101 protein-coding genes (2 of these 101 cut by a window edge) are annotated in these 115,343 nt (G+C 66.1%); 63 read left to right on the top strand and 38 right to left on the bottom strand.

Going from position 1 to position 115,343, the window contains the following annotated elements:
• The 4 genes in view from SLQ31_RS24815 to SLQ31_RS24800 are tightly spaced (at most 8 nt apart) and all read right to left on the bottom strand, a layout consistent with a single transcriptional unit that may run on beyond the window.
• Positions 1-28: the 5' portion of an alpha/beta fold hydrolase gene (locus tag SLQ31_RS24815; RefSeq protein ID WP_319436791.1), read on the bottom strand. It extends 848 nt beyond the left edge of the window; only the first 28 of its 876 coding nucleotides appear in the window; the start codon lies at positions 26-28; its stop codon lies off the left edge, out of view.
• Complete coding sequence (locus tag SLQ31_RS24810; protein WP_319436790.1) at positions 25-1,683, bottom strand: thiolase C-terminal domain-containing protein; 1,659 nt, start codon at positions 1,681-1,683, stop codon at positions 25-27. Before SLQ31_RS24810 ends, SLQ31_RS24815 begins: the two co-directional genes overlap by 4 nt.
• A complete protein-coding gene (locus SLQ31_RS24805) occupies positions 1,680-1,967 on the bottom strand; it encodes a ferredoxin (RefSeq protein ID WP_319436952.1) in 288 nt (95 codons plus the stop codon). The genes SLQ31_RS24810 and SLQ31_RS24805 overlap by 4 nt, the downstream gene beginning before the upstream one ends.
• Before the next feature lie 8 nt (positions 1,968-1,975).
• Entirely contained in the window at positions 1,976-3,283 is a 1,308-nt protein-coding gene (locus SLQ31_RS24800) for an NADH-ubiquinone oxidoreductase-F iron-sulfur binding region domain-containing protein (protein ID WP_319436789.1), read from the bottom strand.
• A gap of 53 nt (positions 3,284-3,336) precedes the next feature.
• On the opposite strand from SLQ31_RS24800, the gene SLQ31_RS24795 reads away from it, so the two are divergent.
• Complete coding sequence (locus SLQ31_RS24795; RefSeq protein ID WP_319436788.1) at positions 3,337-3,819, top strand: hypothetical protein; 483 nt, start codon at positions 3,337-3,339, stop codon at positions 3,817-3,819.
• 14 nt (positions 3,820-3,833) lie between these two features.
• On the opposite strand, the gene SLQ31_RS24790 is transcribed toward SLQ31_RS24795, so the two are convergent.
• The 4 genes from SLQ31_RS24790 to SLQ31_RS24775 are packed head-to-tail and all read right to left on the bottom strand — an operon-like array spanning position 3,834 to position 7,404.
• Entirely contained in the window at positions 3,834-4,742 is a 909-nt protein-coding gene (locus SLQ31_RS24790; protein WP_319436787.1) for an alpha/beta hydrolase, read from the bottom strand.
• On the bottom strand, positions 4,739-5,131 hold the full coding sequence (locus SLQ31_RS24785; protein WP_319436786.1) for a Rieske (2Fe-2S) protein: 393 nt from the start codon (positions 5,129-5,131) through the stop codon (positions 4,739-4,741). The genes SLQ31_RS24790 and SLQ31_RS24785 overlap by 4 nt, the downstream gene beginning before the upstream one ends.
• Positions 5,132-5,135: 4 nt before the next feature.
• Positions 5,136-6,281, bottom strand: coding sequence for an amidohydrolase family protein (locus SLQ31_RS24780; RefSeq protein ID WP_319436785.1), 1,146 nt, complete (start codon positions 6,279-6,281; stop codon positions 5,136-5,138).
• 28 nt (positions 6,282-6,309) lie between these two features.
• A complete protein-coding gene (locus tag SLQ31_RS24775) occupies positions 6,310-7,404 on the bottom strand; it encodes an amidohydrolase family protein (protein ID WP_319436784.1) in 1,095 nt (364 codons plus the stop codon).
• Between the two features lie 229 nt (positions 7,405-7,633).
• Here SLQ31_RS24775 and SLQ31_RS24770 point away from each other — a divergent pair, with 229 nt between their 5' ends.
• From SLQ31_RS24770 to SLQ31_RS24760, 3 genes are all read left to right on the top strand, one after another.
• Complete coding sequence (locus tag SLQ31_RS24770; RefSeq protein WP_319436783.1) at positions 7,634-8,626, top strand: acyl-CoA dehydrogenase family protein; 993 nt, start codon at positions 7,634-7,636, stop codon at positions 8,624-8,626.
• Complete coding sequence (locus tag SLQ31_RS24765) at positions 8,627-9,805, top strand: acyl-CoA dehydrogenase family protein (protein ID WP_319436782.1); 1,179 nt, start codon at positions 8,627-8,629, stop codon at positions 9,803-9,805. It abuts the gene before it with no gap.
• 1,052 nt (positions 9,806-10,857) lie between these two features.
• On the top strand, positions 10,858-15,075 hold the full coding sequence (locus tag SLQ31_RS24760) for a hypothetical protein (RefSeq protein ID WP_319436781.1): 4,218 nt from the start codon (positions 10,858-10,860) through the stop codon (positions 15,073-15,075).
• Positions 15,076-15,188: 113 nt separating this feature from the next.
• On the opposite strand, the gene SLQ31_RS24755 is transcribed toward SLQ31_RS24760, so the two are convergent.
• The 4 genes from SLQ31_RS24755 to SLQ31_RS24740 all read right to left on the bottom strand — a co-directional run bounded on the left by SLQ31_RS24755 (position 15,189) and on the right by SLQ31_RS24740 (position 18,488).
• On the bottom strand, positions 15,189-16,559 hold the full coding sequence (locus SLQ31_RS24755; RefSeq protein WP_319436780.1) for a cytochrome P450: 1,371 nt from the start codon (positions 16,557-16,559) through the stop codon (positions 15,189-15,191).
• A 41-nt stretch (positions 16,560-16,600) separates the two neighbouring features.
• On the bottom strand, positions 16,601-16,798 hold the full coding sequence (locus SLQ31_RS24750) for a ferredoxin (RefSeq protein ID WP_319436779.1): 198 nt from the start codon (positions 16,796-16,798) through the stop codon (positions 16,601-16,603).
• 37 nt (positions 16,799-16,835) lie between these two features.
• Positions 16,836-17,696, bottom strand: a complete 861-nt coding sequence (locus SLQ31_RS24745; protein WP_319436778.1) for a mycofactocin-coupled SDR family oxidoreductase — start codon at positions 17,694-17,696, stop codon at positions 16,836-16,838.
• A 63-nt stretch (positions 17,697-17,759) separates the two neighbouring features.
• Positions 17,760-18,488 (bottom strand): 3-oxoacyl-ACP reductase FabG, encoded by a 729-nt coding sequence (locus tag SLQ31_RS24740; RefSeq protein ID WP_319436777.1) that lies wholly within the window; start codon positions 18,486-18,488, stop codon positions 17,760-17,762.
• Between the two features lie 393 nt (positions 18,489-18,881).
• On the opposite strand from SLQ31_RS24740, the gene SLQ31_RS24735 reads away from it, so the two are divergent.
• The 13 genes from SLQ31_RS24735 to SLQ31_RS24675 are packed head-to-tail and all read left to right on the top strand — an operon-like array spanning position 18,882 to position 33,959.
• Positions 18,882-20,309, top strand: coding sequence for an aldehyde dehydrogenase family protein (locus tag SLQ31_RS24735; RefSeq protein ID WP_413643001.1), 1,428 nt, complete (start codon positions 18,882-18,884; stop codon positions 20,307-20,309).
• Positions 20,306-21,511: a CoA transferase gene (locus SLQ31_RS24730; protein WP_319436775.1), complete on the top strand. Its 1,206-nt coding sequence runs from the start codon at positions 20,306-20,308 to the stop codon at positions 21,509-21,511. The genes SLQ31_RS24735 and SLQ31_RS24730 overlap by 4 nt, the downstream gene beginning before the upstream one ends.
• An 18-nt stretch (positions 21,512-21,529) precedes the next feature.
• On the top strand, positions 21,530-22,741 hold the full coding sequence (locus tag SLQ31_RS24725) for an OB-fold domain-containing protein (RefSeq protein ID WP_319436774.1): 1,212 nt from the start codon (positions 21,530-21,532) through the stop codon (positions 22,739-22,741).
• The gene (locus SLQ31_RS24720; RefSeq protein ID WP_319436773.1) at positions 22,738-23,907 is read left to right on the top strand and encodes a thiolase C-terminal domain-containing protein; all 1,170 of its coding nucleotides are present in this window, start codon (positions 22,738-22,740) and stop codon (positions 23,905-23,907) included. Before SLQ31_RS24725 ends, SLQ31_RS24720 begins: the two co-directional genes overlap by 4 nt.
• On the top strand, positions 23,897-24,703 hold the full coding sequence (locus SLQ31_RS24715; protein WP_319436772.1) for an ABC transporter permease: 807 nt from the start codon (positions 23,897-23,899) through the stop codon (positions 24,701-24,703). The genes SLQ31_RS24720 and SLQ31_RS24715 overlap by 11 nt, the downstream gene beginning before the upstream one ends.
• Positions 24,704-24,720: 17 nt before the next feature.
• On the top strand, positions 24,721-25,566 hold the full coding sequence (locus tag SLQ31_RS24710) for an ABC transporter permease (RefSeq protein WP_319436771.1): 846 nt from the start codon (positions 24,721-24,723) through the stop codon (positions 25,564-25,566).
• A 9-nt stretch (positions 25,567-25,575) separates the two neighbouring features.
• A complete protein-coding gene (locus SLQ31_RS24705; RefSeq protein ID WP_413642931.1) occupies positions 25,576-26,853 on the top strand; it encodes an MCE family protein in 1,278 nt (425 codons plus the stop codon).
• The gene (locus SLQ31_RS24700) at positions 26,850-27,875 is read left to right on the top strand and encodes an MCE family protein (protein WP_319436769.1); all 1,026 of its coding nucleotides are present in this window, start codon (positions 26,850-26,852) and stop codon (positions 27,873-27,875) included. The genes SLQ31_RS24705 and SLQ31_RS24700 overlap by 4 nt, the downstream gene beginning before the upstream one ends.
• Positions 27,875-28,957: an MCE family protein gene (locus tag SLQ31_RS24695; protein WP_319436768.1), complete on the top strand. Its 1,083-nt coding sequence runs from the start codon at positions 27,875-27,877 to the stop codon at positions 28,955-28,957. Before SLQ31_RS24700 ends, SLQ31_RS24695 begins: the two co-directional genes overlap by 1 nt.
• Positions 28,957-30,381, top strand: a complete 1,425-nt coding sequence (locus tag SLQ31_RS24690) for an MCE family protein (protein ID WP_319436767.1) — start codon at positions 28,957-28,959, stop codon at positions 30,379-30,381. The genes SLQ31_RS24695 and SLQ31_RS24690 overlap by 1 nt, the downstream gene beginning before the upstream one ends.
• Complete coding sequence (locus SLQ31_RS24685) at positions 30,378-31,730, top strand: MCE family protein (protein WP_319436766.1); 1,353 nt, start codon at positions 30,378-30,380, stop codon at positions 31,728-31,730. Before SLQ31_RS24690 ends, SLQ31_RS24685 begins: the two co-directional genes overlap by 4 nt.
• On the top strand, positions 31,730-33,436 hold the full coding sequence (locus SLQ31_RS24680; protein WP_319436765.1) for an MCE family protein: 1,707 nt from the start codon (positions 31,730-31,732) through the stop codon (positions 33,434-33,436). Before SLQ31_RS24685 ends, SLQ31_RS24680 begins: the two co-directional genes overlap by 1 nt.
• Before the next feature lie 13 nt (positions 33,437-33,449).
• On the top strand, positions 33,450-33,959 hold the full coding sequence (locus SLQ31_RS24675; protein ID WP_319436764.1) for a hypothetical protein: 510 nt from the start codon (positions 33,450-33,452) through the stop codon (positions 33,957-33,959).
• A gap of 4 nt (positions 33,960-33,963) precedes the next feature.
• Here SLQ31_RS24675 and SLQ31_RS24670 read toward each other — a convergent pair whose 3' ends face one another.
• From SLQ31_RS24670 to SLQ31_RS24660, 3 genes are all read right to left on the bottom strand, one after another.
• The gene (locus SLQ31_RS24670) at positions 33,964-34,410 is read right to left on the bottom strand and encodes a hypothetical protein (RefSeq protein WP_319436763.1); all 447 of its coding nucleotides are present in this window, start codon (positions 34,408-34,410) and stop codon (positions 33,964-33,966) included.
• A gap of 2 nt (positions 34,411-34,412) precedes the next feature.
• Positions 34,413-34,802 (bottom strand): hypothetical protein, encoded by a 390-nt coding sequence (locus SLQ31_RS24665; RefSeq protein ID WP_319436951.1) that lies wholly within the window; start codon positions 34,800-34,802, stop codon positions 34,413-34,415.
• Between the two features lie 188 nt (positions 34,803-34,990).
• The gene (locus SLQ31_RS24660; RefSeq protein WP_319436762.1) at positions 34,991-35,725 is read right to left on the bottom strand and encodes a hypothetical protein; all 735 of its coding nucleotides are present in this window, start codon (positions 35,723-35,725) and stop codon (positions 34,991-34,993) included.
• A 239-nt stretch (positions 35,726-35,964) separates the two neighbouring features.
• On the opposite strand from SLQ31_RS24660, the gene SLQ31_RS24655 reads away from it, so the two are divergent.
• Positions 35,965-36,321, top strand: a complete 357-nt coding sequence (locus SLQ31_RS24655) for a hypothetical protein (RefSeq protein ID WP_319436950.1) — start codon at positions 35,965-35,967, stop codon at positions 36,319-36,321.
• A gap of 138 nt (positions 36,322-36,459) precedes the next feature.
• Entirely contained in the window at positions 36,460-37,965 is a 1,506-nt protein-coding gene (locus tag SLQ31_RS24650) for a hypothetical protein (RefSeq protein WP_319436761.1), read from the top strand.
• A 161-nt stretch (positions 37,966-38,126) separates the two neighbouring features.
• On the opposite strand, the gene SLQ31_RS24645 is transcribed toward SLQ31_RS24650, so the two are convergent.
• Positions 38,127-39,404, bottom strand: coding sequence for a cytochrome P450 (locus SLQ31_RS24645; protein ID WP_319436760.1), 1,278 nt, complete (start codon positions 39,402-39,404; stop codon positions 38,127-38,129).
• Between the two features lie 140 nt (positions 39,405-39,544).
• Between SLQ31_RS24645 and SLQ31_RS24640 the strand changes: the two genes are divergently transcribed.
• A complete protein-coding gene (locus tag SLQ31_RS24640; protein WP_319436759.1) occupies positions 39,545-40,231 on the top strand; it encodes a helix-turn-helix domain-containing protein in 687 nt (228 codons plus the stop codon).
• Here the strand turns inward: SLQ31_RS24640 and SLQ31_RS24635 are convergent.
• Entirely contained in the window at positions 40,147-40,563 is a 417-nt protein-coding gene (locus SLQ31_RS24635) for a hypothetical protein (protein ID WP_319436758.1), read from the bottom strand. The two genes, SLQ31_RS24640 and SLQ31_RS24635, sit on opposite strands and share 85 nt — an antisense overlap.
• Positions 40,564-40,692: 129 nt before the next feature.
• Here SLQ31_RS24635 and SLQ31_RS24630 point away from each other — a divergent pair, with 129 nt between their 5' ends.
• The 3 genes from SLQ31_RS24630 to SLQ31_RS24620 are packed head-to-tail and all read left to right on the top strand — an operon-like array spanning position 40,693 to position 44,025.
• Positions 40,693-41,922: an acetyl-CoA C-acetyltransferase gene (locus tag SLQ31_RS24630; RefSeq protein ID WP_413642999.1), complete on the top strand. Its 1,230-nt coding sequence runs from the start codon at positions 40,693-40,695 to the stop codon at positions 41,920-41,922.
• Positions 41,923-41,924: 2 nt separating this feature from the next.
• Positions 41,925-42,704, top strand: coding sequence for an enoyl-CoA hydratase/isomerase family protein (locus tag SLQ31_RS24625; RefSeq protein ID WP_413642997.1), 780 nt, complete (start codon positions 41,925-41,927; stop codon positions 42,702-42,704).
• Between the two features lie 22 nt (positions 42,705-42,726).
• Positions 42,727-44,025: an acyl-CoA dehydrogenase family protein gene (locus SLQ31_RS24620; RefSeq protein WP_319436755.1), complete on the top strand. Its 1,299-nt coding sequence runs from the start codon at positions 42,727-42,729 to the stop codon at positions 44,023-44,025.
• Here the strand turns inward: SLQ31_RS24620 and SLQ31_RS24615 are convergent.
• Genes SLQ31_RS24615 through SLQ31_RS24600 form a run of 4 tightly spaced genes read right to left on the bottom strand, consistent with a single transcriptional unit; the run spans position 44,022 to position 47,435 of the window.
• Complete coding sequence (locus SLQ31_RS24615; protein ID WP_319436949.1) at positions 44,022-44,987, bottom strand: phosphotransferase family protein; 966 nt, start codon at positions 44,985-44,987, stop codon at positions 44,022-44,024. The two genes, SLQ31_RS24620 and SLQ31_RS24615, sit on opposite strands and share 4 nt — an antisense overlap.
• The gene (locus tag SLQ31_RS24610; protein ID WP_319436754.1) at positions 44,984-45,769 is read right to left on the bottom strand and encodes an SDR family NAD(P)-dependent oxidoreductase; all 786 of its coding nucleotides are present in this window, start codon (positions 45,767-45,769) and stop codon (positions 44,984-44,986) included. Before SLQ31_RS24610 ends, SLQ31_RS24615 begins: the two co-directional genes overlap by 4 nt.
• 53 nt (positions 45,770-45,822) lie before the next feature.
• Positions 45,823-46,935, bottom strand: coding sequence for an NAD(P)-dependent oxidoreductase (locus SLQ31_RS24605; RefSeq protein ID WP_319436753.1), 1,113 nt, complete (start codon positions 46,933-46,935; stop codon positions 45,823-45,825).
• On the bottom strand, positions 46,935-47,435 hold the full coding sequence (locus SLQ31_RS24600) for a nuclear transport factor 2 family protein (RefSeq protein WP_319436752.1): 501 nt from the start codon (positions 47,433-47,435) through the stop codon (positions 46,935-46,937). The genes SLQ31_RS24605 and SLQ31_RS24600 overlap by 1 nt, the downstream gene beginning before the upstream one ends.
• Positions 47,436-47,525: 90 nt before the next feature.
• On the opposite strand from SLQ31_RS24600, the gene SLQ31_RS24595 reads away from it, so the two are divergent.
• The 6 genes from SLQ31_RS24595 to SLQ31_RS24570 are packed head-to-tail and all read left to right on the top strand — an operon-like array spanning position 47,526 to position 53,371.
• Entirely contained in the window at positions 47,526-48,167 is a 642-nt protein-coding gene (locus SLQ31_RS24595; protein WP_319436751.1) for a TetR/AcrR family transcriptional regulator, read from the top strand.
• 41 nt (positions 48,168-48,208) lie between these two features.
• A complete protein-coding gene (locus tag SLQ31_RS24590; RefSeq protein ID WP_319436948.1) occupies positions 48,209-49,027 on the top strand; it encodes a TauD/TfdA family dioxygenase in 819 nt (272 codons plus the stop codon).
• On the top strand, positions 49,027-50,154 hold the full coding sequence (locus tag SLQ31_RS24585) for an LLM class flavin-dependent oxidoreductase (protein WP_319436750.1): 1,128 nt from the start codon (positions 49,027-49,029) through the stop codon (positions 50,152-50,154). The genes SLQ31_RS24590 and SLQ31_RS24585 overlap by 1 nt, the downstream gene beginning before the upstream one ends.
• Before the next feature lie 16 nt (positions 50,155-50,170).
• Entirely contained in the window at positions 50,171-51,340 is a 1,170-nt protein-coding gene (locus SLQ31_RS24580; RefSeq protein WP_319436749.1) for a sulfotransferase, read from the top strand.
• A gap of 2 nt (positions 51,341-51,342) precedes the next feature.
• On the top strand, positions 51,343-52,146 hold the full coding sequence (locus SLQ31_RS24575) for a sugar phosphate isomerase/epimerase family protein (protein ID WP_319436748.1): 804 nt from the start codon (positions 51,343-51,345) through the stop codon (positions 52,144-52,146).
• Between the two features lie 16 nt (positions 52,147-52,162).
• Positions 52,163-53,371 carry a DUF1214 domain-containing protein gene (locus SLQ31_RS24570; RefSeq protein ID WP_319436747.1) on the top strand — a complete coding sequence of 403 codons (1,209 nt, stop codon included), beginning with the start codon at positions 52,163-52,165 and terminating at the stop codon, positions 53,369-53,371.
• 2 nt (positions 53,372-53,373) lie between these two features.
• On the opposite strand, the gene SLQ31_RS24565 is transcribed toward SLQ31_RS24570, so the two are convergent.
• A complete protein-coding gene (locus SLQ31_RS24565; RefSeq protein WP_319436746.1) occupies positions 53,374-54,090 on the bottom strand; it encodes an enoyl-CoA hydratase/isomerase family protein in 717 nt (238 codons plus the stop codon).
• A gap of 71 nt (positions 54,091-54,161) precedes the next feature.
• Here SLQ31_RS24565 and SLQ31_RS24560 point away from each other — a divergent pair, with 71 nt between their 5' ends.
• Positions 54,162-55,694 (top strand): AMP-binding protein, encoded by a 1,533-nt coding sequence (locus SLQ31_RS24560; RefSeq protein ID WP_319436745.1) that lies wholly within the window; start codon positions 54,162-54,164, stop codon positions 55,692-55,694.
• Positions 55,695-55,751: 57 nt separating this feature from the next.
• Here the strand turns inward: SLQ31_RS24560 and SLQ31_RS24555 are convergent, their stop codons facing one another.
• From SLQ31_RS24555 to SLQ31_RS24545, 3 genes are all read right to left on the bottom strand, one after another.
• Positions 55,752-56,579 (bottom strand): hypothetical protein, encoded by an 828-nt coding sequence (locus tag SLQ31_RS24555; protein WP_319436744.1) that lies wholly within the window; start codon positions 56,577-56,579, stop codon positions 55,752-55,754.
• 108 nt (positions 56,580-56,687) lie between these two features.
• Positions 56,688-58,325, bottom strand: coding sequence for an FAD-dependent oxidoreductase (locus SLQ31_RS24550; protein WP_319436743.1), 1,638 nt, complete (start codon positions 58,323-58,325; stop codon positions 56,688-56,690).
• Between the two features lie 136 nt (positions 58,326-58,461).
• Positions 58,462-59,163: an IclR family transcriptional regulator gene (locus tag SLQ31_RS24545; protein ID WP_319436742.1), complete on the bottom strand. Its 702-nt coding sequence runs from the start codon at positions 59,161-59,163 to the stop codon at positions 58,462-58,464.
• 171 nt (positions 59,164-59,334) lie between these two features.
• Here SLQ31_RS24545 and SLQ31_RS24540 point away from each other — a divergent pair, with 171 nt between their 5' ends.
• From SLQ31_RS24540 to SLQ31_RS24505, 8 genes are read left to right on the top strand one after another with little or no spacing between them, the layout of a single operon-like run.
• Positions 59,335-60,198 (top strand): alpha/beta hydrolase, encoded by an 864-nt coding sequence (locus SLQ31_RS24540; RefSeq protein ID WP_319436741.1) that lies wholly within the window; start codon positions 59,335-59,337, stop codon positions 60,196-60,198.
• 2 nt (positions 60,199-60,200) lie between these two features.
• On the top strand, positions 60,201-61,877 hold the full coding sequence (locus tag SLQ31_RS24535; RefSeq protein ID WP_319436947.1) for a bifunctional 3-(3-hydroxy-phenyl)propionate/3-hydroxycinnamic acid hydroxylase: 1,677 nt from the start codon (positions 60,201-60,203) through the stop codon (positions 61,875-61,877).
• A complete protein-coding gene (locus SLQ31_RS24530; protein WP_319436740.1) occupies positions 61,825-62,754 on the top strand; it encodes a 3-carboxyethylcatechol 2,3-dioxygenase in 930 nt (309 codons plus the stop codon). Before SLQ31_RS24535 ends, SLQ31_RS24530 begins: the two co-directional genes overlap by 53 nt.
• The gene (locus SLQ31_RS24525) at positions 62,754-64,481 is read left to right on the top strand and encodes an FAD-binding protein (RefSeq protein WP_319436739.1); all 1,728 of its coding nucleotides are present in this window, start codon (positions 62,754-62,756) and stop codon (positions 64,479-64,481) included. The genes SLQ31_RS24530 and SLQ31_RS24525 overlap by 1 nt, the downstream gene beginning before the upstream one ends.
• Positions 64,478-65,785 carry an LLM class flavin-dependent oxidoreductase gene (locus SLQ31_RS24520; protein ID WP_319436738.1) on the top strand — a complete coding sequence of 436 codons (1,308 nt, stop codon included), beginning with the start codon at positions 64,478-64,480 and terminating at the stop codon, positions 65,783-65,785. Before SLQ31_RS24525 ends, SLQ31_RS24520 begins: the two co-directional genes overlap by 4 nt.
• Before the next feature lie 3 nt (positions 65,786-65,788).
• On the top strand, positions 65,789-66,610 hold the full coding sequence (locus tag SLQ31_RS24515; RefSeq protein ID WP_319436737.1) for a coniferyl-alcohol dehydrogenase: 822 nt from the start codon (positions 65,789-65,791) through the stop codon (positions 66,608-66,610).
• A 12-nt stretch (positions 66,611-66,622) separates the two neighbouring features.
• Positions 66,623-67,603: a cyclase family protein gene (locus tag SLQ31_RS24510; RefSeq protein WP_413642921.1), complete on the top strand. Its 981-nt coding sequence runs from the start codon at positions 66,623-66,625 to the stop codon at positions 67,601-67,603.
• Positions 67,600-68,427 (top strand): alpha/beta hydrolase, encoded by an 828-nt coding sequence (locus tag SLQ31_RS24505; RefSeq protein WP_319436735.1) that lies wholly within the window; start codon positions 67,600-67,602, stop codon positions 68,425-68,427. Before SLQ31_RS24510 ends, SLQ31_RS24505 begins: the two co-directional genes overlap by 4 nt.
• A gap of 172 nt (positions 68,428-68,599) precedes the next feature.
• On the opposite strand, the gene SLQ31_RS24500 is transcribed toward SLQ31_RS24505, so the two are convergent.
• From SLQ31_RS24500 to SLQ31_RS24490, 3 genes are read right to left on the bottom strand one after another with little or no spacing between them, the layout of a single operon-like run.
• Positions 68,600-70,759: a molybdopterin-dependent oxidoreductase gene (locus SLQ31_RS24500; RefSeq protein ID WP_319436734.1), complete on the bottom strand. Its 2,160-nt coding sequence runs from the start codon at positions 70,757-70,759 to the stop codon at positions 68,600-68,602.
• A gap of 2 nt (positions 70,760-70,761) precedes the next feature.
• A complete protein-coding gene (locus SLQ31_RS24495; RefSeq protein WP_319436733.1) occupies positions 70,762-71,601 on the bottom strand; it encodes a mycofactocin-coupled SDR family oxidoreductase in 840 nt (279 codons plus the stop codon).
• A gap of 37 nt (positions 71,602-71,638) precedes the next feature.
• Positions 71,639-72,844 carry a cytochrome P450 gene (locus tag SLQ31_RS24490; protein ID WP_319436732.1) on the bottom strand — a complete coding sequence of 402 codons (1,206 nt, stop codon included), beginning with the start codon at positions 72,842-72,844 and terminating at the stop codon, positions 71,639-71,641.
• Positions 72,845-73,094: 250 nt separating this feature from the next.
• Here SLQ31_RS24490 and SLQ31_RS24485 point away from each other — a divergent pair, with 250 nt between their 5' ends.
• The 20 genes from SLQ31_RS24485 (at position 73,095) to SLQ31_RS24390 (ending at position 92,200) form a co-directional block, all read left to right on the top strand.
• Complete coding sequence (locus tag SLQ31_RS24485) at positions 73,095-73,910, top strand: SDR family oxidoreductase (protein ID WP_319436731.1); 816 nt, start codon at positions 73,095-73,097, stop codon at positions 73,908-73,910.
• Positions 73,911-73,956: 46 nt separating this feature from the next.
• Positions 73,957-74,613, top strand: coding sequence for a helix-turn-helix domain-containing protein (locus SLQ31_RS24480; RefSeq protein WP_319436730.1), 657 nt, complete (start codon positions 73,957-73,959; stop codon positions 74,611-74,613).
• A gap of 5 nt (positions 74,614-74,618) precedes the next feature.
• Positions 74,619-74,813, top strand: a complete 195-nt coding sequence (locus tag SLQ31_RS24475; protein WP_319436729.1) for a ferredoxin — start codon at positions 74,619-74,621, stop codon at positions 74,811-74,813.
• A 3-nt stretch (positions 74,814-74,816) separates the two neighbouring features.
• Positions 74,817-76,055: a cytochrome P450 gene (locus SLQ31_RS24470; RefSeq protein ID WP_319436728.1), complete on the top strand. Its 1,239-nt coding sequence runs from the start codon at positions 74,817-74,819 to the stop codon at positions 76,053-76,055.
• Positions 76,056-76,089: 34 nt separating this feature from the next.
• Positions 76,090-77,256: an amidohydrolase family protein gene (locus SLQ31_RS24465; protein WP_319436727.1), complete on the top strand. Its 1,167-nt coding sequence runs from the start codon at positions 76,090-76,092 to the stop codon at positions 77,254-77,256.
• 65 nt (positions 77,257-77,321) lie between these two features.
• On the top strand, positions 77,322-78,491 hold the full coding sequence (locus tag SLQ31_RS24460) for a M24 family metallopeptidase (protein WP_413642994.1): 1,170 nt from the start codon (positions 77,322-77,324) through the stop codon (positions 78,489-78,491).
• Positions 78,481-79,596 carry a M24 family metallopeptidase gene (locus SLQ31_RS24455; RefSeq protein WP_319436725.1) on the top strand — a complete coding sequence of 372 codons (1,116 nt, stop codon included), beginning with the start codon at positions 78,481-78,483 and terminating at the stop codon, positions 79,594-79,596. The genes SLQ31_RS24460 and SLQ31_RS24455 overlap by 11 nt, the downstream gene beginning before the upstream one ends.
• Entirely contained in the window at positions 79,589-80,641 is a 1,053-nt protein-coding gene (locus SLQ31_RS24450; RefSeq protein ID WP_319436724.1) for an enoyl-CoA hydratase/isomerase family protein, read from the top strand. The genes SLQ31_RS24455 and SLQ31_RS24450 overlap by 8 nt, the downstream gene beginning before the upstream one ends.
• Before the next feature lie 2 nt (positions 80,642-80,643).
• Positions 80,644-83,043, top strand: a complete 2,400-nt coding sequence (locus SLQ31_RS24445; RefSeq protein ID WP_319436723.1) for a CoA transferase — start codon at positions 80,644-80,646, stop codon at positions 83,041-83,043.
• 44 nt (positions 83,044-83,087) lie between these two features.
• The gene (locus SLQ31_RS24440; protein WP_319436722.1) at positions 83,088-84,278 is read left to right on the top strand and encodes an amidohydrolase family protein; all 1,191 of its coding nucleotides are present in this window, start codon (positions 83,088-83,090) and stop codon (positions 84,276-84,278) included.
• Positions 84,275-85,723: a FadD3 family acyl-CoA ligase gene (locus SLQ31_RS24435; RefSeq protein WP_319436721.1), complete on the top strand. Its 1,449-nt coding sequence runs from the start codon at positions 84,275-84,277 to the stop codon at positions 85,721-85,723. Before SLQ31_RS24440 ends, SLQ31_RS24435 begins: the two co-directional genes overlap by 4 nt.
• 255 nt (positions 85,724-85,978) lie before the next feature.
• Complete coding sequence (locus tag SLQ31_RS24430) at positions 85,979-86,692, top strand: hypothetical protein (protein WP_319436720.1); 714 nt, start codon at positions 85,979-85,981, stop codon at positions 86,690-86,692.
• On the top strand, positions 86,689-87,453 hold the full coding sequence (locus tag SLQ31_RS24425) for a hypothetical protein (RefSeq protein WP_319436719.1): 765 nt from the start codon (positions 86,689-86,691) through the stop codon (positions 87,451-87,453). The genes SLQ31_RS24430 and SLQ31_RS24425 overlap by 4 nt, the downstream gene beginning before the upstream one ends.
• A gap of 27 nt (positions 87,454-87,480) precedes the next feature.
• Positions 87,481-88,977: a fatty acid--CoA ligase family protein gene (locus SLQ31_RS24420; RefSeq protein WP_319436718.1), complete on the top strand. Its 1,497-nt coding sequence runs from the start codon at positions 87,481-87,483 to the stop codon at positions 88,975-88,977.
• Between the two features lie 16 nt (positions 88,978-88,993).
• Entirely contained in the window at positions 88,994-89,296 is a 303-nt protein-coding gene (locus SLQ31_RS24415; protein ID WP_319436717.1) for a hypothetical protein, read from the top strand.
• 56 nt (positions 89,297-89,352) lie between these two features.
• Positions 89,353-89,949, top strand: a complete 597-nt coding sequence (locus SLQ31_RS24410; protein ID WP_319436946.1) for a fatty-acid--CoA ligase — start codon at positions 89,353-89,355, stop codon at positions 89,947-89,949.
• A 9-nt stretch (positions 89,950-89,958) separates the two neighbouring features.
• The gene (locus tag SLQ31_RS24405; RefSeq protein WP_319436716.1) at positions 89,959-90,123 is read left to right on the top strand and encodes a bacterioferritin-associated ferredoxin; all 165 of its coding nucleotides are present in this window, start codon (positions 89,959-89,961) and stop codon (positions 90,121-90,123) included.
• Between the two features lie 3 nt (positions 90,124-90,126).
• Positions 90,127-90,582, top strand: coding sequence for a nuclear transport factor 2 family protein (locus tag SLQ31_RS24400; RefSeq protein WP_319436715.1), 456 nt, complete (start codon positions 90,127-90,129; stop codon positions 90,580-90,582).
• A gap of 2 nt (positions 90,583-90,584) precedes the next feature.
• A complete protein-coding gene (locus tag SLQ31_RS24395; protein WP_319436714.1) occupies positions 90,585-91,322 on the top strand; it encodes an SDR family oxidoreductase in 738 nt (245 codons plus the stop codon).
• 86 nt (positions 91,323-91,408) lie between these two features.
• Positions 91,409-92,200 carry a nitroreductase family protein gene (locus SLQ31_RS24390; protein ID WP_319436713.1) on the top strand — a complete coding sequence of 264 codons (792 nt, stop codon included), beginning with the start codon at positions 91,409-91,411 and terminating at the stop codon, positions 92,198-92,200.
• Positions 92,201-92,211: 11 nt separating this feature from the next.
• Here SLQ31_RS24390 and SLQ31_RS24385 read toward each other — a convergent pair whose 3' ends face one another.
• The 10 genes from SLQ31_RS24385 to SLQ31_RS24340 form a co-directional block, all read right to left on the bottom strand.
• Entirely contained in the window at positions 92,212-93,939 is a 1,728-nt protein-coding gene (locus SLQ31_RS24385) for a GAF domain-containing protein (RefSeq protein ID WP_319436712.1), read from the bottom strand.
• A gap of 46 nt (positions 93,940-93,985) precedes the next feature.
• A complete protein-coding gene (gene dosR, locus SLQ31_RS24380) occupies positions 93,986-94,624 on the bottom strand; it encodes a hypoxia response regulator transcription factor DosR/DevR (RefSeq protein WP_319436711.1) in 639 nt (212 codons plus the stop codon).
• 33 nt (positions 94,625-94,657) lie between these two features.
• Positions 94,658-95,464: a universal stress protein gene (locus SLQ31_RS24375; RefSeq protein ID WP_319436710.1), complete on the bottom strand. Its 807-nt coding sequence runs from the start codon at positions 95,462-95,464 to the stop codon at positions 94,658-94,660.
• A gap of 15 nt (positions 95,465-95,479) precedes the next feature.
• Complete coding sequence (locus SLQ31_RS24370) at positions 95,480-95,767, bottom strand: dsRBD fold-containing protein (protein ID WP_319436709.1); 288 nt, start codon at positions 95,765-95,767, stop codon at positions 95,480-95,482.
• Positions 95,768-95,847: 80 nt separating this feature from the next.
• Entirely contained in the window at positions 95,848-97,230 is a 1,383-nt protein-coding gene (locus tag SLQ31_RS24365; protein ID WP_319436708.1) for an acyl-CoA dehydrogenase family protein, read from the bottom strand.
• Between the two features lie 156 nt (positions 97,231-97,386).
• Complete coding sequence (locus SLQ31_RS24360; RefSeq protein ID WP_319436707.1) at positions 97,387-98,679, bottom strand: MFS transporter; 1,293 nt, start codon at positions 98,677-98,679, stop codon at positions 97,387-97,389.
• 79 nt (positions 98,680-98,758) lie between these two features.
• Entirely contained in the window at positions 98,759-99,559 is an 801-nt protein-coding gene (locus SLQ31_RS24355) for an ABC transporter permease (protein ID WP_319436706.1), read from the bottom strand.
• The gene (locus tag SLQ31_RS24350) at positions 99,559-100,410 is read right to left on the bottom strand and encodes an ABC transporter permease (protein ID WP_319436705.1); all 852 of its coding nucleotides are present in this window, start codon (positions 100,408-100,410) and stop codon (positions 99,559-99,561) included. The genes SLQ31_RS24355 and SLQ31_RS24350 overlap by 1 nt, the downstream gene beginning before the upstream one ends.
• Positions 100,389-101,582 carry an ABC transporter substrate-binding protein gene (locus SLQ31_RS24345; protein WP_319436704.1) on the bottom strand — a complete coding sequence of 398 codons (1,194 nt, stop codon included), beginning with the start codon at positions 101,580-101,582 and terminating at the stop codon, positions 100,389-100,391. Before SLQ31_RS24345 ends, SLQ31_RS24350 begins: the two co-directional genes overlap by 22 nt.
• 15 nt (positions 101,583-101,597) lie before the next feature.
• Positions 101,598-102,629, bottom strand: a complete 1,032-nt coding sequence (locus SLQ31_RS24340) for an ABC transporter ATP-binding protein (RefSeq protein ID WP_319436703.1) — start codon at positions 102,627-102,629, stop codon at positions 101,598-101,600.
• 173 nt (positions 102,630-102,802) lie between these two features.
• Between SLQ31_RS24340 and SLQ31_RS24335 the strand changes: the two genes are divergently transcribed.
• The 5 genes from SLQ31_RS24335 to SLQ31_RS24315 all read left to right on the top strand — a co-directional run.
• Positions 102,803-103,525: a glycoside hydrolase domain-containing protein gene (locus tag SLQ31_RS24335; RefSeq protein ID WP_319436702.1), complete on the top strand. Its 723-nt coding sequence runs from the start codon at positions 102,803-102,805 to the stop codon at positions 103,523-103,525.
• Between the two features lie 509 nt (positions 103,526-104,034).
• Positions 104,035-113,271: a polyketide synthase gene (locus SLQ31_RS24330; protein ID WP_319436701.1), complete on the top strand. Its 9,237-nt coding sequence runs from the start codon at positions 104,035-104,037 to the stop codon at positions 113,269-113,271.
• A 28-nt stretch (positions 113,272-113,299) separates the two neighbouring features.
• Positions 113,300-113,692: a holo-ACP synthase gene (locus SLQ31_RS24325; protein WP_319436700.1), complete on the top strand. Its 393-nt coding sequence runs from the start codon at positions 113,300-113,302 to the stop codon at positions 113,690-113,692.
• 17 nt (positions 113,693-113,709) lie between these two features.
• A complete protein-coding gene (locus tag SLQ31_RS24320; protein WP_319436699.1) occupies positions 113,710-115,041 on the top strand; it encodes a dipeptidase in 1,332 nt (443 codons plus the stop codon).
• Between the two features lie 149 nt (positions 115,042-115,190).
• On the top strand, positions 115,191-115,343 hold the 5' end (the start) of the coding sequence (locus SLQ31_RS24315; protein ID WP_319436698.1) for a hypothetical protein. Its footprint extends 702 nt past the window's final position; the window shows 153 of its 855 coding nt (coding positions 1-153); the start codon lies at positions 115,191-115,193; its stop codon lies off the right edge, out of view.

Here is a 115,343-nt window from a genome sequence, read left to right as displayed (position 1 = left end):
CCCGGCGGGTGGGCGCCGAAGCACTCACCCGTCGACCCGCATCAGCAGCACGCCGCTCGGCGTCAGCCCGCCGCTACTGGCCACTGCGACTTTGGCATTGGCCACCTGCCGGTCGCCGGCCTCGCCGCGCAGCTGGCTGACCGCCTCGTGGATCAGGCCCATGCCGTGGGTGCGGCCGTGAGAGAGCTGACCGCCATGGGTGTTCAGCGGAAGCACCCCGTCGCGGGCGATATTGGTGCCGCCGTCCAGGAAATCCTTGGCCTCGCCGATCCCGCAGAACCCGAGCGCCTCGATCCACGACAGGCAGTTGAACGAGAATCCGTCGTAGAGCTCGGCGACATCGACATCGCTGGGGCGCAGGGATGTTCGTGTCCACATGTGCGCCGACTGGCCGAGCACCTGTGGCTCGTGGGTCAGTGTCGTCTGATCCCAGTCGGTGCGTTCGATGATCTGCGTGCCCACCGCCTCGAACAGCACCGGCGGCTTGGGTAGGTCGCGCGCGGCCTCCACCGCCGAGACGATCACCGCAACGGCGCCGTCGCAGGGGACGTCACAGTCGTAGAGCCCGAACGGTGTGGTGATCGGTCGCGCTGACAGGTAATCGTCCATCGTCATGGGGTCGCGGTAGATGGCGGTCGGGTTCAGTCCGGCGTTGGCGCGCTGGTTGATCGCGATCCAGCCCAGCGTCTCGCGGGTGGTGCCATACCGCGCGAAGTGGCGTTGGGCGTTGAGCGCCAACGTGTGTGCGGCCGATATGGCGCCGAACGGCATCTGCCAGCTGTTGGTACGCAGCCCGCCGGGGGGAGCCGCCTTGCCCTGCTTGAGCAGTTCTTGGAACGTCGACTCCCACAGGGTGCGGAAGCACAGCACATGTCGGGCCATCCCGGTGGCGACGGCCATCATGGCGGCGATGATCGATCCGCCGGGGCCGAAGGTGTCCATCCCGCCGTTGATCCAGGTGGGGCGCAGGCCTAGCGCACCTTCCAGTGCGGTCACCCCGCCTTCGCCCATACCGGCGATGTCCAGGCCCGGGTAAGTGGACAGGCCGTCGATGTCGGCGAACGTCAATCCCGCGTCGGCGACGGCGGCCTCGCACGCCTCGATGGTCAGCGCCAGCGGGTTGGCCATCAGCCGACGTCCCAGCCGCGATGCGCCGATACCCGTTATCGCGGAACGCTCTTCGAACTTGGTGGCGGTCAGTGGCGGCCGGACATGTTTGGCGAAGTCCTGCGGGGCGATCTCGTCGGCCGGCGTCTCGACGATCTGTTTGGGTGTCACCGGGCGAAACAGGGGAAGGTAGACGTCGTCGTTCTGCTCGAAGACGACCTCGACGAGCTGGCCCAGTTCCAGGTCCTCGGGGTCGGCCTCGATGATGTTGGTGGTCAACCGAACTCGCGGGTCCTCCTGGATTGCGACCTGGGCTACCACGTAGGGCGCCGGCAGCCCCGGAATGCTGAAGCGCTGGTTGACGGTGAACGCCGACAGCACCGCCTGGCCACTGACGGGCTTGGCTTTGAGATCGTGGCTGCCGCAGTACCGGCACACCGGCTGGGGCGGGTGGATCAGCGAACTGCAGCCCTGGCACTCCTGGATGCGCAGCATGCCGTCGGCACCGGAGGTCCAGAAGAACTCGTTCTCGCCCGTGATCTGCGGCAGGGGAGCGCGGTTGCCGGTGGAGCTCACTGGGCGAAGCCCCAGCGGGCCTCGAAGACCGGAGCCTCGTCGGTTGCCGGCGCAGCCGGGGCCGGTCGTGCCTCGCCGTCGAATTCGTTGTCGCTGATCTCCACGATCGCGTGCACCGGACAGTCGAACAGCGCCCGCAGGACATCGTCGTGATCGGCCTCCTCGATGGTGCCGTCACCGATCAGGGACGCGTACCCCCAGTCGTCGAGCGAGAAGTGCTTCGGTGCGTGCTTGGCGCAGACGCCGAAACCGTCGCAGATCGTCCGGTCCAGCCGGATTCGCATTTTGCCGCTCATCGCTGGGTCACCGCCTCCACCTCGTAGGGCCGCTGGGCGCTGAAGGTAGCCGACCCGCAGGGATCGCAGGCACCGCCCAGATGCTGTTCGACAACCTGGGGAAAGTGCTTCAGGAGACTGGCGGCGACATTGGCCGCCCCGTCCAGCGTGGCGCAGGCGCCCCGGCCACGAAGCACGACCGACCAACGCTGCAGGCGGGCCACATCTTCGGCAGTCGCCACACCGTCGCGCAGTGCGCCGGCGACCGCGGCCATTGCCGCCGTGCCGTTGAAGCACGACCCGCACTGGCCGGCATTCTCGCGGTCGAAGTAGGCCAGCACCGCGGCGGCCACCGCCACCGGGCAGTCGTCGGTCAGGATCGCGATTGCACCGCAGCCCAGCCCGCAACCGAGCTGGCGGAACGTCTCGTGGTCCAGCGTGGTGGCGAGCACATCGCGGTTCAGCAATCCGGCGAAGTAGCCGCCCATGAGCGCACCCTTGACCGAGTCCGGCGAAACACCGTGGAGCGCAAGCAGATCAGTGAACGGCATGCCGTGCGGGACCTCGTAGAGGGCGGGTGGCCGGCCCGCACCGGTAATCGTCATCAGGAAGGTGCCCGGCGACGCCGCCGTGCCGGCCGAGCGGAAGGCCGCTGCGCCGTGGCGCTGCAGATACGGCAGGTTCGCCAGGGTCTCGACGTTGCTGACCAGAGTGGGATGTCCGGAGACGCCGTGCTGGAATGGTCGCGGCGGCTTGTCGGTCGGTTTGGCCGGCCCGCCGTTGATAGCCCGCACCGCCGCGGTTTCCTCACCGGCGACGTAGGCGGGATCCACGGTCACGATCGAAATATCAAGGCCGCCAATAGTGTCGAAGCCGACCTCGTTGAGTGCGGTATCGATGGTGCGCGCGGCGTCCAGATCGGATACGTAGACATAGGCCCGCGTCGCCCCGACCAGTCGCGCGGCCAGTCGCACGCCGTCGAGCACCAGATGCGGGCGGTGGCGCAGGAGCCAGCGGTCCTTGACCGACGCAGGTTCACCTTCCTCGCCGTTGGCGAGGACCACCGTCTCGTGGCCCCGGGTGTGCGCGGCGCGGAGGGTCCGCAGCTTGACCGCCAGCGGGAACGCGGCACCGCCGCGACCCAACACGCCGGAGCTCTCCACCTCGGCGAGCAGCGATTCGACATTCTCCAGCAGCTCGTAGCCGCCGGCGGACACGTAGGCGCTATGGGTCTCCACGGTGGCAGGCAGGCGCAGTAACCGGGGTGTACAGCCGGGCGCGGTGGCGACGGTCAAGGCCGTGCCCGCGGGTGCGGTCGCGTTCATCGGTCACCTCTTCTGGTTCGGGCACTTGGCACGCGGTCGCTAGGCTGAGGCGCATGAGAACGGCTGTGGTTCGTGTCGATGTCGACCCGTCCGGTGAGCTGGCGCCGGCGCAGCTCGCCGATGGGGTTGCGGCGCTGCGCACGCTTGCCGAACACGATGGCGTGACGGTGATCGACAACAACCTGGCGGCGATGCCGCGTGGGCGCCGCGAAGCCGAGTTTCTGATCAGCAGCACCGAAGCCACTGATCCCGATGTACTCAAGAGCGCTGCGATCACCCTGTGTGCCAAGGCATTCGGCACCGAGCCGGTCATCGGGGTGATGACCTATGTCAGCCGTGGCACCGACGAGGATGCCCACGGGGTCCTGGCCGGTTTCGGATTGAGCGGTGAGATCGACCGAACCGCCGGCGACGACGGGTACGACATCATCGTCGTGACGGTGCGCAAGGACGACATGACTCGGATCCCGGAGAGCCGGGTGCACACCGCGCTTGAGGCCTCGACCAATTGCGAGGTCCACCTCCGCATGGTCTGAGTGGAACCGGTTGCTCATCGGCCGAGGAAGTCCAGAATGGCCGGGGCCGCCTGCACCCAGGTGTCGAACAGGCAGAAGTCCTTACCGCCGCTGGCCGCGAACTTCTCACCAGCCCGCTCCCAGGCGTCCTCCGGCCACGGCGGGTCGATCAGCTCGGAACCCTTGATCAGACAACTGACTTCGAGCGACGTCCGCTTGGGGTGATCCCAGTCGTTCTCACCACCCCGGATGATCAACGACGGGACCTTGATGTTGTCGAACATCTCGTCGGGCACGCCGGGGATGGTCTGGCCGGGCTTGGACACGAAGGCGTTGAGCCAGCGCAACATCACCTTGAGGAACTCGTCGACGTCCAGCGCGCGCAGCCGCTTCTCGTTGTCCGGATTCTCGGCGATTCGTTCTTTCCACTCGCCGACGTGCAGTAGGCCGCCGATTCCCATTCCCCGGACCGCGAGGATGCTCGGCACGATGTAGTGCCCGCCGAGCACGAATGACCCGTAGACCCCGCCGACGATGTTCCACACCACCAGCTTCGTGACCAGTTCGGGGTAGAGCATGGTGGTGATCATCGAATCCCTGGCACCGCCGGAACCGCCGGCGATGATGCACGGTCCCATCTCCAGTTGGGTGATGAGCTTCATCAAAGTCTCTGCGCGCATATGGGATTCGCTCAGGCCGTAGAACTGCACATCGGACGCACCGCAATTGGGCCGGTCCCAGAGCAGCACCCGGTATCCGCCCGCGACCAGGGCTTCCGCCAAAGGTCGGAGGCCGGGAATGTCCTTGCTGAAGCGGCCGCCTGGGGTCAAGGCAATGAAATCGCCTGTTTCACCGAGGATTTCGTAGACGACGTTGCCGCCGTTGATCTCGAGAACCTGTTCGCCCTCGCGCAGCTGCGGAACGGCGGTCACCGGCGTGCTCATGCCGTCACGAGAACGTCGTCGCCTACCACGCGTACCGGGTAGGTGCGGATGCTCCACTCCGGCTTGACCGCCGTGGTGCCTGTTGCCAATTCGAACCCCCATTGGTGCCACGGGCAGTAGATGAATTCCATGTCGCGCACCATCACTACGTCGCCGGGCACGCTCTCGTCGACGATGTTGCGCCCGCGCGGGCGTCCCGAGCACAGCGGACCACCCTCGTGTGGGCAGTAGTTCGCGATGGCGTAGAACGTGCCGTTGACGTTGTACACGCCTACTCCGTGCCTGCCGATCGGCACGAGTTTGTGAGTGCCGGGCGGGATTTCGTCGACGGTGGCGACGACGTGCTCCCGGCCCTGCGCCAGGCGGGGCTTCTTCTGCGCTTCTGTCATCTTCTCAAAACACCCGCGTCTGACCCTCGAGGGCCGGCACGGTCTCGGGCAGCCCGTAGGTCTCGATGCCGTTGCGGAACATCACCGCTTCTCTGGCGTGCTCGGGCAGGTGCTTGATCAGCCAGCGCGGGTCGTCATAGGTCCAGTGCGGGTAGTCGGAGGAGAACAGCAGGATCTTCTCGCATTCCATCCACTCGAAGGCCCGCAGCAGTTCGGTCTTGTCTTCGGGGTAGTCCAGCGGCTGGGTGGTCCACTTGATGTGGTCCTTGACGTATTCGGATGGTTTGCGCTTGATGTCGAGCCAGGATTTGCGGGCCTCGTAGATGGCGTCCATGCGCCACATGAGCGGCAGGATCCAGCTGAAGGCGTGCTCGACGAACACGATGCGCAGGGTGGGGAAGCGGTCGAAGAGACCGTCGAAGATCATGCTCATGACCTGGTTGGCGGCCAGCAGCGAGTAGCTGACCATGAAATCGTGGTTGTAGCTCGGGAAGCCCACCGGCGGGATCGGCAGCGTCTCGAAGAAGCCCCGCGACAAATGGCAGCTGACGGGCTTGTCGATCTTGGTGGCGGCCGCCCAGATCGGGTCGTATTTCGGATCGCCCCAGGAGGGCCGGGGCTCGGCCTTGATCATGACCTGGGCCATATACGGATGGTCGGCCCACTTCTCGATCTCGCGGGCCCCGCCTTCGGGGTCCTCGATGGCCACGCAGATCGAGCCGCGCCAGCGCTCGTGCCAGTTGGTCTTGTCGTCCAGCCAGTGCTCGGCCTGCCAGGCGTTGTGCGCGTAGCCCAACGCTGCGGTCGCCTCCGGAATCCGGCACGGTGCGAACGCGGGCTCGAGGATGCAGACGTCGGCACCGGCTTCCATCACTGCCTGCCGAAGCGCCATATCGGGGTCGCTGCAGGCGAACTCGCCGTCGTCGGGGAAGGAGTCGACCCGCATCGCGTAGGCGTGCGCATAGTCCGGTGAGTCGTAGTAGATCGTCTCGCCGACCCGGTGGTTCTTGAAGTACTTGGTGCGAATCGGTTCCGGGATGTACTGCTGAAGGACACCACGTTTGGGCACCGGGTGCACATCGGAGTCGACGCACCGGATGGCTACGCGCTCGGCGGGAGCGACTCGCTCTTGGCTGTGGGTCAGAGTCATCGTGATCTCCTTGTACTTGCTGTGCGACTCAGTGTGTTCCGACGCCGGCCGGGATGTCTATCCCGTAGAGCTGCGCGGCGTTGCGCCAGCACACTTTTTCGCGCTGTTCGGCCGTCCACGCGGCGGGCAGGGAGTGGATGTCCGTGCAATGCCAGTGCGGATAGCTCGAGCCGAACATCACCATGTTCTCTTTGCCGGTGAAGGACAGCCATTCGTCGGCGAAGTCGGCCTCCGGCGGCGGCCCGTCAAGGCTGTTGTGGATGAAGTGGATGTGTCCCGGTAGGTAGTCGCTGGGCATCTTCGGCGCCCATGGTGTCTGCTCCAGGTGCGGGCGCCCGAAGCAGTCCATCCGCCACATGAACGGTGTCATCATGTCGCCAGCGCCGTCGGCGAAGACGAACTTGAGGTCCGGCCAGCGCTCGAAGACGCCCTCGGCGATGAGGTTCATCAGGTGATAGATGTAGTTCAGTGACATGAAGCCCAGGTACTGCTCAAACGTCCTGGTGTGCCCGGACGGGGTCGGCGGGAACGCGATGCCCTCACCGGTCTCGATGTGCGTGGCCACCGGCAGGCCGGCGTCGACGGCGGCTTCCCATAGATCCCAGAACTGCGGCTTGCCGTACAGCTCCCGCGACTGCAGCGGGATGCCGATCTGCACAACGCGGGGATGGTCCTTGTACTTGTCGATCTCCCGCAGCGCACCGCGGATATCGTCCGGGTTGACCCGGATGGTGCCGCGGAATCGTTCACCGAGTTCGGGGTGATCCAGCCAGCGCGAGACCAGCATCTCGTTGTGCGCGGCCAGGATCGCGGTGCCAAGGTGCCGGTCGGGCATGATGCCGCGGCCCATCGGGTGCAGCACGGCGACGTCGACCCCACGGTCGGCGAAGAGATGCTGGGCGACGATGGCCGGGTCGGAGCCGGGGTACTGCCCATCCGGCCCGCGTGCCTCTTTGAGGTATTCGCCGCCGGGGGCGCCGTACCAATCCATCTCGTAGTCGGGGAACCCGCGGCTCTTGAACGGCTCCCGCATCACGCCGCGCAACTCGGGGCTCGACCCGAAGAAGATGTGCACGCTCGCGTCGATCACGGGAGTCGTCGTCCCGTCGCGGTGCTCTATCACCAAACCCACCTTCCGGGTGTCTATCCCAGCGTAAATCCAAGTTCTTCAAGAGCAAGAATACTGTTCTCGTGATTGAGAGTAGAACCTCATTACCACTTTGCCTCAACCGGACGTAGGCAGCAAGCAAATCAGCCGGTAGAGTGCGATACCGTGTAGGGAGAACCTGTGACGCAAGAATGGAGAATCAGATTTCCATTCATATCGTTCCGGTTCGGGCAGGAGGCAGCGGGTGCTACTGGAATTCGATGCTGATCAGCGGTTGTGGCAGGACACCGTGCGCGACGCGGTGGCCAAGCAGTGCCCGGCCTCGCTGATCCGCGGGATCGTTGAGGACGGCGCCGACCCGGGCCCGCTGTGGGACTCGTATGTCGAGGCGGGCTGGACCGAATTGGCCGACCCAGAGAACGCCGTCGAGCTGGCCATCGTGCTCGAGGAGTTCGGCCGCGCGACGGACCCAACCCCCTTCCTGGCCACCCTCACGCAATTCGCCCCCTTGGCCGGGGATCGCTTCGACCCGCAGCAGGCGGGCGCCGCGGTGTTCGGCGGGGTCACCGCGCATCGTGATGCCGACGGATGGGTGCTGTCGGGGACCTCTCGCTACGTCCTGGATGCCGACCGGGCGCAGAAGCTGGCGGTGGTGACCGACGCCGGGGTGTTCCTCGTCGAGGCCGCGGTCGCGACCATCACGCCCATCCCGGTCTTCGACCCGGTACTGCACGTCGCCGACGTGACCTTCCCCGCTGTGCATGTCCCCGACGAAGACCGCGTGCACTCCGATCCTGAGCGGGCCCGGCATATCGCGCTGACCGGTCTGGCCATCACGACGGTCGGCGCATGTCAGCGCATCCTCGACCTGGCTTTGCAACACGTGCGTGACCGTCACCAGTTCGGCGTGCCGATCGGTTCGTTTCAGGCCGTGCAACACAAGGCGGTCGACATGCATGTCGCCATCGAACGGGCCCGCGCCCTGGCGTATTTCGCCGCCTTGACCATCAGCGCCGACGACCCCCGCAGGCGGCTGGCCGCCTCGATGGCGAAGGCCGCGGCCGGCGATTGCCAGTCGGTGGTGTTCCGCCACGGCCTGCAACTCTTCGGGGCCATGGGCTTCACGTGGGAGAACGACGTCCAATTCGCGCTCAAGCGCGCCAAGTCCGGAGAGCTGATGCTGGGCGGTGCCGCCGAACACCGTGCCCTCATCGCCCAGGAGTACAGGGAACTGTAGATGCAGCTTTCATTCGATCCCGACGTCGAATCCTTCCGCGACGAGTTCAGCGCATTCCTCGACGCCAATCTGCCCACCGAGGCCGAGACCCTGGAGCGGCCACGATCGGTGTCGCACATGCCGGCCTGGGCGCGACGCTGGCAACGCCTCTTGTTCGACAACGGCTGGCTGTTGCCCGCCCAGCCGCCCGAGTTCGGTGGCCGCAATGCGTCGATCCTGCAGCAGTTCGTGCACCTCGAGGAACTGTGCAACCGGCGGATCTACCACAGCTTCAACCCGCAGGGCGTCAACATCATTGCGGCGTCCCTGATCTCGTTCGGATCCGATGAGCAGAAGCAGCGCTGGGCGGTGCCGGTCCTCAAGGGCGAGAAGACCGCGTCACTGGGCATGAGCGAGCCGAGCGCGGGATCGGACCTGGCATCACTGCGGACCCGCGCGGTACGCGACGGTGATGACTTCGTGGTCAACGGCCAGAAGGTGTGGACGTCCGGCGCCCACGATGCCGACTTCCTGCTGACGTTCGTTCGCACCGATCCGGATGCGCCCAAGCACAAGGGCATCAGTGTGCTGATCATCCCGACCGACCTGCCCGGGGTGGTCTGTCGGCCGTTCGCGTCGATCTGCGGGATCGACGACAAGGATTTCAACGAGGTGTTCTTCACCGATGTGCGGGTGCCGGCTGAGAACCTGGTCGGCCCGCTCAACGGCGGCTGGGGAGTGGCCAACGGATCACTGGGCCACGAGCGCACGATGATGTGGCTGGGATTCGCCGATCGGATCGCCAACATGATCGGCGACTTCAAGCCGGTGACGCCTCTGGAGAAAGACCAGTACGCCTCGATGATCATGGACTATCAGGCGTTGCGCCTGATGGGATCCTCCGGACTGGGCAAGGCCGCTCGCGGCGAATCCGACGTGGCATCGGTATCGGTGGTCAAGCTGTTCGGATCCGAAGCCGAGCTGCGGGCGTCCGAATACGCGCTGGTGGCAGCAGGTTCCGATGGTCTGGTACATCCGTCCAGCACGGGCCCGTACGCGCACATGAATCTGGACCACTACTTCGCCAGCTGGTTCGAGCGTCACGCGCGAAGCTTCTCGGGGACGATCGCCGGGGGTACCTCGGAGATCCAGCGCAACATCATCGCCCAGCAGGTGCTGGGCCTACCGCGCGGCAAATAGGCCGCGTCGCACCGCGCTCGTCTGCTCCGCCATGCCCTGACTTCGCGGGCGAAGGCGCCCTGGTCGCGCGCATGTTCTGCGCAGAGGTTAATTGTGGCGCGACGGTGGGTATAGCCCATGTCGGCCTGTGCTGTGGCGCGTCGGAAGCCACCTGGCGCCGCTACGGCATATGTTTGCTGAGCGTATTCAGCGGTGGATACTGACGCTCTCAGGAATTTCTAGGGTATTGCGCGCCGAGATCCGATCTGGCGATGCCCAGTTAACTGATTCATCAACAATGCGCCCATTCGGCAAAACTCACAGCGAATACCAATTATCGGGCACACAGGAAATTGCAGGGGTGGCTCGCGTGGTTGGCGATGCTCTGCGCTCTGGGCTGGTCCGGCCCCTTTCGGCGCCGCCAGGCTGAACACACTGATCACTCTGTTCCCAGCACCCGCGCGGTTCAAACCGCTTTCTGCAAACTAGTGCGGTATTGCCCGGGCCAGGGCGTCGCGGCACTCCTGTGGTGCCAGCTCGGGTATCGCGTCCTCGGTGGTGTCGGACCAAACCAGACGTGGGCTCCTTGAGTCGCTGCGGCGTGTCGGCCCAGTGAATCTCTGTGAATATTTCCTGAACTGGCCTGCGCCGCGCGTCGGAGGTAGCGAACGAGGGCCCGGGGAGCTGCGGAGTCCGGATCCCTTGCTGTTAGTCGGCCGAGCGCACGATCTGAGCTCGCGAGGGGGCGTCGGTGGCGGGACCGGCAGTGCACCACGTTCGCCTCCCGCGTTACCTCCCGTGACCACGTGGGCAACGGCAACGGCACCGGACGTGGGGTTGGGTCCAAACGCTCTGTGAGCCGAAACCGTCGGCAGACGCTCCATTCTTTGCTGACCGTGAATATGCATGTACGTCAAATAATTGCAGTTAATTGACGTCCAGCAACATTGATGAATTTGTTCACTCAAACGACACAGCAACTAAGAAAATCTCAGTCCAATCGCTTGGCTACTTAGGTTCCTCTCAGGTACGTTCATCGTGTCGAGGGTTAAGCCATTGTTGAAGGGATTGTCATGGACGTTGCTGTTCGGTCGTATCTGACCGCGGGGGTGGCAGTTTTCGGCGCGAGCGCGATTGCGCTTGCGCCCATTCAGGTGACGCCACCAAACCTGCACTTCGCCCAAGGCCGGGCGGCGTCGGCCCTGGCCGATGTGTCGCTGTCCACGCTGACATTGGTGATCGATGCCCTCAGCGAGGGCTGGAACGCAGTGCGCCCCGGGCTCAATGCCCTCAATGACGCGGCCGACACGGCGATCACCGAGTTGGGTGACGCGCTGCAAGCCGCCCTGATCTCGGGAATCGACTCGGGCAACACCGCATTGCAGGCCGTCGTCGACGGTCTGCTCAACGGCGGAAGCGCCCTGGGCCACGCCATCGACAATGCGTTGGCTGCCTTCACTAATCCGCAGATCTTCATCAACGTGCTGGTGCAGGCGTTCGGCAATATCGACGTCAACCTCGGGCTGGCTATCCAGGCCGCGCTCAACGTGAGCATTCACAGTGCCGCTGATCTGGCCAACGCCCTCCTCGCCGGCGGTGCCGCGCTGGCCGCGGCATTCAACGCTGCGGTGGCCAACTTCCCGAGCCCGGCGGCCTTCGTTGCGGCGCTCACCTCCGCGCTGGCGGCGGTCAACCCGACCCTTGGCATCCTCGCGACCGCATTGACGACCTTCACGGGTCAGTTGAATGCGACCCTCCAGGCTGGAATTGCGGCTGGGCTCACCGGTTTCCAGGCGCTGCTCAACGCGCTCTCCAATCCGGCCAGCGCCCTGTTCGCGGCGTTCCAGGCGGCCTTGGCGGCGTTCCCGAACCCGGCGGCGTTCTTCAACGCGCTGGTGCAGGCGTTCGGCAATATCGATGTCAACCTGGGGCTGGCCTTGCAGGCGGTCATCAACGCGACGATCGACGGGCCGCAGGCGTTCCTCAACGCATTGATCTCCGGCGGTGCGGCACTGGCCGCGGCGTTCAACGCGGCGCTGGCCAACTTCCCGAGCCCGGCGGCGTTCGTCGCGGCCTTCACGGGTGCGTTGGCGGCGATCAACCCGACCCTCGGGGTGCTGGCCAACGCGTTCACCACGTTCACGGGTCAATTGGCTGCGACGCTTCAGGCTGGAATTGCGGCGGGGCTCACCGGTTTCCAGGCGCTGCTCAATGCGCTTGGTAACCCGGCCAGTGCGTTGTTCGCGGCGTTCCAGGCGGCCTTGGCGGCGTTCCCGAACCCGGCGGCGTTCTTCAACGCGCTGGTGCAGGCGTTCGGCAATATCGATGTCAACCTGGGGCTGGCCTTGCAGGCGGTCATCAACGCGACGATCGACGGGCCGCAGGCGTTCCTCAACGCATTGATCTCCGGTGGGGCGGCACTGGCGGCAGCGTTCAACGCCGCACTGGCCAACTTCCCGTCCCCGCAGCTGTTCGTCGACGCATTCGTCGGCGCGTTGGCGGCGATCAACCCGGCGCTGGGCATCCTCGCCAACGCGTTCACCACGTTCACCGGTCAGTTGAATGCGACCCTCCAGGCTGGAATTGCGGCTGGGCTCACCGGTTTCCAGGCGCTGCTCAACGCGCTCGGCAATCCGGCCAGTGCGTTGTTCGCGGCGTTCCAGGCGGCGCTGGCGGCCTTCCCGAACCCGGCGGCGTTCATCAACGCGCTGGTGCAGGCCTTCGGCAACATCGACGTCAACCTCGGGCTGGCTCTGCAGGCCGTACTCAACGTAGCGATCGACGGACCGCAGGCGTTCCTCAACGCGCTGATCTCGGGCGGTGCGGCACTGGCCGCAGCGTTCAACGCCGCACTGGCCAACTTCCCGAGCCCGGCGGCCTTCGTGGCTGCGCTCAATGGTGCGCTGGCGGCGATCAACCCGACTCTCGGGGTGCTGGCCAATGCGCTGACGACGTTCACGGGTCAGTTGAATGCGACCCTCCAGGCCGGAATTGCGGCGGGGCTCACCGGTTTCCAGGCGCTGCTCAATGCGCTCGGTAACCCGGCCAGTGCGTTGTTCGCGGCGTTCCAGGCGGCGCTGGCGGCCTTCCCGAACCCGCAGGCGTTCATCAACGCGCTGGTGCAGGCCTTCGGCAACATCGACGTCAACCTCGGGCTGGCCCTGCAGGCCGTACTCAACGTGGCCATCGACGGGCCGCAGGCGTTCCTCAACGCGCTGATCTCCGGCGGTGCGGCACTGGCCGCGGCGTTCAACGCCGCACTGGCCAACTTCCCGAGCCCGGCGGCGTTCGTCGCGGCTCTGACCGGTGCGCTGGCGGCAATCAACCCGACACTCGGCATCCTCGCCAACGCGTTCACCACGTTCACGGGCCAGTTGAATGCGACCCTCCAGGCGGGAATTGCCGCTGGGCTCACCGGTTTCCAGGCGCTGCTCAATGCGCTCGGCAATCCGGCCAGTGCGTTGTTCGCGGCGTTCCAGGCGGCCTTGGCGGCCTTCCCGAACCCGGCGGCGTTCATCAACGCACTGGTCCAGGCGTTCGGCAACATCGACGTCAACCTGGGACTGGCGCTGCAGGCGTTGCTCAACGTGGCGATCGACGGACCGCAGGCGTTCGTCGACGCGTTGATCTCCGGCGGGGCGGCACTGGCCGCGGCGTTCAACGCCGCACTGGCCAACTTCCCGAGCCCGGCGGCGTTCGTGGCGGCTCTCAATAGCGCGTTGGGCGCGATCAACCCGGCCCTCGGCATCCTCGCCAACGCGTTCACCACGTTCACGGGCCAGTTGAATGCGACCCTCCAGGCGGGAATTGCCGCTGGGCTCACCGGTTTCCAGGCGCTGCTCAATGCGCTCGGTAACCCGGCCAGTGCGTTGTTCGCGGCGTTCCAGGCAGCGTTGGCGGCCTTCCCGAACCCGGCGGCGTTCATCAACGCACTGGTGCAGGCGTTCGGCAACATCGACGTCAACCTCGGGCTGGCCTTGCAGGCGGTCATCAACGCGACGATCGACGGACCGCAGGCGTTCCTCAACGCACTGATCTCCGGCGGTGCGGCACTGGCTGCGGCGTTCAACGCCGCACTGGCCAACTTCCCGAGCCCGCAGGCCTTCGTCGACGCCTTCGCCAACGCGTTGGGGGCGATCAACCCGACGCTGGGCATTCTGGCCAACACGTTGACGACGTTGACGGGTCAGCTGGGGGAGACGATTCGGGCCGGCATTGCCGCCGGGTCGACCGCCTTCCAGGCCGTGATCGCCGCACTCGGCAATCCCGCCAGCGCACTGGCCGCGGCTTTCCAGGCGGCCTTGGCTGCCTTCCCGAATCCGCAGGCCTTCATCAATGCGCTGGTTGACGCGATCGGCAACATCAACGTCAACCTCGCGCTGGCCCTGCAAGCCGCACTCAACCTGAACCTGGGTGGGGCACAGGCGATCATCGACGCGCTGGCCAACGGCGGTGCGCAGCTGGCCGCCGCGTTCAACGCAGCGGTGGCGGCGTTCCCGAACCCGGCGGTGTTCGTGAACGCGCTCAGCGGAGCGCTCGGCGGCGGTCTGCAGACGGCGCTCGCGGCCGGGCAGACGCTGTTCAACAACGGCGCTGCGGTGCTCCAGGCCGGCCTTGCTGCCGGTGTGGAAGCAGGCAACGCGTTGATCGACAGCCTCCGCAATGGGTTGGTCGTCGGTGGGGTAGCACTAAATACCGCGATCAATGCCGCGCTGGCTGCCTTCCCGTCACCGGAGGCAGTCGTCAACGCACTGGCGTCGGCAGGGGCGAACTTCGCGGCAGGGCTGAACTCCCTGGTCAAGTCGATCAACGCGAGCCTGGGGATCAACATCAGCTTCAACCTCGGAGGTATCCACATCGGCGGCAGCGTCAACGCCGGCGGCGGAGCGGCGGCCCTGGCCGCAGCCGGTGCCGCAGGAGCGGCCACGGTTGCGAGCATCAACAAGACGGTAACGAGCATCGCCGGCAACGCGCCGACGGTCGCGTTGAAGGTTCCCGCGCCGGTTGCGAACAAGGCTCCGTCGCTGCCTTCAAGCCCGAAGGTGTCGGCCCCGTCGCTGCCCGCGCCGCCGAAGGTATCGCTGCCTGCGCCGCCCAAGCTGACGCTGCCCGCGCCGCCGAAGCTGTCGCTGCCCGCGCCGCCGAAGCTGTCCTTGCCGTCGCTGCCGAAGCCGCCGTCGGTGAAGGGATCCTCGGATGCCAAGGCGTCCACGGATACCAAGAGCAGCAGCTCCGACAAGGGTTCCGCCCCGGCGAAGAAGTCCGCTGGGTCCAAGAAGGGCGCTGCCTAACACCCGGGCCTAACACCCGGGCCTAACACCCGAAAACGAACCGTGGCCCCTCCGAAAGGAGGGGCCACGGCTCGCCTTTCAGGCGATCCAGGCAGAAGATTCAGCGCAGCGGGTCAGCGCCAGTCGATGACGGCTGCTTCCTTGTGCTCGGTGATCGGACGCGCGAGTCCCTGCTCCACACAGGCTTTTTGGAGCAACGTCAGCGTCTCGTCGAGCCCGGGGCCAAGCCGCGGTCCCGGCGTGAAATCGGCAGGCAAGTGCTTCATGCCCTGGATGACGCCAATGGTCTCGTAGTGCACGGTGCCTTCGGGGTCGCAGACGTAATCAGGCATGCGGTCAAGCACGGCGGTCACCATCGCCTTGAATACCGTGCGTGCCACATTCGACCCGACGCAGCGATGGACGCCAATGCCGAAGCTGAAGTGCCGGTTGCCCTTTCGATCGAGAACTACCTCGTTGGGCTTGTCGAACACCGACGGGTCGCGGTTGGCCATCGCCCATGACAGCCAGAGCCGCTCGCCCTCCTTGAACTGATGCCCCTCGACCTCCACGTCACCGGAGAAGGTGCGTCCGTCACCCGGCGCGGGCGTGTAGAAGCGCAGGAATTCCTCGGTGGCCGGGTCCAGGAGCTTGTCCCGTTCACGGCTGAGGCGTTCGCGCTCAAGCGGATTCTCGCTCAGCCATTCCAGTGAATGGGCAGTCAGCGCGGTGGTGGTATCGAAGCCGCCACCGATGATCAGCCCGAGGTTGCCCAAGATCTCCAGATCCGGGGCGGGCTCGCCGTCGATGCGCAGTTGCAGCAGCGCGTTCACCAGGCCGGGCCGTGGATTCTCCCGGATCTCCATCATGGTGGTGATCATGTCGATGCCCATCTGGCGGTTCATCTCAGCGACGCGCGGGGCGTCGGGGGAATGCTCCGGGGTGGACACCGACAGGTGGGCGGGCTCGCTGTAGACCGGCCACTTCTCCAGCTCGATACCCATCATGGCCAGGGTGAGCACCGCTGGCACGATGTTGGCGAGGTCATCGACGAAGTCGATGTGCCCCGACTCGATCTTTTCGTCGAGAGCTGCGCGGACGATCTCGTCGACGAACGGTGCCCACCGCTTGACCGCGGCGGGGGACAGGTACGGGTTCAGCGCCCCGCGGTAGTCACTGTGCTCAGGCTCATCCATCTCCAGGATGCCGCCGCGAACCACCGTCGCCCGTTGGGCTTTCGGGATCGTGATGCCCTGGTAGCCCTTCCGCTCACCGTTGATGTCGTGGTCGTTGGACACCACCGGGCAGCGCGCCAGCTCGAACACCTCTTTGCTGCCCGCGGCTACCCAATGGCCGTTGTAGACGTCGGTCCACGCCATCGGGCACCGGGACTGCATTTCCTCGGTGACCTTCTCGAATTGCTGCCGATACTCCGGAGTGTGCCGATCGAAGTGATAGGTCGGCTGCTTCCGCTCGGTGTCGTCGGTGACGTCATCGATGCTCAAGGCATTGTCTCCCTTGATAGTTCATGGTTGGGCAGGGGTTCTCAGTCCTCTTCGATGAGGATCGCCTGCTCGGGACAGGACTGCGCGGCTTCGCGAACGAGCTCAATCTGGTCGTCTGGGACCACCTCGGTGACAGGCGACGAGCTGCCATCGATATCGCTGAGCTGGAACATATCTGGAGCGATCATGGCGCACAGCGTGTGCCCCTGGCACTTCTCCTGATCAACCCGGACCTTCACAGTTTTTTCCTTCCCTGTACCGAATGCTCGTCAGACGTCAGACGTGGTAGTCGTACCACTTGAGGTAGCCGCCGGCATCGACGCGCAGCTGCATGCCGGTGACATAGCGGGCCTCGTCGGATACCAGCCACAGCACGGCATTGCTGATGTCCAACGGCTCGACGAAGTTGACCTTCATCGCCTGCTGGACTCCGAACACCGGTTCGGCATCCGCGCGGGTGGGGTTTTCGAGGTCCGGGCGGAAGGACCGGTACATCGGCTCGCTCTGCAGCATGTCGGTGTTGCAGTTCGTCGGGTGCACGACATTGGCCCGAATGCCCCGCACCGCAAGCTCGGTCGCCAGGTCGTGGACGTAGTGGGACAGGAGCCGCTTGGCGACCATGTAGGACATGCCGCCGGGGTCGGCACCCGGGCTGGCCTTCTGGTGGGCGTCCATCAGCGCCGCGGTGGAGCCGGTCGCGACAATCGAGGCGCCCTCCTCCAGATGGGGCAGCGCTACCTGGATCGCGTTGATCGTGCCGATCAGATTGGTATTGATGACGTCGCACCAGGCCTCCAGCGGCGGCTGACCCTTCATGCCGGCGATGCCGGCCTGCGCCACGACGATGTCGACCTTGCCGAACTCGGCGAGGCCCTGCTCGAGTGCCTGCTTGAGTTGGGCAGCCTCGCGCACGTCGGCCTGTGCGGTGACGATGCCCCGCCCGGTCTTCTTGACCAGTTCGGCGGTCTCCTCGAGATCCTCCGGGGTGGCCATCTTGTAACCGATGGTCTCGATGTCCTTGCACAGGTCGACAGCAATGATGTCGGCGCCCTCTTCGGCCAGCCTCAGGGCATGGCTACGCCCCTGCCCGCGTGCAGCGCCGGTAATGAAGGCAACCTTGCCTTGGACTCGTCCCACAGGTGTTCCTCTCTCTAACTGCTTTGTGTCGATGTGTCGAAAAGTCTTCGAACTGCGGTGTGCTCAGGTGTTGCGGCCGCCGTTGACGCCGAGGATCTGGCCGGTGATGTAGCCGGCTTCCTCGGAGATGAAGAAGGCGCAGGCGGCGGCGATGTCCTCGGGCCTGCCGATGCGGCCCACCGGGGTCCGCTTGGTGGCCTCCTCGACCGATCCGAGGTTGCCGCGAGCTTCGGCCTTGCGCAGCATCGGGGTGTCGATGAAGCCGGGCGGGACGGCGTTGACGGTGATACCGGCCGGGCCGTATTCCAGCGCAAGGCTTTTGGTCAGGCCGTTGACGCCGGACTTGGCCGCCACATAGGCCGACATGTAGGGCGCGCCGGAGTGTGTGCTCGACGAGGAGATGTTGACGATGCGGCCCCAGCCGGCCTCGATCATGTCGGGCAGGACGGCTTGGGTGGTGTGGAAGACCCCGTGCAGGTTGATGTCGACGATCTTCTTCCAGTCGTCGAAGCTGATGTCGGTGAATCGGCGAAATGAGTCGCGGCCCGCGGCGTTGACCAGAATGGTGACCGGTCCCAGGGCGGCGTGGACTTCGGCGAGCGCGGCGTCGATCTGCGCGCGGTCGGTGACGTCAGCGATATAAGAGAAGTCGGTCAGGCTTGGGTCTTGGCTGGGAGGGTCTTGGCTGGGATTCAGGTCGATCGTGGCGACGTGGTAGCCGTCCGAGCGCAGCCGATCGGCGATGGCCGCACCAATCCCCGAACCGCCACCGGTTACCAACGCCGTCTTCACAGACGATCTCCAGTGCAGGAGAAGGAGGGACGACAGAGGTCACCACGGCGCCCGCGCACCGTAGCGTCGCCGATCCAGCGGATCTCGGATGTCAAGAATCTCCCTTTCTGATATGAGAACGCTACTCTCGGTGTGATCCATTTCGCAAGACACTTCGGCGCAATGTGTCTAACTGCGGAGATGCAACGTGAAGTCACGTACATCGGACGTGTGTCCGATGACGAGATGTTCCTCCAACGCGGCTTGAGTTCTCATGGGCCGAATGTATGATTCGCCGGAGATGAGAACCGAGTTATCCACCCACTGGAGGAATTGCTGATGCCGGCCCAGGACGCGACGGCAACCATCGCGAGCGGCGAGCAAGCGGCGGAGGGCCAGGTGTCCGACCGGCAGATGCTGATCGACGGCCAGCTCGTCGGGGCTGCGCACACATATCCGTCGATCAATCCGGCAAACGGTGACATCGTCGGCTACGCGCCCAACGCGGGCGTCGCCGACGCCGAGCGCGCGATCGCCGCGGCCCGCAACGCCTTCGACAACACCGAGTGGTCGACCAACGTCGAACTGCGGATCCGGTGCATGGAGCAGCTGCACGCCGCCCTGCTGGAGCACAGCGACGAACTGCGTGCGCTGACGATCGCCGAAGTGGGCGCGACCCGCGCGTTGACCGAGAGCGCCCAGCTCGACGACCCCATCAGGATCGTCGGCTACTACGCGAATCTGCTGAAGACCTATTCGATGAGCGAGGACCTCGGCGAAATCGAGAGCCGCGGGCAGCGCCACCATCGCTGGGTGGAGAAGGAAGCCGCCGGAGTGGTGGCCGCGATCATCGCCTACAACTATCCCAACCAGCTGGCGCTGGCCAAGCTCGGTCCGTCGCTCGCCGCCGGCTGCACCGTCGTCCTCAAGGCCGCCCCGGACACCCCACTGACCACGTTGGCGCTCGGCGAGGTGATCGCGAAGTACACCGACATCCCGGCCGGTGTGATCAACGTGATCAGCTCCACCGACGCCGCTGTCGGTGCCGCGCTGACCACCAGCCCCGACGTGGACGTGGTGACCTTCACCGGGTCGACGGCGACCGGGCGCAAGATCATGGCGGCCGCCAGCGACACCATCAAGAAGGTCTTCCTGGAGCTCGGCGGAAAGTCCGCGATGGTGGTGCTCGACGACGCCGACTTCAACAACTGCGCCATGATGGCGGCGTTCATGATCTGCTCGCACGCCGGCCAGGGCTGCGCGATCACTACGCGACTGCTGGTGCCGCGTCAGCACCACGACGAGATCGTCGAGCTGGTGAAGAACATGATGGGCATGGTCCGCTACGGCGACCCGGCCGACCCGGCCACCTACATGGGACCGCTGATCAACGACGCCCAGCGCGACAAGGTCGACGGCATGGTCCAGCGGGCGGTTGCCGCGGGCGCCACCCTGGTCACCGGCGGCAAGAAGGTCGACGGGCCGGGCTTCTTCTACGAGCCGACTCTGATCACCAACGTCGACCCCGACAGTGAGCTCGCTCAGGAGGAGATCTTCGGGCCGGTGCTGGCCGTCCTCGCCTACTCCGACGACGACGACGCGGTCCGGATCGCCAACAACTCCATCTACGGCCTGTCCGGCGGGGTGTTCGGCGCCCACGACCGCGCGCTGGCGATCGCCCGCCGGATTCGCACCGGCACGATGGGGATCAACGGCGGCAACTACTTTGGTCCGGACAGCCCGTTCGGCGGCTACAAGCAGTCCGGTGTCGGCCGCGAGATGGGTGTGGCAGGCCTTGAGGAATTCCTCGAGCGCAAGACTCTCGCGGCGGTTGTCTCGTGAGGCCGCTGGACGGGATTCGCATCCTCGAGGTCGCGATGTACGGCTTCGTGCCGTCCTGCGGCGCGGTGCTCGCCGAGTGGGGCGCCGATGTCATCAAGGTCGAGCATGCGGTGACCGGCGACCCGCAGCGTGGGCTGCGCCAGACCGGCCCGCTGCGTGTCGAAGGCGATCCCAACCCGAACATCGAGCACGCCAATCGCGGTAAGCGCAGCATCGGGCTGGACATGTCGGTGCCCGAAGGCAAAGAGGTACTGCTGGAACTGGCGCGCCGTGCCGATGTGTTCCTGACCAGTTTTCTGCCAGGACACCGCCAGAAGTTCGGCATCGACGTCGACGACATCCGCGCCGTCAACCCGAAGATCATCTACGCGCGTGGCAGTGCGCTCGGTCCGCGCGGCGAGGAGTCGGTGAAGGGCGGTTACGACATGACCGCCTTCTGGTGCCGCGCCGGCACCGCCGCGACGATCACGCCGCCCGGCATCGAGGGCATGATCGCCCCGCCGGGGCCGGCCTACGGTGACACGATCTCGGGCACCAACCTCGCGGGCGGCATCGCCGCCGCACTGTTCCAGCGTGAGCGCACCGGCGAACCGTCGACCGTCGATGTTTCCCTGCTCGGCAGCGGGCTGTGGGCGATGGGCCACACCGTGGCGCTGACCCAGCACCTCCAACAACGGATGGTGCAACCCGCGCCCGGTGTGCACGGCTCGCCGATCAACCCTCTGGTCGGGCTCTACGAGACGGCCGACAACCGCTACATCTCCTTTGTGATGATGCAGCCAGGAAAGTTCTGGGCCGACGTGTGCGCGCACATGGAGCTCGGCGAGCTGGCCGACGATCCTCGGTTCGCCACCGCGGAATCGATCGCGGAGAACACCCCGGCCGCGGTGGACATCCTGCGCGAGGCCATGGCCAAGCGACCGCTACTGGAGTGGAGCGAGCGGTTCACGTCGCTGGCCGGGCCGTGGGCGCCGGTGCAGGACACGCTGCAGGCGGCCCAGGACACGCAGATCCGTGCCAACGAATACATCGTTCAGGCAGGCGAATTGGAGCTCGTCGCCAACCCGGTGCAGTTCGACGTCGCGGCACCGCACACCGGGCCGGCGCCGGGATTCGCCGAACAGACCGACGAGATCCTGGAAGAACTCGGACTGGACTGGGACCGCATCATCGAACTCAAGACCGCCGGCGCGGTCACCTAGGTAGCGCCGGAGAAACTCATGCCGCACATCATCGCCATTGGCACATACCTACCCTCGTGGGGGTGTGATGCACATCGCATTGCCGGCGATGACGAGGACGCGATCACACTCGCTGTTGAAGCGGGCCGCGCGGCGCTGTCCGAGGGCGGCTCCGTCGAACGAGTCGTGCTGGTCAGTCGGGACTTGCCGCTGCTGGAAAGCAGCAACGCCGCGGTGCTGCTGGCCGGGCTTGGCCTCGACCCCGAGCTCGAGGTCGTCGAGCGGCTCGGCGGAGCGCCTGCCACGCTGGATGCGGTCAGTTCGGCACGGTCGCGCACGCTGGTCATCGGCACCGATCTGGATCCGGCTGGGGCGGCGGCGATCCTGATTGCCGACAGCGGATTGCAGGTGCGCACCGCCGCGCGGGTGGCGCGCAGCCTTCCGGTTCGCACCCGCAACGCCAGCGGCGTGCTGCACGACTACGGCGACCCGCGACTGCTTCACGAACGCGGTCTGGTCGCCTCGCTGGCGGCAGCCTGGCTCGACACGCCGGTCGCGCTCGCCGGGGTCGACCACGACCGCGTCGCCGAACTGTGCGGCGGCGACCCGCCGATGTTGCCGACGTCGGGGGCTAGCGCGGGGCTGTTCGCCTTGGCGGCGCTCGCCGAGTCACGCACCAACGGACCGCTGGTGGCCGTCGAACAGGCCAGCCTGTCCGGGGTGACCGTGGTGGGTGGCGACGCCGCCGTCTTTCGGCGCGAGCCGGTGGCGCGTCCGCGTCCGCAGACCAAGATCACCGCGGGCCCCGAGATCCCGATCTCGCTGGCTGCCTACGAGCGCGCCTTCGAAGCCAAAGTGCGGTGGGAAGCCGGCAGGCACAGTGGCAGCGACGAATTGGACTTTCCGCCCCGCTACCGCCTCGACGAGGACGGCCGGCTGACCACCGACTACGCGTTGGTGCCGCTGCCGCGAGTGGGGACGGTCTACACCGAGGTCACCGTTCACATTCCGGTGCCGGGCCTGCGTACCCCCTACTCGCTGGCGCTCATCGAACTCGACGACGTCGGCGTCCGCGCGCTGGTGAAGGTCACCGGTGTCGAGGCGGGCACGGTCCGGATCGGCCATCGCGGACGGCTCACGCTGCGCCGGGTCGCGATGAGATCCGGTGTGCCCGACTACGGGTACTCGTTCGAGCCGTATCAGCCGGCAGCGCCCCTGGAACGGGCCACCCGCGCATGGGGTGCGGCATGAGGCGCGTCGCGGTCGTCGGCGCCGGTATGACGGCGTTCGGTGAGCATTTCGCTCTGGGTCTCAAGGACCTGCTTCCGATGGCGTTCGCCGAGTGCGCCGCCCGTGTTGACAAGGGCGTCAACAAGTCTGAGATCGATGCGGCATGGTTCGGCGCGATGGGAACCCCAGACGGATTCCCGGCCGGCATCCTGGCCGACTCGCTCGGCCTGCCTGACCTCCCGGTCACCCGGATCGAGAACTCCTGTGCCACCGGCAATGACGCGGTCCGCAATGCCCTCTATGGCGTCGCGTCCGGGGCGGCCGACGTGGCGCTGGTGATGGGTGCGGACAAGGTGCGCGAGACCGCTTCCAAGCAATTGCTGTGGGAGTGGGAGGCGATGGCCCGCGATATGGCGTGGGATTACCCGCTCGGACTGGTGTCGCCGGCCGGGTTCGCCCTTCATGTTGCGCGTTATTTGCACGAAACCCCGGCCACCCGTGAGCACATGGCGATGGTCGCGGTGAAGAACCATCGGCACGGAGTGTCCAACCCGAAAGCGCGGCTGCGTTTCGAGGTGACCCTCGAACAGGTGCTTGCGGCACCGCCGGTGGTGACGCCATTCGGCGTCTACGACTGTGCGCCCCAAAGTGATGGCGCCGCAGCACTTTTGCTGGCGTCCGAAGACGCGGTGGACCGCTACACGGACCGGCCGGTGTGGATCCGGGGCGTGGGTCTTGGCCTGGACTCGGTGATGCACCAGCACAAGGCCGACCTGACGACATTTCCCGCGACGGTTCGTGCGGCCAAAAGAGCGTTCAGTATGGCAGGTTTGGCACCTGCTGATATCGATGTGGCAGAAGTTCACGATTTCTTCACCGGCATCGAGCTGATCAGCTATGAAGATCTCGGCTTCGCCGAACCTGCGGAGGCCTACAAATTAATGGAGGCCGAAGTGACTTGTGTTGGCGGAGCGCTGCCGGTGAATCCCAGCGGCGGACTGAAGGCCAAGGGACACCCGCCCGGTGCCACCGGTGTGGCCCAGTGCGTCGAGCTTTTCGAGCAACTCCGTGGTGAGGCCAATAACCAGGTGGACGGTGCCCGAATCGGTCTGGCCCACAACATCGGTGGGCCGACGGCGGTATCCGCGGTGACGATTCTGGAAGGACCGGGAACCGATGGCAGGTAAGGGACCGGAACGTTGGTCGACGGGCATTTCGTTGAAGAGTGCTGCGGGTCCGATGCAGGCTATTGGCGGGTTGTTTGCGATGTCAGCAGACGCGGTGCGGTTTGTGTTCCGGAAGCCGTTTCAGTGGCGGGAGTTTTTGGAGCAGTCGTGGTTTGTGGCGCGGGTGTCGTTGGCGCCGACGTTGTTGGTGGCGATTCCGTTCACGGTGCTCGTCTCGTTCACGCTCAATATTTTGTTGCGGGAGTTGGGTGCTGCTGACCTCTCGGGTGCTGGTGCCGCCTTTGGTGCGGTGACCCAGGTCGGTCCTCTGGTGACGGTGTTGATCGTGGCCGGTGCGGGCGCGACGGCGATGTGTGCGGATTTAGGGTCGCGCACGATCCGTGAAGAGATCGACGCGATGGAAGTCCTGGGCATTAATCCAGTGCAGCGGTTGGTGACCCCGCGGATGCTGGCCTCGGGTCTTGTTGCACTGCTGTTGAATTCTTTGGTGGTGATCATCGGGATTTTGGGTGGTTACGTCTTCTCCGTCTTTGTCCAAGACGTCAATCCCGGTGCGTTCGCCGCGGGGATCACCTTGTTGACCGGGGTGCCCGAGGTCATCATCTCGTGTGTGAAAGCCGCCCTGTTCGGGCTGATTGCCGGGCTGGTGGCCTGCTACCGCGGCCTGACGATCACCGGTGGTGGCGCCAAGGCGGTGGGTAACGCGGTCAACGAGACGGTGGTGTACGCGTTCATGGCGTTGTTCGTGGTCAACGTCGTGGTGACAGCCATCGGCATCCGGATGAGCGCACGGTAGGGCGAGGGGGTATCACGATGGCATCGCAGGCTTTATATCCGCGTGTGGCTCGCCAACTTCGGCGTCCACTGGGCACGTTTAGTCGTATTGGTGATCACACGATTTTTTATGGGCGGGCGATCGCGGGGACGCCGCACGCGACGATCCATTTCCGTAAGGAGATCATCCGTTTGATCGCGGAGATCTCGATGGGTGCGGGCACGTTGGCGATGATCGGCGGCACCGTGGTGATCGTCGGATTTTTGACCCTGGCTGCCGGTGGCACGTTGGCGGTGCAGGGCTACTCCTCGCTGGGCAATATCGGCATCGAAGCGTTGACCGGGTTCTTGGCGGCGTTCATCAATGTGCGCATCAGTGCCCCGGTGGTCGCTGGGATCGGGTTGGCCGCCACCTTCGGTGCCGGGGTGACCGCGCAGCTCGGGGCGATGCGGATCAATGAGGAGATCGACGCCCTGGAATCGATGGGCATCCCACCGGTCGAGTACCTCGTGAGCACACGATTGGTGGCCGGCATGGTGGCGATCACCCCGTTGTACTCGATCGCGGTGATCCTGAGCTTTGTCGCCAGCCAGTTCACGACGGTGGTGTTGTTCGGTCAGTCCGGGGGCCTCTATGACCATTACTTCAACACGTTTTTGAATCCGATCGACCTGCTGTGGAGTTTCTTGCAGGCGGTGTTGATGGCGATCACGATCTTGTTGATCCACACCTACTTCGGCTACTTCGCCACCGGCGGCCCCTCAGGAGTCGGCGTCGCGGTGGGTAACGCGGTACGGACCTCCCTGATCGTGGTCGTCTCGGTCACCCTGCTGGTCTCCCTGGCCATCTACGGCTCCAACGGCAACTTCAACCTGTCCGGATAGGGAGATGACGTGACGCGAAATCTCGGTCCGGGACCATCCGACCGATCAGAAACCGAAACCCATGCTGCGCCGGTGGCGGCCAGAACTGGGACCAACTTCGGGGCACGCGGGTGGGCACGCCCAATCGCGGGCCTGGCCACCGTTCTGGTCGTCGCCGCGATCGTCGCGGTCTCGGTCGGATTGTTCCGTGGGGACTTCACCAAAACCGTTCCGGTAACGGTGATCTCCGACCGCGCCGGCCTGGTGATGAACCCTGATGCCCGAGTGAAGATGCGCGGTGTCCAGGTCGGCAAGGTCGACTCGATCGAGACCCGCCCCGACGGTGCGGCCGTCCTGCACCTGGCGATGGATCCCGGACAGTTGCGCAAGATTCCGTCCAACGTGGTTGCCGACATCGCCTCGACGACGGTCTTCGGCGCCAAGTACGTCAACTTCGAACCACCCGCGGAACCGTCGGCAAAACCGATGTATTCCGGGCAGGTTCTGCAGGGTCAGCATGTCACCGTCGAAATCAATACGGTGTTCCAGCAGCTGACGCAGATTCTGAAGAAGATCGACCCGGCACAGCTCAACGAGACACTGGGTGCACTCTCGTCGGCATTCGCCGGGCGGGGCAAGCAATTCGGCCAGACAGTGGCGGACTTCGACAGCCTGTTGGCCAAGTTGGAGCCCAGCCTGCCCAACATGGCCCGCGATATCGAGCTCACCGCACCGGTGGCCGCCGCCTACGCCGACGCCGCGCCGGATCTCGTACGCACCGTGCAGAATGCGAACAAGGTCAGCCAGAGCATCGTCGATGAGCAGCAGAACCTGGATACCTTCCTGGTCAACATGATTGGGCTGGCCGATCAGGGCAACGACGTGCTGGGTACCAACCAGCCTGCGCTGAGCAAGGTGCTCCACCTGCTCGTGCCCACCACGGACTTGTTCAACGAATATGCGCCGGCCATCAACTGCACGCTCCAGGGCATGAACTTCGTCCGGCTGCAGCCCCCACTGATGGACCCCGGCGTCCTGGTGAACGTCGCCTTCACGCTCGGCATCGACCGCTACCGCTACCCCTCGAACCTGCCCAAGGTGGCGGCCACGGGCGGCCCGCAGTGCATGGGACTGCCCTACATCGGCTTCGGCAACAAGTCCAAGTACCTGGTCACCGACGTTGGCAGCAATCCTTGGCAGTACGGCAACCAGGGCATCCTGCTCAACTCCGACGGTCTCAAGCAGGCGCTGTTCGGCCCGCTTGACGGCCCGCCGCGCAACACCGCACAGATCGGACAACCGGGATGATGCGCACCACAAGCACACTCATCAAGTTCGGCGTGTTCGCGGTCGTGATGGTGGTCCTGACCGCCTTCCTGTTCTTGACGTTCAGCAACTACCGCAGCGGTTCCACGTCCGGGTACTCGGCGGTGTTCGGTGATGCATCGCGGCTGAAGGACGGCGACACGGTGCGCGTCGCCGGAGTCAGGGTCGGCACGGTCGACAGCGTTGACTTGCAACCGGACAAGAGCGTGGTGGTCAAGTTCGACGCCGACCGCGACGTCGTCTTGACAACGGGAACCCAAGCGGCAGTGCGCTATCTGAATCTGACCGGTGACCGGTATCTGGAACTCATCGACGGGCCCGGCTCGGCCCGGGTGCTGCCCGCGGGGGCGCAAATACCCAAGGACCGCACCCAGGCGGCGCTGGACCTGGACCTCCTGCTCGGCGGCCTGCGGCCGGTGATCCAGGGGCTCAACCCGCAGGACGTCAACGCGCTGACCGCGTCGCTGATCAACATCCTGCAGGGTCAGGGCGACACGCTCGATTCACTGCTGAGTAAGACCTCGTCGTTCTCGAATGCGTTGGCCGAGAACAGTCAAACCATCGAGCAGTTGATCGACAACCTCAAGGTGGTCGTCGATACGCTGGCCCAGGACGGCGACAAGTTCTCCGGAGCCATCGACAAGCTGGAGAAACTGATCACCGGCCTGGCGCAGGATCGCAATCCCATCGGCACCGCGATCACCCAGCTGGATAACGGAACCGCCTCGCTCACGAGCCTTCTCAACCAGGCTCGGGCCCCGTTGAAGGGCGATATCGACCAGCTCAACAGGCTCGCGCCGCTGCTCGACGACAACAAGATCGTGTTTGACAGGGGCTTGCAGCGCGGTCCCGACAACTACCGCAAGATGGCTCGGCTCGGGTCCTACGGCAGCTGGATCATGTACTACATCTGCGGTCTTTCTATCCGCGTCACCGATCTCCAGGGACGGACCGGGGTCTTCCCGATGATCAAACAAGAATCCGGTAGGTGCGGAGAGCCCTGATGTTGAAATATCGCGATTCAAACCTGTTCCGCGCCGGTTTCATCGGCGCCATGCTGATCCTGCTGGTGATCGCCGTCGGGCTGCAGCCCGAGCGGCTGGTGGAGTTGGCCACGTCGGTCCGCCACCAGGCGGTGTTCAGTGAGGCTGGGGGGATCACCGTCGGCAACGACGTGACGATCTCCGGTATCAAAGTCGGCAAGGTCACCGACGTTGCGCTGGACAACGGTGACGCGTTGGTCACCTTCACCACCGCGGGCAGATACCCACTCGGGTCGCAGACCGCCGCACACATCCGCACCGGCTCACTATTGGGTGAGCGCGTGATCACCCTCGAATCAGCCGGCAGCGGAAGCCTGCGCTCCAGCGATGTGATCCCGACGACCCGCACGTCGTCGCCCTATTCGCTCACCGAAGCTGTCAGCGACCTGGCCAGCAACACGGCGGGCACCGACACCGCCTCGCTCAACCAGTCGTTGGACACGCTGTCGGCAACGATCGATCAACTCGCCCCCAAGCTGGGCCCGACATTCGATGGGCTGAGCCGGTTGTCGCGTTCGCTGAACGGCCGCAACGAGAACCTGGCCGGCCTGCTCAAGAGCGCCGCCGACGTGACCACCGTGTTGGGCCAGCGCAGTCAGCAGCTGAATACGTTGATCCTCAACGCCAACGATCTGCTCGGAGTGCTCAACGACCGGCGTGAGGCGATCGTCGACTTGTTGGCCAACACATCCGCGGTGTCTCAGCAGCTGACCGGTCTGGTCCACGACAACGAGGACAAGCTGGCTCCGACGCTGCAGCGGCTCAACTCGGTTGTCGCCGTGCTGGAGAAGAACAAAGACAACATCGCAAAGATGCTGCCGAACGTGAAGAAGTTCATCCTGTCCGAGGGTGAGACGCTGGCCAATGGCCCGTACTACAACGCCTACGTGCCGAACCTGCAGCCGGCCGAGTTGCTGCAGCCGTTCATGGATTACGCATTCGGCTTCCGGCGCGGTGTCAACGCCGGTCGACCGCCGGACAACGCCGGGCCGCGTGCCGAATTGCCGCTGCCCTACAACGGAATTCCGGGAGGTTCGCGCTGATGAGCCGACGTTGGGTGAAGCTGCTGGCAGTCGCGCTGGCTGGCGTGCTCGTTGTGGGGGCCGCATTCCTGGTGCACAAAGTCTTCTTCGGTCCGAAGACCATCTCCGCCGTGTTCACCACGGCCACCGGTATCTACCCGGGTGATGACGTGCGGGTCTCGGGTGTCAAGGTCGGCACGATCAAGGCGATTGTGCCGGAGGGCACTCAGACCAAGCTGGTGCTCGACGTCGACCGCGACGTGCCCATCCCCGCCGACGCCAAGGCGGTGATCGTCGCGCAGAACCTGGTCGCTGCCCGCTACGTGCAACTGGCGCCGGCCTACCGCAACAACGTTGGGCCCAAGATGGCCGACAATGCGCTAATCCCGTTGGACCGCACCGCCATACCGGTGGAGTGGGATGAGGTGAAGGCACAGCTGATGCGGCTGGCCACCGACCTCGGGCCGCAGAGTGGCGTCTCGGGTACGTCGGTGTCCCGCTTCATCGACAGCGCTGCCAATGCGCTTGACGGCAATGGCGACAAGCTGCGTCAGACGATCACCGAGCTGGCCGGTGTCTCCCGCGTCCTGGCCAACGGCAGCGGCAATATCGTCGACATCATTAAGAACCTGCAGACCTTCATCACGACGCTGCGTGACAGCAGCGATCAGGTGGTGCAGTTCCAGAACCGGCTGGCCACGCTGACCAGCGTGATCGACGGGAGCCGGTCTGACCTCGACGGCGCGCTGACGAACCTGTCGGTGGCGATCGTCGACATTCAGAGGTTCGTCGCCGGCAGCCGCAATCAGACGTCCGAGCAGCTTCAGCGCCTGACCAATGTCACCACGAACCTGCTCGACAACAAGATGGAGATCGAAAACGTTCTCCATATCGCGCCGAACGCGTTGACCAACGCCTACAACATCTACAACCCATCCTCGGGCAGCGCAGTCGGGCAGTTCGTGCTGAACAACTTCTCCAATCCGACCGAGTTCATCTGCGGCGCAATCGGTGCGATCGAGAACACCACCGCTCCCGAGACTGCCAAGCTCTGCAGCCAGTACCTGGGACCGGCGCTTCGCCTGCTCAACTTCAACTATCTGCCAATAGGGATCGATCCCTACCTGATGCCTTCGGCCGCCCCGGACGAAATCGTCTACTCACAGCCGAACCTCGCGCCCGGTGCTGGCGGTCCAACCCCCGACGTGCCGCCGATCGCGCCGGCCATCTCGGCATACGAAGGTGTGGCGCCGGGACCGCCGCCGTTCACCGGCCGAGCACCAGGGGACGCTCCACCCGGTGCGGCGCAGCTCCTGCCCGGGGCGGGACCGATCATCCCACCGAGCGTGATCTCGTCGCTGCCCAGCATGTTGAGTCCGGGGGGACCCGCGCCCGGTCCGGCACCTGGCGCTCCGATGCCAGCAGAAGCAGGAGGGACGCCATGATCGGCGGAAAATCCTTGCGCAGGGCGGTGATCGCCGGCTCCTGCGTCGCGGTCACCACCAGTGCCTGCGCGTTCCAGGGCGTCAACTCGCTCCCGCTGCCCGGTGCGGTGGGCCGCGGGTCCGATGCCAGCGTCTACCATGCCGAGATAGCGAATATCGCGACACTGGAACCGAATTCGCCGGTCATGATCAACGATGTCGTCGTTGGTAGCGTGCGCAAGCTGACCGTCAAGAACTGGCACGCCGATGTCGAGTTCTCAGTCAAGCCCGACGTTGTGGTGCCTGCCAATGCCGTTGCCAGCGTGGGCCAAACCAGTCTGCTGGGCTCCATGCACCTGTCGCTGAGCACCCCGGTCGGACAAACCCCGAGCGGCAAGCTCAGTCCGGGCGGGACGATCGCGCTGAACGCGTCCTCGACCTACCCAACGACCGAGCAGACGCTGGCATCACTGGCGGCGGTCGTAACCGGCGGCGGCCTCGGGCAGATCGGCGACGTCATCCACAACTTCAGTACGGCGGTGAGTGGAAATGAGGCCCAGTTCCGCGACCTGATCACCCGGCTGGACACCTTCGTCGGAACACTGGACGGGCAGCGCGACAACATCGTGTCGATCATCCAGTCACTGAACCGGATGACGTCGACGTTCGCCGGCCAGCGCGACGACCTCGCCGCGGCCCTCCAAAAGATCCCGCCGGCCATCGACGTGCTGATCAAGGAAAGGCCTACGCTGACAACGGCGTTGGAGAAACTCGGCACGTTCAGCGATACCGCCAACCGACTGGTCAACGAGTCGCAGGCCGACCTGGTCGCGAATCTGAAGAACCTGGAACCGGCCTTCAAGGCGTTCGCCGATGTCGGTCCGGATCTGGATGCGCTCCTGGAATACGCGGTCCACTTCCCGTTCACCCAGAGCTTCATGGATCGTGCGATCCGGGGGGACGCCTACAACTTGTTCGCAATCATCGACCTGACCATTCCGAGGTTGAAGCGGACGGCGTTCCTGGGCACCCGGTGGGGAGACGCAGGCGCGCAGCTCATTCCCGCCCCGGGTGATCCGGTCTACCTGAACTACACCTACGACCCGCTCAAAACCGGGGTCCTCCCGCCGCCGCCGGATGTCTTCGATGATGCCCCGCCGCAAGCGCCGCCGCCGTCGCTGATGGCGGCTGTGGGTCCGATCCTGCCGTTCGTGCCACCCGCGCCGGCGAACGTGCCGGGTGCCCAGATCTATACCGAGGCTCAACTGGCCGCGACCGGGGTGGCACCGATCTTTGCCGGACCCTATGGGGCACAACCTAATCCGCCGGCGAACACACCACCGGCTCCGCCGGCGGGAGGGGGTGGCTGATGCTCACGCGTTTCGTCCGAACTCAGTTGATCATTTTCACGATCGCCTCGATCGTCGGGGTGGCGATCATGCTGTTCGCGTACATCCAGGTTCCCACTCTGCTGGGAGTGGGCCGTCTCACCGTCAAGCTCGACCTGCCCGCCACCGGCGGCCTCTACCAGTTCAGCAATGTGACCTATCGGGGTCTGCAGATCGGCAAGGTCACCTCGATCGATCTCACCGAGAACGGCGCCCAGGCGACGTTGTCGCTGGACACCTCGCCGAAGATCCCCGCGGACCTCAAGGCCGAGGTGCGCAGCATGTCGGCGGTGGGTGAGCAGTACGTCGAGCTGTTGCCGCGCAACGACAAAGCACCCTATCTGCAGGACGGTTCGGTCATCGCGGTCGGCAACACGTCGATTCCGCAGTCGGTGGGGCCGATGCTCGACCAGGTCAGCAAGCTGATGGACACCATCCCGAAGGAGAAGCTGAGTCAGCTGCTGGGGGAGTCCTACCAGGCCTTCAACGGAACTGGCTACGATTTCGGGTCGCTGATCGACTCGGGTTCGACCATCACCAGGGACGCGAACGGGATATCGGACAACACCCGTGCCCTCATCGACGATGCGCGGCCGTTCCTCGGGGCGCAGGAGTTGACCACCGATTCGATCCGAACCTGGGCAGCAAGCCTGGCCGGCGTCACCGAACAGGTGGCGAACAACGACCCGGAGTTCCGGTCGATCCTGCGCAACGGACCGGGCTTCGCGCAGGAGACCTCGAAGCTTCTGGAGCAGATAAAGCCCACGTTGCCAATACTTCTGGCGAACATGACCACCTTCGGTCAAATCTTCTTGACCTACAACAAGTCGGTCGAGCAACTGCTGGTGCTGGTGCCACCGTTCGTCGCGCAGATTCAGACGTACGCGCCGACCAACAACCCCACCGGCTTGCCGAACGGTGACTTCTCGCTCGGCCTTGGCGATCCGGCGGCATGTACGGTCGGGTTCCTTCCGCCGTCGTCGTGGCGCAACCCCGCCGACACGTCGGTCATCGACACCCCGGACAACCTGTATTGCAAGCTGCCGCAGGACTCCCCGGTGGCGGTCCGCGGGGCGCGTAACTACCCGTGCCAAGAGCACCCGGGTAAGCGTGCCCCGACCGTCGAACTGTGCAATGACCCCAACGGCTACCAGCCGCTGGCGCAGCGCCAGCACGTCCTCGGGCCCGCCCCGTTTGATCCGGGGCTGGTTGCCCAGGGCGTTCCGATCGATAGCCGAGCGCTTCCGGATTCCAACATCTTTGGACCGTTGCAGGGCACGCCGCTGCCACCCGGGGTTGCTGCGCCACCGCCGGGTGCACCGCCGGTGGATCCCCCGCCGCCGAATTTCGCGGGTACCGGTCCCGGGCCGCTGCTGCCCGGGCAGCCCATCTATCAGACGCCGCCCGTGACGCCGCCGGGTCCGGAGGGCAATATCGGCCCGGCGCCGATCAACTTGCCGGGGCCGGAGAACATGCTGCCGGTTGACAAGCAGCTTCCACCCACGGATAGCGCTGCGCCACAGGCGGCGCCGAGCGGATTCAACGGCGGCGGTCAGAAGGCGCCTGCCGTGCAGATCACCAAGTATGACCGGCGCACGGGCCAGTACATGGGCAGTGACGGCACGCTGTACCGCCAGACCAACTTGGCCAAGCCGGCAACGACCTGGCAGGACATGCTGCAGAGCTGAAAGGGGTATGTCGATGCGTATTCGTGGATTACAGGCAGTGACGGCCGTCTGTGCGGCCGTCACACTGGCCGGGCTCAACTGCGCCGCACCCGCTGCGGCGGACCCGAATTGGGGTATCAACGGTACATTCGAGGTGTCGTCGAACGGCGATTGGGCGAAGGTCAACGAGCGCTACGAAGACCAACCGTCCGAACGCAACACCTGGACCATTTCGACCACGTGCGTCTCACCGACCGAGTGCAGCGGCACGGTGCAGAGCGACGCGGGCTGGGCCGCCCCGATCTACACCACGAACAGCTTGTGGTACGTCAAGCGCACGATCCCGAATTGGCGGTTTTGCGCTGACGGAGCGGCGATCGAGGGGTTCCAGGAGTACAAGATCTATCCGGTCGGCAGCGATGGCCACTATGACACCGCGGCTGATGAATACACCGGCCAGAACCGCGTCATCGGCCCGAGTGGCTCGTGCGGCCGCAACCAGTGGCCGGTGATCTCGATGCCGTTCTACATGAAGAAGCTTTAGCGCCTTACCAATTCCGAAGTGAGCACAGCGCGCCCTTCGGCCCGCTGTTCTGCTTCACGACGACACCGTTGATCGCCATCGTGCAGTTGAACCCGGCCGTCGCCTTGGGCAGTGCGCCCTGGGCCTGAACGGAAACCATGCCCCACTGAATCGGATCGGTCAGGGTGGCCTCTAGCACCCACGGCTTGCCCGGTCCGACTGTTGCTTCGGCGCTGGGGCTGAATACGTACGGGTCGTGGCTGTAGTCGGAGAACGTCGGGGGATCGGTATCCCGGTAATAGATCTCGGCATTGACCGGCTTGTCGGCGGTGACGGTGTATCGCACGTTAAATGCCGGCGGGGGAGGCGGATCGCCCGGTGGCGGGTCGTCGGCCAGCGCAGGCGATGCGAGACCGGTTGCGGCGCAGAGAACAGCGAAGGCGACGGCGGAAATCTTCGAAGGGGTTCGCATGGTCACATCCGGTTCAGGCTGAACGGGTAGGTGAACGCACCGCCGGGGGCGCCGTCGCAGCCGGCGTCGAACGTGGAAACCATCGATCCGGCAAGCGTCGTCGCGTCCCACGTGTACACGTCGTGGGTGGGAATGGTTGGGCCGTAATAGATGTCACCGCACCGCAGACCGAACGGATCGTCGATGGTGAAGGTGTACTGGCCGTTGACCAGTAGGGCATCGCCAACACTCTGGACGGCCTTGGCGATCGGTCGCGGCAGGGTGAGGATATGGATGCAGTGGGGGATGCTGGTGTTCGTGTTCGGCTCTTTGCATGGGGTGATCGCTGACCACACCCAGGTGTGGAAGTCCCTGCGGTCGGGCATGATCAGGTCGTAATTGCCAAGATTCATGTCGGCGGCCGCGGGCGGCGCGAGGGTCACCGCGGCCGCCATCAGCGCCGTGGTCATGACGAGGGACTTCAAACCGGCTTCCTCCACCTTCGAGCCAAGCTGCTTACGCTGCGAGATTGGCATTCTCGTGATCGGAGAATACCGTCTCTGGGCTTTCCGGAGAACGGGTTTGGCAGGTTACGTCGCCGTCAGGCGAACTCGACGTCCGACATCTTCACCTGATCGCCCTCACGCACCAGGCTGACCACCACGCGCCATACCCGTGGCTGCTGATCTTCCTTCGGTGCGTCGGGACCGGTTCGCTGAGAGGTGGCCGCGACAAGGACGGTTGCCGAGTCCTTGTCCATCGACTCGACGGCAGCGTTGTTGACGGTGACTTTGGTGGCGATCTTGGCCTGCGTCATCGCCTTGATCAGGTCGGGCGCGCCGTCTTCGAAATTCGACTTGAACTTGCCGGTCGAGTCGTCGATGACGCGCTGGACGCTCTCCTGGGCGTGGGTGTAGTCGAGCGACATCAGATTCACCACGCCCTGGCGGGCGGCCGCCGCGAACTCGGCCGAGCGATGCTGTAGCTGATCGGCGTTGCGGTGTTGCCAGAGCATGAATCCGGTGCCGCCAAGGAGAGCGGCGACGACCACCAGAACCGCGAGCGCGGCGGCCACGGTCGTCAGGCGCAGCCCGCGCTTCTTTTTCGGCGACTCATCGTCGGTGGGCTGCGATGGTTCGGTATCGACGACATCGACCACTGGTTCCGACGGCGCCGGCGTCTCGTCGCTGGCGGCTTCGAGCTTGCGGCGCAATTCGTTTGCGCGAGCCCGGGCGGCCTCGGCACGCTCCTCGGCCGCAGCGGCCGCGGCCTCTGCCGCGTCGGCTGACACGGCGCCGTCGGCGTCGGATGCCTCGGATTCATTTTTGTCCGGCATGGGACCTCCTCGTCCATCACGGTCGCATGGCGAAGAGCGACGCTAACACTGCCGGCCAGCATTCCACAGTGGCAGTTCCACCCTATTCGGGGTGGTCCGGCGGGTAACTCTGACGCTAGCGCGGATTTTCGTCCCAGTTTCTTCTCTGAGCCGGAGAATTCGCTTACCGAGTATGCGAAAGTGTTCGAGTGCGATCGACCGTGCCAGTTCTTGCTGCAGTCCTGACAGCCGGATTTTTGATGCCGGCGTCGGCCGCCGCGGACCCCGCGGTAGTGCCGATCAATGCCACTGAGTGCAATGACGCGTTCTGCACGCCGGGCATCACGCCCGGTGTCGAACTCGGTGCCCCGTGCGCCAACACGACGTACTACGTGTTTGGTGTCGACACCCGAAACGACTGGGGCCGGCTGATCTTCTGCGGGTCGCCACGGCGCTTGGCACCGCGATACTTCCGGTCCCCGCCCATGGTCGGCGTCAAGAATCTGAACGACACCTGCGTCGGGTACGAGAATTCCGTCGCGCAGGGCCCTGACGGCATGTTCCTGACGTGCGTCGCGGCCGGCGGGGCGACCCGCTGGGTGCAGGGCGACGCCTAACCCTTGTAACCCTTGAGCGATTTCGGCGCGCTTTCGTTCGCCTAGCGGCGGTTTGCGCACCGAAATCACGCAGGTCAGGATCGGCCGCGTCCCGCCCCCCGTTTCTGCCACCTCCGGTTCGGTTACGGAGTAGCCTCCGTGTCCAAAGTAGGGGGTCTGGTGCTGAGTCGGTGTTCGCTGTGGCTGTCGATGATCGGCGTTGCGGGCGGCTTGGCGCTCGCGGCGCTCACCGGCTGCGGTAGCGCGCTGGCCGACGCGGGTTCGCACGCCCAGGGCGGCACCAATGCGGCATCGGCCCCGAAACAAGCCGCCGCCAGCCACCGGGCCCGGCCGTCCGCAGCGGCGTCACCTAGAGCGAAGGGGACGGCCGTCGCACAACAGCACGTCGCTGACCGGACTCAACGCCGGACGAAGGCGGCGGTCGCCACACCGGTGGCGCCGATCGCGCCGCCGGCGACGGGCGGGGCGGCATTGGTGGGGACCGCGAAACCCACATTTGCCGCGCGGCCGACACTGGTCAACGTGGCGGCTCGGCCGACCGTCATCAACGTCCTCGGCACGCTGGCGTTCCGGGTCTTCGAGGCGTTCGAGAACGCGATCGTCGGTCCGCCGAGGGTGCCGCCGAACAGCAACGTCGAAGTTAGCTCAGCACCTCTGGCGATCGACTGCGGACCCGGGGTGACCGTCAAGGCGGACTGGTACTTCCCGACAACGGGTCCACCGCCGACCAGGCTGATCCTCTTCGGTCACGGTTGGCCCGGTACGGGGGCGATGTACGACTACACCGCGGCAGCCTTGGCCGAACGCACCCACAGCATCGTCGTTGCCCCGACGATCTCCGGCAACCTGTTTGACTGTTACGGCTGCCAGATCGGCGGTGAACAGATGAGTTTCGCTGTCGCCCAACTCTTCCTGGGTGATCGTGCCGCGTTGACCGAGAGTGCGCGGCTGGCCTCCGGCGATACCGAGCTGGTGCTGCCCGACCAGTTCGTCCTGGCGGGTCATTCAGCAGGCAGCCTGCTGGCCGTCGATAGTGGCGGATTCTTCGAGCAGCTGGCCGGTCCCGACGAGCGTGACAATCTGGTCGGGGTCCTGCTGTTCGACACCGATTCGGTGGGCGGAGCATTGGCGCGTGGGTTGGGCAACATCCCCGACACGGTTCCGGTGTACAGCATTTCTGCCGCGCCGAATCTGCTGAATTCCTACGGCGGCGGCAGCCAAGTGTTGGCTCAAGCACGTCCGGACCAGTTCATCGGTGTCGAACTGGTCGGTGGCACGCACGCCGACTCACTGCAGAGCAGTAACCCGCTGGTGCAGTTCGGGGGACAACTCGCAGGCGGTGGTCTTGCCTCTGCGCAAAATGCGCGTGCCGCACAGGATCTCGCGGTCGGCTGGATCAACGACTGGTTCGCGGGCACCCACGATGGCGTGTACGGCGAGTTGGGTTCGACCATCGACATATCTACGATGGCCGGCATCGCGCGCGCCCACATCCTGCCGGTGCCCGCGGTGGCGCTCGACTTCTTTCAGTCGCTCTCGCTGAAGTTGCTCGAATCGCTGGTGCTGCTTAAGGCGTTGCAGGTCTGCGCGGCGCCGATCGACATCTCGGGTGCCGCGCCGGCCGCGAGTGCGTGCTCGGTCTGACCTGACCTAGCGATTTCGGCGCGGAAACCGCCGCCTACCCTGTTTGCCACGCTGGTTGAGCCAAACCCACCAGGCCTACTGCGTCGCCCACCCCGAACGGTTCTACAACCGCCCCAGCAGTCCGAGCCCCGGCGGTTTGCGCGCCGAAATCGCAAGGACCCCTAGCCTCTGCCGGTGAACCGGACGTGGATGTCGGCGAGCCCGCGCAGGATGTATGTCGGCTCGTAGTTGTACCGCCGGTTGCCGGCCGGTCCGTGGAATTCTTCGTCGAGGGTGATCTCACCCATCCGGTCCAGCATCCGTTCCAGGGACACCCGACCCTCGACCCGTGCCAGCGGCGCACCGGGGCACGAGTGCGCGCCGCGGCCGAACGCGATGTGCTCGCGAACGTTGGGGCGCCGGACCTGGAACTCGTGCGGATCGGTGAAGCGCCGCGGATCGCGGTTGACCGCGCCGGGCAGCACCATGACCACCGTGCCTGCCTTGATCTCCATGTTGCCGACCTTCGAGGTCCGGCGAGCCAGCCGCGAGTCGCTCTTGACCGGGCTCTCCAGTCGCAGCGACTCCTCGATGAAGGTCGGGATCAGGGTACGGTCGTCGCGCAGTCCCTGCTGTAGCTCGGGGCGCTCGGCCAGCGCCTTGATGGCCGCGGACAGCAGCTTGGCGGTGGTCTCCTGGCCGGCGGCGAACAAGAACGTCGCGGTGCGGGCCACGTCGATGACCTCCGGGGTGGATCCGTCGGGGTACTTCGCCGAGGCCAGATCGGTCAGCACGTCGCCGCGCGGGTTGCTGCGACGTTCTTCGAGGTAGTTGCAGAACTTCTCGTCGAGAAACTCCAGCGGGTTGGTGCCGACGTGCTCGTGGTCGAGCGAGCCGACTCGGGCGCCGGGCCGGTCGGCGCCGAGCACCGTGCGGAACTCCTTGTGGTCCTCTTCGGGGACGCCGAGGAGGTCGGCAATCACCAACAGCGAGAACGGCTTTGCGTATTCGGCAAGGAATTCGCTGTGGCCAAGGGAGATGAACTCGTCGAGCTGGCGGTCCGCCAGCTTCCACATGAAGTCCTCGTTCTCCTTGAGCCGCTTGGGGGTGAGCAGCCTGCTGAGCAGCGAGCGGGCCTTGGTGTGGTCCGGCGGGTCCATGGTGACCATGTGCTCGTTCATCGGGAAGTACGCCCGGTGAGCGTCGATCTGCGCGTTCAGGTCGTCGCCCTCGGGCGTGAACGGCAGGGGAGGGAAAGGGCCGCCGAGGGCCACGATGTTGGAGAAGTCCTCGGGGCTCTTGTAGACCTCGAGGGCTTCCTCGTACCCGGTGACGGCCACGAAGCCGTGCGGCTCCAGCCGCACTGTCGGGCTCTGCTCCCGCAGGTAGTCGTAGTACGGATACGGGTCCGGAACCAGCGACTGATCGGTGAGGAAGTCAACGGTGGCGAAATCGGTCATGGGCGTGTTTTTCCTCCGAGCGGGCTGATTGCTGTGCACCTGCTTAGCATGGCGTAAAGTGCGTGGTCAAGGATGGATCCCATCGGCCCACGTACTATCGGCGTGTTCAATCGGCGACGTCAACGAGATCGAGGTGGCACATGGCATCGGCTCGGCGGATCGGTGCGCCCGACGCGAAAAATCGCATGGTGCTGCTGGATGCCGCCGAACAGCTGCTGATCGAGGAGGGCTACGCGGCGGTCACCTCCCGTCGCGTTGCCGAGAAGGCGGGCCTCAAACCCCAGCTGGTCCACTACTACTTCCGCACGATGGACGACCTGTTCCTCGAGGTTTTCCGCCGCTACGCCGACCAGGGCATGGAAGCCCACCGGTATGCGCTGGCATCGCCCCAACCGCTGTGGGCGCTATGGCGATTCGGCATCAACCCCGCCGCGAGCCGGCTGACGATGGAGATGGCCGCGCTGGCCAATCACCGCAAGGTCCTCCGTGCCGAGATGTCCCGGTATGCGGAGCGTTTCCGCGAGGATCAGCGCCAAGTGTTCGTCACCGTGCTGGAGCGCAAGGGCGTGCTGCCGGCCGAGGTTCCGCCGGTGGTCTGGTCCATCCTGCTGACCGGCGTGTCGACGGTGGTGATGCTGGGCGAGGCGCTCGGCGTCACGTCGGGGCACGCCGAAACCCTGGAACTCGTCGAGAATTTCCTGACCGTGATGGAGGGTCCGCCGCAATCGACGGACGACTCAGCTCACCAGTGGCGCAGCGAGCAGAGTGCGCCCTTGGCGCCGGAGTTCTCCGCGACGACAACCCCGTCGACGGCAAGCACGCAGTGAAAATTCGGCGGGGTCGCCGACAGCCCGCTGGTGGCCGCCACCATGGCCCATTCGTCGGGGTTGGCTAGCTGCACGTTGAGCACCCACTTCTGAGTGGGGCCGATGTCGGCTTCCACCTTGGGGCTGAACACGTACGGGTCGTGGCTGTAGTCCGACCAGTTCGCCGGCTCGGTGTCCCGGTAGTAGATGTCGGCGGCCCGGAACGGCTTCTCGGCGAAGACGCTATAGGTGACCTGGTGCATTACCCCTTCGTCGGCGCCGGCCGGGGCTGAAGAACCCGCCACACATACCGCTGCCAGGGCGATCGCCGACCCCAAACGGACGAACCTCATGGCTCAGTTTGGCATGGCGGACTCGTTGCGGTCGGCGTTTGTCTCACCCCGCGGCCCCTTCATTGACAGACGCGGCGAGAACGATATTCTCACTTCTGGCGAGGCCGCATTCCAATGAAGGAGCTGGACATCAGAGACGCGCTCATTCTCGACGCGGTGCGCACTCCTCGCGGCCGGGGTAGGGCCGGCGGCGCCCTGCACGGCGTGCACCCGCAGGATCTGTTGGCGCAGTGCCTGACCGCGGCCGCCGACCGGGTGGGATTCGACCCCGCTGAGGTCGACGACGTCATTGCCGGCAACGGGATCATGGCCGGCGAGCACGGCGACGACATCGCCAGGTTGTCGCTGCTGCTGGCCGGCTGGCCGCAAACCGTGCCGGGCATGACGCTCAACCGGTTCTGCGGATCAGGCCAGCAAGCCGTCACCGTGGCAGCCGCCGGGATCGGCAGCGGGCAGCAGGAGTTGGTGGTGGCAGGCGGCGTGGAATCGATGTCACGCTGGGGCGTGACCGTAGGCGCACCCACGATCGACGGCGCCAACCCCGCCTTCCGTCAGCTCTTTCCGACTGTGCCACAGGGTATTTCGGCTGATCTGATCGCGTCAGTGGAAGGCTTCAGCCGAGCCGATGTCGACGCGTTCGCGGTGTCGAGCCAGGACCGCGCGGCGGCCGCGATCGCGGCCGGTTACTTCGACCGCTCGATCATCACGGTGCGCGACAGCGACGGCGAGATCGTCGCGGACCGTGATGAACACCCCCGGGCGGGGACGACTGTGGACAAGCTGGCCGGGTTACCGTCCGCCTTTGAGCGCGCCGGGGCGGCGCGCCTGGACGGCGAGAACCTCACCTTCGACGAGATCTGCCTGAGCCGTTACCCCGACGTCGAGCGCATCGAGCACGTCCATCACGCAGGCAACTCCTCCGGCGTTGTCGACGGCGCCGCGGTGGTGGTCGTGGCCTCCGCCGACTGGGCGAAGGCCAACGGGGCAGTGCCGCGGGCCCGCGTGCGTGCGGCCGCCGCGATCGGCAGTGAGCCGATCATCATGCTCACCGCCCCGGGCCCGGCCGCCGAGCGTTGTCTCGCCAAGGCGGGCATGACAACAGCGGACATCGACCTGTGGGAAATCAACGAGGCCTTCGCCGCGGTGCCGCTCAAGACGATTCGCGACCTCGACCTGGATCCGGCCCGGGTGAACGTCAACGGCGGTGCGATCGCACTGGGGCACCCGATCGGCGCGACCGGCGCCATGCTGATCGGCACGATCCTCGACGAGCTCGAGCGCCGCGACCTCACCACCGGCCTGGTCACCATGTGCACCGGCGGCGGCATGGGCACCGCGACGATCATCGAGCGAATCTGATGGTGCCGGCGACCGAGATGCTGGACATCGAGACACCGTCCGCGGGTGTCCTGCTGATCCGGTTCAATCGCCCGAAACGGCTCAACGCGATCAACGAGGTGATGCGCGACGAGATCGCGCGCACCCTCGCGTCGGTGGCGAACGACGCCACGGTGCACGCGGTGGTCATCACCGGCGCCGGGCGGGGATTCTGCTCGGGTATCGACATCCGCGACTTCGGCCCCGGCATGCTCGAGGCCAGTGCCCCCGCGATCGACCGGCTGCGCTTCCAGGAGGCGATGGCGGGCCTGGTACGCGCGCTCGCCGACCTGCCGCAGGCGGTTGTCGCGGCGATCAACGGACCGTGTGTGGGTGCCGGCCTGGCGCTGAGCCTGGCCGCCGATATCCGGATCGCCTCCACCGCAGCCACATTCGGCAACGCCGCGATCCTGCTCGGACTGTCCGGCGCGGAGATGGGCATGAGCTATCACCTGCCGCGGATCGTCGGGGCGGGTGTTGCCGCGGACTGGATGCTCACCGGCCGTACTGTCTCGGCTGAGGAAGCCGACCGGCGTGGTTTGGTGAGCCAATTGGTCGAGCCCGAGCAGCTTCTGGAGCGGGCACTTGACATCGCCGGTGGCGTCGCGGACTTGGCACCGCTAGGCGTTCAGCTGACGAAACGGGCGTTGCAGGTCAACATCGGCGCCGCGGGCCTCGGCGCGGCGCTGGAGCTGGAGAACCGCAATCAGGTTCTCAGCCATGCGACCGATGATGCGGCCGCCCGTCGATCCACATGGTCTTAAGTCCAGCGAAGGGGACGAACTAGTGTCTTGGGATTTTTCCACCGACCCCGAATGGGCCGATCAGCTGAAGTGGGTCGAGGAGTTCGTGCGCTCGGAGTGCGAGCCCATCGACTACATCGTCAAGGAATCGCATGACCTCAACGACCCGGTACGCCAGGCGCTGATTCCGCCGCTGCAGCAGATCGTCAAAGATCGCGGGCTGTGGGCCACCCACCTCGGCGCGCACCTCGGCGGTCCGGGCCACGGCCAGGTGAAGCTGGCGCTGCTCAACGAAATCCTCGGCCGGTCGGAATGCGCGCCGATCGTGTTCGGTTCGCACGCACCGGATTCGGGCAACAGCGAGATCCTCGCGCATTACGGCACGCCCGAGCTCAAGCAGCGCTACCTTGAGCCGCTTCTGGACAACCGGATCATCTCCTGCTTCTCGATGACCGAACCGCAGGGCGGTGCGGACCCCAAGATCTTCGAGACCACCGCCGTGCAAGACGGTGACCACTGGGTCATCAACGGCGAGAAGTGGTATTCGTCGTTCGCGTCGAAGGCGTCGTTCATCATCGTGATGGCGATGACGGATCCGGACGCCGCGCCCTACGACCGGTATTCGATGTTTGTGCTGCCCGGGGGTACCCCCGGCATCAACGTGCTGCGCGATGTGGGCCTGGGCTACCAGCCCCTCGGCGGTGGCGGACGCGAGGGCTACGTGCGCTACGAGAACGTACGAGTCCCGGCCGATCACATGCTCGGCCCGCGCGGTGGCGCATTTGTTGTGGCGCAGACTCGCTTGGGCGGCGGCCGAATTCATCATGCGATGCGCACCGTCGGCCTGGTGCGGCGGATCTTCGACATGATGTGCGAGCGGGCGGTCTCGCGCTACACCCAGGGCAGTGTGCTGGCGGACAAGCAGATGGTGCAGGAGATGGTCGCCGATTCCTGGATGGAGATCGAGGCGTTCCGGTTGTTGACGTTGCAGACCGCATGGAAGATCGACCAGTACAACGACTACAAGGCGGTGCGTGCCGACATCTCGGCGGTCAAGGCCATGATGCAAAAGGTCCTGCATGACGTCTCGGCGCGCGCCCTGCAGATCCACGGCTCACTGGGCACCAGCCATGAGATGCCGTTCGTGCAGTACCTGACCGAGTCGTTCGTGCTCGGGCTGGCCGACGGCCCCACTGAAGTGCACAAGGTGACGCTGGCCCGGTTGTTGCTCAAGAACCGCGAACCGGCGCCGGATCTGTTTCCGTCCGAGCATCTGTTGCGATTGCGGGCGGCCGCCGAGGAGAAGTTCGCCGACCGGCTGGCCGGTATTCCGCGCGACTAACTCAGGTATTCGCGCGCCTTGGTGAGCAGGGCCGGCAATCTCGCGGCCATGGCCTCTACACCCGGGTCGGGTGTCGCGCGGCGCCGGTTGTGTTTGACGATCAGTGCCCACGTCGCCGTCGACTTGAAGCAGGCCAGTGCCTGGAACCAGCCCAGGTGTGATGCCTCGCGCGCCAACGCATTCCGGTAGTCGTCGATGAGCTCGGCCACCGATGGCGTCGTGCCACGGTAGGGCGTGATCCGGTCGTAGGTGTCCGGGTCGGAGTTGATCAGGAACCAGCCGGCGTCGACGCGCGGGTCGCCGATCGACCAGATCTCCCAGTCGATGACGGCACTGATGCCCTGTTCGTCGGCGAGCAGATTGCCCAACCGGAAGTCGCCGTGCACGATCGCCGGTGCGATCGCGGGCGGGGTGGATCGGCGCAGCGTGTCCGCGATCGCTTCCCAGCCTGGCACCAAGTTCGGGTCCACCGTGCTCAGGGTGCGACACCACTTGTCGACCTCGGCGGCCGGCGCCACGACGGGTTCGTCGGCGAGGCCGAGAGCAGCGGGGGACAGCCGGTGCAGCGCGGCCATCGACCGGGCGGCGTGCCGGAAGCGTTCGGCGACGTCGGTTGCGGGTCCCGCCTCATCGGTGTCGAACAGCGGCTCGACCGACGTCCCATCGGTGAACGACATCACGAACAGCGGTGGGATGTCAGGTGGTTCGCCGCCGTCGTCGAAGATGATCTCGGGAACCGGGACCGCGGTCCCGGCCAGCGCGCGAACGATCCGGGCCTGCCGGAGTACGTCGCGGTGCGCGATGGGTGCCAGCCCAGGTGGGGCGACTTTCACCACGACGCGCCGTCCAGCGAGGTCTCCGGCGAACGTCAGGCTGGACGCCCCGCCGGCCAACGGCCGCAGCCCCGAGATGCCCTTCGGTGCGAGTCGGTGCTGGAGTTCGCCGAGTAGCTCGGTGGTCAGTGCAGCACACCGATCTCGCGCAGGAACGTCTGCGTGTGCGCGATCCGGCCGGTCATCGTCGCCGGGTCGCCGGTACACAACTCCAGTGCGGTCCGGGTGATCAGGTCGATGTCCTCGGTGTCGGTCTTGGCCAGGTCCAAGGTGCCGGCGCCGGGAGTGGCCACCGGGTTGGTCGGTGCGGCGGCATTCACCGCGATGCCGTCGTCATACAGTTCGGCGGCAAGGCTTTTCGTCATCCGATTCATCGCCGCCTTGACCGTGCCGTAGATCCCGAACCCGGCGGTGCGGTCGAACTCGGAGAATGGCGGGCCGGGCGGCAGGTCCCCACCGACCGAGGTCAGGTTGAGCACCCACCCGCGGCCGCGCTCGCGCATGGCGGGAATCGCGAGCTGAGTCAGATGCAGCGGTGCGACGACATGCATCTCCAACATCAGCTTCATCCGCTTTTCCGGAAAGCCGTCCAGCGGACGCAGGAACGTCACCGCGGCGTTGTTGACCACGATGTCGGGGGAACCGACCTGCGCTATCGCCTCGGCGAATAGCCGCTCGCGGTCCTCGGCACTGGACAGGTCCGCCGCGATGGCGATCGCGGTGCCCCCGGCATCGGTGATCTCTTCCTGGGTCTGCACCAGGGAGCCGTCGTACTTCGGATCAGGTTGCGAGGTGCGGGCGGTCAGCACCACCGTGGCGCCCTCGCCGGCGAGTCGCTGCGCGATCGCCTTGCCGAGGCCCCGGCTGCTGCCGGTCACCAATGCCACCTTGCCCGCACACCGTCCTGACACGTCAGTCGGCTCCTTCCGTCACATTCCGAGAACCGGTTCTCCGAAAGCGAGAATCACGTTACCCCCGCGGCCCCGGCCAAGACTTCGGGGCCGTACTTGCCGGCGATGAGGGTCCACGGATCCGCATAGTGCCCACGGCCTTCGTGGCGCCGCTGCGCAGCCAGCGCCAGGCGCATCACCGGCCTGATGAGTGGGCCCGCCAGTCCGAGTGCGCTCCGCAGTGCGCCACTTTGTGACCCGGCCACCCAGTCGACCGTCTCGGACCAGGGGTGCTCCTGAAAGTCCAGCAGCGCTTGGGATTCCGTCGTGTCGTACCAGCCGGTGAAGCTCCAGCCCCGATCGTCGTCGGGGTCACCGGGCAGGCTGGCGCCTGCACCGAGGCGGCCCAGACCCATCGCTGACATCATGCCGTCTTCGACATCGCGGTGCGTGTGCACGTGGGTTTCGTCGCCACCGATCAGCAGCACTTTGCCGGAGATGGCCTTGGCACGCTCGACGCCGTTGGCGAAGGCCAACCCGACATCTCGGGCATCGACGGTATGCAGCCGATTGTCGCCCGGCGTCGCGCGCATGAGCACCAGGTAGTCGCTGTTCATGCTGCCCGCGGCATCGGGGGAGATCACGCCGGCCAGGCGCAGCATCGCGTACGGAAGACCGCTGTCGACGATCGCCTTCTCGGCGAGTACCTTGTCCTCGCCGTACTGGTCAATGGGATCGACTGGTGTCTGCGGAGTGATCAGTTCGGGGTGGCGATAGGGATTGCGCGAGCCGTATACCGAGGCGCTGGATGCCAGCAGCACGATCGGTGGGTCGGGCAGTCCGGCGGCCGCCGTGACGAGGGTCGCAGTGCCGCCGACATTGATTCGGCGGGCCAGCTTGGGGTTTCGATAGGACGCCGGCGCGATCATCGCCGCCAGATGCACGATCGCGGTGGGCGGCTGCTCGTTGACCAGCCGCCCAACGGCTTCGGGGTCGAGCAAGTCGGCGTATACCGGCCGCAGGGTCCCGGGATGCCCAGCGGCCGCCAGTCGCGCCGCGACGGCCTCCGTTGCCGGGGTCTGCAGATCGGTGGCGATGACGGTGTGTCCGCGGCGCAGCAGAATCTCGGCGCAGCGTGAACCGACCTGACCGAACGCCCCGGTGACCAACACTGTGTGCTCCGACATCAAACCATGCCTCGCTTTCGTGCCAGCCGCGCCGCAGAGTCCCGCAGTCGCGGTGAAAGTCTTACGGAGAAAACGGGATTGAAGACGTCTTCACGCAGCCGGGTGAGTTTCGACGTCTTGATCCGCCACTGACCGTCGGTCTTCTCGTAGGTCTCGTGGTAGTGGCCGTAGCCCTCAAGGTTGACCCCGGGGGCCAGTCGCACGATGTCGTTGAGTGCCCAGATGCCCGTCGCTGTCGATGGCGACGTCAGTTCGATCTCCGGGGCATGCACCTGATGCACCGTGGGTTGCGACGGCTTGCCCAAGGTTGACCGGAGGAACGCGACGAACTCATCGGCGCCGGTGATGAGCACGCCGCCCGACGGAGTGGTGTCACTGACGAAGTCGTCGGTGAAGATGTCGCGCCAGCCCACCCAGTCCTTGGTGTCGAGCAGACGGCAATAGCGCGCCTTGAGTTGCTTGATTGCTTCGATATCAGCCCACGAATCTTGTTCGGCCACGGGCACAGGCTAACTAACGTCTCCGCCCGCGAGTGGCCAACTGATACAGCCGTACCCGATGTGATAGCCGTTCGACGTAAACTCTCGCGAATGGCAAAGGCATCGTCTCCAGAGCGGCGGGGCGGCCGGCCCACGCAGGCCGAGGCTGCGGCGCTTCACCACCGGCTGCGAGAGGCCGCGGTCAAGGTGTTCCTGGAGAACGGCTACGACGCGGCGACGATGGTCGCGATTGCCGACGCCGCCGGGATCACCAAACCCACGTTGTATGCCCGCTACCCCGACAAGCGCGCGGTCTTCCTCGACGTCATTCCGTGGGCATTCAGCAGGGCCGTGCAGGTCGACACGCCCAACACCGCTGAGGACGAAGATCTGCGTACCGCCCTGGTGGCCGTCGGCCGAGGTGCGCTTCGTCAAGCACTGAATCCCGACATCGTCCAGCTGCACAAGATCGCACGCAATGAAGCGCATCGCTTTCCCGAATTCGGGCTCAGCGCAGAGTCACTCGGCTGGGCGAGTCGCCAGCAGCAGGTGATGGACCTGCTTTCGCGCCACGTCGAGGCCGGCGCCATCGACGTCGACGACATCGAGCTCACGGCCGAGCACTTCCTGGCCATGGTCGAGGTCTTGCCCGCGCGGCTGGCCGATTTCGGCCTCTATCGCACTCGCAAGGAGGAGCAGCGGCGTCTGCTGCACGCGGTGGATCTCTTCCTGCGGGGCGTGCTGACCCGATAGTTCCGCTTAACTTTACGGTCGGGTATAGTTAGCGCGTGGCAATGACGCTGTCGGTCGTCGACATCAAACCCAATATCGCCTCCGAAGTCCGTGCGACCAAGGCTGAACTTCTCAGCGGCATTCACGCTGAGACGCTGCGTGACCTGCTGGAACGTCGTGGCGTGCTGGTCTTCCCGCAGATCGGGTTCAGCGATGACGAGCAGGTCGAATTCACCAGGACGTTGGGCACATTCGCTCCCGAGCGCACCGGTGAGCAGGTCTACTCCGTCACGCTGGACACGAACATCAACGAGCTCGCGGATTACCTGAAGGGCTCGCTGTACTGGCACCTCGACGGAACGATGAACGACGTGCCGATCCGCGCTTCGCTGTTGTCCAGCAAGGTCGTGTGCCCGGACGGCAGCGGTGACACCGAATTCGCCAATACCTACGCGGCCTACGATGCGCTCGACGAGGCAGACAAGCAGGCGCTCGAGTCACTGCGGGTGATGCACTCGGCATGGAACACGCTTTTCTACTATGAGCCGGAACCGAGCTTCAAGACACTGCGGACGATGATGGCGATCGGCGATCGCGAGTTGCCGCTGGTGTGGAATCACCGCTCCGGGCGCAAGTCGCTGGTGCTGGGATGCACCGCGCGCCACGTGGTGGATATGGACTTCAGGAAGAGCGTCGAACTCCTTGTCCGCTTGCGGGATTGGGCCACCCGCCCCCAGTTCGTCTACCGGCACAGCTGGTCGGTCGGCGACCTGGTCATCTGGGACAACACCGGCACCATGCACCGCGCCACGCCCTACGACCCTGCGTCCGGTCGGCTGCTGCACCGCACCAAACTGGAAGGCGAGGAAGCCTTTCACTGATGGATGTCTCGCCCGCCGCATTCCTGCGCACGACGCTCCCGTTGGATCTGTCGTGCCTGACCGACCTGGATAGCGGTCGCTACCATTCGGTCTGGCTGCCCGACCACATGGTGAGCTTCTGGCCCGATGCCCTGTGGACACCGGAATTCACGGACCTGGCAACCGTGTCGCCGTCACCGCACCGCCATCTCGATGGCATGGCGGTTGCCGCGGCGGCGGCCGTGCTCACCACGACCGTGTCCCTGGCGACCAGCGTCGTCGACACCGTTCGTCGCCACCCTGCCCTGCTCGCGCAGAGCGCACTGACCGTCGATCACCTGTCTCGGGGACGATTCATCCTCGGTCTCGGCAGTGGCGAGACCGAGAACATCGTGCCGTACGGCTTCGAGTTCGCCAAGCCTGTCAGCCGCTTCGAGGAGGCGCTGAAAGTCATTCGCCTGCTGTGGGATAGCCCAGGTCCGGTCGATTTCGATGGCCAGTTCTACCGGCTCGAGGGCGCCCGGCTGGACACCGAGCCCTACGAAGGCCGGTTCCCGCCGATCTGGATCGGTGCCAGCGGACCGCGGATGCTCGAGATCGTCGGGCGCTATGCCGACGGCTGGTGGCCGGCCGGCGCGTGGACGCCCGAGCACTACGCGGAGATGCTCGGTGCGGTTCGCCGATCGGCCGAGCGCGCCGGGCGTGACCCGATGGCGATCACCCCGTGCTTTGTGCAGGTGTGCCTGATCGGCGAGGACGACGCGGCGATCGAGCGGATCGTCCGCGCGCCACTGGTGGCGAGCTTTCTCCTGCAGGTCTCGGCAGAGGTTCTGCGCCGCTTCGGCTTTGAGCATCCGATGGGTGCAGACTGGGGCGGGTTCCACGACATCAATCCGGCGACCATGACCCGCGAACGCATCCTCGATTTCCTCGATCGGGTAAACCCGGAGGCGATTCTGGCGGTGGTCCCGCACGGCACGCCCACCGAGGTGGCGCGCATCATCAAGTCGTATGTCGATGCCGGGCTTCGGGTTCCCAAGATTCTGGACTACAGCACCATGGCAGGTCTGGAATTCGGTGCCGCGTCGGCGGCCAATGTGCGTAGGACGGAAGACGAATTGCTGGCCCTGTGTGGAGGACGATCATGACCGGTGAAGGACAATCATGACCGTGGGATTGGATGCCGCAGGCCTGCTGGCCCAGGCGCTGTCCGAGACGAAACACGACGATTTCGGTGACCCGACCCTGCCGGAGCGGTTCACCGTGGCCGTCGAGCATCTCAACGGTATCGGACTGGACGCCAACGGCATTGCCGAAGCCGAGCGGGTATGCCACTGGCTGCTGACGTCACGGCTGGAACTGTTCGCCGACCGGACCCGATTCCCGATCGCGGATGAGTCGATCGACCGGCCGATGTTCGTCACCGGCGAACCGCGCTCGGGAACCACGCTTATGCATGCCCTGATGTCGGTGGATCCACACGGGCGCGCGCTGCGATTCTGGGAGGTCATGTATCCGTCGCCGCCTCCCGGTTTGGCAGGCCCCGATGATCCACGCCCGGACAGGGCCGACGCCGACTGGCGCGAGATCAACGCCAAGATGCCCAAATGGCTGCACAGCCACCCATACAACGACATGCTCGGCGACGGCCTCCCCGAGGACGAACGCACCTGGGCCTTCGACTTTCGAGTGATGACTCCCACCGCGTGGTGGCGGGTGCCGATGCAAACGCTGGTGGGCGGCCTGCCGACCGATCCCGCGGCGCAATACCGCATCCACAAGGCGATGCTGCAACAGTTCCAATACTCCCGGGAGCCCAGGTACTGGGTGCTGAAGGGATTCCACGGCTTTCGCCTCGAGGCGTTCTTCGATACCTACCCCGATGCCAACCTGTTGTGGTTGCATCGCGACCCGGTGCAGGTCGCAGCATCGCGGACGATGATGATGGCCGACATCCTCGATGGCATCGTCGGTGCGATCGATCTGCACGTCGAGGCGAAGAAACATCTCGAGATGACCCGCGCCAGCATCGCTAACACGATGACGTCGGCCATGGTGGATGATCCGCGGATCATGCACATCCCGTACACCGAATTCATCGCCGACCCGGTCCGGGCGGTGCGTGGCTACTACGCCTTCTGCGGACGCGCCCTCACCGACGCGGCCGAGGCCGCCATGCGGGACTACCTGGCCGCCAACCGCGGCGATCGCTACGGCAAGTTTCGCTACTCCACGTCCTTGCTCACCGATATCGGTGAAGATCTCGATGATCTGCACGCCGAATTCGCCTCGTTCCGTCAGCGGTTCGGCGTCCCCATCGAAAAACGGGACTGACGATGCACGAGCGGGTGTCGGTCCACGATGTCACTTTTCTCGGGGCGAGTCCCGCTGAATTACAGCGCAATTGGACGGCGTTGGGCGCGCGGCGGCTCAGCGTCATCGACACGCAATTCCTTGATCCCGAGTTCCAGCGCGTTCTCGACGGCGGCGATTATCTGATACACGCGATCTGCCACGTGTTCGGATCCAGCCGGGTGCCGGCGGAGGTGTCGTCGATAGGCGAAGCCCGCGCCGCCCTGTCCCGGCTGATCGAGATGGCCGCCACCACCGGAGCAACCTGTATCTACCTGCTCACCGGCGGTCGCGGCGAACTCAGCTGGGAGCAGGCGGCCGAGAAATTCTCCTCTGCGATCGAGCCGTGCACGCGCGAGGCGTCGGCGGCCGGTGTCAGCCTGGCCATCGAGAACGCGTCCAGCCTGTATGCCGACATCCACCTGGCGCACAGCCTGCGCGACACCATCACCCTCGCGGAGATGGCCGGGCTCGATATCTGCGTCGACCTCTTTCACTGCTGGGCCGAGGCCGACCTCGGGGGGTTGCTGAGATCGGCACTTCCGCGGACACGCCTCATCCAGTTGAGCGACTATGTGCTGGGCGATCGCGCACTGCCCGCCCGGGCGGTGCCCGGCGACGGTGCGATTCCGATCGAAGCCGTTGTGGCCCAGGTATTGACCGAGGGCTACCAGTACGGTTTCGACCTGGAGCTGATCGGTCCACGCATCGACGCGGAGGGGCGATTGGCTGCGGCCCGGCGCGGGTGCGAGGCGGTCGGCGCGATGCTCGACCGCCTGGGCGACTGAGGACAGGAGAAGACCAATGGCGTTCGGCGATGGCGCGGACGACGCAGCGCTCGACCGTGCGTGGGGCGAGTTCTGCGACCGGCTGAAGGCCGCGGGCAAGCACGCGTTCAAGGACGTCAACGCGACCTCTGACGTCCAGCGCACCGACGCCTTCCGGTTCCTGACCCAGAATCTGGGCCAGGCCTTCGATCTCGCGCTGGAGACCCGTGATCCGCGGTATCCGCTCATCCACGCGTTCTGCAACCCCACGCGCAAACTCGGCGGCGACTGCGCGGACTTCACCTACCAGCAGGCCTGGATCGACGGCGAGTCGACGTACCGGATCAGTGGAACACGCGGGACCGCAAGGTTTTTCAACGTCACCGTGCAGGGCGCGCGCCCATCCGGCCCGCAGGTACTGCATGAGCCGTTCGGTGATGTGCCGCAGGCCAATGTGTTCGGTCATCAACTCCACGTCGAACCGGATGGCACGTTCGAGCTGTACATCGGGGGAGCCGAACGCGAACCGAACTGGCTGCCGACCACCGCCGAGTCGCGCAAGCTGTTCATCCGTCAGGGCTTCGACCGCTGGGACGAGCGGCCCGGCCAGCTGCGCATCGAACGCGTCGACATGGTTTCGCCCAAACCGGTGCCGACGGCCGCGGCGATGGTCGACGCTTGTGCGTGGGCGGGCGATTTCGTCACTGGCTTGATGACCAGCTGGCCCGAATTCCCGTTCACCTACGGCGGTGTCGACAGCGAACACCCGAATCAGTTTCCGGCCATGGATGCCACCGAGGCCGACGGCAAGCGCGGCCGGACCGCCGCGAACATGTACTGGGAGTTGGGCTCTGACGAAGCACTCATCGTCGAGTTCGATGCCCACGAGGGCCTGTGGATGGTCACCAACATGGGGGCGTTCTTCACCAGCATGGACTTCCTCTACCGCCCGGTGAGCTACACACCGAGCCGCGCGTCGACCGACGGTGACGGCAGGGTCCGGCTGGTTCTCGCCCACGACGACCCGGGCGTGCACAACTGGGTGGACACCCAGGGCTTCGAACGCGGCAACCTCACCTACCGGCACATGCTCGAGGGGCAGCCGGCAGTATTGACCACCCGGCTGGTCAGCCGGGCACAGCTCGACGATGCACTACCGCCGGATACCAAGCGGGTCAACGGTGCTGAGCGCACCGCTGCGCTATGGGAGCGTTTCAACGGTGTGCGCGGCAGGTTCCCGCTGTGAGATCACTTGGCGCGGTTCATCACCCGGTCGGCGGCGGCCCAGTGCTCTTCGGACACCCACAGTTCGGCGAACGCGTCGATGGCTTCGGTGGGCGTCACGCCGGCAATCACCCGCTTGATCCGGCCGGCCGGTCGGTTGGCCAACGACCGTGCCAGCGTGCGCCATTCGTCGTCGAACGAGGTGCGGGGGACCACCCGGTCGATCAGCCCCCAGCGTTCGGCCTCGCCCGCGGTGAGCACCGTGCCCGATCCCGCGAGCAGCAAGGCCTTGCTCTTGCCGACCAGCGCGGCCAGCCGCTCGGCGCCGCCCCAGGCTGGCATGATCTCGAGGGTCACCTGGTTGAAGCCGATCTTCACGTCGTCGGCCGCGATCCGGATATCGGCGGCGACGGCGACTTCGGCTCCGCCGCCGAGCGCGTGTCCGTTCAGCGCGGCGATGACCGGGGCTTCGAAGCCGGCGATCCGGTCACAGATGGCGCGCATCCTGGCCGCCATCGCGGCGGCTTCCTCGGTGGTGCGCAGCGCGGCGAGCTCCTTGAGGTCACCGCCGGACACGAAGGCCCGGTCGCCGCCGCCGCGGATCACCAGGGCCTGTGCGCCGGCCGCGGCGTCGAGCGCCTCTTCGAGTTCGCCCATCGTGGAGAGCGCGATGGCGTTGCGGGCATGCGGCCGGTCGATCGTGAGGACCGCGAGTCCGTCGCTCCACTCCAGATCAACCATTTCGTTCTCCAATTTCGGTATTGGCATTCTCGATGCAGGAGAATAGCATCGCCATGCGGAGGTGCTGGTAGTTGAGAAATATCCCGGTTGAGCTGAGCAAACGCTACATCGAGGAGGGTTGGTGGACACCGGACACCCTGGGTGAGCTTCTCGCCCGAGGGCTGGCGGCCAACCCCGACACGGGGTTCTGGGTGCACTCCGCGGTGCGTCCGTTCAGCGGAACGTTCCGCGACGTGGAGACCGCCGCGCGCCGGCTGGCCGCCGGGCTGCGGGCTCGCGGGGTCGGGCCGGGCGACGTCATCGCCTTCCAGCTGCCGAACTGGGTCGAGGCCGCCGTGACGTTCTGGGCGTCGGCCTTCCTGGGCGCCGTCGTGGTCCCGGTCGTGCACTTCTACGGTCGCAAGGAACTGACCCACATCATCGGGACGGCACGCCCGAAGGTCTTCATCACCACCGAGCAGTTCGGTCGTATGACCTTCCATCCGGATCTGTGCGCCGAGGTCCCGATCGTGGGCCTGGTCGGGAAAGACTTCGACGAGCTGCTGGCCGATGAGCCGATGGTCGGCGAGCTGCACACCGATCCGGCCAGTCCGGCGCTCATCGCCTTCACCTCGGGAACCACCCGTGACCCCAAGGGTGTGATCCACAGCCACCAGACGCTGGGATTCGAGACCCGTCAGCTGCTGGAGAACTATGCGCCGGATCGGGGCAGGCAGATCACTGCGACCCCGGTCGGCCACTTCATCGGGATGGTCGGGGCGTTCCTGATCCCCGTGCTCGAGGGTGCGCCCATCGACCTGACCGACGTCTGGGATCCGGGCCGGGTGCTGGAATTGATGGAATCCGAAGGCATGTCGATCGGCGGCGGCCCACCGTATTTCGTCACCAGCCTGCTCGACCATCCCCAGTTCACCGAGTCGCACATGAACCGCATCAAGCATGTCGGGCTTGGCGGTTCGACGGTGCCGGTCGCGGTGACTCGTCGGCTTGCCGATCGGGGCGTGCACGTGTTTCGGTCCTACGGCAGCACCGAGCACCCGTCGATCACCGGCTCACGCCCGGACGCCGCCGAAGACAAGCGGTTGCTCACCGATGGCGACGCCCGACCCGGCGTCGAGGTACGCCTGACCGAGGAGGGTGAGATCCTTTCCCGCGGACCGGATCTGTGCCTGGGTTACACCGACGACGCGCTGACCGCGAAAGCCTTCGACTCCGACGGCTGGTACCACACCGGTGACATCGGCGTCCTCGACGAGGACGGCTACCTGACGATCACCGACCGCAAGGCCGACATCATCATCCGTGGCGGGGAGAACATCAGCGCACTCGAGGTGGAGGAGCTGTTGTTGAGCATGCCCGCGGTGGCCGAAGCGGTGGTGGTGGCCGCGCCGGATGCGCGCCTCGGTGAACACACCGCAGCGGTGTTGCGCGTCAAGGAGGGGCACGCCATGCCGACGCTGGCGGACGTGCGGGCCCACTTCGAGAGCTGCGGCGCTGCGCGGCAGAAATGGCCCGAGGAGCTGCATGAGGTGGCCGACTATCCGCGTACCGCCAGCGGCAAGGTGCAGAAGTACCTGGTGCGCAAGGGTATTGCCGCCCAGTAGGCGTTCAGACCGCACTCAGGGCGAAGTTTTCGCGAAATCCTCGCCCTGCTTGCGGTCTCAACGCCAGGCCTGGCGGACTCGGCGCACGATGTCGGGCTTCCGGTGACCGGCGAGCACTCTGACGCGGCGCCACCCGACATGGGTGATGTATTCCGATCGGACCACGTCGTCGCCGTAGATGCCTCGATCAAGGCGATGCTGCTCACCGTCGTATTCGACGGCGAGCATCACGTCGGGCCAGCCCATGTCGAGAAAGTAGTGCGAATAGCCGCCCGGCCTCGGCACCGGTATCTGGGTCTGCGGGCGCGGAAATCCCGCACTCATCAACAGCAGTCGCAGCCAAGTCTCGCGCGGCGATTGTGCGCCGGCATCGACCAGCTCCATTCGGCGGTTCACCTGCCGCAGACCCTTGACATGCGGATGGTTCTGCGCGATCTCGAGGACGTCGTCGACGGCGAAGTTGGTGGCTGTGGCCAACGCGTCAAGCCGCTCGACAGCACGGCCCGCGGGGCCTCGTCGGGCGAGGTCAAACGCAGTCCGCGGGACGCTGGTGACGGAAATACCGCGCCGCGAGCTGATTTCCGTGTCAAGCAATATCTCTTCGCGAATCTGTACGCCCGCTGGGGATTTGCGGCCGGGCCAGTTCACTTCGATCACAGCGTCGCGATCAACCCATTTGGCGCCGTGCAGTGCCGATGCCGCAACCCCGGAGATGACACCCTGGCGCCGCGACCACAACCAGGTCGCGACAGTCCGGTCGTGCAGCGACGGTGCACACTTCGTGGTGTACACATCAGGCAGCATGCGTTGGTACCGCGCCCGCAGGTCGTACTTCGAAACTCTGCCCGCCGCCAATGCCTCGCTACCAATGAACACCTCCGCCATGACTGGAGGTTGGCATATGGAGCGGACTCACGCCTTCACCTATCCACAGCGGCACTGAGACCGGCCTGAGAGCGAAGTTTTGGCGGAATTCTCGCTCTCAGTGCGGTGTCAACGAGAAGCGGCGGCCGCCAGGCCCGCGCGGTAACCGAATACCATTGCCGGGCCCAGGGTTCCGCCGGCTCCACCGTAGGCCCGCCCGGTCACACCGGCCATCGCATTCCCCGCGGCGAAGAGTCCAGGTATCGGTTCACCGCTGACGTGCAGCACCCGGCCATCGCGGTCGGTGCGGGGGCCGCCCTTGGTGCCCATGGCGCCGATCCCCACCGGAACGGCGTAGAACGGCGCGGTGTCCAGCGGGCCGAGGGTCTGCAGCGCCGGCGTGGCCGCCGAGTTGTCCCCCCAGTAGCCGTCGTATGCGCTTGCGCCACGGCCGAATTCGGGGTCGCTCTCCTGGGCGACGGCGTCGTTCCATGCGGTGAGGGTGGCGGCCAGCCCGTCGGCGTCGATCCCGGTCTTGGCTTCCAGCTCGGCCAGTGTCGCCGATTCGTTGAACCAGTCGGGTGCGGTGGCGCCCGGCTCGATACCGAGGAATCCGTACTGCTTCAGGTGCTGGGCGTCGAAGACGATCCACGCCGGATCGTTGACGTAGCCGGCGCGTGGGTCGAGCTGATGGAACGGCCCGGACATCGAGTTGTACTCGCCGGCCTCGTTGAGGAAGCGCTTGCCGGCCCGGTTGACGATGATGCTGCGCGGCCTGGTGCGCTCCAATCGCACACTGCGGCTGCGCGGTTTGCCGCCCAGCGTGTCGCCCGGAATCTGGATGACCGGCACCCACCAGGCCTCACCCATGTTCGCGAGGTCGGCGCCGTGCGCCATAGCCATCCGCAGTCCATCGCCGGTGTTGTTCGGCGGTGACACCGGGCCCCGCAACGGCCCCCGCAGGTAGGCCTCGACCAGGCGCTCATCCCATTCGAACCCGCCGGTTCCCAGGATCACCGCGTTGTTGGCCTTGACCCGGATTTCTTTGTCGCCGAGCACAATCCGCACTCCGGTGATACCGGACGCCGACCCGATCAGCTCGACCGCACGGGCCTCGGTCACCGGGGTGACCCCGAGGTCGAGCAGGCCCTTGAGCAGGCCGGCGATCAGTGCGGTGCCCGCAACGCAGTAGTCGCCATCCATATCGTCGACGGCGGCGTGGATGCGCGCCCGCGTCTCGGCGTCGATTCCCACATTGCTGAAGTCGACGGGGAATGACGTGATGCGCGATGCCCATTCGCCCACCGTGGCCCGATCGAACGGTTTGGCGTTCAACGACCGCCCGCCGCCTGGCTGGCCGCCCGGCAGTTCGGGCTTGTAGTCGGGGAAACCCTCGGCGACCTCGAACTGCAGGGCGCTGTGCGCTTCGATGTAGTCCAGCATTGCCGGGCCGGTGCGCACGAAGGTCTCGACCAGGTCGTGGTCCATGACGCCGAGTGATTGGGCCTCAAGATATTTCAGCGCGTCGGCGACGCTCAGCTCACCGCCGGCGGCCCGGTTGTGCGCGGGAATCCAGACGATCCCACCCGAAACCGCGGTGGTGCCACCGACCGTCGGCGCCTTCTCGAACACCGCGACCGATGCGCCCTCGACATGAGCGACCAGTGCGGCCGTCAGCCCGGCGCCGCCGGTGCCGAGGACGACGACATCAGCTTCCTGGTCCCACGAAGGTGGGACGGAGCGGTCCGAGCCCCAGGTGTCCGCCATACTTCACTCCTGTTGCCGCACACGGGTATTGGTGTGTGCATATACCGAACGCAGGTGTTCGTTGTTGTCACGCTAATGACGTCGCTCGTACGGTGTCAAGCGCTCCGGGAACCGTTTGCCCAGTTCAGCGGGGTGCTTAACTCAGGACGGCGGACAGACGTTGGGCTGCCGTGATGGCCGCTTCGCGGCCGTTCAGCACCAGGTCTTCGCGGTGCGAGATCAGGTTGATGCAGGTGTGCGGCGCGGCAGGGGGCCGGTGAACCGGGACCGCGAGGCCGTAGGTATTGGGCTCGACCTCGCCGTGGGTGATGATCCAACCCTGATCACGTGCACGGGTCACCAGCGGGCGTTCGCTGGGCCGCGGCGGCATGCTGGCCAGCAAGGCGATCCCGGCCGCACCCTTGTCCAGCGGATAGCGGCTGCCCTCGTGGAATGACAGCTGATAGGACACCCGGGTCGGCACGATGACCGCGATCGCGACCTGTTGATCACCCTCGGCGACCAGCAGTGACACCGTTGTGCCGAGTTCGTCGGCGAGCCCGCGCAGGGTCGGCAGAGACAGTTCGCGGATGTTGTTGTCGAACGACGCCCCCAGCGCCGCCAAGCCGGCCGCGGCCCGGAATCGTCCGTCCTCGGCCTTGGCGACCAGCCGGTAGGAGGCCAGGGTGCTCAGCAGCCGGTAAGCGATCGTCCGGTGCACTCCGATGTGGTCGGCGACCTGTTGAATCGTCAGCCCACCTTTGGCCGCCGCGACCAGCTGCAATGCGTGTAGGCCGCGGGCCAGGGTCTGTGACCCAGGCGCAGCGTTGACTGGGCTTTCGGTGGGTGTCTGCGTCATGCCGTCCCCGTGCTTGAGGTGCGAAATCGGGTGCGAGCCACCCCGAAGTGCCTTGACATACAGCACTGCGAGAGTGATGCTCTTAAACTATCGCACGTCATTGTTCAATAATTACACATACCGCTTACAAAAAGCGAGAATCCCATTATCACCGACGATAGGGGCCACGGGGTGCCGGAGTTCGAAAGCGTCTGGAGCGATCTGCAGGGCGTTGCGTTCTCACAGGGTTATCTGGATGCCGGCGGAGTACGCACTCGCTACCTGCACGCCGGTGATCGGGGTAAACCCACACTGGTACTTCTGCATGGATCGGGCGGGCACGCCGAGGCCTACGTGCGCAACATCGAGGCGCACGCTGAACATTTCTCCACCTGGTCGATCGACATGCTGGGACACGGTTACACCGACAAGCCAGGGCATCTGCTGGAGATTCCGCACTATGTCGACCACCTCGCGGCCGTCCTCGACACCATCGGGGCGCAGCGGGCGTACATCTCCGGTGAGTCGCTGGGCGGCTGGGTGGCCTCGCGCTTCGCTGTCGATCACCCCGATCGGCTCGAGCGTCTGGTGCTCAACACCGCCGGTGGTTCGCAGGCCGACCCGGAGGTGATGAAGCGGATCATCGCGCTGTCGATGGCTGCCGCGGAGAACCCGAGCTGGGAGACCGTCCAGGCCAGGATCAAGTGGCTGATGGCCGACAAGTCCAAGGGCTACGACGACATCGTCGCCAGCCGGCAGCGGGTGTACCGGCAGCCGGGATTCGCCGCCGCGATGCGCGACATCATGGCCCTTCAGGATCCCGAGATCCGGCAGCGAAACCTGATGAGCCCCAGCGACTACGGTGCGATCACCGCGCCGACGCTGGTGCTGTGGACCAGTGACGACCCGACCGCCGACACGACAGAGGGCCGGCGCATCTCGGAGATGATCCCCGGCGCGCGCTTCGAGGTCATGGAGGGTTGCGGGCACTGGCCGCAGTACGAGGACCCCAAGACGTTCAACCGCCTGCACATCGACTTCCTCCTGGACCGGTGAGCATGGATGTCGACGTCGTCGTGGTGGGTGGCGGGCCGGTCGGCCTGACCCTGTCCAATGTCCTTGGCCTGCAGGGTGTCCGCACACTGGTGGTCGATGAGCGCGACGCCCTGATCGATTACCCGCGCGGGGTCGGCCTCGACGACGAAGGCCTGCGCACCTTCCAGTCCATCGGCCTGGTGGACGCCGTCCTACCGCATACCGTGCCCAACCAGATCCTGCGGTTCTACGACGGCAAGCGCCGGCTGCTGGCCGAGATGGCGCCGCCCGACGCGCGGTTCGGCTGGCCCAAGCGCAACGGGTTCGTGCAGCCCCTGGTCGACGCCGAGCTGTACAAGGGCCTCGACCGGTTCGACCACGTCGAGGTCGCGTGGGGTCATCCCATGACCTCGATCACCGAGACCGCCGACGGTGTCACCGTCGAGGTCTCTCCGGCCGACTCCGGGCCGCGAAAAATCAACGCCCGCTACGTCGTCGGCTGCGACGGCGGGCGCAGTGCCACTCGCCGCCTGATGGGGGTGTCCTTCGACGGGACGACGTCGTCGACCCGGTGGCTGGTCGTCGACATCGCCAATGACCCGCTCGGACATCCCAACAGCGAAGTCGGCGCCGACCCGGTGCGGCCCTACGTCTCGATCGCCATCGCCCACGGCATCCGGCGGTTCGAGTTCTTGATCCACGCCCACGAAACCGACGAGCAGGCCGAGGATCCCGCGTTCGTGGCGCAGATGCTCGCCCGGCTGGTGCCGTACCCGGACAAGGTCGACATCATCCGCCGCCGGTTGTACACCCACCATTCGCGCATCGCCAGCTCGTTCCGCAAGGGCCGCATGCTGATTGCCGGAGATGCTGCCCACCTGATGCCGGTCTGGCAGGGTCAGGGCTACAACAGCGGTATCCGCGACGCGGCCAACCTCGGCTGGAAACTGGCCGCGGTGGTCAAGGGACAGGCCGGCGACGCGCTGCTGGACAGCTACGACGTTGAGCGCCGCAAGCACGCCCGGGCCATGATCGACCTGTCGACCACCGTGGGCAAGGTGATCTCGCCGACCAACCCGCGCGTCGCGGGCGCTCGCGATGTGCTCATCCGCGCGGCATCACTGGTACCCACGCTGAAGCGCTACGTCCTGGAAATGCGCTTCAAGCCGATGCCACGCTACGAACAGGGTGCGGTGGTGCACAACGAGCCGCGCTCACCGTCCTCGGCGGTCGGCACGCTGTTCATCCAACCCCGCGTGGACACCCGGGAGCAGCAGAACGTCCTGCTCGACGATGTCATCGGGCCCTGGTTCGCCTTTGTGTGCTGGAGCAACAACCCCCGGCAATTACTGGGGGAGAGGGCGTTTGCCGCCTGGAAGTCGCTCGGCGCCGTCTTCGTGGCGCTGCGCCCGAGCACCCAGTTGCACTGGACCGGCCACGATGACCCCGACGTCCTGGTGGTCGGCGACCGTACCGGCGCGCTGAAAGCCTGGTTCGACAGCCACGAAGAGTCCGTGATGTTCCTGCGCCCCGACCGTTGCATCGCCGGCGCGTGCATCGCCCAACGCACACCTGAGCTGAGCGCTGCCCTGCTCGACAAGCTCACCCTGACCCCGGGAGTCACCGATGCCACTGGCCCTCTGCTGCATGTCGCACAGCCCGCTGCTGAATCTGCCGGGACCGTCGGAGGAACTGCTTGATGACATCAACGCCCGGCTTGCCGACACCCGCGCCTTCGTCGCGGACTTCGATCCCGAGCTGGTGGTCATCTTCTCCCCGGACCACTACAACGGATTCTTTTATCGGCTGATGCCGCCATTCTGTATCGGGACCGCGGCGCACGGCGTCGGCGATTACGGCACCCACGCCGGACCGCTGAACGTGCCCGCCGACGTGGCCAACGAGATGGCGGCCGCGGCATGGGAAGCCGGCGTCGACGTGTCCTTGTCAGCGGCGATGGATGTCGATCACGGCACGGTGCAGCCGCTCGAGGTGCTCTTCGGATCCGAAAATCTGCGCGCGGCTTCGCCCCCTATCATCCCGGTGTTCATCAACTCGGTGGCCACCCCGCTGGGGCCACTCAAGCGCACCAGGGCCCTTGGCACCGCGATCGGTGAATACCTGGGCACCTTGGGCAAGCGGGTGCTGATCGTCGGATCCGGTGGGCTGTCCCACGATCCACCAGTGCCGACGTTGGCGACGGCGCCACCGGCCGCGCTGGAGCGCATCGTCGGTGGGGCGCCGATGTCGCCGGAAGGGCGGGCGGCACGGCAAGACGCCGTAATCGCCGCGGCACACGATTTCGCGCACGGGCAGAGCCCGCTGCAGCCGCTGAACCCGGCCTGGGATCACGCCCTGCTGGACTTGATCGACACCAATCGGCTGGCCGAGGTGGACGGCTGGAGCAATGACTGGATTGCCCGTGAGGCCGGCAACTCGGCACATGAGATCCGCACCTGGGTGGCGGCTTTCGCCGCGATGGCGGCCCAGGGTGATTACCAGACGCAGCAGCGCTACTACCGCGCTGCTCCCGAGTTGATCGCGGGCTTCGCGATCCGGACGGCGGTGCTCGCGTAATGACAGAACCTTTCGATCACTCCGTCGATGTCCTCGTCATCGGCTCTGGCGCGGGCGGGATGACCGCGGCACTGCGCGCTGACGCGGCCGGGCTGGACACCCTGATCGTGGAGAAGTCGCCGAAATTCGGTGGCTCATCGGCACTTTCTGGCGGTGGCATCTGGGTGCCAGGCGCGCCGTCGCAACGCAAGGCCGGCTACTCGCCGGATCCGGACGGGGTGTTCGAGTACCTCAAGACCATCACCGGCGGTCTGGTCAGCGACGAACGGCTGCACGCCTACGTCGACGCCGCCCCCGAGATGATGGAGTTCCTGGAACAGTCCAGCAGCTGGTTCGACTTCGTCTGGAAGCCCGGCTATGCCGACTACTACCCGGAGCTGCCCGGCGGCTCCGAGCGCGGCAGCACCATCAATGTGCCCGAGATCGATCTGCGCAAGCTCGGCGAGGAGGAACAGAACCTGCTCGCGCCCCTGGCGCTGGCGCCCAAGGGAATCTGGTTCGCTCCCAAGGATCTTCGGCTGTTCTACCAGGTCCGGCAGAACTGGCGGGGCAAGGCCGTACTGCTCAAACTGATCTGGCGGATGTTCCGGGCCCGGGTGTTCGGCGACCGGATGGCCGCGATCGGGCAGTCGCTGATGGCGCGGATGCGGCTGGCGCTCAAAGAGAAGGACATCCCACTGTGGCTGTCGGCGCCCATGACCGAACTGATCACCGACGTGGACGGCTCAGAAGGACGGGTGGTCGGCGCCGTGGTGGAACGGGACGGCAAGCCGCTGCGCATCGCCGCCCGGCGCGGTGTGGTCGTGGCCTCCGGTGGGTTCGACCACGATATGGCGTGGCGTCGTGAGCACCTGCCGGTGCTGGAAAAGGACTGGAGCTTCGGCAATCCCGCGGCCACCGGCGACGGGATCCGGGCGGGTGAGAAGGTGGGAGCTGCCACCGATCTGCTCGATGAGGCGTGGTGGTTCCCCGCGATGTGCTGGCCCGACGGGCGCCTGCAGTTCATGCTCAACGAGCGCATGATGCCCGCCCAGTTCGTCGTCAACGGCGCAGGCAAGCGGTTCATCAACGAGGCCGCGCCGTATATGGATTTCGCGCACGCGATGATCGAGGGCCAGAACGCGGGAGTTGAACACATCCCGTGCTGGCTGGTCACCGACATCGCGTCGTTTCATCGGTATGTGGTGGGCGGCCACCTGCCGATCCCGAAAATACCGCTCGCCCCGGTGCCCACCGGCCGCAAGATTCCGCAGGCCTGGCTGGACTCCGGCATCGTGGTGGCCGCCGACACCTTCGGGGAACTGGCAGCCAAGATCGGCGTTCCGGCAGACGAATTGCAGCGCACCGCAGCCCGGTTCAACGAACTCGCCCGCAAGGGCCACGACGACGACTTCAACCGGGGCGACAGCGCCTACGACAACTACTACGGCGACCCGACGCTGCCCAACCCCAACCTCGCTCCGCTGGGCAAGGCGCCGTATCTGGCCTTCCAAATCATCCTCGGCGACCTGGGTACCTCGGGTGGATTGCTCACCGACGAGCACGCCAGGGTGCTCCGTGACGACGGCACCGCCATCGGTGGGCTCTACGCCACCGGGAACGCCTCGGCCGCGGTCATGGGCCGCAGCTACGCCGGCGCCGGCGCCACCATCGGACCCGCAATGACGTTCGGATACGTCGCAGCAGAACACATTTCCCATAACTCCAATCGAGAGGTAACGGCATGAAGATCTCCCTGTTCTACGAGTTCGCGCTGCCACGGCCGTGGTCCGACGACGACGAGCACCAGATGTTCCAGGACGGTCTGGACGAGGTCGAAGCTGCCGACAAGGCCGGCTTCTCCACCGTCTGGCTCACCGAACACCACTTCCTGGAGGAGTACTGCCACGCGACCGCGCCGGAGATGTTCCTGGCCGCGGCGAGCCAGCGCACCAAGGACATCCGGCTCGGGTTCGGTGTGATGCACCTGCCGCCGCCGATCAACCACCCGGCGCGTATCGCCGAGCGCGTCGCCACCCTGGACCATCTGTCCAACGGACGCGTCGAATTCGGCACCGGCGAAGGCTCTTCGGTCGCCGAGCTGGGCGGCTTCGGCATCGACCCGGCGGACAAGCGCACCATGTGGGAAGAGGCGCTGGAGGTGTCGATCCGCTGTATGACCGAGGCGCCGTTCACCGGGTTCAAGGGTGAGCACGTCGAGATGCCGCCCCGCAATGTCATCCCCAAGCCGCTGCAGAGCCCGCACCCACCGGTGTGGGTGGCCTGCACGCGTCCGTCCTCGGTGCAGATGGCGGCTCAGAAGGCCATCGGCGCATTGAGTTTCGCCTACACCGGCCCCGAAGCGCTCAAGGACCGGGTGGACGGCTACTACACCGAGTTCGAGGAGCAGGGCGCGCCCGTCACGCCGGCCATCAACCCCAACATCCTGGCCATCGGCGGTGACCTGTCGATGATGGTCGCGAAGAACGACGACGAGGCGCTGGCGCGGCTCGGAATCGGCGGTGGGTTCTTCTCGTTCGGCATCATGCACTACTACCTGACCGGGATGCACACGCCCGCTCGTACCGGGGTGTGGGAACTCTACGAGCAGGCAGTGAAGGACGACCCGACCCTGGCCTACGGTCCGGGCCGCGGTGCCATCGGCTCGCCGGATACGGTGCGGGAGTTCCTGCGCGGCTACGAGGCCAGCGGTGTTGACGAGATCATTCTGCTGCTGAATCCACGCAGCCACGAAGGCACGATGGAGTCGATCGAGATCATGGGCAAGGAGGTACTGCCCGAGTTCATCGAGCGCGACGCCAAGGCCGTCGCGGCCAAGGCCAAGCGTCTTGAGCCCGTCATCGAGAAGGTCGAGGCTCGTCGCCGGCCATCGGAGGCCCCCTTGTTCGACGAGACCTACTCCTTCGGTGGGCTGCCCACCGGCCGGGGTGGAAAGTTCACCGCCGGTGAGATTCCGGAGGCGATGGCCGAGATCAACGAGGGCCGCGTGAAGGCCGCGCAGTTGGAGAAGGAGAAGCGGGAAGCCAAGTAGCGCGTGTCTACCATCGATGATCTGCTGCGGTACGACGGCCGCCGTGTTGTAGTGACCGGCTGCGCGTCGGGAATCGGCGCGCAGCTGTGTGGTCAGCTCACCGATCTGGGTGCCGAGGTGGTCGGCCTTGATCTGCGGCCCCCGGCGCCCGGCGCCGTCGAGCTGAACGACTTCGTCGAGGTCGATCTGGCCGATCCCGGATCGATCGATCGGGCCGCGGCCGCGGTGAGCGGCCCGGTCGATGCGTTGTTCAACGTGGCCGGGGTGTCCTCGGGGATCGGGAATCCGTTGTTGGTCCTCACGATCAACTTCCTGGGCACCCGGCAGTTCACCGAGGCGATGCTGCCCAAGTTGGGACCGGGCTCGTCGGTCGTTTGCGTGTCGTCCCTGGCCGCGGCGAACTACCGTGAGAACCTGCCGCAGGTGGCTGCTCTGCTGGCGACGGGCTCGATGGCCGAGGGCATCGGTTGGTGCCACGACCATCCCGACGCATTGGCCGACGGCGGCTATCGGCTGTCCAAGGAGGCAATCATCGGGTACGCGGTGAGCAGTGCGGTACCGCTGGGCGCCAAGGGCATCCGGATCAACTGCACCGGACCGGGGGTGACCGAGACCCCGATCCTCGATCAGCTGCGATCGGCCTATGGGCACGACTTCCTCGACACCATTCCCAAGCCGCTGGGGCGGGTGTCGAACCCAGCCGAGCAGGCCGCGGTGCTGGTGTTCCTGGGCAGCAAGGCCGCCGGTTACATCACCGGGCAGGTCATCTGGGCCGACGGCGGCAACATCGCGGCGCGCCAAGCTGCCGACTACGAGAAGGGCTGACCAGTGGCCGATATGAGCGATTTCCGTCGGGTCGCCGACGACGTCCGTAACTGGGGCCGCTGGGGTGACGCCGACGAGCTCGGCACACTGAACTTCATCACGCCAGAGAAGATCGCCCAGGCGGCAGCAACAGTCCAGCACGGCAAGGTGTTTCCGCTCGGCGTCGACTTCGGCTCGTCGGGTCCGCAGGGCGCGTTCCATTACCGGCAGAATCCCATGCACGTGATGACGATCGACGGCGGCGACGCCAACACGCTCATGGAGTACGGGCCGAAATGGCTGCGCAATCCCGGGGCCGCGCAGTTGGGCGGGTACAGCAAGGCCGGGCCGATGCGGTTCAACGACGACATGATCATCATGCCGCTGCAGGCCGCCACCCAATGGGACGCGCTGTCGCACGTCTACTACGAGGACAAGCTCTACAACGGCTTTCCCGCGGAGTCGGTGACCAGCCTCGGCGCCTACTACCTGGGTATCGACAAGGTCGTCAGCAAGGGCATCACCTCGCGGGGCGTCCTGCTCGACATCGTCAAGCTGCGCGGCGTGCCGACCTATTGCGCGCTCGGCGAGCCGATCACGCCGGCCGAGCTCGACGAGGCGGCCAGGACGCAGGGCGTCAGCATTGAACCCGGCGATATCGTGCTGATCCGAACCGGTTGGTGGGCACGCTTTCTGGAGACCGGTGATGGTGGCGAGCCCGGCGCCGGCCTGGACTGGACCTGCGCGTCGTGGCTGGCCGACCATCAGGTGGCCGCCGTTGCGGCCGACAACCTGATGGTGGAGAACCCGGCGTCGGGGGTGGACGGTGCGATCCTGCCGATGCACATGCTGTGCCTGCGCGACATGGGCCTGATGCTGGGCGAGTACTGGAATCTCACCGAATTGGCCGCTGATTGCGCGGCCGACGGGCGCTACGAGTTCCAGCTCGTCGCACCGCCGCTGTCCGTCACCGGGGGCGTCGGATCGCCGGTAAACCCGATCGCGATCAAGTGAGCATTGCGCACCGGACCGTCGACGTCGACGGGCTGGCCACACATTTCCTGGAGGCGGGGGAGGGCGAGCCCGTCGTGCTGCTGCACGGTGGCGAGTTCGGGGTGAGTGCCGAAATCGGCTGGGAACGAGTCATTCCGGTGCTGTCGCAGCGCTATCGGGTGCTGGCGCCGGACATGCTGGGCTTCGGTGACTCGGCCAAAGTCGTCGACTTCACCGATGGACGCGGCATGCGGATCCGGCACATCGCGCGGTTGTGTGCGCTGTTGGGCATCGACTCGGCGCATTTCGTCGGCAACTCGATGGGGGCCATCAACCTGTTGGTGGACCTCACCTCGGCGGCTCCCGTGCTGCCGGTGCGCAGCGCGGTTGCGATCTGTGGCGGCGGCGAGATCCAGAAGAACCGGCACACCACCGCGCTGTACGAGTACGACGCCTCGTTCGAGGCGATGCGGGCCATCGTGGAGGCACTGTTCTTCGACTCCTCGTTCCCGGCGGATGAGGCTTACGTGCGGCGACGCTACGAGTCCAGCATCGCTCCGGGAGCCTGGGAGTCATTGGCGGCGGCCAGGTTTCGCCGGCCCGGACTGGATGCCCCGCCGACCCCGTCGAGCAAGCGGGCCTATCACCGGATTGACGTTCCGGTCCTGGTGGTCGAGGGTGCGGGGGACAAGCTGCTCCCGCAGGGGTGGGCCGCCGAGATCGCCGGGCAGATCACCGGGGCCCGCTCGGCCGTCGTCGACGACGCCGGTCATTGCCCGCAGATCGAACAGCCCGATGCGCTGGCGGACGTGCTGCTGACGTTCTTCGCCGAGGTGGGCGACTAGCTCGTCTGTCTCCTACGCCCAAACCGACATTACGCAGAAGAAGTGCGAGTAGGTCTCTGCAAAACGTCGATCTCGGCGTGGGGCAGGCTGAGGACCCTCGCGCCGAAATCGACGTAACTGCGGGGTTTTCTCGATGTTTCGCGGCGAAACGTCGGTTTCGGCGCGGGGGAGGCTAGGGCCCGACGCGCTCGACGCCCACGTAGGCCGAACTCAACGCGGGCGTCTGCGACAGCGGATCGACCGGAGACCCGTCGACCAGAAGATTCCGGTTGACGCCGAACGACATTGGCGCTGCACCGCCACGCGGGTCGAATACCCGCGACCCCCACCCGTGGTCGACGATGACGATGCCGCGGCGGGGCCGGTCGCTGACCTCGGCAGCGAGTTCGATCTCGCCGATGGGTGAGAAGACCCGGACGCGATCGCCGTCGGCGATGCCCAGCGCGGCGGCGTCGGCGGTGTTGATCACCGCGTGGTTGTCCTTGCCTGACGGGTGCAGGCCTTCAATATCGTTGAGCCAGGAGTTCATCGAATGCCTGCGCCTGCGGTTCGCCAGCTGGAAGGGCAGCCCCGCAGGCGATTGCGGGCGTGGTTCGGCGAGCAACTCGTGGGCACGTGCCACGAACTCCGCGGGCGCGACGTGAATCTTCTTGTCATCGGTGCGCAAAGCCGGTCGCAGTTGCCCGAATTCGCGCTTTCCGAACACCCAGCCGTGCGGATGATCCATGACGGCTCGCCAGCTGATGCCGCGGCTGGCCGCCACCAGCATGCGGTCGATCCAGTGCGGCCCGAACGCCATCCGCGGCCTGCGCGCGAGCTTGGCGGCTGCACGCGTCGCCTTGACAAACCCGTTGACGCCCCGCATGCCCAGGAACGGCCGCTTCATCGCCAGCGTGAGGTCCAGGAAGAACCGCCACTCCTCGCGGGCCTCGCCCGGAGGATCGACCGCCCGTCGCCCGTACTGGATGTACGGCTCGTCGTGCAGGCCGCTGGTGAGCGCCAGCAAGTCGTCGCGTTCCAGCCAGTGCGCGGCGGGCAACAGCCAGTGCGCGTGACGGTGGCTTTCGCGCTGCAGGAAGTCGATGGCCACCAACAGGTCGAGCTGCTCGAGCGCGGCGTCCAGGCGCGCACCGTCCGGGCCGGAGATCACGGGGTTGCCCGCGTTGATCACCATGGCCCGAATCTGCCCTCGCCCGGAAGTGGTGATCTCGTCGGGCAATTCGTCCAATCCGTGGTGGCCGGCGACCATCGGCCGTCCCTGCAGCCGGCTGCGGTGATCGGTGGGCTTCACCAACGCAGCCAATTTGAGTGCGTCGACGTAGCCGCGCTCGAAGCGACGGCCACCGGGCCGGTCCATCCGGCCGGTGATGACGTTCAGCACATGGCCCAGCCACTCGCCGATCGTTCCGGCCAGGTGCAGTGACACGCCGGTTCGGGTGATCGCCATCGCCCCCGGCGCGGCCGCGAAATCCCTTGCTAGCGACTCGATATCAGCGCGGGGGAGATCGCAGCGAGCGGCCAAGTCGTCGAGGTCGGCGGCCGCGATCAGGCTGCGCAACTCCGATACGCCCAGCGCCAGGTCTGCGCAGTCTTCGCGATGCTCGAGGCCTTCGTCGAGGATCACCTTGACCATGCCGAGCAGCAGTGCCCAGTCCTGCCCGGGGCGAATCGGCAGATGCGTGTCGGCCTTCTCGGCGGTCTCGGTCCGGATCGGGTCCACGACGACGATCTTGGCACCCTGACGTTGCCGTGCCAGCGCCCGTTTCCAACCGCCCGGTACTGACTCCACCCAATTCCATGCGCTGACAGCGGGATTGGCGCCAACCAGCAGGAAGAAGTCACAGTTGTCGACATCCGAGACCGGGACGAACAGCTGGGAGCCGTACATGGCTTGGGCCACCACATGCAACGCGTTCTGGTCCACCGACCCGACGTAGTAACGGTTCTGGCTGCCAATGGCATCCAGCCAGCCCGTCATGAACAGCAGATTCGACGACGAGAACCCGGCCGGGTTGCCGGTGTAGCTGGCGACGGCGTCCGGTCCACCGGCGGAGATGATCGTCGACATCCGGGTGGCGATGTCGGCGATCGCCTCGTCCCATGTCGCCTCGACGTACGCGTCGCCCACCCGCCGCAGCGGACGGGTGATGCGGCGCGGGTGGTCGACGAGCTGGCCGGCGGTGCGGCCTTTGGCGCAGAAATCCGCCCAACTGTGCGGATTCTCTTTATCCGCAGAGATTTTCACCACCCGCCCCGCTTCGACGGTCACCTCGACGCCGCACGACGCGAGGCAGTACCGGCAGAACGTGTGCACGGTCTGCTGCGGGCGCACGGTTACTTCAAGCAGCTTCCACCGTCGACGGGCAGCGCGACGCCGGTGATGTAGCGAGCCTCGTCGGAAGCCAGGAACAGCACAGCGTTCGCGATGTCCTCCACCTCAACCCAGCCGATCGGCAGCGTGTGCATGAACTCGCCGACGACCTTCATGTCGTCGGGGCCCGGGTTCTCCAGATCCGGGCGGAACAGCTTCATGGTGCCCTCGTTCATGAACAGCGGAGTGTTCACGTTCGTCGGGCACACCGAGTTCACCCGGACATTCTGCGCGCCCAACTCGACAGCGAACGTCTTCATCAGTCCGAGGACGCCGTGCTTAGCTGCGATGTAGTGCCCGGTGTGCGGGTAGGCCTTGAGGCCGCCGACCGAGCTGGTCAGGATGATCGATCCGCCGCGCTCACCCGCGAGAATATGGGGAACACCGGCCTTGACGGTCTTCCATACGCCGGACAGGTTGATGTCGATCATCGCGGTCCAGTCGGTCTCGCTGGTCTTGTCCAGCGTCTGGCCGCCGTTGCCGATACCGGCGTTCGCGACGATGATGTCGAGCCGGCCGAACTCCTCGACACCGGCGTCGACGGCGGCCTTCAGCGCGTCGTAGTCGCGCACGTCGACCTCGGCGGTGAAAATGCGGCGGCCGGCGTTCTTCACCAGATCAGCGGTCTCGGCCAGATCCTCCGGTGTGGACGCGGCGATCAAGTCGACGGTGTCGATCTTCTTACAGATATCGACCGCGATGATGTCGGCGCCCTCCTGCGCCAGCCGGACCGCGTGAGCCCGACCCTGTCCGCGTGCCGCACCGGTGATGAATGCGACCTTGCCTTCTACCCGTCCTGCCATGGTTCTTCAGTCCTCTTGTCGTTGTAGTTGGTGGATGTCAGGGAATGATCGTCGGCATGGCATCCCAGCCGCGGACCGCAGTGGTCTGGGACTTCACCGCATTCGGCCAGTCGACGTCCCAGGTGGGGAAGCGCTTGAGGATTTCTTCGAGCGCGATGCGCCCCTCCATCCGGGCCAGCGCGTTGCCCATGCAGAAATGAGTGCCCGCCCCAAAGGTCATGTGCGACTTCAGCTCACGATGAATGTCGAACACGTCGCCGTCGGGGGCGAACCGGCGGTGGTCACGGTTGGCCGAACCGACGAGCATCAGCATCGCCGAACCCTCCGGCACGGTCTGTCCGTAGTACTCGGTCTCCCTGGCGACGTAGCGGGCGATCTGTAGCGCCGGCGGTTCCCAGCGCAGGATCTCTTCGACCGCCTGCGGGATCAGGGCCGGATTTTCGGCCAGCTCGCGACGCTGATCCGGATACTCGGCCAATGTCTTTCCGGCCCAGCCGATCAGCCGGGTGGTGGTTTCCGACCCGGCGGTCGCGATCACCGTCAAATAGAGCAACAGTTCTTCGCGGGCCAGTCGCCGCACCGTGCCGGTCTCGTCGGCGAACTCGACGTTGAGCAGGTCGGTCATGATGTCGTCGGACGGGTGGTCGCGGCGGTAGTCGATGAACTCGGCGAACACCTCGCCGGTGGCCAGTAGGTCGACCTCCTTTTTCTGGAGGGTGGCCTCACCGTGATCGGTGATCGCGCGCTGCCGGTCCTCCGGAATGCCCAGCAGCATGCCGATCACCCGCATCGGCATCTGCTCGCCGAGGTCGTTGACGAAGTCGAACTTCCCGGTACCGATCAACGGATCCAGGCACCGAGTGGTGAATTCGCGGATCTGCGGCTCCAGCGCAGCAATTTTGCGCGGGGTGAACACTCGCGACAACAGGTTGCGGTGGATGTTGTGGATCGGCGGGTCCTCGAAAATCAACGTCCCGGTGGGAATCTCCATGCCGGACTTGATGATTTCCAGCAATGCACCACGGCCGGAGATGAACGTTTCGTGGTCGATGACAGCCTTGTTGACATCGTCGAACCGGCTCAACGCGAAGAAGTCGAGCTCGGGGTTGTAGTACAACGGCGATTCCTCGCGCAGGCGCGCGAACATCGGAAACGGGTTGATGTTTTGGTCGACGTTGTAGGGATCGTAGTGAAGATCCCTGTCGGCACTGACTGTCACCGGAATGTTCCTCCCATGGGCCATTGGGTGTGAGCAACTGTCGCAGCTTCGTTCAAAACGTGTCAATGCAATGTCCGGAATGCGTGAGGTTTGCTGGCCAAGTGAGAGAACATCGTTCTCCGATCGCTCGTTTAGCCGCACTAAAGGGTTTGTCGTACCAGCCCAGGCGGCATCGATAGGTCCATTTAAATCAACCGCTTGACTTCGGTCGGATGCAGCGAGTTGACTGCGTACGCCGCCGGATCGGCGTGCGGACGAGAGGGATTGGGCCGTCATGGGCAACGAATTGGCAGGCAAGGTCGCGGTCGTCACCGGCGGTGCATCGGGCCTCGGAGCCGGCATCGTCGAGCGGTTTCTCGCCGAGGGCGCGACCGTCGTCTTCGGCGACATTGACGTCGAACAGGGTCGGGCGCTGGCCGACGGCCATCCGCAGGCATCGTTCCTGCCTACCGACGTCGCGGTCACCGAGCAGATCACTGCCCTGATCGACACCGCGGTGGAGAAGTTCGGTCGACTCGACGTGATGGTCAACAATGCGGGGGTCTCGGGAAAGATGCACCGAAGTTTCCTGGCCGACGATCTGGCCGACTTCGAGAACATCATGGCCGTCAACGTGAAGGCCGTCATGGCCGGTACGCGCGACGCCGCCCGGCACATGAAGACCTCCGGCGGAGGCTCGATCATCAACCTGACGTCGATCGGCGGAATCCAGGCCGGCGGCGGCGTGATGACCTATCGGGCGTCCAAGGCTGCGGTCATCCACTTCACCAAGTGTGCTGCGATCGAACTGGCGAACTACGAGGTCCGGGTGAACTGCCTTGCGCCCGGCCATATCCGGACCGCCATCGTGTCGAAGGCCGCACATGGCATGGACGCCGAGCAGGTCGCCAAGTTCGAGGAGGGCATCCGGGCGACCATGCGGGCCGACCGGCCGCTGGAGCGGGAGGGGACTGCGGCCGACGTCGCCGAGGCGATCCTCTTCTTTGCCGGCGACCGCTCGCCCTACGTCACCGGCACGGTTCTGCCGGTCGACGGCGGGACCGCGGCGGGCAAGCCGGTGCCGAAGAAAAAGAAGGCGCAGGATTCTTAAATCAATCGCTTGACTTAACCACCGCCGCAGAGTTGACTGACCAGCGATGACCACCGCGACCCGAGGCACCCGCACGGATCGGGCCAGCCTGACCCGTGAGGCGATCCTGACCGCCGCCGAGCGGCTGTTCGCCGAGCACGGTGTTTTTGCGGTATCAAATCGGCAGGTCAGCGAGGCGGCCGGGCAGGGCAACAATGCCGCCGTCGGCTACCACTTCGGCACCAAGACCGATCTGGTCCGCGCGATCGAGCACAAGCACGCGATCCCGGTGGAGAAGCTGCGAGAGGAGCGGGTCAAAGCCCTGACACCCGCGGCCGAGCTGCGCGACTGGGTCGAGTGCCTGGTTCTGCCGCTGACCGATCACCTGACCGCGATGGGCAACCCCACCTGGTACGCCCGGTTCGCCGCGCAGGTGATGGCCGACCCCGCCTACCAGAAGACCGTGACCCGCGATGCGCTGACCTTGCCCACGCTGGTGACCGTGGTGGAGAGCATCAACCGCTGTCTGCCCGACCTGCCTGGCCCGGTCCGCGTCGAACGCAACATCATGGCGCGCAACCTGCTGATGCACACCTGCGCCGAATATGAGCGGGCCCTCACCGAGGGCTCGTCCCTACGCCTAACCAGTTGGCGTACAGCCGCTTCCGGGCTTGTCGATGCGCTCGTCGGGTTGTGGCTTGCCCCCGTGACGCGACAGGACTGAACACGATGAAGGTCACCGTCGACCAGGACAAGTGCGTTTCCTCGGGCCAGTGCGTGCTCAACGCATCCGAGGTGTTCGACCAGCGTGACGAGGACGGCGTCGTCGTCCTCCTCGCCGCCAACCCCCCAGCCGATCAGGACGACAACGCGCGCCGGGCCGCCGCGGCCTGTCCTGCGCAGGCCATCTATGTCGAGGAGTGACGCATGTCGGACACATTGACTTCTGAGGCGACCGAGGCCGCCGCCGCCCCCGAGTATCCGATGGAGCGTGCGGCGGGATGCCCATTTGCGCCGCCGCCTCAGATGCTCGAGATGAACGACACCAAACCGTTGTCGCGAGTGCGGATTTGGGACGGCAGCACCCCGTGGCTGGTCACCGGCTACGAGGCGGCCCGCGCACTGTTCGCCGACCCGCGTATCAGCGTCGATGACCGGATCGAGGGGTTCCCGCACTGGAACGCCCACATGCTCGCCACCGTGAACAAGCGGCCTCGTTCGGTGTTCACCTCCGACGCCGAGGAGCACACCCGCTTCCGGCGCATGCTGTCCAAGCCGTTCACCTTCCGCAGGGTGGAGACGCTGCGCGCGGTGATTCAAGATGTCACCGACGAGTGCATCGACGAGATCCTGGCCGGACCCGGGCCCGTCGACATGATCAAGAAGGTCGCGTTGCCGGTACCGACGCGGGTGATCAGCGACATGCTCGGCGTGCCCTACGAGGATCACGAGTTCTTCCAGGAACACGCCAATGCCGGGATGGCCCGCAATGCGGCCGCCGACGCCATGCAAAAGGGCGCGATGAGCCTGCACCAGTACCTGATCAATCTGGTGGAGAAGAAACAGAAAGAGCCCGCCGAGGACGCCGTGTCCGACCTCGCCGAACGGGTCAACGCCGGCGAGATCAGCGTCAAGGAGGCCGCCCAGCTGGGCACCGGCCTGTTGATCGCCGGTCACGAAACCACCGCCAACATGATTGGTATCGGGCTGGTGGCACTGCTGGAGAATCCCGAACAGGCTGCGCTGCTGCGTGATTCCGATGACCCGAAGTTCATCGCGAACGCGGTCGAAGAGTTGATGCGTTTCCTGTCGATCATTCAGACCGGTCAGCGTCGAGTGGCCGTCGAGGACATCGAGATCGGCGGCGAAACCATCAAGGCCGGTGACGGCGTCATCCTCGATCTGGCCCCGGCCAACTGGGATCCCGCCACCTACGCCGATCCCGGCAAGCTCGACTTGACTCGTGATGCCAGCCAGCAGCTGGGTTTCGGCTACGGCCGGCACCAGTGCGTCGGACAGCAGCTGGCCCGTGCCGAGATGCAGATCGTGTTCCCCACAGTCCTGCGCCGGATGCCCGGCATGAAGTTGGCGATTCCGTTCGACGAGGTGCCGTTCCAGCACGACCGCCTCGCATACGGCGTCTACGAGCTTCCTGTCACCTGGTGAAAGTCTTCAGCCCAAATCGATTGGAGTGTCAACGATGTCCACATTGACTGCCACGCTCTACCCGCCGGAAGGTTTCGGTGCGCCTAAGAATCGTCAGGGCCACGCCAAGGGTGACTTCGGGCTGCCCGTTGGCACCGAGGTCTTTTCGGCCGATAACCACATCTCGGTGGCCCAGGACATCTTCTACGAGAAGTTCCCCGAGGACCTCAAGGGTCAGGCGCCGCGCATCTGGTACGAGGACGGCGCGTACATGGTCGGCATGAAGGGCAAGGCGTGGACGGGCGGTGACTTCGGCCGGGTTCTCATGCAGTACGACGATCTGGCAGGCGCGTCGACCAACGACATGCAGGCCCGCATCCGCGAGCTGGCCGAGGACGGTATCGACAAGGAGCTTGCGTTCCCCAACGCCGTGCTCGCACTGTTCCACTACCCGGACAAGTCGTTGCGGGAGCGGGTGTTCCGCATCTACAACGAGGTGATGGCCGAACTGCAGGAGCGGTCAGGAGGCCACTTCTACGGGGTCGGCCTGATCAACTGGTGGGACCCCAAGGGCACCCGCCAGAACCTCGAAGAGCTGAAGGCGCTCGGGCTCAAGACCTTCCTGCTGCCGCTCAACCCGGGCAAGGACGACGACGGCAACATCTACGACTACGGTGCTGCGTCGATGGATGCGGTCTGGGATGAGATCGAAGACTCCGGCGTGCCCGTCGCCCACCACATCGGTGAGACGCCGCCGAAGACGCCGTGCGAGAACAACAGCGTCGTGGTCGGGATGATGGTCAACGTCGACTCGTTCCGCGAACAGTTCGCCAAGTACGTCTTCTCCGGAATCCTCGACCGGCACCCGAAACTGCGTGTCGGCTGGTTCGAGGGCGGAATCGCCTGGGTGCCAACGGCCTTGCAAGATGCCCAGCACTTGCTGGCCTCCTACCGGCACATGTTCAACCATGAGCTGTCCCACGATCCCCAGTACTACTGGGACAACCACATGTGCGCCTCGTTCATGGTCGACCCGCTGGGCCTGGAGCTCATCGACAAGATCGGCGTGAACAACGTCATGTGGTCGTCTGACTACCCGCACAACGAGTCGACCTTTGGCTACTCAGAGAAGTCACTGGCAACTGTGGTCGCGGCGGTTGGCCCGGAGAATGCGGCGAAGATCTGCAGCTCCAACATCAAGAACTTCCTGGGAGTCCAGTGACCACCTCTCTCACCGGTCCGCTGCGGACCGTTGCCGACATCCCGGCGCAGCCCGACCGGTCCCGCATGCGCGCCGAAACCGGGGCGCGCCTGCGCGCGGCCATGGCCGCCCGCGGTGTCGATGCACTGATTCTGTTGGGCAACAACGCCGTCACCTATGCGACCGGCGCCAGCTGGCCGCTCGGTGATGCCGGGCTCTCGCATGTCGAGCGCCCGGTCGCGCTGGTCCTTGCCGACGATCCGGCGCCGCATCTTTTCCTGCCGTTCCGGGAAGGTGCCGCCGACGAAACCGACCTGCCTCCCGATCATCTGCACGGACCGGTATATGTCGAATTCGACGAGGGCGTCGAGCATTTCGCCAAAGCGCTGGGTGAGCTCATCCCACGCGGCAGCACGATCGCCGTCGACGAGCTCACCGGTGCGATGCGCCGCGCGCAGAGCCGGCTGTTCCCCGACGGCGCACCCGGTGATGCCGCCGTGGTCGTGGGTGCCGCCAAGACGGTCAAGACCGCCGACGAGATCGCCTGCATCCACAAGGCTGTCCAGATCACCGACACGGCGATGGTCGACGTTCAGCGAGCGCTGGCACCGGGTATCCGCCAGATCGACCTTTCGGCCGAATACATGCGGCGGGCATTCGAATTGGGTGCGGTGGCGAGCATGCTCGAGCCCATCTGGCAGGTGATGCCCAACACCAAGGCCGACGGCGTGTGGACCACACACGGGGATCTGGCGCTGCCGCTCCTGTCGACCGAACGCGAATTGCGTGCAGGCGACGTGCTGTGGACCGACGTGTCCATCACCTACGGCGGGTACTGCTCGGATTTCGGCCGCACCTGGATAGTCGGCGCCGATCCGGATGCTCGCCAACAGGCCAACTTCCGTCGCTGGCGCGACATCATGGCCGCCGTTCAGGAGGTCACCCGCGCCGGGGCCACCGCGGCCGATCTGGGCCGTGCCGCGATCGCGGCCAATGACGGTAAGAAGCCATGGCTGCCGCACTTCTACCTGGGCCACGGCATCGGCGTTAACGCCGCCGAGATGCCCATGATCGGAACCGATCTCGGCGCCGAGTTCGACGAGAACTACGTGCTGCAGGCCGGCATGGTGCTCGTGCTTGAACCCGTGATCTGGGAGGACGGCACCGGCGGTTACCGCAGCGAGGAGATCGTGGTCATCACCGAGGAAGGCTGGATCAAATTGACCGACTACCCGTACACGCCCTATGGCGACTGAGGTACTGGGCGATGACCGCGCTCTCCGCACCGGGCGGCGGGAGCGCGCACTGGCCCAGATGGAAGCTCACGACCTGGATGTCCTGGTCCTCGGCCGGCAATCCAACATCCGCTATGTCAGTGGCGCCCAACAACTCTGGGTGGCCGGTACCCGGCCGTTCGCCCCGTCGTGCGTGCTGCTGCGCAACGGTGCCGTACACCTGCTGAGCACCTGGGACGAGGGTGTACCCGAGGACATCCCGCACGAGAACCTCTATGGCATCGCGTGGAACCCGGTGAACACCATCGAGAACCTCAAGAAGATCCCCGGTGCGGCCAGCGCACGACGGGTCGGCTCCGATGCCCTCTCGCCAGGCTTCGCCCAGCTTCTGCCGATGGCGTTCCCCAATGCTGAACTGGTCGACGGTGAAGCCGCGATGGGGGCGGCCCGCAGGATCAAGACTCCCGAGGAGATCGACGCGCTGCGCGAGTCGGTCCGGGTCGCCGAGGTCGGCCTGGCCGCCGCGACGGCTAAGCTGCAGTCCGGCGCTTCGCTGCGGGATCTGACCGCAGTGCTGCTGGAGGCGATGACGGCCGGCGGGGTCAGCTCACCGGCTCATCAGGACGCCGTGTGGGTGACCGCCAAGGACCACCCATGGCGGCGCGTCCGCGGCGACGAACGAGTCCACGACGGCGACCTGGTGGCGTTCTCCTCCGCGGTGTTGGATCGGGGCTACATCGGCGAGGTCGGCCGCACCCTTCCGGTCGGCGCGGTCGGGGCGGGCACGTCCGCCCTGTACAAACGCTCGGATCGGCTGCACGCCGCACTCATCGACGCCTGCCGGCCCGGCGCGGCCAATGCCGGCCTGCTGGCCGCGTATGAGGCTGCCGGTGAACCGCTTCCGGTGGTTCCGGTGGCGCACGGTCTCGGTGTCGGATTCGACTCACCGGTGGTGTCACCGCAACTCGCGGCGACCGCGGCCCGCGAGAAACTGGAACCCGGCATGGTCCTGGCGGTCACCGGGTACGTCTTCGAATCCGGTGTCGGGGCGGTGTTCCGGCGAGATTCCGTGGTCATCACCGCGGACGGTTGCGAGGTGTTGACGTCTAGCCCAGCCGATGGCTAAGGCGACGCGCCCGTCGGCCGAGGAGATCATCCTCTACGAGAAGAACCCGAAGACCAAGATCGCCACGATCACGTTCAACCGGCCCGAGTACCTCAACGCTCCGACCGCCGCAGCGCGGCTGCGCTATTCGGATCTGCTCTATCAGGCCGGGGTCGACGATGAGGTCAAGGTTCTGGTGATCCGCGGCGTCGGTGAGGATTTCGGCAGCGGCGCCGACCTGCCCGAGTTCATGGAGCTGCAAAACGCCGATGACGACGGGCCGCGGCTCTCGGAGTTCCGGATCGCGCCCGGTGAGGTGAAATACCCGCCCAAAGGCACGTTTCGCCGCGGCGCCTCGGTCGGTGCCTGGTACGCCAGCCCACAATCCGGTATCCGCACCCTGCAGGACTTCAAGAAGATCTCAATCCTGGAGGTCAAGGGGTACTGCTACGGCTGGCACTTCTACCAGGCGGCCGACGCCGACCTGGTGATCTCCTCCGATGACGCACTTTTCGGCCATCCATCGTTCCGGTACTACGGCTGGGGTCCCCGGATGTGGTGGTGGACCCAGATGATGGGCGTGCGCAAATTCCAGGAGATGGTCTACACCGGACGGCCGTTCACCGCCGATGAGATGTATGAGTGCAACTTCCTCAACAGCGTGGTGCCGCGCGAGAGGCTCGAAGACGAGGTCGAGCGCTACGCGCTGGCATGCGCGCGAAACCGGCCCACCGACACGGTCTTTCAGCAGAAGATGTTCTTCGAGGTGTTCAAGCAGTTCCAGGGTGAGTACATGGGCAGCCTGCTCGGCAGCTGCTTCGAGTCGATGGGAGGCGCCGCCGCCCGCGATGAGGACGAGTTCGACATGCACGAGGCTCTCGGCGGCGGACTTGCCGGTGCGGTGAAGGACAACGACAGCAAGTTCCCGCCGGAGTGGCGATTGTCGAAGTCCGGTCGCAAGAAAGCCAAGATTGACATCAAGGCCGAGACCACGACCAAGGCCAAAACCAAGACCCCCAAGACCAAGGCCAAAACCAAGACCCCCAAGACCAAGAAGAAGACGTAGCGATGGCCGACTCGCCACTGACCGGTTTCGTCGTCGTCGACTTGTCGACGGGTATCCCCGGCGGTTATTGCACCAAGCTATTGTCCGACGGCGGCGCCGAGGTGATCAAAGTCGAGGCCCCCGAAGGGGATCCGCTGCGGCGGTGGTCAGCCTCGGGTGCGCCGATCGGCCAGGGGCACGACGGCGCGCTGTTCAGCTTCCTGGCCGGCGGCAAGCACAGCGTGGTGGCCGACCCGGCGGTGCCCGGCGACCTGGCGTTGGTGAACGACCTGCTGGCCTCGGCCGACGCGGTGGTGTGGTCACCGGGTTCACCGCTGACCGACGACCCGACGCTGGCACCGGCCGCCGTGTACGCCGCGCACCCGCACTTGATCGTCGCCGCGATCACACCCTTCGGCTTGCACGGGCCCTGGAGTGAGCGTCCGGCAACGGAATTCACCCTGCAGGCCTGGTCGGGCGGGATCGTTGGGCTTGGCCGCGGCGCACCGGATCGGGCCCCGGTGTACGTCGGCGGACAGGTCGGCGACTACCTGTCGGGCTCCTACGCCAGCGTGGCGATCCTGGCGTCGCGCATGCGAGTGCTCGGCGGCGGTGGCGGTGAGCTCATCGACTTGTCGATGCTGGAAAGCCACGTCATGGGTCTGACCTACTACCCGGTGACCTATTTCGAGATGTTGGGCCGGCCGTGGCGCGACGCCCGCAAACTGACCGTGCCGGGCATCGCCCGGGTCAAGGACGGACTGGTCGACGTCGGTTGCGGCACCGCCCAGCAGTGGTTCGACCTGTGCTCGATGACCGGACACGAGGACTGGATCGACGAGGACGCGCCGCTGACGATCACCGAGCAGGCCAACGAGAAATCGGCGGAGCTGTACGCGTGGATGGCCGAACGCACCGGTGATGAGGTGCGCGACCTCGCGACGGCGTTCCGCATCCCCAACGCCCCGGTGGCCACTCCGGACACTGTTGAGTCGCTGGAACACTTCGCGGCCCGTGGGTCGTTCGTCACCCACCCGGCCGGCTTCCGCCAGCCTGCCCACCCCTTTCGGATCACCGGCGTCGAGTTGCGCCCGCCGTCGCTGGCGCCCCAACTCGGTGAACACACCGATCGGTACCGGGCAGCGCCGCGCAGTCCACGACAAGCCGGGAGCGCTGCGGATCGGCTGCCGCTGAGCGGAATTCGCGTCATCGACCTCACCACGTTCTGGGCCGGACCGTCGTGCACGCATCTGATGGCCCTGCTGGGTGCCGAGGTGATCCACGTCGAGTCGGCCCGTCGCCCCGACGGCACCAGGATGATCGCCGGCGTGCCGGTGACCGAAGACCAGTGGTGGGAGAAGCAACCGATCTTCGCGGCGCTGAACACCACCAAGAAGGACATCACGCTCGACCTTGGCACCACGCGGGGTCGGGAACTGCTGCACCAGTTGATCGCCACCGCCGATGTCGTCGCCGAGAACTACACCCCGCGGGTGCTCGATCACCTCGGCATGGACTACGCGGCCGTGCAGAAGATCCGGCCCGATGTGGTCATGGTGCGCATGCCGGGGTTCGGGCTCGACGGTCCGTGGCGGGACAACCCGGCCTTCGCGTACGTCATCGAGGCGGCCGCCGGCATCAGCTGGCTCACCGGCTATCCGGACCGAAATCCCTACGAGCCGTACTCCCTTGGTGATCCCAACGCCGGGCTTCATGCGCTCAATGCCGTGCTGCTGGCCCTCGAGCACCGCCGTCGCACCGGCGAGGGGGCGCTCATCGAGGCGGCGATGGTGGACGCCGCACTCAACATCGCGGCCGAACAGGTCATCGAATACAGCGCGTACGGAGCGGTTTTGGCGCGGGCAGGCAACCGGGGACCGATCGCGTCGCCGCAGAATCTCTACCAATCCGGTGAGGTCGACGAGTTCGGCCGCGACGACTCCTGGGCGGCGATCGCGGTGGCCACCGACGAGCACTGGCAGTCGCTGCGCAACGCACTCGGCGATCCGGACTGGGCCGCCGATCCCGCGCTGGCCACCGCGCGTGGTCGGCGCGCCCGCGAGAACGTCATCGACGAACACCTCGGTGCCTGGTGCCGGGCACGCAGTGGTGACGAGATCGTCGCGACGCTGTGGCCGGCGGGCGTCCCGGTGGCCAAGGTGATGCAACCCCACCGGCAGCCCGAACTCGAACAGCTCACCTCACGCGGGTTCTTCGAAGTCCTGGACCACCCGGTCAACGCGGCGGCCCGGTTCACCACGATGCCGTTCCAGCTGTCCCGCGGGCCGCGGCCGGTGCACGGCTCGCCGGCGCCGTTGTTGGGCCAGCACAACCACGAGATCCTTACCGAACTCGGACTGTCGGCCGACGACATCACGGCGCTGGAGACCGAGGGGGTCATCGGCGCTGGGTATTGCGGTTAGTCCATAATGAGAATATCGTTCTCACGACTAATAGGAGGCTTTTAATGGGGCAACTGTCGGAGCGGGTTGACGTCCCGTTTCCCATCTTTGACGCGGACAACCATCTCTACGAGCCGCCGGAAGCGCTGACCAAGTTCCTCCCCAAGGAGTACAAGAACCACGTCCAGTACGTGCAGGTCAACGGGCGCACCAAGATTGCGCTGCGCGGTCAGATCAGTAACTACATTCCCAACCCGACCTTCGAGGTCGTCGCGAAGCCGGGCGCCTGGGAGGAATACTTCAAGTACGGCAACCCGGACGGCAAGACCAAGCGCGAGCTGTTTGGTGAGCCGATGCGTGCGATCCCGGCGTTCTTCGAGCCCGGCCCCCGCCTCGAGGTGATGAACGAGCTGGGCCTGGACCGCACCCTGATGTTCCCGACGTTGGCCAGCCTCCTCGAGGAGCGCCTGGCAGACGACCCCGTTGCCATCCACGTTCTGGTCCACGCGCTCAATGAGTGGCTCGACGAGGTCTGGGGCTTCAACTACCAGAACCGCATCTTCACCACCCCGGTGATCACCCTTCCGATCGTGGAGAAGGCGATCGAGGAGTTGGAGTGGGTGGTCAAGCGCGGCGCTCGCTGCATCCTGGTCCGCCCGGCCCCGGTGCCCGGCTTCCGCGGCCCGCGGTCGTTCGCACTGCCCGAGTTCGACCCGTTCTGGGAGCGCGTCGTCGAGTACGACCTGTTGGTCGGCATGCACTCCAGCGATAGTGGCTACTCGCGCTACACCTCCGAGTGGGACGGCGCCAGCGCAGAGATGCTGCCGTTCCAGACCAATGCGATGGGCATCCTCAACGAATGGCGCCCGATCCAGGACTCGGTGGGGTCGTGGGTGATTCACGGTGCGCTGTACCGCCATCCGAAGCTGAAGGTCGCGATCGTCGAGGCCGGTTCGAAGTGGATGACTCCGCTGCTCGATGGCTTGGCCGAGGTCTTCCGGAAGGCTCCGGAAGCCTTCCCGAGCGACCCGGTCGAGATGGTCAAGAACCGCATCCACGTCAGCCCGTTCTTCGAGGACGGCATCGACGATTTGGTCAACCTTGTCGGTGTGGACCGGGTGCTGTACGGCTCGGATTGGCCGCATCCGGAAGGCTTGGCTGAGCCGACCTTCTACATCAAGGCGCTGGAGCACCTTTCCAGTACTGACCAGGCAAAGATCATGGGCGGCAACCTGTCTCGCCTCATCACGGTGTGATCCAACCAAGCAATTGGACGACCATCCCCGAGATGGTCCTGAGCGCGGCGGACCGGTTCGGCGACTCTGAAGCAGTCGTCGACGGTCCGCTGCGTCTCACTTTCAGCGAGGTCGCCGCGCGGGTGCGCTGTGCCGCAGGCGCTTTCGCGGAACTCGGCGTGGATAAAGGTGACCGGGTTGCGATCTGGGCGCCCAACTCCGCGCACTGGATGATCGCGGCCTTCGGTGTGCTTACCGCCGGCGGCATCGTGGTCCCGGTCAGCACGCGGTACAAGCAGGCCGAGGCCGCCGACATCATCACCCGCAGCGGCGCCAAGGCCGTGCTGATCGAAAAGGGTTTCCTGGGGCAGGATTTCGTCACTCCGCCTGGCGTGCCCACGATCGATCTGAAGTCCGGGTTCCTGGAGGCGGGGAGCCCGTTCGAACGCGCTGTCAGCGGAACCGATATCGCCGACATCATCTATACGTCGGGCACCACCGGCCGCCCCAAGGGCGTGATGATGAACCATCTGCAGAACCTGCGGATGTATGCCGAGTGGTGTGACCTCGCCGACCTGCGCCGCGGTGACCGCTACCTGATCGTGAACCCGTTCTTCCATACCTTCGGCTACAAGGCCGGCTGCCTGGCGACGTTCATCCGCGGCGCCACGATGCTGCCGGTACCGGTGTTCGACGTCGATCGCGTCGTCGACCTGATCGCCGCCGAGCGGATCACCATGCTGCCGGGCCCGCCGACGCTGTATCACTCGCTGCTGGCGGTGCCGGACAAGAGCAAGCTGGCGACGCTGCGTGCCGGGGTGACCGGTGCTGCCGACATCCCGGTCGAACTCATCCGGCGGGTGCACGAAGAGCTGCCGTTCCAGACATTGGCCACCGGCTACGGCCTGACCGAGGCCGGCACGGCGACACTGTCGCGGCCAGGAGACTCGTTCGACGACGTCGCCACCACGGCCGGGCTGCCGTGCGACGGGGTCGAGGTGCGCATCGCCGACGACGCCGAAGTATTGGTGCGCGGTTACAGCGTGATGCAGGGCTACTTCGACGATCCGGCCGGCACTGCTGAGGCGATTGATGCCGATGGCTGGCTGCACACCGGTGATCTGGGCAGCTTCACCGAGTCCGGGCGGCTGAAGATCGTCGGACGCAAGAAGGACATGTTCATCGTCGGCGGGTTCAATGCCTACCCCGCCGAGATCGAGGGCTTCCTGATGGAGCATCCCGCGGTCGCGCAGGCGGCGGTCATCGGGGTGCCCGATGACCGGCTCGGTCAGGTGGGTAAGGCATTCGTGGTGCTCAAGGAGTCCAAGGCGGACCTCTCGGCCGAGCACCTGATCAGCTGGAGCAAGGACCGGATGGCCGGCTTCAAGGTGCCCCGGGTGGTGGTGTTCGTCAACGAGCTGCCGCTCAATGCGACGGGCAAGGTGATGAAGGATCAGCTGCGTTGAATTGCCGGAAATGGCATTTCCGCACCATGATGGCGGAATTCGAACAGGTATAGCACCGGTGCGACCGAACGACTTACCGCCTGGTGATAATCTCATTCTCACTGGATATCGCGCGTCGGCCGTGCATGTGACGGACCGCTCAGCCCCCGCCCGTACGCTGGCGGGATGTTTGGACCAGAGAGGAGTTCGACATGCGACGGTTAGACGTTGTAGTGCGCCGCGTGCCGAACGCGAACGACATGTGTGAGTGCCATGGTGGCTGACGTCAATGAGGAGGTGCTGGCCGAGCTCGCCGAGGCTGAGGCCGCCCAGGCCGAAGCCGAAGCTGAAGCCGCCCGTGCCAAGGCCACCGCGGCACGGCTGCGTGGCTCGGCATCGGTCGACGAGGCTGTCGAGCTCACCGATGACACCGATGACGCCGATGACACCGATGACACCGACGACGTCGAGGACGTCGAGTTGGAGCGCCGCGGGTGGTGGTCGCGAATCGGTCGGGTGACGGTCGCGGTGGCCGTCGTCGTGATCGTGGCCATCGGCTCGCTGGTGTTGACGGGCTTGATGGTCCTTCAACACCAGAAAGTCGCCGCGCAACGTGCGCACCAGGACCAGCTCATCGACGGCGCGCGTGCCGGCGTGACGGCGCTGCTGTCGATCGACTACAACCGGGCCAAGGACGACGTCCAGCACGTGATCGACTTGTCAACGGGCAGCTTCAAGGATGATTTCACCAGGGGTGCCGACGATTTCGTGAAGACCGCTCAGCAGTCCAAGGCGGTGACCGTCGGGACGATCAAGTCCGCCGCGCTGGAGAAAGACGGCGGCGACACCGGGGTAGTGCTACTGGCGGCGTCCTCGACAGTGACCAATTCTAATGGGGCCCAAAAGGATCCGCGCGCCTGGCGGATGAGCGTCACTGTGGTGCGCGACGGGGACAAATACAAGATGTCGAATGTGGAGTTCGTGCCATGAGCAGTGACAAGACCAACTCGCCCGTCGAGAACGACGGCCAAGACGCCGACGCAACCGAGGCCGAAATCACCGAGAGCAACGCGGCGGAAATCGGCGCCACGGAGGCCGATGAGGCCGATAAGGCCGGCCTCGATGAGGCCAGCGCCGACGAAGCCGCCGACACCGTCGACACCGACGAGGCCCTCGACACCGACGAGCCGGAAATATCGGGCGAACCGGTCAAGAAGCGCTCACTAGTGAGCTTGGTCGCGGCAATAGTGCTCGCGGTGCTGCTGGTGGGATCCGCGGTTGGCGCCGCCTCTGTCTACTGGTGGATCTATCGCCCAGATCAAAAAGCGTTCGGCCTCAACCTCTTTACCACTGAATCCGTCGACAAGCAGATCCAGCAGCGGCAGCAGCAGGTCGCCGGTGCGGCCCGCGATGGCACGGTTGCGCTGTTGTCCTACGCACCGGAGACCCTCGACAAGGACTTGGCCAATGCCAAGTCTCACCTCACGGGTGAATTCCTCAAGTACTACAGCCAATTCACCGACCAGATCGTGGCCCCGGCGGCCAAGCAGAAGGGTGTCAAGACTGAGGCAACCGTCGCGCGCGCGGCGGTCTCGGAATTGCATGCCGACAGTGCGGTGGTGCTGGTGTTCGTCAATCAGGTGACGACGAGCAAGGACCGGCCCGATCCGGCACTGGCGACCAGCAGCGTGGTGGTGAAGCTGACCAACGCCGACGGTCATTGGCTGATCTCGGAATTCAACCCGGTTTAGGCGCGCGGCGGCAGGAGAGGTCAATCAATGAGCGTGGCACTGTTGTTGGAGATGGCGGCCTCCGACTCCGACCGGGTCGGAGTGGTGACCGAGGACCAGCGGCTGACAGTGGGCGAGCTCAACACCCTGGCCGATGGCGGGTCAGGGGTCATCGCCGCCTCCGGTGCCGGCAGTGTCGTGTACGTGGGTCTGGGCGGTGCCATGCTGCCGTTGCTGATCTTCGCCTCCGCCCGCGCCGCTCGGGCCTTCACGCCGCTCAATTACCGGCTCTCCGGTGAGGCGCTGGCTGAGCTGATCGAGCGGCTGCCCGACCCGCTCATCGTCTTCGATGCCGAATACGCTGATGTGGTAGCGGGTTTGGGCGCGACGCGCCTGGAATCGCAGGAATTCCTGGCCGCTGCCGCAACGGCCGAGCCGGCCGCCGAATTCCCCGACCCCGACGATGTGGCGGTCGTGCTGTTCACCTCGGGCACCACATCGCGGCCCAAAGCTGTTGAGCTGACCCACAACAACCTCACCAGCTATATCACCAGCACCGTCGAGTTCGCCTCCGCTGAGCCGGGGGACGCCGCGCTGATCTGCGTGCCGCCCTACCACATCGCCGGTGTCAGTGCGGCACTGTCGAACCTGTATGCCGGGCGAAAGATGGTGTACCTGCGCAAGTTCGATGCGCAGACGTGGATCCGACTGGCCGCCGCCGAGGCGGTCACCAGCGCGACCGTGGTGCCCACCATGCTCGATCGCATCGTCACCGAACTCGAGACCAACCCCACCCCGCTGCCCGCGTTGCGGACACTGGCCTACGGCGGCTCGAAAGTCGCCCTGCCCCTGGTGCGCAAGGCGCTCGGATTGTTGCCCGAGGTGGGTTTCGTCAACGCCTACGGCCTGACCGAAACCAGTTCCACCATCGCGGTTCTCACCCCGGACGACCACCGGCTGGCGCACGGGGCGGCCGACGAGTCCGCCCGCAGACGACTCGGCTCGGTCGGCCAGCCCGTGCCCGGCATCGAGATTCAGATCCGCGCCGACGACGGCACGGTCCTGGGGCCCGAGGAGGTCGGCGAGCTGTTCGTCCGCGGCGATCAGGTGTCGGGCCGCTATACCGACATCGGCTCGGTGCTCGACGCCGAAGGCTGGTTCCCGACCAAGGACGTTGCCTACCTGGATGCCGACGGATACCTGTTCATCGGTGGACGTTCCGACGACACGATCATCCGCGGCGGGGAGAACATCGCCCCGGCCGAGGTCGAGGACGTGCTCGTCGAACACCCCCACGTGCGCGACGTCGCCGTCGTCGGCGTCGAGGACGACCAATGGGGCCAGATCATGGTCGCCGTCGTCGTGCCCGTCGCACACATCACCCCCGACCCGGAGGAACTGCGCGCCCACGTGCGCACCCAGTTGCGCGGCTCGCGCACGCCCGACCGGGTGGTGTTCCGCCACGAACTGCCCACCACGCCGACCGGCAAGGTGCTGCGCCGCCAACTGGCCGACGAGCTCAAGTCGCCGACGCCAACCCAGTGATCCCAGGAGGACAACCATGATCAAGACCGGCACACGCCTGCAGAGCCAGGTCTGTGACACCCAGGTGATCGTCGTGCGCTCGTCGGACAGCCTCGACGACCTGCGCGCCGGTGGTGTCGCGATGATCCCGCTGGACGCCGAGAAAGCCGAAGGGGCCCAACTGGATCCCGGTTTCTCCGGCGGCACCGTGATGGGCAAGCGCTACGTCGACGCAAGCGGCGCCGAACTCCTGGTCACCAAGGCCGGCGCGGGCAGCCTGAGCGTGGGCGCCACGGCGCTCGAGCAGAAGACGGCTAAACCACTGCCGGCCAGCGACTAGACGGCATCGGCGTGGACGGCACGGCGGAGGGCCAGACCCACACGCTCGTCCTCGCCATGGATTACCGCATTCCCGACCCGAGCCGGGTGTGGCCCGTGCTGCAGCGCAGCAAGCCCGCGCTCATCGACCTCGGCGCTCACTACGTCCTCGTCTACACCTCCACGCGGGATCCGGGCCGCGTCATGGTGACGATCTCGCTGCGCAGCAAGGAGCCCATCCTCGAGGTGCTGCGCTCGCGGGTCTTCCTGAACTGGTTCGATGCGGTCGGTCTCGAGGACATCCCTGCCATCTTCGCGGGAGAGACGATCGACAAGGTCACCCTGGCCGAGCTGCCCGAAGGGACCCCGCCGGGGGTGATCGTCGGTGCGATCGCGGCGATCGAGGATGTCCCGTCCTTGATCGAGGGCGTCCGCGCCGGGCTGCCCCGATTCGCCGCAGCAGGTGTCCGAGCAGTCCGGATCTTCCAGGCGTTCGACGACGAGCACGAGCTGATGATCCTGCAGGAACTCGACGACGAGGCCGACGCGATGGCCTGGGTGGATCACCCCGATGTCGCAGCGGGATGGATGGGCCGCCGCACCGGAGTCGGCGCCTACCCACCGGTCTTCGTCGGGCGGCTGCAGCACATCATGCACGTGGACGAGAACGCCTGAGTCCCTGCGATGTTCGTCTGTCTGTGCAACGGCGTGACGAGCCAAGTGGTGGCCGACGCCGTCGAGGCCGGAGCGACCACCACCAAGCAGGTTGCCAGCGTCTGCGGCGCCGGCGCGGAATGCGGCCGCTGCCGGCGCACGGTGCGGGCCATCATCGATGCGGCCAGGAAGTGAGAAATGGACATACAGCGGATCGGCGACGAACTCGACATCGCCTCGGTGCTCAACCGCTACGCCCGCGCTGTCGACACCAAGGACTGGGACCTGTTGCGGTCATTGTTCACTGACGACGCCGAGCTCGATTACAGCTCCGTCGGCGGTCCGAGCGGTGGCCGTGAGGAGATCTGTGGCTGGCTGGAGCGCTCGCTGACGCTGATGCCGATGACTCAGCACTTCGTCAGCAACATCGAGGCCGATATCGACGGTGACACCGCGACCGTGCGGGCCATGTTCTACAACCCGATGCGGCTGCCGGGCGCGACTGAGACAAGCGCATGCGGTGGCTACTACCACCACGTTATGGTCCGCACCGAAAACGGATGGCGCAGCAAGCGGCTGCGCGAGGAGAACCTCTGGTTCGACAACCCGCCGAGTGCGCAGCGACGGGCGGAGTTGCAAGAGAAGGCGGAGTAACCATGAGCGGCGTCATCGTGACCGGAGCAGCATCGGGAATCGGCCGGGCCTCGGCCGAAGCGTTGGTCGCCGACGGACGCCGCGTCGTTCTCTGGGACATCGCGCCTGCGGTAGCCGACGTCGCCGAGGGTCTCGGCATGCCCCACGCGGTGGTCGACGTGTGCGACGGCGCCGCCATGAGCGCGGCCGTCGACGCCGCCGCCGCGGAGCTGGACGGGATCGATGGCCTGGTGCATGCCGCCGGACGGGTCCTCCCAGAGCCGGTGGGGGCCTACACCGCGGAGTCCTGGGACGCCGTCCTCGACGTCAACCTGAAGGCCCAGGCGATCCTGGCGCAGCTGATCCTGCCGCACCTGCAGGAGGCCGCGCGCGCCGGAGCCGGACCGGCCATCGTCGGCATCTCGAGCATCGAGGGACTGACCGCCAACCCCTTCATCCCCGCCTACTGCGCCTCGAAGGCCGGCCTGCTGGGACTGACCCGCTCGATGGCGGCGCAACTGGGTCCGGAGGGTATCCGGGTCAACGCCGTGTGCCCCGGGTTCATCCGCACCCCGATGCTGCAGATCGCGCTGGACATCGATGAGGTGCGCCAGGGTTTCGAGGCCGCCGCGCCGATGGGTCGGCTGGGCAATCCCGAGGAGGTCGCCGCGGCCGTGGCGTTCCTGATGTCCCCGAAGGCGTCGTTCATCACCGGTTCGCACCTGGTCGTCGACGGGGGAGTGACCAGCAGGCACCCCTGAGCGGCCCGCGCTACGGCCGCACAAGTCCCGAGACCTTGGGACTTACGTCTCTGTCAGATTGTCGCGGTGCAGGCGACAGTGGTGCCATGAGTTCGCAGTTCCCCGACGCTGACACGGTTCGGACCGTCCTGACCCTGGCCGCACGGGCCCCCTCGGTGCACAACTCGCAGCCCTGGCGGTGGCGGGTCGGGCCGGACGGCCTGCATCTCTACGCCGACCCCAGCCGCCAGCTGCCCAAGACCGACCCTGACCGCCGCGACCTGTTGGCGAGTTGCGGTGCGGCCCTGCATCACTGCGCGGTCGCGCTTGCCGCGCTGGGCTGGCAGGCCCAGATCCGCCGCTTCCCCAACCCCGCTGACCGCGATCACCTGGCGTCGATCGAGGTACACCGGCAGCGAGCCGGGGACCTCGACATCACGCTGGCCGCCGCGATCACCCGGCGTCGCACGGATCGGCGCAACTACAGCGCGTGGCCGGTGCCCGGTGGCGACATCGCACTGATGGGTGCGCGCGCGGCCCGCGCCGGCGTGATGCTGCGTCAGATCGATCTGTTGCCGCACCTGACCGCGATCTTCGCTCAGTCGGTTGATGACAACGCAGGCCTGATCGCGCTGGGCACCGAGACCGACGACGACATGGCCCGGCTACGTGCCGGGGAGGCAACGAGTTTGGTGCTGCTGTCGGCCACGGCGATGGGGTTGGCGACGTGCCCGGTGACCGAGCCGCTCGAGATCGCCGAAACCCGCGAGGCGGTACGCGCCGACGTCTTTGGCACCAGCGGCTATCCCCAGATGATGCTGAGGGTGGGCTGGGCCGCGGTGGGCGCCGACCCGCTACCCGCGACCCCCCGCCGCCCGCTGTCCGAGATGGTCGGGTAGCTCACCGCGGATCAGGGCAGCGGTGCCGTCCACCGCAGGACGGTGCCGCCGTCTGGTGCGTCGCTCACGGTGAAGTCGCCGCCGACCTCGTATGCGCGGCGGCGCAGGTTGATCAACCCGCTGGCATTGACATTGGCGGGCATGCCGCAGCCGTCGTCGACCACCTCGATCGCCAGCTCGTCCTCGACCCGCACGGTCACGGTCAGCGTTTCCGCATTCGCGTGGCGCACGGCATTGCTGACGCCCTCGCGGACCACTGCCTCAGCGTGATCGGACAGCGGAGCCTCGATCACCGACAGCGGCCCGACGTACTGGACGGTGATGCGCACCTCCGAACCGGTGAACGCGCCGACCGCATCATCAAGGCGCTGGCGCAGTCGGGCGGTACCCCCCGACCCACCATGCAGGTCGAAGATCGCGGTCCGGATCTCCTGAATGACCCCCTGCAACTCATCGACCGTGGCGACCAGGCGCTCCTGCACTTCGGGCACCTTGGCGCGGGGGATCGTGCCCTGCAGCGTCAGCCCGATCGCGAACAACCGCTGGATCACGTGGTCGTGCAGGTCGCGGGCGATGCGATCACGATCGGAGAGCACGTCGAGCTCCCGCAGATGCCGCTGGGTCGTGGCCAGCTGCCAGGCCAGGGTGGCCTGATCGGCGAAACCCGCCATCATGTCAAGCTTTTCGTCGCTGTAGCCCTGCCTGCCGCGGCGGCGCAGAATCACCACCACACCGGCGACGGTCTCGGTGGTGCGCAGGGGCAGCACCATCGCCGGCCCCGCCCCCGGCATGGCCGCCAGTTCGGCACCGATGTTGTCGAACCGCCGCGGCGTCTGAGTGACGAAGGCTTCGCCGATGACGCTGTCCGCCACCGTGATCGGCTCCATCGACTGCGCGTGGCCGATCACCCCGGACGTCTCGACCACGAGCAGTTCGCTGACCTGATCGGTGGGAAGTTCGATATCGGTGGGCACCGCGACGAGCACCGCATCGGCGGCCGTGAGCTTCAGTGCCTCGTCGGCGATGAGCCGGAACACCTGGGCGGGATCTGCACCGCCCAACAGCTCGGTGCCGATGTCTCGGGTCGCCTCGATCCACGACTGCCGGGTGCGCGACTGCTCGTAGAGCCGGGCGTTGTCGATGGCAATGCCCGCCGCAGCGGCCAGCGCTTCGACCAGAACCTCGTCGTCCTCACTGAACGGCTGTCCGTCGGCCTTCTCGGTGAGGTAGAGGTTGCCGTACACCTCGTCGCGGATGCGCACCGGAACGCCCAGGAAGGTCCGCATCGGCGGGTGATTCGGCGGGAAGCCGACCGAGGCGGGGTGCTGCAGGATGTTGTCCAGCCGGATCGGCTTGGGTTCGTCGATCAGATGGCCCAGTACACCTCGGCCCGAGGGCAGCGGCCCGATCTGCTCGCGTGTTTCCGCATCGATGCCCTCGTAGATGAACTCGGCCAGCTCGTTGTCGTCGCCGCGCACGCCCAGCGCGCCGTAGCGGGCGTCCACCAGGTCGATAGCGGTATCAACGATGGTCTTCAGCGTGACGTCCAGCTCAAGACCTGAGGTGACCACCAACATCGCCTCGACGAGCCCGTCGAGGCGATCCCGGCCTTTGACGATCTGCTCGACCCGGTCCTGAACCTCCACCAGCAGCTCACGCAGGCGCAGCTGTGACAGCGTGTCGCGCAATGGCGACGCCGCTTTAGGATTCCCCCCCGACCGGACTTTGTCATCGGTCACAACACACCATGTTGCCACCAGATCGGCAGCGGCGCTTCAGTCTTCTTCAGCGGGGGTTCTGGTCGAGCTTGGAGATGAACACCGCGGCTTGCGTCCGCCGCTCCATACCAAGCTTTGCCAGCAATCGCGAAACGTAGTTTTTTACCGTCTTCTCGGCCAGGAACATCCGCGCAGCGATTTGCTTGTTCGTCAGTCCCTCGCCGAGTAAGCCCAGCAGCACCCGCTCTTGTTCGGTGAGACCCGACAGCGGATCGGAGCGCTCGGCGGCGCCGCGCAGCTTCGCCATCAACGCTGCGGCCGCCCGATTGTCCAGGAGCGAACGGCCCGCGCCGACGTCCTTGATCGCCTGGGCCAGCTCCATTCCCTTGATGTCCTTGACGACGTACCCGCTGGCGCCGGCCAGGATGGCGTCCAGCATCGCCTCATCGGAGGTGAATGACGTCAGCATCAGACAGCGCAGGTCGGGCATCTTGGAGAGCAGGTCACGACACAATTCGATGCCATTGCCGTCGGGTAGGCGGACGTCGAGCACCGCGACATCGGGCTGCAGCGCCGGGATCTGCGCCAGCGCGTGCGCAACCGATCCGGCCTCACCGATGACCTCGAGTTCGGGATCGGTGGACAGCAAATCGATCAGTCCGCGGCGAACGACTTCGTGGTCGTCGACCAGAAAGACCTTGACCATGGCCCAACGATATCGGGCATCAGCCGCCAGCGGTCACAACAAGCGCTGACGATCCACAACCAAAACGGAGCAATCGGTGTTGTGCAAGGCCGCCGACCCCGTCGGGCCGAACAGTTCCTCGACGCCCTCCGCGTTGCGTGCACCCACCACGACCAGCTGGATCTCCTCGCCGTGCTTGGCGAGATAGTTCAGCACACTGCCGTGGACGGCGACCGGGCGCGCATCGAGATCGGGGTACTGATGCGTCCAGTGCGACAGCCGGCGATCGAGTTGGGCGCGCCACGAACCCAGCACCCGCAACGGCGCTTTCCGCAATCGCGCTTCGGCAACCCCGAACTGCAGCACCGCCGCGCTGTCCGGGGACTCGTCGAGTTCGACGACGACCCACCCCGGGCCCGGCCCGGCGGCACGCTCCGAGCCGCGCACGATCGCGACCGGACAGTGCGCGGTGGTGACCAGTGTGGTGGCCGTCGTACCGATGCGGTCGTGATCAAAGTGCTTGAGCCCGACCTCGCCGACACAGATCATGGCCGCCGCGCGTGACGCATCCACCAGCGTGGCGATCGGCTGGCCCGGCAGGATTTCGACCTCAACCTTGACCGGCCGCTCGGTGGCCTCGACCGCGTTGGCCGCATAACGCACCGCTAGTTCGGCGCTGGCCAGCCGGCGGACCTCATCCTGGGGGTCGGCATCTGAGCTCGACGGTTCGATCGCGTACACCAGCCGCAGCGGGATATCGCGGCTGACGGCTTCATCGATGGCCCATAACGCGGCCCGCACGGCACCCCTTGACCCGTCGACGCCGACGGTTACCGATGGCGGTGTGAACGGTTCGGGCATGGTGGCAGGGCTTGGTCAGCGCCGGCCGGCGAGTGCGATGAACGCGGGCCGCCGAACGTCATCGGATTCGATCTCCGACATCGACGTTGCGAACAGCTGGTTGGCGAGGTTGGACAGTGCTCTGGCGACGGCCAGCTCGTCGCGAAGCTCGACAGTGTGGGCGTCGCCCGCAGCCATCAGAGCTGTCCCGATCCCGACCAGGGTCGTGTTCCGCCAAGCCAACTGGGCGGTGGCGCGGGTGCGGTCGGCGTCCTCGTCGACGGCGATCTGCACTGCCGAATGTTTGGTGTCGTTGTGGTTCATATCGTCCCCCTTGCGATACTTCGATCCGACCACTCGGACCTTGGCGTCGGTAGGGACTGAAGACCCTTATCTGGTGCGGCTTACCGCCGCGGCGGGGCAATGGCTTTCATCATCAACCGCATCGCGGGTTCGGGCACGCGGTCGCGCATGGCCAGCGCGGCACTGGCGACCCGGCCACGGGCCGGGGTGCCCCGGCCGAACCAACGGTTGAGCGGGCCGCCGGACGGCTCCAGATCGACGTGCATCGGCGGACCGCCGTCGGCGGCGCCCAGCGCCGACGAGATCACCATGCGCTGGATCTCGCTGGTGCCTTCGAAGATCGTGTACAGCTTGGCGTCCCGGTACCACTTCTCGACGGGATGATCGCTGATGTATCCCCAGCCGCCCAGAGTCTGGATGGCCTGTTCGGTGGTTTTCACCGCGATCTCACTGGCGGCCAGCTTGGCCATCGAGCCCTCGCCGCGTTCGAACGGCACGCTGTTGGCGGCCATCCACGATGCACGCCAGGTGAGCAGCCGGGCGGCGTCGATACCGGTCGCCATGTCGGCCAGGGGAAATGCGATGCCCTGGTTGTCGATGATCGGGGCGCCGAACGCTTCCCGTCGATTCGCGTAGGCCGTCATGTATTCCAGTGCGGCGCGGGCGATTCCGAGCGCCTGGGCCGCGACCATCGGCCGGGTCTGTTCGAACGTGCCCAGCGTCGCCGAGCCGGTACGCCGACCGCCGGCCATGGCTTCGCGGGCTTTGGCGAGTTTGTGCTCGAGCCGGTCCTGACCACCCAGCAGGTTCTCGGCCGGGATCCGCACACCCTCGAATTTCAGCTCTGCGGTGTGCGAGGCTCGGCATCCGAGCTTGTCCAGCTTGCGGACCAGTTCCAAACCTGGTGTGCCGCCGGGCACCACGAACAGCGCCTGCCCCTTGTGGCCCAGCTCCTCGTCGACGACGGCGTTGACGACGTGGACGTTCGCGATTCCGCCGTTGCCGATCCACATCTTGTGCCCGTCGATGATCCAGTCGTCACCATCGCGGCGGGCCCGCGTGCGCAGATTGCGCACATCGCTGCCGCCCTCCGGTTCGGAGATCGCCAGCGCGGCCAACTTCAGATCGCCGGGCGTGCCGAAACATTCGGGTGCCCACGTCAGCATCTGCTCCGGGGTGGCGGCCTGGCCGATCGCCGAGAGAGCCAGAGCGGGCATCACCACCGCCAAACCGATTCCGGCGCAACCCCAGAACAGTTCCTCCATGAACATCGGCAACGACAGTCCGGTCGGGTCACCGATCAGGTCCCGGTAGAACAGCGGGCTATAAAAACCACGAGCAGCCGCTTCCTCCAGCACCGGCCATGGAAATTCCTGGCGCTTGTCGTACTCGCCGGCAACCGGACGGATGCAGTGTTCGGCGAACTCGTGTGTGCGGCGAGCAAGGTCGTGCTGTGCCGTTGTCGGCGTGAGGTCCAGGCCCATGTGCATCCCTTCGATGCCTGGGGTGATACCTCGGGTACCGAATGATCAAACGTCGGGCTGAAAGAGCCGAGAAAGTTGGAGCCCGGGCTGCCGTGGAGTCGGGTTTTGCACGGCAGCTCGGGGCTGACTGGGATATCGACCGGCCGCCGCCGAGTGTTACCGGCCCCGGCGAGATGCCGGTGCTATATCGGCGTCGCTGAAGAACTCCAGCAGGTAGCGGCTCTCCTCGATGTCGCCGATCGTGCGGAGCGCCTTCCTGCGGGTGATCAAAATGCCGGCGATGGCCAGCGCCCACACCACGTACTGCACGCACCACGCCAGCCGGAACGAGTCGAACGAATAGCCGCCCGTCGCGCCGATGATCATGCCCATCGCCAGCATGACCAGCAGCGAGGCGAGGAAGCCGCCCATGTTCACCGCGCCCTGCGCAGTGCCCAGCGTCGACCGCGGGTTGAAGGTCCGGGCGAAGTCAAAACCGACCATGGATCCCGGGCCGCCGAACGAGATCACCACGATCAGCACGACCAGAAGCCAGTACGGCGCGGCGTGTGGCAGTGCGAGCACGACCGTCCACACCAGGGCGTTGCTGATCACGATGCCCAGCACCACCCAGGAGCGCCGGTGCGGGTGACGGCCGGTGACCATGCCGATCACCACACCGAAGACGATCGCGGCGGCCACCGAGATGGTCAGCAGCGTTCCCGCGTCGCCACGCGAAAGATTTTGCGCCACCGTCAGATACGGGACACCCCACATCAACGCGAACACAGTGACCGAGAACTGGGTGCCCATGTGCGTGAAAAATCCCAACCGGGTGCCCGGGCGCATCCAGATTGTTTTCACGCTGGCCAGCGTCTCGCGCACGCTGATCGCCGGGTCGTGAACCGCGACGCCGGGTGGCGTGTTCTTCACCAGCAGCAGGGTCAGGACCAGCGACAGGACGCCGAAAGCCGCCACGGCCGCATACGCCCTCGTCCACCCCGAACCGATCAGCAGCGCCAGGAACGGCACCGCCGAGAGCACCTGGCCGAGTTGCCCTGAGATACCGGTCAATTGGGTCACCAACGGAATCTGGCGCGGTTTGAACCAGTGCGGTACCAGCCTCAGCACCGAGATGAACGTGAACGCGTCCCCTAGGCCCACCACCGCGCGCGCCGCGATCGCCGTAGGCAATGAGACGGTGAACGCGAGTGCGAGCTGTCCAGCCACCATCAGGGTGCCGCCGGCCAGGATCATCACCTTGGATCCGAAGCGATCGAGCAGCAAGCCGGCCGGGATCTGCGCGGCCGCGTACACGACGACCTGCAGCACGACGAAGGTCGACAGTACGCCGGGGCTGGCCGAGAACCGGTTGGCCGCATCCAGCCCGGAGACGCCGAGCGTGGTCCGGTCAAGGACGGCCACGATGTAGGCCAACACTCCCGTCGACCACACAATCCAGGCCCGCACTGACCATCACCCTTTCATCGAGACGCCTGAACCAATCATCTCCCGGCGGCGCAAATTGATTCCCGAGTCGTTTCCTCCTTCAGACCCGGGTCGATGCCGGATCGCCGCCGAAGCGCTGCGCCAGCCACACCGGGATCACGGCGATCAGGGTCAATGCCGCGGCGACGACGTTGATCACCGGGGCCTGATTGGGCCGGAACAGGTTGCCGAATATCCAGATCGGCAGCGTCTGCACCGTCGGGCCCGCGGTGAACGTTGTGACGACGATCTCGTCGAAGCTCAACGCGAACGCCAGGATCGCGCCGGCCAGCAGCGCCCCCCGCATCAGCGGGAAGGTCACGTACCGGAAGGTCTGCCAGCCCGACGCACCGAGATCGGCCGATGCGTCGTCCAGTCCGGTGCCCAGCCGGCGCAACCGGGCCTGGGTGTTGTTGAACACGATCACGATGCAGAACGTCGCGTGCCCCACGATGACCGTCGCCAGCCCCAACGTGATGCCGAGCGCCGAGGTGAACGTCGCGTTCAGCGCGATACCGGTCACGATCCCAGGCAGCGTAATCGGCAACACCACCAGAAAGCTGATGGTCTGCCGCCCGAAGAATTGGTAGCGCTGCACGGCGAACGCCGCCATGGTGCCCAGCACCAGTGCCAGTGCCGTCGCGCACGCCCCGACGACCACCGAGTTGCCCAGTGAGTGCCACATGCCTTCGCTGTTCCAGGCGGCGGCCCACCACTGGAGGGTGAACCCGGTGGGCGGAAACGCGAACGTCTTGGACGCGTTGAACGCGTTGACGACGACGAGAAGAAGCGGTGCGTATAGGAAGACGAGCACGAACAACGTCCATATTCGGACCAGGCGACGCATCCCGTTCGACAGCATCAGACGTTCTCCAATGCCCCGGTGCGCCGCATCGCCAACAGGTAAAGCACGATCGCGGCCAACGGAATCAATGACAGCGCGGCCGCCAGCGGCTGGTTGTTGGCGGTCACCAGCTGTCCGTAGATGATGTTGCCCAACATCTGGGTCTTGCCGCCGACGATCGTCACCGCGATGTAGTCACCCATCGACAGCGAGAACGTGAAGATCGAACCGGCCGCGATGCCGGGAAACACCAACGGCGCCACAATGGTTCGCAGCGTCGTGAGATCCGAGGCACCCAGGTCGGCGCTGGCGTCGATCAGCGGGTCGGGCACCCGTTCGAAGGCGGCGAACACCGGGATCACCATGTAGGGCAGCCACAGGTAGGCCAGGGTGAGCACGGTGGCGATCAGGCCGTAGCCCGGTGTGTAACCGGCCGCCCAGTGCAACGGGCCCTCCGGCGAGAGCAGCATCCGCCACGCGTAGGCCTTGACCAGATAGCTGGCCCACAGCGGCGTCGTCACCGCGACCACCAGTGCCAGCCGCACCCGGGGCGAGGCGACCTTGGCCATGTAGAGCCCCAGCGGAACGGCGAGCACGATACAGATCGCGGTGACGCTCAACGCAATTCCGATCGTGCGCAGGGTGGCCGTGCGGAACACCGCGTCAGTGAGAACCCGCACGATGTTGTCACTGGTGTAGGACCGCACCACCGCACCGGTGAAGGTATCGGTGCTCCAGAATGCCGAAAGCAGCAGTACGCCAAGCGATCCCAGATAGGCCACCACCAGCCAGGCCAGTGGCGGAATGAGGAGAAAAGCGAGGCGGATCCGCCGGCTCACCCCCTGGGTCAGCCCTTGATCTGCTGCCATTTGTCGACCCACTCGCTGTAGGCCGTGCAGTTGTCACCGCTGCCGTCCACGCACTGCTTCTGCGGTGTCGTCCAATAGCTGATCTTCTCGGCGTAGGCGGCATCGGTGGCGTGATAGGTGTCGCAGAACGTCTTGTCGCTGGTGAAGTCGCAGGCCTTGGTCTGCGCCGGGGCCTCACCGAAATACTCGGCGACTTGGGCGTTGATCTCCGGCGAGGTGATCCAATCCATCCACTGGTACATGCAGTTGGGGTTCTTGGCCTTTGACGACACCATCCAGGTGTCCGACCATCCGGTTGCGCCCTCCTTGGGCAGCACGGTGGCGATCTTGACCTTGGCGTCGGTGGTCAGCATGTTGGCGATCACCTGCCAGGTGGTGCCGATCACCGAGGTGCCGGACTCGAAGGCCTGCACCGCCTTGGTGTAATCGGCCCAGTACTCGCCGATGTTGCCGTGCTGGGCCTTGAGCAGATCGACCGCGGCGTTGAGTTGATCTTCGGTCAGCGAGTACGGATTCTTGATTCCCAGTTCGGGTTTCGTCTTCGACAGGTACAGCGCGGCGTCAGCGATGTAGATGGGGGAGTCATAGGCGGTGACCTTGCCCTTGTACTCCGGAGCCCCCGGGAAGACCGCGCCCCAGCTGTCGGGGGCGCCCTTGACCACGTCGGTGTTGTACATCAGCAGGTTGGCACCCCAGCCGTGCGGGATGCCGTACATCTGGCCGTTCACCGCGTTCCACGGCTTGTCCTTGAGGAACGCCGAGATGGTCTCGTAGTTTCCCACCAGCTTGGTGTTGACCGGCGCGACGTCACCGGCGTAGATGAGCCGCAGCGTGGCGTCGCCCGAGGCCGAGACGCCGTCGTACTGGCCGGTGCGCATCAGCTGCAGCATCTCGTCAGAGGTGTTGCCCACCTTGACGTTGACCTTGCAGCCGGTCTTCTGCTCGAACGGGTGCACCCAGTCGACCTTCGGGTCGTTGGAGCCGTCCTCGGCATACCCCGGCCACGCGATCAGATTGAGCTGGCCTTCGCCCTTGCCGAGAGCCGACAACGGCTCCATTTTGGGTGGCGCCGTGGAGCTGCCGCCGCCGGAGGTGTTGGAGCTCGAACAAGCAGCGACCAGCGCGGCGCACGCGACCAGCGCAACGCCGAGGCGACGGGTGGTGGTTCTCATGGCGAGCTCCTTCTGTTATGCGGACAGGGACCGAACGGCATTGGGTGGCCACGCCAGTACGACGGTTGCGCCATGGGCGATGTCGGTGGACGCCTCGGCCGAAAGCAGCGTCGCGGTCAACCGAACCCCGGATACGTCCGCCGCCACTCGGGTGATCGGGCCCGCGTAGACCACCTCGGCGACTTCGGCTGTGACACTGCGCATTCCGGTTGGCACGGGCGCGTCGGGCGTCAGCGGCAGGATCCGCTCGGGCCGGATCGCAAAGGTTCCGGCCTGCCCGATGAGCGCTTCGGCCGTCGCGCCATCGATCACGTTGGACGTTCCGACGAAATCCGCGACGAACCGGTTGGCGGGGTTCTCGTAGACCTCACGGGCGGCACCGATCTGCTCGATGCGGCCGTTGTTGAACACCGCGAGCCGGTCACTGAGGGTCAGCGCCTCGTCCTGATCGTGCGTCACGATCACGAAGGTAATCCCGACTTCACGCTGAATTGCCTTGAGCTCCACCTGCATCTGCTCACGCAGCTTGAGATCCAGTGCGCCGAGCGGCTCGTCGAGCAGCAGCACCTTGGGCCGGCCCACCAAGGCCCGGGCCAGGGCGACGCGCTGCTGCTGGCCCCCCGACAACTGTGCGGGCTTGCGGGCGGCGTGCCCGGACAGCCGCACCATGTCCAGTGCGGCAGCGGTGCGCTCCCTGCGCTCGGCGCGCGCCACTCCTTTGACCTTGAGTCCGTATTCGACGTTCTGGGCCACCGTCATGTGCGGGAACAGGGCGTAGTCCTGGAAGACGGTGTTGGTGTCCCGCTTGGCCGGCGGCAGCGCGGTGACGTCTGCGCCGCCGAGATGGATGGTGCCCGCGGTCGGTTGCTCGAAGCCGGCGATCATCCGCAACACCGTGGTCTTGCCCGACCCGGATGGGCCGAGGATCGCGAACAGTTCGCCGTCGGCGACGCTCAGGTCGGCGCTCTCGACGGCGGTCACGTCGCCGAACACCTTCCGCACCCCGCGCAACTCGATCTGCGGTGACCGAGGGGGACCGGGCGGCATGGGTGGATCCTACGGATTGCGTTGTCGAACCGCAGGCCCATGATGGACTTCGCCGGTCGCAGGACCCATGCACCACCGGATTCGCGATCCCAACGTCAATCGTCGAAAGCTGATGCGGATGTGACCAGTGGCGTTGATGAGATTGCTGAGGTAGTTGTCGTATTCTGAGGCGCGTGTCCGTGTCGCGCCGCGACGTGCTGAAATTGGCCGCCGCAACCCCGGCCGCGCTGGGTCTGGGGACTTTGGCGTCGACCCTCGCTCCCGCCACCGCCAACGCCGCTCCACTCGGCGTGCTGCTGGACTACGCGGCCGGCGTGATCAGCGCCAGCGACCTCAGGGCCTCCGGCGCGCTCGGTGCCATCCGGTACGTCTCTGATCGACGCCCGGGCGGGGACTGGATGCTGGGCAAGCCGATTCAGCTGACCGAGGCCCGCGATCTTTATCAGGCCGGCATGAAAATTGTGTCCAACTATCAGTTCGGTAAACAGGACTCCGCGGACTGGCTCGGCGGGCAGGAGGCCGGGCTGATGCACGCCAAGCGCGGCTGGGCGCTGCACACAGCCGCGGGTGGCCCGGTGGCAGCCCCGATCTATGTGTCCATCGACGATGATCCCAGCCTTGACCAGTACAAAACCCAGGTCGCGCCGTACCTGCGCGCCTGGGAATCCGTGATCGGGCACCAGCGGGTTGGCGTGTACGGAAACTCCAAAACCATCGACTGGGCGCTGCAGGACGGCATCGGATCCTGGTTCTGGCAGCACAACTGGGGCTCGCCGAAGGGCTACACGCATCCCGCCGCGCACCTGCACCAGGTCGAGATCGACAAGCGCAAGGTCGCCGGCATCGGGGTGGACCTGAACAACATCATGCAGCCCCAATTCGGGCAGTGGGACTGACGAAAAGCACAAAACTTACCCACCGGTAAGGATTTGCCAGCAAACTTCTTGACGCCATTTTGGTGAACAATTGTGGACTGAAAAACCGAGCAAGTGCTTGGCCGGACGGCGCCGGGCGCGTCGGTCGACAGGAAAATCATAAGTAACGATTCGATAACAATCGTGCTTTGATCTGCACTATTGCGCCTACTCAACCGTAACCACCTACATGCAGGACGTTTGTCCCGGATGGTCTAGGTGGCCGTTCGGCGCCGTGTTACCCGTTGTGCTGTTACCCGTGCGTAGAACTCGCCAGTAACCAATATCGGACGGAAAATGGTGCTGGTTCTTATGCCACTCTTAGTGCAGCCGGAATGTTCGCAGACCCCTAGACACGGGGACCGCGCGGACGCCGTGATTCGACGGGGAATCGCCGACACCTCCGCATGGCAGCGCAGGTCTGACCCTCCAACACATACGAAGCGAATGCGCGAAGACGCGAAGACGAGCAGGACAGGGAGACACACAAGGTGACGATCCACGAGCACGACAGGCTGTCCACGGGCGACGGATCACGGCGCAGCGGAGCCAAGCAGGCCAGCACCCACGCGCTCGTCGACCGGCTGAATGCCGGCGAGCCCTATGCCGTGGCCTTCGGCGGGCAGGGAAGCGCCTGGCTGGAGACCCTCGAAGAGCTGGTCACCTCGGCCGGCATCGAATCTGAGCTCGCAACACTGGCCGGCGAGGCTGAGCTGCTGCTCGAGCCCGTCGCCGACGAATTGATCGTGGTCCGTCCGATCGGCTTCGAGCCGCTGCGCTGGGTGCGCGCGCTGGCCGCCGACGAACCCGTGCCCTCGGCCAAGCAGCTGATCTCGGCGGCGGTGTCGGTTCCCGGCGTCCTGCTGACCCAGATCGCCGCCATCCGCGCGCTGGGCCGCCAGGGCTTGGATCTGGCCGGTGCTCCGCCGGTGGCGCTGGCAGGGCACTCACAGGGCGTGCTGGCGGTGGAGGCACTGCGTGCCGCCGGCGCCAAGGATGTCCAGCTGCTGGCCTTGGCCCAGCTGATCGGCGCCGCAGGCACCCTGGTGGCCCGCCGTCGCGGGATCTCGGTGCTCGGCGACCGTCCGCCGATGGTCTCGGTGACCAACGCAGATCCCGAGCGCATCTTCGAGCTGCTCGAGGAGTTTGCTCAGGACGTCCGCACCGTGCTGCCTCCGGTGCTGTCGATCCGCAACGGCCGGCGCTCGGTCGTCATCACCGGCACCCCCGAACAGCTGTCCCGATTCGAGCTGTACTGCGAGCAGATCGCCGAGGCCGAAGCGGCCGACCGGAAGAACAAGGTCCGCGGTGGCGCGGTGTTCAAGCCGATGTTCGATCCGGTCCAGGTCGAGGTGGGTTTCCACACGCCGCGGCTGGCCGACGGCATCGATATCGTCTGCCGTTGGGCCGCCGCGGTCGGCCTCGACGTCGAGCTCGCCCGCAACCTGAGCGACGCGATCCTGGTCGGACAGGTGGACTGGGTCGAAGAGGTCACCGCGCTCAGTGAGGCCGGCGCTCGGTGGATTCTCGACCTCGGTCCCGGCGACATCCTGACCCGGCTCACCGCGCCGGTCATTCGCGGGCTGGGCATCGGCATCGTGCCCGCCGCCACCCGCGGCGGACAGCGCAATCTGTTCACTGTCGGTGCGGTGCCCGAGGTGGCCAAGCCGTGGTCGAGCTACGCGCCCTCGGTGATCCGTCTGCCCGACGGCTCGGTGAAGCTGTCGACGAAGTTCACCCGGCTCACCGGCCGCTCGCCGATCCTGCTGGCCGGGATGACGCCGACGACCGTCGACGCCAAGATCGTCGCCGCGGCGGCCAACGCCGGACACTGGGCCGAGCTGGCCGGTGGCGGTCAGGTCACCGAGCCGATTTTCGACAAGCGCATCGCCGAGCTCGCCACCCTGCTGGAGCCGGGCCGCACGATCCAGTTCAACTCGCTGTTCCTTGACCCCTATCTGTGGAAGCTGCAGCTGGGCGGTAAGCGGCTGGTGCAGAAGGCGCGTCAGTCCGGCGCGCCGATCGACGGCGTCGTGGTCAGCGCCGGCATTCCCGATCTGGAAGAGGCCGTCGAGCTGATCGACGAGCTGAACACCGTCGGCATCGCCCATGTCGTGTTCAAGCCGGGCACCGTCGAGCAGATCCGTTCGGTCATCCGGATCGCCGCCGAGGTACCCACCAAGCCGGTCATCGTCCACATCGAGGGCGGCCGCGCCGGTGGCCACCACTCCTGGGAAGACCTCGACGATCTGCTGCTGACGACCTACTCGGAACTGCGTGGCCGCTCCAACATCACCGTCTGCGTCGGCGGTGGCATCGGCACGCCGGAGCGCTCGGCGGAGTACCTGTCCGGCCGGTGGTCGGCGGCCTATAGCTACCCGCTGATGCCGGTCGACGGCATCCTGGTCGGCACCGCCGCGATGGCGTGCCTTGAGGCCACCACCTCACCGGCGGTCAAGCAGTTGCTGGTTGATACCGCGGGCACCGACACCTGGGTCGGAGCCGGAAATGCCGTGAACGGCATGGCTTCCGGGCGCAGCCAGCTCGGTGCCGACATCCACGAGATCGACAACTCCGCCTCTCGCTGTGGCCGGCTGCTCGACGATGTTGCCGGTGACGCCGAGGCGGTCGCGGATCGTCGCGAGGAGATCATCGCGGCGATGGCGGTCACCGCCAAGCCGTACTTCGGCGACGTCACAGACATGAGCTACCTGCAGTGGCTGCAGCGCTATGTCGAGCTCGCGATCGGCGATGGTGACTCCACGGCCGACACCAAGACCGCTGACTCGCCGTGGCTCGACACCACGTGGCGGGACCGCTTCGCCGAGATGCTGCAGCGCGCCGAGGCGCGGCTCAACACGAAAGACACCGGCCAGATCGAGACCCTGTTCGACGCGTCCTCGGCCGACGGCGAATGGCTGCTGGAGAATCCGGACGAGGCTCTGGCGACTCTGCTGTCCCGTTATCCCGACGCCGCGTCGGTGCTCCTGCATCCGGCCGACGTGCCGTTCTTCGTGCAGCTGTGCAAAACGCTCGGCAAGCCGGTCAACTTCGTCCCGGTCATCGACAAGGACGTGCGGCGCTGGTGGCGCAGCGACTCGCTGTGGCAGGCCCACGATGCCCGCTACACCGCCGACGAGGTTTGCGTCATTCCTGGCACCCAGGCCGTCGTCGGCATCGACCGGGTCGACGAGCCGGTGGGCGAGCTGCTCGACCGCTTCGAGCAAGCCGCGGTCGACGAGGTGTTGGCCTCGGGAGCTGCGCCGGAGCCGGCTGCCGCACGGCTGCGGGTCCGCACCGACGTGGCCGGTCCGCTGGCCATCGTGCTGGATTCGCCCGACGTGCTGTGGGCCGGTCGCACCGCGACCAACCCGGTGCACCGCATCGCTGCGCCGACCGACTGGCTGGTACACGACAGTCGTACCGCGACAAACCATTCCACCGGAGCGCGGCTCGAAGTGGTGGCCGCTGACCGCGTCGTCCTGAGCGTCCCGCTGTCGGGCACCTGGATTGACATCGCCTACACGCTGCCGGCCACGGTGATCGACGGTGGCACCCCCGTGGTGCGTACCGAAGACGCCGCTGCCGCGATGCGCGCCGTGCTGGCGATCGCCGCCGGGGTCGACGGCCCCGACGCGTTGCCGCCGGTGGTCAACGGCTCCACCACGGTGACCTTCGCGTGGGATCCCGAGCGGGTGGCCGACCACACCGGCGTGACGGCGACATTCGGTTCGCCGTTGGCGCCGACGCTGTCGATCGTGCCCGACGCGCTCGTCGGTCGGTGCTGGCCTGCGGTATTCGCCGCGATCGGCGCGGCCGCCACCGACTCCGGTTTCCCGGTCGTCGAGGGCCTGCTGAGCCTGGTGCACCTGGACCACGCGGCACGGCTGCTCAAGCCGCTGCCCACGGAACCGACCCAATTGATCGTCACCGCAACGGCTTCGGTCGCCACCGATACCGAGGTTGGCCGCGTCGTGCCCGTGACGGTCAACGTCACCGACGCCAAGGGGATGATCCTTGCGGTCCTCGAGGAGCGCTTCGCGATCCGTGGCCGCACCGGTGCCAAGGAGCTCACCGACCCGGTTCGGGCCGGGGGAGCGGTGTCGTTGAACGCCACCGATACCCCGCGCCGCCGTCGCCGCGACGTCGTCATCGGCGCCCCGGTCGACATGCGCCCGTTCGCCGTGGTCTCCGGTGACCACAACCCGATCCACACCGACCAGGCGGCCGCGCTGCTGGCCGGTCTGGATTCGCCGATCGTGCACGGCATGTGGCTGTCGGCCGCCGCCCAGCACGTGGTCACCGCCACCGACGGCAAGCCGGTTCCGCCTGCCAAGCTGATCGGCTGGACCGCTCGCTTCATGGGCATGGTCAAGCCGGGTGACGACATCGACTTCCGCGTCGACCGGGTCGGAATCGACTTGGGTGCTGAGGTTTTGGAGGTCACGGCCAAGGTCGGAACCGACCTCGTCATGAGCGCCACCGCGCGACTGGCGGCACCGAAGACGGTGTACGCCTTCCCGGGTCAGGGCATCCAGCACAAGGGAATGGGCATGGAGGTGCGCGCGCGCTCCAAGGCCGCCCGCAAGGTGTGGGACACCGCGGACAAGTTCACCCGCGACACCCTGGGCTTCTCGGTGCTGCATGTGGTGCGGGACAACCCGACCAGCCTGATCGCCTCCGGTGTGCACTATCAGCATCCCGAGGGTGTGCTCTACCTGACGCAGTTCACCCAGGTCGCCATGGCTACCGTCGCGGCCGCTCAGGTCGCCGAGATGCGGGAGCAGGGCGCCTTCGTCGAGGGCGCGATCGCCTGCGGCCACTCGGTGGGTGAATACACCGCGCTGGCGTGCGTCTCGGGCGTCTACAAGCTGGAGGCCCTGCTGGAGGTGGTGTTCCACCGCGGCAGCAAGATGCACGACATCGTGCCGCGCGACGAGATGGGCCGGTCCAACTACCGGCTGGCGGCGATCCGCCCGTCGCAGATCGACCTGCCGGACGCTGACGTCACGGAGTTCGTTGCCGAAATCGCCGAGCGTACAGGCGAATTCCTGCAGATCGTGAACTTCAACCTGCGCGGCTCGCAGTATGCGATCGCCGGCACGGTGCGCGGCCTGGAGGCGCTGGAGGAAGAGGTCGAGCGGCGCCGCGAGATCAGCGGCGGCAAGCGGTCGTTCATCCTCGTCCCCGGTATCGACGTGCCGTTCCACTCCGACGTGCTGCGCGTCGGCGTCGAGGACTTCCGCCGGGCGCTGCACCGCGTCATGCCGGAGGACGCGGACCCGGCCCTCATCGTCGGGCGCTACATCCCGAACCTGGTGCCGCGGCCATTCACCCTGGACCGCGACTTCATCCAGGAGATCCGCGATCTGGTGCCCGCCGAGCCGCTCGACGAGATCCTCGCCGACTACGACACCTGGCGTAACGAGAAGCCACACGCGTTGTGCCGCAAGGTCGTCATCGAGTTGTTGGCCTGGCAGTTCGCCAGCCCGGTGCGCTGGATCGAGACGCAGGACCTGCTGTTCATCGAGGAAGCCGCGGGCGGTCTGGGTGTCGAGCGCTTCGTCGAGATCGGTGTGAAGTCCGCGCCGACGGTCGCCGGTCTGGCCAGCAACACCCTGAAGCTGCCCGAATATGCCCACAGCACAGTGGAAGTGCTCAACTCCGAGCGTGACGCCGCCGTGCTGTTCGCGAATGACACCGACCCCGAGCCGGACATCGATGAAGCTCCCGTCGCCGAAGCGCCGGCCGAGGCCGCCGCGGTCGAGGCCGCGCCGGCAGCAGCACCGGCGGCCGCTCCTTCTGGCGGGCCACGACCGGATGACATCGGATTCGACGCGGGCGACGCGACTTTGGCGCTGATCGCGTTGAGCGCCAAGATGCGCATCGACCAGATCGAGCTGCTGGATTCGATTGAGTCGATCACCGACGGTGCGTCCTCGCGGCGTAACCAGCTGCTGGTCGATCTCGGTTCGGAGCTGAACCTGGGTGCCATCGACGGTGCCGCCGAGGCGGACCTGGCGTCGCTCAAGGGACAGGTCTCCAAGCTGGCGCGCACCTACAAGCCATTCGGCCCGGTGCTCTCCGATGCGATCAACGATCAACTGCGCACGGTGCTCGGCCCGTCCGGCAAGCGTCCGGCCGTGATCGCCGAGCGCGTCAAGAAGACCTGGGAGCTCGGCGACGGGTGGGTCAAGCACGTCACCGCCGAACTGGCATTGGGCACCCGTGAGGGCGCCAGCGTGCGTGGCGGTGTGCTGGGGGTCCTGCACGAGGGCGCGCTGGCCGATGCGGGCGCCGTGGACAGGGCCATCGACGCCGCGGTCACCTCGGTGGCTGCCCGCAGGGGCATTGCGGTGTCGCTGCCCTCGGCAGGCGGTCCCGCCGGTGGCGTGGTCGACTCGGCCGCGCTGACCGAATTCGCCGAGCAGGTCACCGGCCGTGACGGCGTGCTGGCCTCGGCGGCCCGCCTGGTGCTGGGACAGCTGGGTCTGGACAACCCGGTGTCGGCTGCGCCGTCGGCCACCGACGCCGAACTCATCGACCTGGTGACCGGTGAACTGGGCTCGGACTGGCCGCGGCTGGTGGCTCCGGCGTTCGACGCGAAGAAGGCGGTGCTACTCGACGACCGCTGGGCCAGTGCGCGTGAGGATCTGGTCAAGCTGTGGTTGGCCGACGAAGGTGATATCGACGCCGACTGGATGCAGCTCGGGGCGCGTTTCGAGGGTACCGGCAATGTTGTTGCCACCCAGGCAAACTGGTGGCAGGGCAGGGCCCTGGCCGCCGGCCGGAACATCCACGCCTCGCTGTTCGGCCGGATCGCCGCGGGTGCTGAGAATCCGAACAAGGGTCACTACAGCGACGAGGTCGCGGTGGTCACCGGTGCCTCCAAGGGTTCGATCGCCGCATCGGTGGTGGCCGGCCTGCTGGACGGCGGCGCCACCGTGGTCGTGACGACCTCGAAGCTGGACGACGATCGGCTGGCGTTCTACAAGGCGCTCTACCGCGACCACGCCCGCTACGGTGCGTCACTGTGGGTGATCCCGGCGAACATGGCCTCCTACGCCGACATCGACGCGCTGGCGTCGTGGGTGGGCAGTGAGCAGACCGAAAGCCTTGGGCCGCAATCAATTCACCTCAAGGACGCGCTGACCCCGACGCTGCTGTTCCCGTTCGCCGCGCCGCGCGTGTCCGGTGACCTGTCGGAGGCGGGTTCGCGCTCCGAGATGGAGATGAAGGTCCTGCTGTGGGCCGTCGAGCGGCTGATCGGTGGGCTGTCGTCCATCGGTGCCGAGCGGGACATCGCCTCGCGGCTGCACGTGGTGCTGCCCGGCTCACCCAACCGCGGCATGTTCGGCGGTGACGGCGCCTACGGCGAGTCCAAGTCCGCGCTGGACGCGGTGGTCAACCGCTGGAACGCGGAAACCTCGTGGGCACAGCGGGTCAGCTTCGCGCATGCGCTGATCGGCTGGACCAAGGGCACCGGACTGATGGGCCACAACGACGCCATCGTCGGTGCGGTCGAGGAGGCCGGCGTCACCACCTACAGCACAGAGGAGATGGCAGCGATGCTGCTCGACCTGTGCACGGTGGAGGCCAAGGTCGCGTCCGCACACACCGCGCTGAAGGTCGACCTGACCGGTGGACTCGGTGATGTCCAGCTCGACATGGCCGAGCTGGCCGCCAAGGCCCGCGAGGAGATGACGGCTGAATCGCCGGATGCGGATGCGTCCGCTGAGCCGGCGGGCACCATTGCGGCTCTGCCGTCGCCGCCGCGCGGCTACATCGCTTCCACGCCGCCGGCGTGGGCCGACATCGACGTCGACCCGGCGGACCTGGTGGTCATCGTCGGCGGTGCCGAACTTGGCCCATACGGCTCGTCGCGTACCCGCTTCGAGATGGAGGTCGACAACGAGCTGTCGGCGGCCGGTGTGCTCGAGTTGGCCTGGACCACGGGGCTTATCGTCTGGGAGGACGATCCCAAGCCGGGCTGGTACGACAGCGCCACCGGCGAACTGGTCGACGAGGCCGATCTGGTGGAGCGCTACCACGACGCCGTCGTGGAAAAATGCGGCATCCGGGAGTTCGTCGGCGACGGGGTCCTCGATCCGGACCACTCCGCGCCGCTGCTGGTCAGTGTGTTCCTGGACAAGGACTTCCGGTTCGTGGTGTCGTCGGAGACCGACGCCCGCGCGTTCGTGGAGTTCGACCCCGAGCACACCGTCGCCCGGCCCGTTCCGGACTCGTCGGACTGGGAGGTGATCCGCAAGGCGGGTACCGAGATTCGCGTCCCACGCAGTACCAAGCTGTCGCGGACGGTGGGGGCGCAGATCCCGACCGGTTTCGACCCGACGGTCTGGGGCATCAGTCCCGACATGGCCAGCTCGATCGACCGGGTGGCGCTGTGGAACATCGTCGCCACGGTCGACGCGTTCCTGTCCTCCGGATTCACCCCGACCGAGCTGATGCGCTGGGTGCACCCGAGCCTGGTGGCCTCCACGCAGGGCACCGGTATGGGCGGTATGACGTCGATGGAGACGATGTACCACGGCAACCTGATGGGCACGGCAAAGCCGAACGACATCCTGCAGGAGGTCCTGCCGAACGTCGTTGCCGCGCACGTCATCCAGTCCTATGTCGGCAGCTACGGCTCGATGATCCACCCGGTCGGCGCGTGCGCCACCGCGGCGGTGTCGGTCGAGGAGGGGATGGACAAGATCCGCCTCGGCAAGGCCGAACTGGTGGTCACCGGCGGCTTCGACGACATGACGCTGGAGGCCGTCATCGGCTTCGGTGACATGGCGGCCACCGCTGAAACCGCGACGATGCGGGCCAAGGGCATCAGCGACTCGAAGTTCTCCCGCGCCAATGACCGTCGCCGCCTTGGCTTCCTGGAGGCACAGGGTGGTGGCACCATCCTGCTGGCGCGCGGTGACCTGGCGCTGAAGATGGGTCTGCCGGTGCTGGCCGTGGTGGGTTACGCACAGAGCTTCGGCGACGGCGTGCACACCTCGATCCCGGCTCCTGGCCTCGGTGCGCTGGGTGCGGGGCGCGGCGGCAAGAATTCGCAGCTGGCCCGTTCGCTGGCCAAGCTGGGGGTCGGCGCCGACGACATCGCGGTGATCTCCAAGCACGACACGTCGACACTGGCCAACGATCCCAACGAGACCGAGCTGCACGAGCGGCTCGCCGACTCGATGGGCCGCGCCGCCGGTGCTCCGTTGTTCATCGTCAGCCAGAAGAGCCTGACCGGACACGCCAAGGGCGGTGCGGCGGTGTTCCAGATGATGGGGCTGTGCCAGATCCTGCGCGACGGCGTCATCCCGCCGAACCGCAGCCTGGATTGCGTCGACGACGAGCTGGCCACTGCCGGGCACTTCGTGTGGCCACGGGAGACCCTGCGCCTGGGCGACAAGTTCCCGCTCAAGGCGGGACTGGTCACCAGCCTCGGCTTCGGTCACGTGTCGGGTCTGGTCGCGCTGGTGCACCCGCAGGCATTCCTGGCCTCGCTGAATGCCGAGGAGCGAGCGGACTACACGAAGCGGGCCAACGATCGAGTGCTGGCCGGTCAGCGGCGACTGGCTTCGGCCATCGCCGGTGGACGGCCGATGTACGAGAAGCCAGCCGATCGCCGGTTCGACCACGACGCGCCCGAAAAGCGTCAGGAAGCGGCGATGCTGCTCGACCCGGCGTCACGGCTGGGCGAGGACGATACCTACGTGCGATGAGCAGGTGCGCATCCGCTAGGGTGCTCGCGTGGCGATAGTCGGGGTGGGGATCGATGTGGTCTCGATTCCCCACTTCGCCGAGCAGGTGGACCAGCCGGGAACGGTGTTCGCCGAGACCTTCACTCCAGGTGAGCGCCGCGACGCCGCCGACAAGAGCTCGGTGGCGGCGCGGCACCTGGCCGCGCGGTGGGCCGCCAAGGAAGCCGTCATCAAGGCCTGGTCGGGTTCGCGGTTCGCGCAGCGTCCGGTCCTGCCGGAGGGTATCCACCGCGACATCGAGGTGATCACCGACATGTGGGGCCGGCCCAAGGTGCGCCTGACCGGTGAAATCGCTAAGCATCTGGCCGAGGTGACCATTCACGTGTCGCTGACCCACGATGGTGACACCGCCGCGGCGGTCGCCATCCTGGAGACTCTCTAGCCGCTAACGTCGACGCCATGAGCGATCTCGTCGCACGCGTGCAGGCCGTGCTTCCCTCAGTTCGCGCCGACCTCGAGGATCTGGTGCGTATCCAGTCGGTGTGGGCCGACCCGGCCCGTCGCGATGAGGTGCACCGCAGCGCTCGTGCGGTCGCGGACCTGCTGAGCCAGGCCGGCTTCCATCAGGTCGAGATCGTGGCCGAGGGCGGCGCACCCGCGGTGATCGCGCACCACCCCGCCCCGCCCGGCGCACCGACGGTGCTGCTGTACGCCCATCACGATGTTCAGCCGGAAGGCGAACCGGCGCAATGGGATTCGGATCCCTTCGAGCCCACCGAGCGGGACGGCCGGCTCTACGGTCGCGGCAGCGCGGACGACAAAGCCGGTATCGCAACACATTTGGCAGCATTCCGCGCGCACGACGGCAACCCGCCGGTTGGGGTGACGGTGTTCGTCGAAGGCGAGGAGGAGTCCGGTTCGCCATCGCTGGGCCGGCTGCTGGAGGTCCACAAGGACAAGCTGGCCGCCGATGTCATCGTGATCGCGGATTCGGACAACTGGACCTCCGAAATCCCGGCGCTGACGGTGTCGTTGCGCGGGCTGGTTGACTGCGTGGTGGAGGTCGCCACCTTGGGCCACGGCCTGCATTCCGGGCTGTGGGGCGGTGTCGTGCCCGATGCCCTCAAGGTCCTGGTGCGTCTGCTGGCCAGCCTGCACGATGACGATGGCAACGTCGCGGTGGAGGGCCTGTACGAGACGAGTGCCGCGGAGGTCGACCGCGGCCCTCAGTGGGTGCGCGCCGAGTCGGGATTGCTCGACGGGGTGCACGAGATCGGCTCGGGCACTGTGGCCCAACGCATGTGGGCCAAGCCCGCGATCACCGTCATCGGCATCGACACCACGCCGATCGCCAAGGCGTCGAACACACTCATCCCGCGCGCCAGCGCCAAGGTCAGCATGCGGGTGGCACCCGGCGGTGACGCGGCGGCTCATCTGCACGCGCTGCGCAGGCACCTCGAGCGGAACGCGCCGTGGGGTGCGCACGTCAAGGTCATCCCGGGCGACATCGGTCAGCCCTACGCAATCGAACCCATTGGACCGGTTTACGACGCTGCGCGCGCCGCGTTCCGGCAGGCCTGGGGCACCGACGTCGTCGACATGGGGATGGGCGGCTCGATCCCGTTCATCGCCGAGTTCGCCGCCGCGTTCCCCGACGCCACCATCCTGGTCACCGGAGTGGAAGACCCTGGCACCCAGGCGCACAGCGTCAACGAGAGCCTGCATCTCGGCGTGCTGGAGCGTGCCGCCACCACCGAGGCGCTGCTGCTGGGCAAGTTGGGCGTCGGATAGATCGCGCCCGTGAAATTGAGGTCTACGTAAATATCTTGGCGATACCTCGTTAGAAGTGCACTTATGTCGCTAGCGTCACGACTATTAACTGCACGAACATGAACGGGGGATCGACCATGGTAAATAGATTTAAATCCAAAACTGGAGTGTTGCTGAGCGTCGCCGTTTCCGGTGCGATGGCGGCAGCCGCCATCGGCGCGGCGCCGACGGCTACCGCCGATTGCGCATCCTTTTTCGGATTGGGCAACACCGCGAACTGCCAGAGCGGTCCGGCCAGCATCGCGATCGCGGTCGGACCCAAC

The organism is Mycobacterium sp. RTGN5 (assembly GCF_033804465.1).
Taxonomy (GTDB): domain Bacteria; phylum Actinomycetota; class Actinomycetes; order Mycobacteriales; family Mycobacteriaceae; genus Mycobacterium.
This window is presented reverse-complemented; position numbering and strand designations above follow the sequence as displayed.

What these genes read in the sequence shown, in the direction of transcription:
- SLQ31_RS24805 (WP_319436952.1), bottom strand. Translation starts at nt 1,967, where the DNA reads ATGCGAATCCGGCTGGACCGGACGATCTGCGACGGTTTCGGCGTCTGC.
- SLQ31_RS24800 (WP_319436789.1), bottom strand. Translation starts at nt 3,283, where the DNA reads ATGAACGCGACCGCACCCGCGGGCACGGCCTTGACCGTCGCCACCGCG.
- SLQ31_RS24795 (WP_319436788.1), top strand. Translation starts at nt 3,337, where the DNA reads ATGAGAACGGCTGTGGTTCGTGTCGATGTCGACCCGTCCGGTGAGCTG.
- SLQ31_RS24790 (WP_319436787.1), bottom strand. Translation starts at nt 4,742, where the DNA reads ATGAGCACGCCGGTGACCGCCGTTCCGCAGCTGCGCGAGGGCGAACAG.
- SLQ31_RS24785 (WP_319436786.1), bottom strand. Translation starts at nt 5,131, where the DNA reads ATGACAGAAGCGCAGAAGAAGCCCCGCCTGGCGCAGGGCCGGGAGCAC.
- SLQ31_RS24780 (WP_319436785.1), bottom strand. Translation starts at nt 6,281, where the DNA reads ATGACTCTGACCCACAGCCAAGAGCGAGTCGCTCCCGCCGAGCGCGTA.
- SLQ31_RS24765 (WP_319436782.1), top strand. Translation starts at nt 8,627, where the DNA reads ATGCAGCTTTCATTCGATCCCGACGTCGAATCCTTCCGCGACGAGTTC.
- SLQ31_RS24760 (WP_319436781.1), top strand. Translation starts at nt 10,858, where the DNA reads ATGGACGTTGCTGTTCGGTCGTATCTGACCGCGGGGGTGGCAGTTTTC.
- SLQ31_RS24735 (WP_413643001.1), top strand. Translation starts at nt 18,882, where the DNA reads ATGCTGATCGACGGCCAGCTCGTCGGGGCTGCGCACACATATCCGTCG.
- SLQ31_RS24725 (WP_319436774.1), top strand. Translation starts at nt 21,530, where the DNA reads ATGCCGCACATCATCGCCATTGGCACATACCTACCCTCGTGGGGGTGT.
- SLQ31_RS24720 (WP_319436773.1), top strand. Translation starts at nt 22,738, where the DNA reads ATGAGGCGCGTCGCGGTCGTCGGCGCCGGTATGACGGCGTTCGGTGAG.
- SLQ31_RS24715 (WP_319436772.1), top strand. Translation starts at nt 23,897, where the DNA reads ATGGCAGGTAAGGGACCGGAACGTTGGTCGACGGGCATTTCGTTGAAG.
- SLQ31_RS24710 (WP_319436771.1), top strand. Translation starts at nt 24,721, where the DNA reads ATGGCATCGCAGGCTTTATATCCGCGTGTGGCTCGCCAACTTCGGCGT.
- SLQ31_RS24700 (WP_319436769.1), top strand. Translation starts at nt 26,850, where the DNA reads ATGATGCGCACCACAAGCACACTCATCAAGTTCGGCGTGTTCGCGGTC.
- SLQ31_RS24695 (WP_319436768.1), top strand. Translation starts at nt 27,875, where the DNA reads ATGTTGAAATATCGCGATTCAAACCTGTTCCGCGCCGGTTTCATCGGC.
- SLQ31_RS24690 (WP_319436767.1), top strand. Translation starts at nt 28,957, where the DNA reads ATGAGCCGACGTTGGGTGAAGCTGCTGGCAGTCGCGCTGGCTGGCGTG.
- SLQ31_RS24685 (WP_319436766.1), top strand. Translation starts at nt 30,378, where the DNA reads ATGATCGGCGGAAAATCCTTGCGCAGGGCGGTGATCGCCGGCTCCTGC.
- SLQ31_RS24680 (WP_319436765.1), top strand. Translation starts at nt 31,730, where the DNA reads ATGCTCACGCGTTTCGTCCGAACTCAGTTGATCATTTTCACGATCGCC.
- SLQ31_RS24675 (WP_319436764.1), top strand. Translation starts at nt 33,450, where the DNA reads ATGCGTATTCGTGGATTACAGGCAGTGACGGCCGTCTGTGCGGCCGTC.
- SLQ31_RS24670 (WP_319436763.1), bottom strand. Translation starts at nt 34,410, where the DNA reads ATGCGAACCCCTTCGAAGATTTCCGCCGTCGCCTTCGCTGTTCTCTGC.
- SLQ31_RS24665 (WP_319436951.1), bottom strand. Translation starts at nt 34,802, where the DNA reads ATGAATCTTGGCAATTACGACCTGATCATGCCCGACCGCAGGGACTTC.
- SLQ31_RS24660 (WP_319436762.1), bottom strand. Translation starts at nt 35,725, where the DNA reads ATGCCGGACAAAAATGAATCCGAGGCATCCGACGCCGACGGCGCCGTG.
- SLQ31_RS24655 (WP_319436950.1), top strand. Translation starts at nt 35,965, where the DNA reads ATGCCGGCGTCGGCCGCCGCGGACCCCGCGGTAGTGCCGATCAATGCC.
- SLQ31_RS24645 (WP_319436760.1), bottom strand. Translation starts at nt 39,404, where the DNA reads ATGACCGATTTCGCCACCGTTGACTTCCTCACCGATCAGTCGCTGGTT.
- SLQ31_RS24640 (WP_319436759.1), top strand. Translation starts at nt 39,545, where the DNA reads ATGGCATCGGCTCGGCGGATCGGTGCGCCCGACGCGAAAAATCGCATG.
- SLQ31_RS24635 (WP_319436758.1), bottom strand. Translation starts at nt 40,563, where the DNA reads ATGAGGTTCGTCCGTTTGGGGTCGGCGATCGCCCTGGCAGCGGTATGT.
- SLQ31_RS24605 (WP_319436753.1), bottom strand. Translation starts at nt 46,935, where the DNA reads ATGTCGGAGCACACAGTGTTGGTCACCGGGGCGTTCGGTCAGGTCGGT.
- SLQ31_RS24595 (WP_319436751.1), top strand. Translation starts at nt 47,526, where the DNA reads ATGGCAAAGGCATCGTCTCCAGAGCGGCGGGGCGGCCGGCCCACGCAG.
- SLQ31_RS24590 (WP_319436948.1), top strand. Translation starts at nt 48,209, where the DNA reads ATGACGCTGTCGGTCGTCGACATCAAACCCAATATCGCCTCCGAAGTC.
- SLQ31_RS24585 (WP_319436750.1), top strand. Translation starts at nt 49,027, where the DNA reads ATGGATGTCTCGCCCGCCGCATTCCTGCGCACGACGCTCCCGTTGGAT.
- SLQ31_RS24580 (WP_319436749.1), top strand. Translation starts at nt 50,171, where the DNA reads ATGACCGTGGGATTGGATGCCGCAGGCCTGCTGGCCCAGGCGCTGTCC.
- SLQ31_RS24575 (WP_319436748.1), top strand. Translation starts at nt 51,343, where the DNA reads ATGCACGAGCGGGTGTCGGTCCACGATGTCACTTTTCTCGGGGCGAGT.
- SLQ31_RS24570 (WP_319436747.1), top strand. Translation starts at nt 52,163, where the DNA reads ATGGCGTTCGGCGATGGCGCGGACGACGCAGCGCTCGACCGTGCGTGG.
- SLQ31_RS24565 (WP_319436746.1), bottom strand. Translation starts at nt 54,090, where the DNA reads ATGGTTGATCTGGAGTGGAGCGACGGACTCGCGGTCCTCACGATCGAC.
- SLQ31_RS24555 (WP_319436744.1), bottom strand. Translation starts at nt 56,579, where the DNA reads ATGGCGGAGGTGTTCATTGGTAGCGAGGCATTGGCGGCGGGCAGAGTT.
- SLQ31_RS24550 (WP_319436743.1), bottom strand. Translation starts at nt 58,325, where the DNA reads ATGGCGGACACCTGGGGCTCGGACCGCTCCGTCCCACCTTCGTGGGAC.
- SLQ31_RS24545 (WP_319436742.1), bottom strand. Translation starts at nt 59,163, where the DNA reads ATGACGCAGACACCCACCGAAAGCCCAGTCAACGCTGCGCCTGGGTCA.
- SLQ31_RS24535 (WP_319436947.1), top strand. Translation starts at nt 60,201, where the DNA reads ATGGATGTCGACGTCGTCGTGGTGGGTGGCGGGCCGGTCGGCCTGACC.
- SLQ31_RS24530 (WP_319436740.1), top strand. Translation starts at nt 61,825, where the DNA reads ATGTCGCACAGCCCGCTGCTGAATCTGCCGGGACCGTCGGAGGAACTG.
- SLQ31_RS24525 (WP_319436739.1), top strand. Translation starts at nt 62,754, where the DNA reads ATGACAGAACCTTTCGATCACTCCGTCGATGTCCTCGTCATCGGCTCT.
- SLQ31_RS24520 (WP_319436738.1), top strand. Translation starts at nt 64,478, where the DNA reads ATGAAGATCTCCCTGTTCTACGAGTTCGCGCTGCCACGGCCGTGGTCC.
- SLQ31_RS24510 (WP_413642921.1), top strand. Translation starts at nt 66,623, where the DNA reads ATGAGCGATTTCCGTCGGGTCGCCGACGACGTCCGTAACTGGGGCCGC.
- SLQ31_RS24495 (WP_319436733.1), bottom strand. Translation starts at nt 71,601, where the DNA reads ATGGCAGGACGGGTAGAAGGCAAGGTCGCATTCATCACCGGTGCGGCA.
- SLQ31_RS24490 (WP_319436732.1), bottom strand. Translation starts at nt 72,844, where the DNA reads ATGGCCCATGGGAGGAACATTCCGGTGACAGTCAGTGCCGACAGGGAT.
- SLQ31_RS24485 (WP_319436731.1), top strand. Translation starts at nt 73,095, where the DNA reads ATGGGCAACGAATTGGCAGGCAAGGTCGCGGTCGTCACCGGCGGTGCA.
- SLQ31_RS24480 (WP_319436730.1), top strand. Translation starts at nt 73,957, where the DNA reads ATGACCACCGCGACCCGAGGCACCCGCACGGATCGGGCCAGCCTGACC.
- SLQ31_RS24475 (WP_319436729.1), top strand. Translation starts at nt 74,619, where the DNA reads ATGAAGGTCACCGTCGACCAGGACAAGTGCGTTTCCTCGGGCCAGTGC.
- SLQ31_RS24470 (WP_319436728.1), top strand. Translation starts at nt 74,817, where the DNA reads ATGTCGGACACATTGACTTCTGAGGCGACCGAGGCCGCCGCCGCCCCC.
- SLQ31_RS24465 (WP_319436727.1), top strand. Translation starts at nt 76,090, where the DNA reads ATGTCCACATTGACTGCCACGCTCTACCCGCCGGAAGGTTTCGGTGCG.
- SLQ31_RS24460 (WP_413642994.1), top strand. Translation starts at nt 77,322, where the DNA reads ATGCGCGCCGAAACCGGGGCGCGCCTGCGCGCGGCCATGGCCGCCCGC.
- SLQ31_RS24455 (WP_319436725.1), top strand. Translation starts at nt 78,481, where the DNA reads ATGGCGACTGAGGTACTGGGCGATGACCGCGCTCTCCGCACCGGGCGG.
- SLQ31_RS24450 (WP_319436724.1), top strand. Translation starts at nt 79,589, where the DNA reads ATGGCTAAGGCGACGCGCCCGTCGGCCGAGGAGATCATCCTCTACGAG.
- SLQ31_RS24445 (WP_319436723.1), top strand. Translation starts at nt 80,644, where the DNA reads ATGGCCGACTCGCCACTGACCGGTTTCGTCGTCGTCGACTTGTCGACG.
- SLQ31_RS24440 (WP_319436722.1), top strand. Translation starts at nt 83,088, where the DNA reads ATGGGGCAACTGTCGGAGCGGGTTGACGTCCCGTTTCCCATCTTTGAC.
- SLQ31_RS24425 (WP_319436719.1), top strand. Translation starts at nt 86,689, where the DNA reads ATGAGCAGTGACAAGACCAACTCGCCCGTCGAGAACGACGGCCAAGAC.
- SLQ31_RS24420 (WP_319436718.1), top strand. Translation starts at nt 87,481, where the DNA reads ATGAGCGTGGCACTGTTGTTGGAGATGGCGGCCTCCGACTCCGACCGG.
- SLQ31_RS24415 (WP_319436717.1), top strand. Translation starts at nt 88,994, where the DNA reads ATGATCAAGACCGGCACACGCCTGCAGAGCCAGGTCTGTGACACCCAG.
- SLQ31_RS24410 (WP_319436946.1), top strand. Translation starts at nt 89,353, where the DNA reads ATGGATTACCGCATTCCCGACCCGAGCCGGGTGTGGCCCGTGCTGCAG.
- SLQ31_RS24405 (WP_319436716.1), top strand. Translation starts at nt 89,959, where the DNA reads ATGTTCGTCTGTCTGTGCAACGGCGTGACGAGCCAAGTGGTGGCCGAC.
- SLQ31_RS24400 (WP_319436715.1), top strand. Translation starts at nt 90,127, where the DNA reads ATGGACATACAGCGGATCGGCGACGAACTCGACATCGCCTCGGTGCTC.
- SLQ31_RS24395 (WP_319436714.1), top strand. Translation starts at nt 90,585, where the DNA reads ATGAGCGGCGTCATCGTGACCGGAGCAGCATCGGGAATCGGCCGGGCC.
- SLQ31_RS24390 (WP_319436713.1), top strand. Translation starts at nt 91,409, where the DNA reads ATGAGTTCGCAGTTCCCCGACGCTGACACGGTTCGGACCGTCCTGACC.
- dosR (WP_319436711.1), bottom strand. Translation starts at nt 94,624, where the DNA reads ATGGTCAAGGTCTTTCTGGTCGACGACCACGAAGTCGTTCGCCGCGGA.
- SLQ31_RS24375 (WP_319436710.1), bottom strand. Translation starts at nt 95,464, where the DNA reads ATGCCCGAACCGTTCACACCGCCATCGGTAACCGTCGGCGTCGACGGG.
- SLQ31_RS24370 (WP_319436709.1), bottom strand. Translation starts at nt 95,767, where the DNA reads ATGAACCACAACGACACCAAACATTCGGCAGTGCAGATCGCCGTCGAC.
- SLQ31_RS24365 (WP_319436708.1), bottom strand. Translation starts at nt 97,230, where the DNA reads ATGGGCCTGGACCTCACGCCGACAACGGCACAGCACGACCTTGCTCGC.
- SLQ31_RS24355 (WP_319436706.1), bottom strand. Translation starts at nt 99,559, where the DNA reads ATGCTGTCGAACGGGATGCGTCGCCTGGTCCGAATATGGACGTTGTTC.
- SLQ31_RS24350 (WP_319436705.1), bottom strand. Translation starts at nt 100,410, where the DNA reads ATGGCAGCAGATCAAGGGCTGACCCAGGGGGTGAGCCGGCGGATCCGC.
- SLQ31_RS24345 (WP_319436704.1), bottom strand. Translation starts at nt 101,582, where the DNA reads ATGAGAACCACCACCCGTCGCCTCGGCGTTGCGCTGGTCGCGTGCGCC.
- SLQ31_RS24340 (WP_319436703.1), bottom strand. Translation starts at nt 102,629, where the DNA reads ATGCCGCCCGGTCCCCCTCGGTCACCGCAGATCGAGTTGCGCGGGGTG.
- SLQ31_RS24320 (WP_319436699.1), top strand. Translation starts at nt 113,710, where the DNA reads ATGAGCGATCTCGTCGCACGCGTGCAGGCCGTGCTTCCCTCAGTTCGC.